The organism is Streptococcus suis (genome assembly GCF_002960445.1).
Classification (GTDB): Bacteria; Bacillota; Bacilli; order Lactobacillales; family Streptococcaceae; genus Streptococcus; species Streptococcus hyiners.
The window spans coordinates 1-102,783 of the sequence record NZ_POJD01000294.1; the positions used below are offsets into that span (position 1 = coordinate 1).

A 102,783-nucleotide genomic window follows, 5' to 3' on the forward strand; every position below is an offset into this window, starting at 1 on the left:
TCTAGTTTCTCAGAGACAGACTTTGGACTTCTTTTGGACATAATAAAACTCCCTTTATAGTTTCTAGTGAAAATTTTTGTTTTTTCACTGTCCACTATAAGGGGAGTATATCAATATGACAGTGGGGATTTGTTCATTACAAACTCTTCAACATATTCTCAATATGCTGGATAGATTTTTCACGGCCGAGTAGGTAAATGGTATTTGGCAACTCTGGTCCATGCATTTCGCCTGAAACGGCGATACGGATTGGCATGAAGAGGTTTTTGCCCTTGATGCCTGTTTCTTTTTGAACAGCCTTAATTTGTGGGAAGATATTATCTGGTTGGAAATCTTCGTCCGTCATGGCTTCCAATTTTTCCTTAAGAGCATTGAGGACAGTCGGAACAGTTTCACCTGCCATGACTTCTTTTTCCTCATCCGTCAATTCTGGGAAATCAGAGAAGAAAAGGTCTGTCAAACCAACGATTTCATCCGCAGATGACATCTGTGGCTTGTAGAGTTCCACCAATTTTTCTGCCTTGTCTGTCAAGCGACCAGCCTCTTCCAAGAATGGTTTAGCAAGATTGAAAATAGTTTCCAAATCAGCATTTTTGATGTACTCATTGCTCATCCAGTCCATTTTCTTCTGGTCAAAGGCAGCGGGTGACTTGCTGAGACGGTTCTCATCGAAGAGTTGGATAAATTGCTCACGGGAGAAGATCTCTTCCTCACCACCCGGGTTCCAACCCAAGAGACCGATAAAGTTGAAAACAGCCTCCGGCATATAGCCTTTACGACGGTAGTCCTCGATAAACTGAAGGGTGTTGGTGTCACGTTTAGACAACTTTTTACCAGTTTCAGAGTTGATAATCAAAGTCATGTGACCAAATTCTGGCGCTTCCCAACCAAGTGCTTCATAGACCATGAGCTGCTTGGGTGTATTGGCAATGTGGTCATCCCCACGGATAACGTGTGAGATTTCCATCAAATGATCGTCAATAACTACGGCAAAGTTGTAGGTTGGGTAACCGTCGCGTTTCTGGATAACCCAGTCGCCACCGATGTTGCCACCTTCAAACTCGATTTCACCCTTAACCATGTCATTCCACTTGTAGATACCAGCTTCATTGACAGCCAAGCGAACAGTTGGGACAATGCCAGCCGCCTCACGCTCTGCGATGTAGGCCGTTTTTTCATCCTCAGACATGCCAAGGTATTCGTTGATGTAGCGAGGTGTTTCGCCTGCAGCTTCCTGACGCTCACGCTCCGCCGCCAACTCTTCTTCGGTCACGTAAGACTTGTAGGCCTTGCCTTCTGCCAAGAGCTCATCCACATACTTCTGGTAAATGTCCAAACGCTCAGACTGGCGGTATTGCTCATGGGTTTCTGGACTTTCATCCCAATCAATACCCAACCAACGCAGGTTTTCCAGCTGAGAACGCTCTCCGTCTTCCACATGGCGCTTGCGGTCTGTGTCCTCGATACGAATAAGGAAAGTACCGCCGTGATGACGAGCAAAAAGATAGTTAAACAATGCAGTACGAGCATTTCCGATATGCAAAAGTCCCGTTGGACTTGGTGCGTAACGCACACGAATTGGTTTGGTCATGTTTCTCTCCTGTAAAATTTCAATCAAGAACATTATAGCATAGAACACCCCCAGATAACAGAAAAATCAGTCTAAACAGACTGATTTTGAGGTGTTTTTTGGTTGCGTGCCAGCCAGTAGAGGACATAGAGGACTAACAAACCAGTTGCAGCTAGGAAAAGACCGCTAATCTGATCTACTGTTAGCACCAAGACCAGACCTGATACCAGTAGTCGAGTAAAAGCTTGACCTAGCATAAAATAGGTTGATACCGCTCCGCCAATGGTCGCCAACTGCTCCTCTGGCATAGAATTGACAAACTTAGCATTAAACTTAGGTCCACTAGCTCCTGAACTAATCCCCATTGTGGTAAGGAAGAAGAAAATAATTGGCAGTTGATGTAGCAACATTCCGACAAACACGCCAAGTAGAGAGAAAGTGGCTGCCACTTCCAGCGTCACCATGCTGGTCTTTTTGAAGAGGCTAAAGACCAAGGTTGAACCCAAGATATTGCCAACAAAGAAGATCAGAATAGTCAGGGCAAGAGTTGTTTGAACATTGAGGAAGACGAGGGCTGGGTCTTCGCTAATCAGCAGGACCAGAATAGGATAGAGAATAGCTCCGCAGGCATTGATAAGGGGGCTGGTAATCAGGACCAGACGGAACTCGGGAATCTTGCGCAGCTCCACGATGGCTTGCTTGAAAGAAGCTAAAATGCCCGGTCCCTTGGTTTTTTGCTCAGTCTGGCTCGGCTGCTCTGCTATTTTCAAAGGCTGCTCCGTCAGGAGTTTGCGAAAGGCTGGCGTCAGCAGCTGCATGATGAGGAGGGAGGCTAAAAAGGTGCCGGCGTTGAGAAAGGCCAGGTTTTGGTAGGAGAGGAGGCCGACCAAGAGGGCAGAGAGGGCCTGAAAGGCGATGTTGAGGAGGCTGGTCACGGTCTGGCGAAAGGCCGAGTACTGCTCCCGCTCTTCCTTGGGCGCTACGCGTAATCCCAGAGGTGTATAGAGGCCGTTTTCATAGAAGCCAGCGAAGTCTGCAAAGACATTGAAAGTTGCAGCCACCACGACAATCCAGAGGGCTGGCTCAAAGCCCATGCAGAAGCCGAGGATGAGGTAGAGTACAACACGAAAGAGAAGGGTCAGCTTGATAGTGCCGATTTTGTTGACCGTCTTGTCTGCCAGATAGCCTGTAAAGAGCCCCATAAAGCTAGGGAAAATTTCCGAAAAGGTCACAATCGCCAGAGCCAGACGACTGTTGGGTACCAACAAAACATAGTTCATTAGGGCCAGATAATAGACCACATCGCCAAAATTGGACAACATATCCGCAGTCAGTACCCATAGGTAAGTAGCATTTTTCAAAATCTTTTTCATGATAATCCCTTTCTTTTGGTTAATTTTCGGAATATTCTGACTTTTTATTCTGCAGGAGAGCCTAGATAGACTGCTCTCTGTTCACTCTAGGTGTAATAGATATTCAAAGTGGAGAAGGCCATATCTCCTGTGATATGCAGCATCTTTTCTCCCATACCAGTTGCATAGTTATTGACAGCAGACATGGAGCTATCTAGCTCCACGACCGCCTGCCAATTTGCCGGCAGATAAAGATTAACTGATGAGAAAGCTGCATCTATATGAAATTCAGCCTTATCTCCCAGAATAATCGCCTGATCAAAATAAACCATACTAGAGCCAAAGGCCACTTCCACACTATCCTGGATAAAATTTTCCTCATGAATGTAGCGAGTAGAGGAGCCGAAAGCTATTTCCCGACCCTTGTCACCAATCACCCCTGTACCAACTCCATGAGCCGGTCTACGCTTCTTCGGTTTAAAAATCAGTTTCAAGCCAAGGCAGAGCAGGACAAGTGACAGAACCATGTTCCATGTCCCAAACTCCACCCAATCATAAACTGAGTTCACCGCTATAAAAGCCAGACCGAAACAAAAGATACTGGCAAGCCAATCCAGCTTCACCAAGCGGTGAAAACCAGTCACAAAGGTTAAAACAAACCAGACTGTTGTCCAAAATGGCAGAGCCAAATGCAAACCCAGTGAATCCCTAACTAGGACCAAGACTGCTAGGACCAGCAGGGCAATCCCTAAACCATATTTTTTCATCTCTCTACCTCACTTCTCGTAACTTTTCTTTTAATAAATGATAATAATGCCGCGACACGTGGACTTCCTTGTGGGTCTGATAGAAGGAAATCCGACTAGTTCCTGAAAAGGATTTGTCTAGTGAATAAACGGCCTTGCTATTGGCAATGGTTGACTTGGAAACCCGACAAAAATAAGCAGGGAGGCAGTCTTCCAGTTCATAGAGTTTCATCTTGACTTCATAGGCATCATCCCTGGTATGCCCCATCATCTTGGTTCCATCCGTTTCAAAAAAGAGCAGGTCTTCTAGTTTCAAGAAATATTCACTGGTTCCTTTGTAAAAGACAAGCGAGGGACGGCTAACCTGTTGCAAAGCCTGCTGGATGCGTTCCAACTCCGGTCCTAGTTGGCTACTTCTGATAATCACTTCGACTTGCTCTAAGCTATCATCTAATTCAATCCGAACTTTCATAAGACCTCCTTTGCTTTTTCTGGTTTTATTATATCAACTTACTCGAATTTTGCAAGGGCATTTCAGCAAGTGGTCAAAAAATGCCAGTAAGTGGTATAATTGGACACTCAAAAAACCAGCCGTAGCTGGTTGAGTATTAGAAAATCGCATCAAGAAGAGATGTACTACCTCCTCCACCATCACCACCTGTTACGATATGGCTACCGATAACTTGAGCAAAGGTTTCAATATTCAAACTCTGCACATAGATTTCCCCATAGCCAGAGAAGGTATTAACAATCCCTTCGCCAGTACCAATGGATTGTAGGAAACCATTTTCCATGTGAATATCGTAGTTGAGGTCACGGCTCCAAGCTACCACATGGGCATTATCAATGGTAATACTCCCGCCATCCAATTCAATCTTCTTAATCGACCCGAAAGCATTTGCCAAGAGGGTACCCTTACCCTCAGTCGTCATAACAAAGAGGCCACCCTGACCACCAAAGAAGGCACGACCAACACTTTGGCGTTCCATCTTATACTGAGCTGAACCATCAAGGGCAAGAAATGCGCCATCATTAAGGCGGTATTGTTCAGCCCCAAGTTCCAAGGCAATGACCTGCCCCGGAGTTGATGGAGCAAGAGCAATCTTCCCATCATCACTATTGGAAATGGCTTGCGTGATAAACATGGACTCACCTGATACCATAGAACGACCAATGGCACCTATGAGCTTACCAAAACCAGAGCCTCCACGGGCATTAAGCTTGGTATTCAAGGTCACGCTCGGCGTATGGTAGACCATGCTTCCCTGTTGAATATAAGCTGATTCCCCAGCTTCTAAGGCGATTTCCACTAAAGGAAATTGCATATTGCTGTCGATTGTGTATTTCATACGGTTGTCTGACATAGTTGCCTCCTATTTTTTACGAAATGTACCTGTTAACCACAGGATTGCTATAATAAACCAAAAACAAGCTAAAACAAACCAAATCATTATTAACTCCTTTTGTATTGTTTCTATAACACAATTCTACAACTTAAACTAAACCCTGTCAAGTATCTTTGTAAAAAAATAAAGGAATCCAAACAATTAGATTCCTCCTGTCATCATATAACCTCTGTCATACGGCCCGTATCCACATCATAAATAGCCCCTGAAATTTCAACGTCGTCAGGTATGAGCGGAGATTGTTTTAAGAGAGCAATATCCTCCCGCACGCTTTCTTCAATGTCTGTAAAAGGAAGAAAGTCCTGACCAACCACATCCACTCCCAAATCTCGCTTGAGTTGGACCGCAAAGTCCTCATTGGTAAAGGTCTGGGCACCGCAGTCTGTATGGTGGAGCACCACGATTTCCCGCGTACCAAGTTGCTGCTGGGAAATGACAAGCGAACGAATCATGTCTTCCGTCACGCGCCCACCTGCATTCCGCAGAATGTGGGCATCACCCAGAGCCAAGCCCAAGGCCTGCGCCACGTGAAGCCGTGAGTCCATACAGGTCACGATAGCCACCTTGGTTTTGGGCTTAAGCGGCAGGTGATAGGTACCATGCAGGTCAACATAGGCCTTGTTGGCCTTCATAAAATTTTGAAAATAAGACATAGGACCTCCTTGTCTGATGAGAATTTCTGAAATTTTCAGAAATAAGTTAGACCTAGCTTATCACATTCCCGACCATTTGTCGCAAAAAGAGGAGCGACTAGCTGTCACTCCCGAATGATTTTATCAGTTGAATACTTTCTGCAAGACTTCGCCAATGGTGGTCACGCCGATAACCGTGATTTCCTTGGGCACCTTGATACCTGTCAGGGAATTTTTGGGGGCATAGACCTTGGTAAAGCCCAATTTGGCGGCTTCGTTAATCCGTTGTTCAATCCGATTGACGCGGCGGATTTCCCCTGTCAGACCAATTTCGCCTATAAAGCACTCTTGTGGGTTGGTTGGCTTGTCCTTGTAACTGGAGGCAAGGGCAACTGCGACTGCCAGGTCAATAGCTGGCTCATCCAGTTTGACACCGCCTGCTGACTTGAGGTAGGCGTCTTGGTTTTGAAGAAGCAGGCCTGCCCGTTTTTCCAAAACCGCCATAATCAAGCTGGCACGGTTGAAGTCCAAGCCTGTCGTGGTCCGCTTGGCATTGCCAAACATGGTCGGCGTCACCAGAGCCTGCACTTCCGCAAGAATGGGGCGGGTACCCTCCATGGTCACGACAATCGCCGAGCCAGTCGCCCCGTCCAGACGCTCTTCCAGAAAGACCTCACTGGGATTGAGAACTTCGACCAAGCCCTGCGATTGCATTTCAAAAATGCCGATTTCGTTGGTAGAGCCAAAGCGGTTTTTGACCGCCCGCAAGATACGGAAGGTGTGCTGCCGCTCGCCCTCAAAATAGAGGACGGTATCCACCATGTGCTCCAAGGTCCGCGGTCCAGCCAGGGTACCTTCCTTGGTCATGTGGCCGACGATAAAGGTTGCGATATTGTTGGTCTTGGCAATCTGCATGAGCTCATTGGTCACTTCACGGACCTGACTGACAGAGCCTTGCACGCTGGAGATGTCCGGACTCATGATGGTCTGGATTGAATCGATAATCAGGAAATCTGGCTTGATTTTCTCAATCTCGGTCCGAATGCTCTGCATATTGGTCTCCGCATAGAGATAGAACTCGCTGTCAATGTCGCCCAAACGCTCGGCACGGAGCTTAATCTGCTGGGCAGACTCTTCCCCCGACACATAGAGGACTGTGCCAATAGTCGAAAGTTGGGTCGATACTTGCAGGAGCAAGGTGGACTTGCCAATCCCTGGATCGCCTCCAATGAGAACTAGACTGCCCGGCACCACTCCACCACCGAGGACGCGGTTGAACTCCTCCATGTTGGTCTTGGTGCGAGCCACTTGAATGGAGGACACTTCATTGAGCTTCATCGGACGGGTCTTCTCACCTGTCAGGCTGACCCGCTCATTTTTGACTTCCGCAACTTCCACTTCCTCGACAAAGGAGGACCAGGAGCCACAGTTGGGGCAACGGCCCAGATACTTGGGCGAGTGGTACTCGCAGGATTGACAGACAAAGGTTGTTTTTTTCTTAGCGATGGTAATTCTCCTTTTCTAGTTTAGCAAGAAAAAGTCTTCTTTTGATTGGCTCTAATTGTAGCAATAGGAACATACACCATGAAAATGAGGGAGACATGAACAAGAACAAAAAAGAATGCGTTATAAAATAGAGAATGCCTGTTATTCCTGTCGCAAGTCCAAAACCAACTACAAAGTATAAAATGGTATTGGCATGAGCAACGCTTGACTTGACGAACGCTTCAAATTGCTCGGGGCTCTCAAAATGATAAACCTCAATCTCTATTTCTAAAGACTTAAATCGACGCAAAAAAGCTACTGCCGCAAGGTAACCAAGAAGATAGTAAAACAGTAAGACTAGGAAATTTGCCTGGTATCCTTTTGTATCCAACTGTCTGATGACTGTAGTTGCCAAGAGTATCAATCCCGCAGGAGCTTTATAATTCGGTTTTACACCGTCTGGGTTTGTCTTAGTGATGTAATAATGTTGGTATGTTTTCCTATCCACCATAATGGAATAGTCGCCTATTGTTCCAACACCGAAATAAGAACTCAGTTTATCCTTCATTTATTTCCCCGTCGAGCCAAATCCGCCCGTCCGAACACCGTCGGCCTGGTCGCCGTCAGCCAAAAGGAAGGGGGCAAAAACAGCCTGTACGATCCGCTCGCCAGCTTCCACCACGACGGTTTCCTCGGTGATGTTTCGCATTTGGGCAAAGATGTGGCCTTCATTGGCTGGACTGCCATAGTAGTCGCCGTCAATAACTCCAACTGAGTTAATCAGGACCAAGCCCTTCTTGCGAGGGTTGGACGAGCGGTCGTAGAGATAGAGGACTTCGTTGGCCTGCATATAGGCCTTAACACCAGTCGGCACCAACTTAATCTCACCTGGCTCCAAGCTGACGGTCTCCGCAGCTTTCAGGTCATAACCTGCTGCATGAGCGGTCTCACGTTTTGGTAATAAGTTTTCATCTGTAAACTGGCTAACCAGTTCGAATCCACGGATTTTCATAATATTTTTTCGATTTTCCTTTCAAATGGTGATTTAATAAGGTTTCTAGCACCTTGTGAAAAGTTGTTTTTGTAATTTGTGGACCATTTTGTACACCTAGAGACTATTTATGGCTTTTTCATAATATGAAACTGCCTCTTTTTCTTTATCTTTGGATAGGTGCCCATAAGTGTCTAAGGTCATTGAAATGTTAGAGTGTCCAAGACGATATTGGAGTTCCTTGTAACTAATACCAGCGTTTAACAGTAAACTAGCGTGAGTATGGCGGAATGCGTGACAAATAAAGCGAGGAGTATCCAAGGCCTTACACCGACGGTTTATAATTTCTTGCAGTGAAATCCGTGGGAGGTATTCCCTAACCGTTGTAGCAAAGACAACAGAGGGAGCGCACGCGCCGAGCTCAAGAAACATCAAGCGTTGGCGGTTTCGATATTGTTTCAATAAGAGAGCTGTTTTTTTGTCTATGCTGATGATACGAGTACCTGCCTTTGTCTTTGTTGTCCCGATTATATGCAGTTCCATGCTATAGGTTTTACTGATTGATATTGTGCCGGCTTCTAGGTCAATATCAGACCACTCCAGGGCAGACAATTCACCAATACGGCAACCAGTGGCCAGTAATAACTTAAAAATAACATATTGGTAATACTTGCTAATTGTTCAGCATGATCAAGAAACTGTTTTAGGTGTTCAGGTTCGATAAACCTGACCGCCTCACGTCCCTTTTTCTGCTTTTTGGGTAAGATAACATCACGAGCTGGATTTGTGGCCAGAACTTGCAACAGTACCCCATGTTGTAAAATTCTATTATTGATTGAATGAATAGCTTTAAAATTTACCAACTTAGGAGCCAGACCATTAACAAACTGCTGAATAGTGGCTGGTACTATCTTATCTAGTTTCATTCCTCCAAATATTGGAATAAGGTGGTTATATAGTTGCCTTTTGGTTACTACAAAAGTCTGAGGCTTTACTGTTAGCTTGTAACTTTCTAGCCAAAGGTCAGCTAATTCTCGATAGATTTTTACTTCTACTTCCTTTTTTACCGTTGAACCATTTTTGGCAAACTCAATCGGCGCGTGCTTTGCTTTCTGTTTTAACTTCTGTTTTTGTCCTACCTGTTACGCTAGTTTTTACTTTCTTGCCAGTAATGGCATCTACCCCAAGATAGACACTTGCACGGTAAACAATGCTACCGTCTTTTTTTGTTACTTCAATAATCTTCATGATTATAAACCTTTCCATCAGCAGGCAAGCTATTATTAAAAAGATTTTAGAATGTTTTAGGTTTATATCATGCGTAGGCTTACGAGAATAGCCCTATTCTCGTTTGTCTTGGGTAAGTCAGTAATTTATATGATTAAGGGTAAAAATGCGATTATCGCTGATTTAAAGCTGTTTTTTAGGGTTCTTTGACAAAGGTAGCTTATTAGTTAGCTAACAAAATACTTTACATTTTCCACGCGCGTGGTATAATATAATTAACAAGATAACTTGCGAAGGATTAACGTTGTGTTCCCGAATGGGAGTAAGTCAATGGACGAGAATTCACATATGCCTGGGGTTATCTTATTTTTTTGTCTTCTTTTTCAAGTTTTCTACGAATGCTTCAGGGCTTCGTTCAATCTCTTCAACGATAAAATCACAGAAAGCGGGAGCGTAGCTATAACGATTGCCAATTTTATAATGGTAGCAGTAGCGTTCGTCTTTCTTAATATCGTAAAATGCATTAAATAGTTGTAGGTCGTTTGTTGTAAATGGCCTTTTTTGCTTTTCACCACCTACTATTTTTGTTAATAAAATTCCTTTGGATTTTAAACGCTTATTAACAATTTTGATAACTTCTTTAGTAGTTAATGGATAGATTGCATTTGGATCTTTAATTTCCCGAAGTATACTGACACTTGTTTCAGCACCATTATCAAACTTAACTACCAAATCAGCATCTTGTTTTCGCTTAGTAATGTAGAATCGTGTTTCTACTGGAATAGCATAATCAGAATTGCTAGCAGATATCTCGCTTTCAATCTTTGCTTGTTCAGATAGTAAACGTTCTGCCATTTTTGGAGAATACTTAGCTCTAATTTCTTCTTGATTAAGTTGGTCAATACGAACAGATAGAGTCAGGAAATTTTGTGCGATTTGTTTAGTAATATCTTCCTGGTGGAACTCTTGCATTTTAGAAATGTAATTAGACACACAAGCTTGAAACAACGGGGCATAGATATGTTCGTAATCTTCTGTTATAAAGTGAGTACTGGTGTTCCTAAGTTCAATAATTTGGACAAGGTTTTTTCTCAACGATCCATGTTTATCTGGAAATACTGTTTCTACTGCATTTTCCAATGAGATAGTTCGGTCTTTGCTGTCCTTAAAGTAGATAGCTTCCTCACTGTCATTATTAATGATATGAGCCTTTAACATCAACTCCCAGGCGTTACAAATAAAGAAACTAAAGCCCTCAATTCGATACTTAATCGTTGGTTTATTATAAATTTCAAGACCCATAATGAAAGCTTCAACACTTTTATCAACCAACCTTTTACTTAAATTCTCCATATATTTCCTTTCTATTTGGTTTATATTACAGTTTATGCCAATTGTTGTTATACCATTCCCGTACGGCATCTCTTGGGAAGGCTAATCTTCTTCCTCGGCCTCTATCAATCTTGGGGAAATCTTTCCGATAAATAAATTCATGCAAGCGACTTGTAGAACAACCGAGCAAAGTTGCCAATTGTTTTTGGTTAAGTTCCAGGGGCAATGTCTGATCAATATCAATGACTTTTGTTTTTTCAATGATTACAGCCTGGACCATGTCACCGAATTTATCAGCCATTTGTTGCATTAATTCATCCATATTTTCACACTTTCTTTATTATGTATTTCTTATTAGCAATGTATCATACATCATTTTCTTCTTTTTATTCATAGTATTCATTCGCACTTTTCGTCACAAATGCAAAAAGTGTTGTTAAGGGAAAGGCATACTCGTCATCAAAGCGGGCTGCACGTAGCCACAAGTCTTGGTCAACCTTGCGAAGATAGACACTACGTGGGAAGGAGAATTCTTCTTCCAACTGAGGCGACAGCAGGCAAATGGCTCCGTCTGGTGATTTCCCTTTGGAGAGTACAGTATCCTGGCTGACTTCCTGTTCCAACAAGGCCAACCGAAGATAAACTCCCAGAGGAGCTGGTGGTAGTTGATAACCCCTCTCCACGGCTCTCTCCTCTATCTGAGGAGCAGTTGCTTCCCTATCAAACCCCATATCAACCAGGCTGACAATCTCAACCAAGCACTCTTGCTGCTCCTCCACTACTTGATATGCAGACTGGGCTAGGTAGGTCTTGAAATAATCATTTACCAAAATCCCCTTGTCATCTAAGTAGGCAAGGATTTCTTCCTTTTTCAGGGGAAATAATTCAACTCGAACGCTCTGTCTTTTCATAGGTCTATTATACACTAATTCGCAAAAGCCTGCGATATTTAGCAAAAAACACCTGACAAACAGGTGTTACTACTATAAACTAGAAGATCTCGCTGGTTTGAATCAGTTTCAAAACATAGTCCAAGTCTACATCTCTTTCCAAATGCTCAGGTGTCCAGGGAATGTAAATATCTGGCTCAACGCCTCTATCTGTCATCCCATTTCCCTTATCAATTTCCAAACTACGTGAGGTCGGATACATCAGGTAATCGTCGCCAAATTCTGCAAAACAGCAGTTGGAATAATCTAAGATACCCAAGGTCGCCCGCCCAACCACTGTGACTTTTGGAAGTGGTTTAAAGGTTTGGACAAAATTATCTCCTGAAGAGGCACAACGAACATCTGACAAGATATAAATCTTATTCGGTCCACCTTCAAGTCCTCTATATTCTGCCAAGTAATCTTCCTCGTCATCTGCACAGACAAAGCCAGCACCCTGATGTACTTCCAAGTCTGCCAACAAACTTTCTGTAAAGGCTCGACTTTCTGCTGAAAGATGAGGATCCCGCAAATCCTGCTCGAACAACTTACGTCGGTGAGCAACATTTGTCGGTGTATAGAGAATCTCCATGCCTGCCTCATCCGTCACCATATCTTTGTAGGATTTCCCTGCTGGCAAGGCATATTTGAACAAGGGCCAATAGAGTGAATCACTGCCACCACTGTTGACACGGACATCAATAATCAAGTTTTTTACCATGGGCAACAGAGGCTCTATCTGGGTATAGAGCTGTCCAATTTTCTCTTCGTCATAAAAGTTCTCCATTTTCATATAGAGAGTATGGTCGTCTAGCCAGTTCCAAGCAAATGCTCCCTGCTCTGCTGAATCTTGACAATCTCCAATCTCTACTTGCAAGAACTGACCATTACGAAAAAGACTGACCTGCTCTGCTTTTTTGACCAAATAAGCCCACTCCATGTACTGTCGCTCAGGCGTCGGACTGACAAAAAAGGCTTGGTGCTCCTGATAAACTTGGTCAAGAGGTTGACCACCTATGGCGATAATGCGGTCGCCCACCTCAAGACCGTTGCCACTATCACTGTCTAGCACATAGAGGGAATCTTCATGCCGACGCAGGAAAGCACCCAATCTTGGTGCGACAGGGGAATGGTACCAGATATGACCCAGCACACCAAAGCTAGCTAAGTAAGTCCGAACCAGATAGATAAAGTCTTCTTTGGGCAAGTCTGTCAGTAACTGGTCACGATAAGGAGTCGGATCCGCCCCCTTTTTGTCCTTTTTAGTAGACGAATCTTCCTGCATGATGCCTACAATCGTATCAAATATCTCTAATTGGGTCATGAGTAGCTCCTTCAAAATATAAGTTTATTTCAGTATAATCTGTCGCCAGGCTGATGTCAAGACTGGAAAAGTCTGAAACAAAAAAAGGCCTGTTGAGACCTTTTTCTATCTTCCCTATTCAAACACAAACTGGTTGTGGTAGAGTTCGGCGTAGAAGCCGCCCTGTTTAAGAAGCTGGCTATGGTTGCCTTGCTCGATTACTTTTCCATCTTTGAGGACGATGATTTCATCTGCATTGAGGATGGTTTTGAGGCGGTGGGCAATGACGAAGCTGGTCCGTCCTGCGATAATGGCCTCCATGGCCTTTTGAATTTTGGCTTCCGTTACGGTATCAACGTTTGAGGTTGCTTCGTCCAAAATCAAGACTTGTGGATCTGTCAAAAGCGTACGGGCAATGGAAATCAGCTGTTTCTGACCTGTTGAGAAGACATTCTCATCATCGGTCACAAAGGTTTCATAGCCCTCTGGCAAGCTCATGATAAAATCGTGGATATGGGTGGCACGAGCTGCGGTTTCCACCATTTCCTGCGATATGCTCTCATCACCGAAGCGGATATTGTCCGCAATAGTACCCGAGAATAGCACCGACTCCTGCAAAACGATACCGACCTTATCCCGCAAGCTATCCAAGTCATATTCCCGAATATCACGACCGTCAAAAGCCACGCTACCACCATTGACATCGTAGAAGCGGTTAATCAAGTTCATAATGGTAGTCTTACCAGATCCCGTCGGACCAACGACTGCCACCATTTTACCCTTAGGAGCAGAGATAGACACCTTGTCCAAGACCTTCTGACCCGGCAGATAGCCAAAGTCGATGTCCTTGATTTCAACACCTTCTTTTAATTCGGTAAATAGCGGAGCGTTTTGAGGACGAACTTCCTCAGGCTCATCAAACATTTCCTGAATACGATGAGCTCCTGTGAAAGCTAGCTGCAATTCTGCCCAGCTGGCAGCAACCTGCATGATTGGCTGGTAATACTGTTGCGAATACTGAACAAAAGTCACTACCAGACCAAGTGCGGCAGCTGTTTCCAGCGAACTATCATTGAGAACAATGCTGGAGCCTGCAAAGATAACAATGGCCGTATTGACCAAGCTCATCCCATTCATAAATGGAAAGAGAATACCACCAAACAAGCGTCCCTTGAAGGTCGTACGGCGAACTTCTTCATTGAGTTCCAAGAAACCATCAATCGTCTCTTCCTGCACCCCCTGTACAATAATCGCTTTTTGTCCGGAAATTTTCTCGTCCATGTAGGCATTGAGCTTAGATACCGCAGCCTGTTGCTTATCCGTATATTTCCGTGATAGGCGGATGATAAGGACCAAGGCAATCAAGGCAACTGGCGTTGAAGCAATGGTCACCAAGGCCAAGCGAGTATCCTGACGGAACATCATGATGACCATACCAATATAAAGGGCGATGTTGGTCACCACTTGGGTCAAGGACTGGTTAAAAGCGTTTTGGATATTGTCCAAATCACTTGTAAAGCGAGAAAGAATATCCCCGTCCTTGTGGCTATCAAAGAAGGCAACTGTCAAACGTTCCAGCTTGCCAAACAAGCCCTTACGCATACGGTTGGTCGAATGAGCCACGATACGCGTGAAGAGGAGGGTGTAAATCAAGGAAGCCACAACCGTCGCCGCATAGGCAAAGAAAAGATTGAGCATAACCCCGTTAAAATCAGCCATGTCTGGCTGAAAGTCAGCCTGACCAGCTTGATTGGCCATAAAGTAAGCCTGCCCAATTTTCCCCATCTCCGCAATAGCATTTCCAAGGAAAACAGGCGTCTTAACCTGCAAGTAGGTCGCTGTCACAATGGCTAGAAAAATCACAGCAAAGGACAGTTTATAGCGTTTGAAATAAAACCAGAAAAAACGTAACGTCTTCATCTATTCCTCCCTCCCTTTCTGTGTTTCGTAGATTTCACGGTAGACATCATTCGTAGCTACCAACTCGGCGTGGGTACCTTGGCCGATCAGACGACCTTCGTCAAGAACCAAAATCTTATCAGCCTTGACAACAGAAGAAATCTTCTGGGCAACAATGACAGTGGTTGTCCCCTTCAAATCATGGTTGAGAGCCTCTTGGACTAGTTTCTCAGACTTGGCATCCAGGGCAGAAGTTGAGTCATCCAAGACCAAAACCTTAGGCTCGCCAATCACCCCACGAGCAATGGACATCCGCTGCTTCTGACCACCAGAGAAGTTATTTCCACGTTCTTCTACTTGGCTCTCATAGGTATCATCCAAGCGGTCGATAAATTCTTTGGCTTGGGCAATACCTGCGGCCCGCTCCAAGCGTTGCAAATCAGCACCAGGTGCCCCTTGACGCAGGTTGTCTGCAATGGTCCCCGAGAAGAGAATAGCCTTTTGCAAGACAATCGATACCGTATCACGCAGGGTGTTCTTGCTGACTTCTTTCAAGTCCCGACCACCGATGGACACCGTTCCTTCTTGCGGGTCAAACAAACGTGGGATTAGCTGAGCAAGAGTGGATTTACCCGCACCTGTTGCACCAACCACACCGACCATTTGCCCAGGCTCAATCTCAAATGAGATATTTTTCAAAGTCGGCTCTGTATCATGTGGATAGGTAAAGCTGACATTGTCAAAGACAATCTTACCAGTCAATTCTTCATCTGCCACATCCTTGAAGGTCATAGCAGGCTCCGTATCCAAGACCTCGCTGATCCGCTTAATAGAAATCGCCGCACGAGAAGCCTGCATACCCATAAAGCTAGTCATGATAATGGCAAACATGATTTGCATGAGGTAGCTCATAAAGGAAGTAAAGCCACCAACTGCCTCCAAGTTGGTTTCCAACATCCCGGACACCAAGTAGAGCGATGCAAAAATCGCCATGTAGGCAATCAACATCATCAGAGGTTGCAAAATAGAAAAACCGTAGCCGATAAAAAGGTTGAGGTCCAAGAGTTCGTTGGATACCTCCTTGAATTTAGCGTATTGATTTTTCTCCTGAACAAAAGACTTGACCACACGGATCCCACGTAAGTTTTCCTTGGCAATGCTGTTCATCTTGTCCATGAGGGACTGGAATTTACCAAAACGTGGTCCCATTTGCCCCATGACAACTGCCATAATGGCCATAATCAAGACCACCATGAGAATAATCATCCACCAGAGTTCTGGCATGGTCCGCACCGCCATGATGAAGGCTCCGACAAACAGCAACGGAACACGCATCAATACTGTGAAGAGCATCATGACAAGGTTCTGGATCTGATTGACATCGTTAGTCATCCGAACAACCAAGTTCCCAGCGTTAAACTCTTCGATATTGGCATAAGAGAAGCTTTGGATCTTCCGAAAGGTCTTCTCACGAATATCCGCAGATACTCCTTGTGAAATCTTAGCCGCTGAAATGGTATTGACAAGCCCTGCCAAAAGACCAATTCCAGCAATAATCAGCAGTAATTTGCCCACACGAACAATTTCATCCTTGTCATTGGCCAAGACTGCTGTCAAGACATCCTGCAGATAACTAGGTTGCATTAAGGTCGTTGCTACGACAATCGACGTCAGCAAGACCGATGCTAAGGCGTACCATTTATAGCGTAAAATGGCTTCTTTAAACATGTTTCTTCTCCTTATAGTGTTGAATATTTTCTTTTAATTGATCGGCTACTTGTCTAACCAAATCAAATTCTTCTTTTTGAATACCCCAAAATAGAGAATGGTGCATTTCTTCATGGAAGGCTTTCAGGTGACAGATTTTCCCTTGTCCCTTCTCTGTCAAAACCAACTGCTTATAACGTTTATCAACCTGAGAAGGCAGGACTTGGATAAAGCCATTTTTCTCCATTCTCTTGACCAGATTGCTGGCAACCGATTTGGAAATCTTCAATTCTACTTCTATATCTTTGACAAAGGTTTCAAGGTCTGACCGCTCCGCGATGAAACGCAAGGCCCAGCCCTGTGGACCAGCTAGGTGCTCCACATCGTATTCTTTGGCAATAGTTTCACTAATTTGTTCAATCTGATTGAGCAAGTTCCGAAAATCTGCAATAGTATGTCCCACGATAACTCCTTTCCTAGAATAATTATCATGAGAACTATTATAGTTCTCTTGGGAACTATTGTCAATGATTTCATCTTCAATTTTCTGAAAATGGCGCCAGTTTTCATACTTCCTGCTAGAAACATTTTTCTTTATCAAAGCAATATTTGACATGACTTGCAAGCTTTTATTTTTTGCTTATGGTATAATAGTAAAGAAATTAACTCAACTAGAAAGGATTTTCTATGACCAAACAAACTATTGCTATCTTGGGACCTGGTTCATGGGGGACTGCCCTGGCTCAGGTTCTCAATGATAACGGTCATACTGTCCGCATTTGGGGAAATATTCCCGAACAGATTGACGAAATCAATGAACAACATACCAATACCCGCTACTTTAAAGATATTGTCTTAGATGAGAATATTAAAGGCTACAAGGATTTGACAGAAACACTAGACGGAGTTGACGCTGTCCTCTTTGTTGTTCCAACCAAGGTGACCCGTCTGGTTGCCAAACAAGTTGCTCAAGCCCTTAAACACAAGGTTGTTGTCATGCATGCTTCCAAAGGGTTGGAACCAGATAGCCACAAACGCTTATCTGAGGTCTTGGAAGAAGAGATTCCTGCAGATCTCCGTTCAGAAATCGTTGTGGTTTCTGGACCAAGCCATGCAGAAGAAACCATCGTCCGTGACTTGACCTTGATTTCTGCAGCTTCAAAAGACTTGGAAACAGCTGGCTATGTGCAAAACCTCTTCAGCAACCATTACTTCCGACTTTACACCAACAACGATGTCATCGGGGTAGAAACAGCTGGTGCTTTGAAAAACATCATCGCTGTTGGTGCTGGAGCCCTTCATGGTCTTGGATTCGGTGACAATGCCAAGGCAGCTATCATTGCCCGTGGCTTAACTGAGATTACCCGCCTTGGGGTTGCCATGGGAGCCAATCCCCTAACCTACAGTGGTCTGTCTGGTGTCGGCGACTTGATTGTTACAGGAACCTCTGTCCACTCACGCAACTGGCGGGCTGGTGATTTGCTTGGTAAGGGTGAAAAACTGGAAGATATCGAAGCCAACATGGGCATGGTTATCGAAGGGATTTCTACTACCAAGGCAGCCTACGAATTAGCACAAGAATTGGGCGTTTATATGCCAATCACTCAAGCCATCTACAGCGTCATTTACCAAGGAGCTAGCATTCAGGACGCTATCAAAGATATCATGTCCGGCGAATTCCGCCATGAGAATGAATGGTCTTAATAAAAAGGAGATACGATGACAAAAAAAGTTAGAAAAGCTGTCATCCCAGCAGCTGGATTAGGGACTCGTTTCCTACCTGCTACTAAGGCGCTTGCCAAAGAGATGTTGCCGATTGTGGATAAACCAACCCTACAATTTATCTTTGAAGAGGCCCTTCGTTCCGGTATCGAAGATATCTTGGTCGTAACAAACAAGTCAAAACGTTCCATCGAGGACCACTTTGATTCAAACTTTGAGTTAGAGTACAACCTCAAAGAAAAAGGAAAAAATGATCTCTTGAAATTGGTTGATGATGCGACAGCCATTCGCCTACACTTCATTCGCCAAAGCTATCCCAAAGGGTTGGGAGACGCAGTCTTGCAGGCCAAGGCCTTTGTTGGAAACGAGCCGTTCGTTGTTATGTTGGGCGATGACCTCATGGATATCACAGACGATACCGTTAAACCAATCACTAAACAACTGATTGAGGACTACGAAGCGACCCATGCGTCAACACTTGCAGTTATGCCAGTCCCTCATGAGGAAGTTTCTTCATACGGTGTCATTGCCCCGCATGGAGAAGGTATCAACGGCCTATACAGTGTGGAAACCTTTGTGGAAAAACCAAAACCAGAAGATGCACCGTCTGATTTGGCCATTATCGGGCGCTACTTGCTAACTCCTGAAATCTTCAAAATATTAGAAAATCAAGAACCAGGTGCAGGCAACGAAATTCAGTTGACAGATGCCATTGACACCCTCAACAAAACCCAGCGTGTATTTGCTCGTGAATTCACGGGAAAACGCTACGATGTCGGAGATAAATTTGGCTTTATGAAAACATCGATTGACTACGCCTTGACCCACCCACAAGTCAAAGATGATGTGAAAGACTACATCATCGACCTTGCTAAACAATTCCAAACTGAAGAAGAAAAGTAAAAAACTAGCAACCGCTAGTTTTTTCTTATATCACATAAAATATACCTAATAGCACGGCAATCAAGCCCCAATAACCAATGAAACTGTAGAAAATCTGTTTTCCTGTAAAGAGATTTTTTTCCATAAGAGGCGGAAGGAACATCACAACCAAACAACCTCCAATAGCTCCTCCAATATGCCCTGCCATGCTGATGGTTGGATTAAAAAGTCCCAATACCAAGTTCAATCCCAAAAGGACCATATAGCGTTGACCAAGAACTTGCAGATAGGGACTACGACTGAATTTCCTCAAGAGTGCCATGGCAGCAAAAAGACCAAAGAGCGAGGTCGATGCACCTGCACCAACTACATCTGGTGTAAAGAAGAGTACGAAGAGATTTCCTATTATCCCAGACAAGATATACAGCAGGAAGAAGCGCCGTGCTCCAAACAGTCCTTCTAATTGATAACCCAAACCAAGCAAGGTGATGCTATTAAAGATAAAATGTTCCCAGCCAATGTGGACAAAGATGGGGGAAATCAAGCGCCACAACTGAGTTGGATCATAACGTACCACTTGGCCATACATGCCACCAAACTCAAAAATTGTATAAGCTGCCGTCGTCTGCCCAAATCGAAATACCTGTATCAAAAGAAAAACAAGAGCCGTAACCGCCAACAAGGCATTGGTCACAGGATAGCGCTTATCAAAAAAGTTCTTCAAAAATCAACAACTCCTTTACTGGAATATCAAATAGATCTGGTTCGAAATCATAGACTTGAAAGTATGCCAAGGTCGATGCCGTTTTCCCCTGATAATCTACTAGGTAGCGATCATAAAAACCACCACCATAGCCCACTCGAAAACCCGCATGGTTCCAAGCTAAACCGGGCACATGGACCAACTTAATCACAGACTTATCCACAGGTTGTGAATAAGTCCCAGGTTCCCAAACTCCAAACCTAGATTTCACCAAATCATCAGGATTATATTCTACAAAATCCATGCGCCCTTGTGAATAGGTCTTAGGGATGAAAATCTGCTTGCCATCCTTTTGAGCCTGCTCAATCAGGTAAGAAGTGTCAAACTCATGGGGCATGGAAAGGTAGGTCCCAAGCGACTGTGCGCTCTGATAGACCGCAGAAGCAAGGAGCCTTTCCGTCAGCTGCTGGCTCCATCTTGCTCTCTGACTACTAGTCATGCCTTTCAAGTTCTGCAAGGCTTCTCGTCGAATACTGGCTTTATCCACAGAAACTCCTTTTCATTCTGAAAAAGACTGGAAACCCAGTCTAGTTTGCTTTCATTTTCAAAAAATCACTCAACTTATCCACAGCAAAAGGAAGCACTTCCTCTTTGGGACTGAGGCGAGGGTTGTGAAGGGGATAAGGTGTATCCACACCCAACCAGAACATAACACCCGGCACCTTATTGAGCAGGTAGCCAAAGTCCTCACCCGTCATAGCAGGCGGACAATCAATCATCTCCACACCAGCAACCTGTTCAAAATAGGTCATCAGTTCATCTGCCAGCTGGGGATTGTTCTCCACAGGCAAGTAACCGCTAGGATTGAGCTCGATGTCCAGGTCCACTCCAAAGGACAGGGCGATTCCTTCTGCCACTTCCCGCACCCGCTTTTGCACCAGAAGACTCATGCTCTGGGTCAAAGCCCGAATGGTGCCATGCAAGAAGGCCGTTTCTGCAATGACATTATTTGTTGTGCCAGCATGCATGGAGCCAAAGGTGACCACAGCCCCCTCTATTGGGTCGACATTGCGGCTGACCACCGACTGAACCTGGGTCACAAAGTAGCTAGCTGCCACCAAGGCGTCATTGGCCGTATGGGGAAATGCTGCGTGCCCACCCTTTCCTGTAAACCGTATCTTGACTTCACAGGTCCCAGCAAAAAGGGTCGCACGGTTGGTGGCCATTTGACCGACTTTGAGGTCTGGTCGGACATGGAGCCCATAAAATTCATCTGGCAACCAATCCCCAAAAGCACCCGCTTCATACATGAGCATACCTCCTGCTAGATTTTCCTCCGCAGGCTGAAAGAGGAAGAGCAGATTGTTTCTCGGTTGCTGCTCTGCCATTTTCTCCAAAAGCCCCAAGGCAATGGTCATGTGGAAATCATGTCCACAGGCGTGCATCCTGTCTGGGTGGAGGGACTTGAAGTCCAGGTCCGTCTCCTCCACGATCGGTAGGCCGTCAATATCCGCCCGCCAGCCAACCGTCTTTTCAGGAGCGGTCCCTGTCAGATAGACCAAAATCCCAGTCTTCCAAGTGCGGACTTGGGCAAAAGTACAATCTTGCAGTAAACCTTCAATCGTTTCCATAAGAAAGGCGTGGGTCTTGAACTCCTCCATGCCCAGCTCTGGAATCTGGTGGAGGGCCCGGCGTGTCGCGATTAAATCTAGCATAGCTACCTCTTAAAGTGTCCGCAAAGCCTCTTCCAAGGCTGTTTTTTGTTGGGTTTGGGCGTCGATTTCCTTGATGATGCGGGCTGGTACACCTGCCACCACGACGTTTTCAGGGACGTCTTGAGTTACAATAGCACCGGCTGCCACAACAGAGCCGCTACCGATTTGCACACCCTCGATGACAACAGCATTGGCACCGACCAAGACATTGTCACCAACGCGAACTGGCTCGGCAGACGCTGGCTCGATGACACCCGCAAGGACCGCACCAGCACCAATGTGGCTGTTCTTACCAACCGTCGCACGTCCGCCCAAAATCGCACCCATGTCGATCATGGTACCTGGACCGATTTCCGCACCGATGTTGATCACCGCTCCCATCATGATAACAGCATTGTCGCCGATGGTCACTTGGTCACGAATAATGGCACCTGGCTCGATACGGGCGTTAATGTTACGTTTGTCAAGCAAAGGCACAGCTGAATTGCGGCCGTCTTGTTCTACAACGTAGTCCACATTTTCAGTCAAGTTTGCCAAGAGTGGCTCAACGTCCTTCCAGTCACCGAAGAGGACATTGCCAAGCTTTGTCACTTCAGCAGGAACAGGACCTGCCAATTCTCCTTCAAAGGTCACTTTAACAGTGGTCTTTTTCACAGCATTACCGATAAAAGCAATGATTTCTTGCGCAGTCATTTTTTGTGCAGTCATAATGTTTCCAATCTAAAAATAATATTTTTACTATTATATCAAAATTTTCTGAAAATTTGATGATGAAAAACAAAAAAATTAGAAGTTTTACCTCCTAATTTTCATCTATTATATTAATCCTCAATTTCTTTTCTCGGATTGACAGCTCCAACGATATAATCTTGAACTAAACCTGTGTCATCTAGTACAATTCCATGGAGAACTCCACCGTAAACAGCACCACCGTCAATCCCCATTTTCCCATCTGAACTGGTCCAGATTTGGCTAATGCGGAGCTTTGTTTGATAGAGGTTATAAACAGGGGTATGCCCAAAGACAATCATTTTCCCTGTGGTATTTTCAGCCTCATGGAAAGGAGTTCTAAGCCAGACTTTATCATGATTGCTGGTTTCGCGCCAGTCTGGTAAAGTCAAGTCCACACCAGCATGGACAAAGATATATCCTTCCGTTTCCACATGATAGGGACAAGATTTGACAAAATCAATCAGGTCCTCATATTGTTCCATCACTGCATTAGCATCTACTAATCCATCTACAGGAGCATCCAAGGGCCGTCCCAGAAGAGAGTTAATCGTTGTATCACCACCGTTCCGACGGTAATGGTCATAGCAGTCAACCGGATCACGTAACCAGGCCAGAAACATCCGTTCATGGTTACCCGTTAAACAAATCGCATCCTTTTCCCGTACCAATTGCCAAACCAACTCCAAACAGGCTTTGGAATTTTCCCCGCGATCAATCAGGTCACCCAGAAAAATCAACTGTTGTCGCTTCTCGTTCCATTTCTTTAAAATATCAAGCAGGAGTTCAAACTTACCATGAACATCTCCTACTACAAAAAATTCCGTTTTCATAGAGAATATTCTACCATATTTCTAAAGGAAAGAAAAACCGACCGTTTCCGGTCAGTTTGGTTTTCCTACAAACGTGCATTCAATTCTGCACCGAGTTCTTCAAATCCTGGTTTGCCAAGAAGAGCGAACATATTTTTCTTGTAGGCTTCTACACCTGGTTGGTCAAATGGGTTGATGGCATTGAGGTAACCAGAGATCGCAATTGCCAACTCGAAGAAGTAGAAGGTGTAACCAAGTGTGAACTCATCTTGTTGTGGAAGAGTGACAAACATGTTTGGTACGCCACCATCTGTGTGGGCAAGAAGTACGCCGTCCGTTGCTTTTTTGTTTACAAAGTCAACGTCCTTACCTTGCAAGTAGCCAAGACCGTCAAGATCTTCTGCCATGTCAGGAATGAGGATATTTTTTCTTGGTTTGTCAACACGAACTACTGTTTCAAAGATATTGCGGTTTCCTTCTTGGATAAATTGTCCAAGTGAGTGCAAGTCTGTTGAGAAGTTAGCAGATGTTGGGTTGATACCTTTTTGGTCCTTACCTTCTGACTCACCAGCCAATTGTTTCCACCATTCGCTGAAGTATTGGAGTGATGGCTCATAGTTTGCCAAGATTTCTGTTACATAGCCTTTTCTGTAAAGGATATTACGAACAGCTGCATATTGGTAAGCCTCATTTTCAGCAATCTTATCTGATGTGTAAGTCTTACGAGCAGCGTTTGCACCTTCCATCAGGGCATCAATGTCTGCACCAGCTGCTGCGATTGGCAAAAGACCAACTGCTGTCAAGACAGAGAAACGGCCGCCGACATCATCTGGAACTACAAAAGTTTCCCAACCATTTGCGTCCGCTTCAACCTTAACTGCACCTTTTGCCTTGTCAGTTGTCGCATAGATACGCTTGTTAGCTTCCTCTTGACCGTATTTCTTGACAAGCAATTCTTTGAAGACGCGGAAGGCAATAGCTGGCTCGGTTGTTGTACCTGATTTTGAAATCACGTTAACTGAGAAGTCCTTGTCAGCAACGTAGTCCACCAAGTCAGCAAGGTAGCTTGATGAGATAGAGTTTCCAGCGTAAAGGATTTGTGGAGCTTTACGCTCTTCACGAGTTTGCAAGTTAACAAAAGCATTGCTCAAGAAATCAATAGCTGCTTTGGCACCGAGATACGAACCACCGATACCGATAACCACCAAAACTTCACTTTCATTTTGGATCTTAGCTGCTGCTTCCTTGATACGCGCAAATTCTTCTTTGTCATAATTTTCTGGTAAATCCAACCAGCCGATAAAGTCGCTACCAGGACCTGTTCCTTGACGGAGCATTTGGTCAGCAAGCGTTACTTGTGGTTGCATATAGTCTACTTCTTGAGCACCAACAAATTGGCCCAAGACTTTTGAATAATCAAATGTAATATGTGTCATGTCATTCCTCCATTTATGTACCATAATATGATAACGCTTTATCATGTTTTTTTCAAGGAATTTATCAATTTTCATTTATTTTCATAAAACCGTGCTTGTGCGAATGTTATTTTCTGAAAATTGTTTGTAATTTACCCTTGCATAATAGTCTTCCAAGTACTCCCCGCTTTGTGTCACAGTTATCAATTCTGGACATAGCTTAGACAGTAAATAAAGCGGCAACAAACTGAGATACCAAATAGTCATCACTTCAAAAATGAATTTACTATTATTTCCTCGTTGAATATAGCGTTGTTTGTACTCCGCTTTTAGACGAGGATGGGGAATATAGATATGAAAAGGAATGCCCTGAGAAACAATGACCGTCAGTACCATCCTGACCAAAAAATTGAGGGCTACCAGGACCGTCTTTCCCTCTTCGTGTAAGGCATGGGCCCTGTTCACATATACATTTTTATAGTTCTTATCTTTAATGGGACGGGGAGTGGATTTCCGTTCTTCCTTGGTCAAATGTCTGACGCTGCTATTATCATACTTAATATCAGACATCTCCAAATCGACTACATGAGCATATTTCTTGGCCAGGGTCGTTTTCCCCATACCTGGAAAAGCAAATATAAACATAGGCCTTCCTCCTTTTCCCCTGTAGAATAGCAGAGCTAACAAAAAGTTTTCTTAAGTGGAAGTCTATTTTACTCCTTTTTCCCTATAAATCAATAGAAAATTCCAAAAATCAGTCCCCAGACGGAGATAAAAGTACTCGCTAGGCCAGTAGCCCTTATTTTGCCCCTATTTCTAAAAATTAGACAATGAAAACCCTCTGAAGAGCTTGATTTCAAAGGGGTTTTAGACTGTACGCAAAAAGAGCACACACCCGACTTCGCTTAGGGCTGCTGGATTCCTCCCCTGACCCGCTTCACGCACGAATGTTGCTCCACTTATTATTATAACACAAATCAATGAAAGTGCAAGTTTGGACTACAAACTAGCTATCCGAAACTGTCCCTTGCTGAGCTTTCAAGGCCTCTTTTTCTACTTTTTGTTTTTCTCTTCTCTGCCTAAAAAAGTCCTGCATGATTTGGGCACAAGAATCTTCCAAGAGCCCTGTTTCCACTTCCACACGGTGATTGAGGCGCTCATCCGTTAAAATGTCGTATAGGCTACCTGCCGCCCCAAACTTTTGATTAGTAGCTCCGTAAACTACATGAGGAATACGGGCCAAGCCGATTGCACCACTACACATGACACAGGGTTCAATGGTCACAAAGAGGGTCGTATCCAGCAAACGCCAATTGCCCTCCACTCGATTGGCCTCTTGAATAGCCATCACCTCCGCATGCATAATAGCCTGATTAAGCTCCTCACGGGCATTATGCCCACGGCCAATAATCTGTCCATCCTTGACAATGACACAGCCAATGGGAATTTCATCCTTCTCCAGCGATTTTTTGGCTTCAGTCAAAGCCTGGTTCATAAAATATTCTTTTTCTTCTTGTGTATAGTTCATAGGATTATTATAACAGAAATAGCGTCTAAACCTGAAACTTTTTCCCAATATCAAAAATACCTTCTCGCTTGGAGAAGGTAGGGGGAGAGCAATGATCAATTGATCGTTCAAAAGGTATTATAATATATTATTATTTTATTGTCAAGGACTAATTAACAATTTACAAGCTATTTGAACCGTCCTATAAATCAGTCTAGATAGGAGTGCTGTATAAAGTAATAGCAAAACCTGGAACACTTTATTCTATATTCCTTTTACTGTCCTTATATGTTATACAAAAATGCACAGATTGTTAAGAGAGAGATTTTGAAACTAGAAAACAGCCCCGAAGGGCTGTCTGTACAGTTTCTATTACAATTCTCCGACCAATTTCACTACGTTTTCTACAGTGAAGCCATAGTTGTCGATAACTGTTTGTGCTGGAGCTGATGCACCGAATGTGTCGATACCAAGGACTTTACCGTCAAGGCCGACATACTTGTACCAGCTTTGAGTTGCACCCATTTCGATAGCCAAACGACGACGGATAGCATTTGGAAGGATTTCTTCCTTATAGGCTGCGTCTTGAGCATCGAAGAGCTCAGTTGATGGCACAGAAACCACACGAACTTTTGTACCAGCTGCTTCTAGTTCTTTGGCAGCTTTGACAGCCAAGTTGACCTCTGAACCAGATGCAAGAAGGATTGTGTCAAAGCCTGCTGCTTCGTAAACCACATAAGCACCTTTGGCAACCTTGTCAAAGTCTGTTCCTTCTTCAACTGTCAAGTTTTGACGAGTGAGAACAAGGGCTGATGGTGTCGACTTGCTAGTCAATGACAAGTACCAAGCTGCCTGCGTTTCACGCGCATCTGCTGGACGGAAGACGTTGAGGTTTGGCATAGCACGAAGTCCTGCCAAGTGCTCGATTGGCTCGTGAGTTGGTCCATCTTCACCAACTGCGATAGAGTCGTGTGTGAAGACGTAAGTCACAGGAAGACCTTGAAGGGCTGACAAACGAACTGCTGCTTTGACATAGTCTGAGAAGACGAAGAAGGTACCACCATAGACACGAAGTCCACCGTGAGCTGCCATACCGTTCAAGATAGTACCCATAGCAAATTCACGCACACCGAACTGGATATTGCGGTTGAGTGGGTTTGCTGCATCCTGCAAACCATCTTCCTTGATGTAGGTCATGTTTGAGTGAGCCAAGTCAGCTGAACCACCGAGGAAGGTTGGCAAGACCTTAGCTGCTGCGTTGAGGGCATCTTGTGATGAGTTACGAGTTGCTTGTGAGAAGCCATTTTCGTAGACTGGGAAGTCTTCTGGTTTCACTTCTACTACATCGCGACCTTCCAAGATAGCTGTTACTTCAGCTGCTAATTCTGGATGAGCTTGCTTGTAGTCTTCTACTAATTTCACCCAAGCATCGTAAGCTGCTGCACCACGATCTGCTACATTTGCCTTGAAGTCCGCATAGACTTCTGCTGGGATTTCAAATGGAGCGTAGTTCCAGTCAAGTGCCTTACGAGTTGCTTCTGCTTCCTCTGGTCCAAGCGGCGCACCATGGACTGCGTTTGTACCTTGTTTGTTTGGTGAACCGTGACCGATGACCGTCTTGATTTCGATAAGAGATGGCTTACCAGCTGCTTTAGCTTTTTCAATAGCAGCAAAGATTGCATCCACATCTGTTCCGTCTGTTACGAGGTCTGTATGCCAGCCATAAGCATTGTAGCGAGCGCGCACATCTTCTGTGAAAGAATCTTTTGTTTCACCATCCAAGTTGATGTCGTTTGAATCATAAAGAACGATGAGTTTTTCTAATTTTTGAAGACCTGCATAAGAAGCCGCTTCTGCAGAAACACCCTCCATCAAGTCGCCATCGCCACAGATTACATATGTATAGTGGTCGAAGATTGGGAAACCATCGCGGTTGTACTTAGCTGCAAGGAAACGCTCAGCTTGAGCAAAACCTGTCGCAGTTGAGATACCTTGACCAAGAGGACCTGTTGTCGCATCAACACCTGCTGTGTGACCGAATTCTGGGTGACCTGGAGTTTTTGAACCCCACTGACGGAAGTTTTTGATTTCGTCCATGCTGACATCTTCAAAACCTGAAAGGTGAAGAAGTCCGTAAAGCAACATAGAGCCGTGACCTGCTGACAAGATAAAGCGGTCGCGGTTGATCCAGTTTGGTTGGGCTGGGTTGATGCGGAGTTCTTTAGTGAACAAGCTATAGGCCATTGGTGCCGCACCCATAACAACACCTGGGTGACCTGATTTTGATTTTTCAATGGCATCGATACCAAGGAAACGAATTGCGTTTACTGAAAGTTGTGACATCTTATTCTCCTTTAATAAAGTCATAGTTCTATTATACCATAAAGCGTTTTCGCTTGTCATTTTCAAAAGGCAGGACTTGCGTCCCGCCCTCGGAGTGATCTATTATAGCAAAGCCTTGAATTGAATGTTTGAATCTTCCAAGAAGCAATCGTCAAAGCCACGTGGGTGATGGTATTCAATACGGTCTTTGTCAAGTGGATAGGTGTACTTGCCACCAACTTCCCAGATAAATGGATGGAAGTCATATTGCAAGCGTTCTTTACGCATTTTCCATAGTTGCAAGATTTCATCTGTTGATGCCATGAAGTTAGACCAAATGTCATAGTGAACAGGGATAATCACCTTAGCACGCAAGTTTTCTGCCATACGAAGAAGGTCAATTGATGTCATCTTGTCTTGGATACCGATTGGGTTGTCACCATAGTTGTTGATAGCAACGTCAATGTTGAAGTCACGACCGTGTTTTGCAAAGTAGTTAGAGAAGTGTGAGTCTGCACCATGGTAAATCGTTCCGCCAGGTGTTTCAAAGACATAGTTGACTGCCTTACGAGCCATGAGCTCATCTGTCACAGGAAGACCTGCTAGCTTGCCACCGTTTTCTTCGTAGCCATCGATTGGAAGAGTTACCAAACAAGTACGGTCGAAGGATTCTACAGCGTGTACCTTGATGTCTTTGAATTCAAAGCTGTCGCCTGGTGCGATACGGATGATACGGTCAGCTGGAACGCCCCATTTTTCCCAGATATCGCCACTTTCAACTGGTCCTACAAATTTGACATGGTCTAATTTTGGATTGTTGATGATAGCAGCTGCAGTGCTGATGTCCATGTGGTCGCTGTGGACATGTGATACCAGGTAGTAGTCCAATTCATTGATGGCAAATGGATCGATAACCATTGGTTGTACACGCAAGTTTGGTTGCAATTTACGGACACCTGCCATGTTAGCCATTTGGTGACCCCAAACCATATCTTTTACTTTTTTAGTTGACTTACCGCGAGATGACCAAAGGTCCATCACCACGTTCGCACCACCTGGTGTCTTAATCCAAACACCACAGTTACCAAGCCACCACATAGCAAAGTTGCCTTCTGGCACTACTTCTTCTTCAATTTCTTCATTAAGCCAAGTTCCCCACTCTGGGAAAGTTGAAAGAATCCATGATTCTCTTGTAATATCTTGAACTTTAGCCATTTTTCATTCCTCCTATAAGGCTGATTGTATTTCTATGTTTCTAGTATATGCGCAAAAGGTCACAAAAAAAAGACCAAATAAAACACAGGCTTGTGTTCACATTTGGACTTTAAGGCTTAGGCAAGCAAAATCAGTACAAATCTGTTTCAATGTCGCGACTAGATACATTTGACAGCAGTTCATTACTGATGAGCTTTTGCAGTCTGCCTTTGAGTTCTTGGACTGTCTTTCCATCTGATAAATAGCCAGCCAAGAGCTTATCTAACTCTACTGCAAATCCCTGTTTCTCATCAGACAGGCTACGGTATTTGGCAAAGTGGGTGAGATTGAGTACGTCATCGAAATCCAAGATTGGATGGACCCGTACCAGTGGGAAATCCGTTTCCAAACCCTCACTAGTTGTAATTAAGAAATCTACTTCCAACAAATCTTCAACACTTTTAAATTGCTCCGTAGTAAAAACTGCTCCAATTTTCTTGTCAGGCAAATGATGCTGGCACTGTCTATAGAGCAGGCGTTGAACAGAAACTCCCTCATCACAGATTAGATAGATGTTTTGGCTCTGTACCTTGCGGGTTCCACTTCGGCGAATAGCCCCTCCTAGATGAATGGTCAGATAGGCAATGTCCTCATCTGTCAGCTCAATCTCCCATTCCTCCTCTAATATCTTGCCGGAAATTTGGGTAACAGCAAACAGGGTGCTATATTTTTCCTGGATTTGCTTGACCATTGGATTTTTTGATAAAATCCCATAGGTCTTTCTGAAGAGTAGGGCCTTACAGTGAGCCAAGAGATGTCTAGCTAGTTCCTCTGGATTTTCCAATTCAAAGGAAGAATGCACTTCAAAATGATGAATAAACCGGTCAACCACTCGTTTTAATTCAGCAAAATCTTGGCTGGTCACATGAATATCGCTATCTTTTCGATAGGATAGAAGCAAGATAGCAATCAAGGAAACCTCGATATCGTCTAGCTCCAATTCAAAACTAGACCACAGTGCCTCCTTAAAATCTTGCGCCACCAGATACTCAATCCGTTCTCGAACCTGTTCAAATTCCTTGAGAATAGCGCGTTCTTCCAACTCATCCAACTCCATATTGCGATAGCTGAGTAAGAGAAAGGGGAGAACCTTAAGCATAAACTCAATCTCATAACGGTTGATTTTCTTCCCTAATTTCTTCTCTAAACCAGGTACCTGTTTCTGCCAAAAACGAGCCATTTCTTCTGAGAAGAGAATTTGATAACCAACTAAATCCGATAATTTCTCTTCAAGGACTTGAAGAAAGCCCTTGTTGGCATCTGAAAAAATGCTATAAAGTAGAGAATGAACATACTGGATTTTGTTCAGGGGATGGCAAACTAAGCTATAGCCTTGGCTCTTGGACACATAGAGGGTCATCTTATATTGCTCCTGTGTCAGTTGCGATCGAATTTCATTGAGGTCATTCAAGACTGTGTTACGAGAAACCTCTGTCAGTTCCATAAGCTTTTCAATGGTTACCCGTTCGGGTGTGATACAAATGTAGACCATCATCAATTGAATACGTTCATCCATATTCATAATGTAGCTATAGGAATCAATGGAATCTAAGAGTTGGCGACAGGCTTGCTTTTGCTCTTCGGACAAGCGAATGCCTATCCGAGGCAGACTTTCCAGAGCTTCAATACCTTTTGGCAAAGAAGCATTGATTTTTTCCAAGTGGTAGTAGATTTTTCTACGCGATTGTTGCAATTCCTTGGAAATAGCCATAATGGTTTCTGGCTCTTGGATACCAATCAAATGACGCAATAAGGCACAACTGCTTTTATCTAGTAACACCGTTTTTCCCTCCTCTCTTTCTCTATCTTAACACATTTATGCACCAATTTCTAATAATTATAAAAACTGAACGTATTCGTGCATCTTCATTCAAAATTGCCGACCCCACCTAAATAGCTTAGTAGATACTCTTGATAATCTCCACCCGTGTAATCAAATCCCCATGCATATTGTCAATCCGTAGAGCTACATTTTTCAGATAGACACAGGCACCGATAGCAATGGTCTTTTCTTCTTCTTTCAACTTACGAGTAACAAAATCTCGCAAGGTTTCAGTTCCCTCGCTAGGGATTTTTACCCGGGCAATGATATTGGCAACCCTGACCTTCTGGCTGGCCCGCATGATGATGTTGTTGGAATCATCAAACTGGGTAAAGAGGTATTTTCTCACTGCAAATAAGATGGCAACCGACACAATACCAATCAGGTAATCCATACTAGACCCATGTTCCACAATCAATTGGCGGGCAATAGCAACCAAGAGCACCTCGATGACAGTGCTGGGCGATTGTTTGCAGAGCATTTTGATGAATTCGACCCCGACTGCCAAGGTCATGGCCTTGCTTAAAAAACTCTGGATAAAGTTATCCGCTTGAATACCACCCGTCAGTGAACCAACTAAATCCGCCAACAACAAACCTGACAGTGCGAGGAGGGCTAATCCTAAAATGGCTGATAAAATCAACTCTAGATAGTAGGCAACCTCTGTCAGACTATCTTGTAAAAACTTTCTCATGTCCTCTCCTTTCAAAAAAAGAAGAATGAGGAGAGCTCTTTTCTCATTCTTCTAATCCTTTTTCTAGAAACCAAGTTTAGTGAGCATCGCCCTTTTGGCCGTAGTAGGCATTTGGACCATGCTTACGGAGATAGTGTTTGTCCATGATGTAGCTTGGTGCTGGTTCCACCCGCGGATTGATTTGTTCTGTGTAGCGGTTCATCCGAGCCACTTCTTCTAGGACAACGCTATGGTAAACTGCCTGAGCAGGATCCTTGCCCCAAGTGAACGGACCGTGATTGCGGACAACAATCCCTGGTACAGCAACTGGGTCGATGCCACGGCGCTCAAATTCCTCAATGATGACTGCGCCTGTTTCCTTTTCATAGGCAGCATTCACCTCTTCAGCCGTTAAGGAACGAGCGCACGGTACTGGACCGTAGAAATAGTCTGCGTGCGTTGTTCCATAAAATGGAATGTCACGACCAGCCTGAGCCCAACCAACTGCCTCTGTCGAATGTGTATGCACAACAGCGTGTACATTTGGCCAAGCCTTGTAGAGGGCAACGTGGGTCGCCAAGTCAGAAGAAGGATTGAGGTCACCTTCTACCACATTTCCATCCAAGTCCGTCACCACCATGTTTTCTGGCGACAATTTTTCATAGTCCACACCAGAAGGCTTGATAACAATGCGACCAAGTTCACGGCAGACTTCTGATACATTTCCCCAGGTAAACTTCACAAGTCCGTGAGCAGGTAGGGCGATGTTGGCTTCATAGACCCGTTGGCGCATTTCCTGTAAATCTTTTGGCATTAGTTCAACCCCGCTTTCTCAATCAATGGATAGAGGAAAGCCTGTGCTTCTTTAATGGCTGCACGTGTTTCCTCAACCGTTTCACAATTCTCTGACCACATTTCAATCAAGAATGGACCTTGGTAGTTGGTCTTTTTCAAGACTGCAAACATATTTTCCCAGTCCACGCAGCCCTGACCGAATGGTACATCGCGGAATTGACCTTTGGAGTTCTCGGTTACCGCATAGGTATCTTTGAGGTGAAGGGCTGCAATAGAGCGATGACCTAGGTAAAATTCGCTATAAATGTCATTGTGCCAAGCAGACACGTTTCCAGTATCTGGGTAGACAAAAAGATAAGGCGAATCGATTTCTTTCTCAACTGCTAGATATTTTTCAATGGAGTTGATAAATGGATCATCCATAATCTCGATGGCCAACATAACCTGAGCCTGTTCTGCCCAGTCGCAAGCCTTGCGGAGATTCTTGATAAAACGTTCTCTAGTTTCAGGCGACTTTTCCTCATAGTAAACATCGTAACCAGCCAACTGGATGACACGGACACCCAAGTCCTGAGCCAGTTCGATACACTGTTTCATGGTTTCTAGTGACTTAGCTTCAAGAACAGGATCATTGGAACCAAGCGGATAACGACGGTGACCAGAGAAGCAAATGGTCGGAATACGGACACCTGTTTCATAGATGGCCTTGACCAAATCCAAACGCTCTTCCTTGGTCCATTCCAAACGAGCCAAGCGAGCATCGCTCTCATCCACCGACATCTCCACAAAGTCGAAACCTAATTCTTTGGCAAACTCCAAACGCTCTTTCCATGTAAAGTGCTTGGGCGTTGCCTTTTCATATATTCCGATTGGTCGTGCCATAGGCCTTACCCCCAGATACGACGGATTTCGTCTTTGAATTCACGCGCCGCAGCTGCTGGATCTGCTGCTTCTGTAATACCGCGACCTGCGATAAAGGTGAAGACATCTACACCCTCGAAGAGTTTGAGGGTATCCACATCAAGACCACCTGTTACAGAAACACGGAAGCCCATTTCAACCAATTTTTTCACTTTATTGAGGTCTTTTTCGCCCCAAGTTTCGCCAGCAAGAAGAGCGTCACGAGATTGGTGGTAAATCGCTTGGGAAATGCCTGCGTCCAACCAAAGTTGAGCCTGTTCATAAGTCCAGTCACCGTAAAGCTCAATTTGGATCTCACCTTTGTCGCCACGCACTTCCTTGATAGCCTTCAAAGCCGCTTCCATGGTTGGAATAGTTGCAGAACAGATACAAGTCATCCAGTCCGCACCACGAACGGCATTGTTTTTGGCAACTGTACCACCAGCATCCGCACACTTGGTATCTGCAACGATGATTTTGTCTGGGAAGAGGTTACGAAGAACTTCCACCAATTCGCTACCAACTTGGAGCAAGCAAACCGTACCTGCTTCAATCACGTCAACTTCATGACCAACAGACACAGCAGCCTTAATCGCTCCTTGCAAGTCTGAGTGATCCAATGCAACCTGTAAATTTGGGATATGTTTTGTCATAATACTATTACCAAGAGTGAATAGACGGCCGATAAAGCTTCCTATTCCCCTTCAATTCCTTTCATTTTTGTCTATATCAATTTCTAACCGCCAAATTAGCTTTCCAAGTCTAAACCTTCTAAGTAAGGGCTGTTTTTAGACTCTTCAACCATTGCCAATACTTCTTCTGGAGTTTTGCAGGCAATCAAACGCTCGATTGAATTTTCCAATTCGAAAAGGGCGATGATTTGCGGAATGGCTACTGAAGTATGGATTTTTGGATCTGTCGCAGCCAAGGTCAATAGGACAGAAACCTCTTTACCATCTGAAAAGGCTACTGGTTTTGTCAGAGTAATCAAAGCAAAGGAATCTTTCAAAACACCGACACCAGCCTGGGCATGAGGCATAGCCATACCTGGCATGAGCACATAGTAAGGGCCGTATTCTTCTGTTGAAGCGATGATGGCATCGTAGTATTCCTCAGTCGCTGCACCGCTTTCAATCAAAGGTTCAACTGCCAAGTGAACAGCTTCCTGCCAAGTTTCAGCTGTCAAGCCCAAACGGATAGAATTGTTTTCAATAAATGCTTTTTGTAAATTCATGATATTCTCCTCTCTATATGAAAGGGGATGGGAAGAAATCCCGCCCCCTTTTTCCATTACAATACTTGACTAAGTTTTGTCTTGATTTCGTTGTCGTCCATGAGGTTGTCAAGACCAACCAAATGACCATTTGTACGACCTTCCAATTCAGCGATCAAGTGATTTGAAGCAACGACGATGTCATAGCCTGCTGCCAAACCTTTTGCTTCACCTACTGAGCAAGAAGCAGATTGGAAATCTGTTACACCAAGTTGACGAAGGGCATTTTCAACCTTCATCTTAATAACCATGGATGAACCCATGCCATTACCACAAGCAGTTAATACTTTAACCATCTTATTTTCTCCTTGTTTTTTATAAAATATATTTTGTTGTTTTTGTTAATGAACCAAGTAATAAACGAAGTTTTGTTCTGTTGATTTTCGAAGAGTTATCGTCTTTCAGTTTGCTTTTAGTACGAGGCAACGAGATGCAGGCTGTACTAGAGTACGGCAAAGCGAGTTAACGAAGTAATAAAAGATAAACTGGATGACGATGTTAGTCCGCTTGCGCCTCACCGCGATAGTAAGCTTCCTTATCTTTTGCTTTTGCAAATTGAAGTTGTGGGATAGCCAACAAGAAGAGGCAGACAAGAACATAACCAGCAACACCGAGGTATTTGAAGGCATAACCGAATGGCAACCATGGGATTTCGAAGTCGATGTTTCCGTGGTAACCACCGCTCAATTCAAGCAAGCCGACGCAGACTGCACCAAGGGCTACTTGAAGGACACCTGAGAGGAAGGAAAGGATTGCTGCTGCTTTCCAACCACCACGTTTGTCAGCGTAAACTGCGATAGCTGCGTTATCAAAGAATACAGGTACGAAACCAGTGATGATAAGGATTGGGCTCTTGAAGATGATCAAGAGAACGATAGTAATCAATTGACCAACCAAACCGAAGGCAAAACCTGAAAGAACTGCGTTAGATGAACCGAAGCCATAAGAAGCTGCAACGTCCACCGCTGGGAATGAACCTGGAAGCAGTTTGCTTGAGATACCTTGGAAGGCATTTGTCAATTCTGCTACGAACATACGTACACCCTGCATCAAGATGAAGAGATATACTGAGAAAGTGAAGGCTGTTTGTACAACGTACATGAAGAATGCTTGTTTAGCTGGGTTGTATGGTGTGCCTGAAGTGATAACTTCTGGGTTTGCCATGATTTCTGGACCCAAGATGAACAAGATGACACCGAAGAAGACCAACATCAAGGTTGCAGATGCAACTACTGTATCGTGGAAGATGTTGAGGAAGCTAGGCAACTTCAAGTTGTCCAAGTTTTCTTCTTTTTTACCAAGTTTTGGAGCAATCTTATCTACAAACCAGATTGCAAATTGTTGTTGGTGACCGATGGCAAATCCACCACCACCTGTCAAGCGTTGCGTTGCTTCAACAGTCATGTTTGAGCTGACTGCCCAGTAGATACCACAGATGATACCGATAGCTGCTGTACCGAATTGGTTACGAAGTCCAGGGATAAGGAAGAGCACCATCAATGAGATTGTTGCTGCTTGTTGTACCATGATGTGTCCAGTGATGAACAGAGTACGTACTTTTGTAACCTTACGAAGTGCAACCAAGAGGATGTTGACACCAAAACCAATCAAGAGAGCTGTTGTTGCTGCTGATACGAAATCAGGAAACTCTTCAGCAATTTTGCCGTTTGCTGCTGCAAGACCGAAGTAAGGGTCAATAACCGCCGCATCGATTTGGAACTTGTGGTTCAAGGCTGCCAAGATTGGACGGAAGGTTGTTACCAAGCCACCAGCTGCTACGTTCAAAATCATGTAGCCGACCGTTGCTTTGATAAACCCTGCAAAGACATCATGAGGCTTTTTCTTTAAGAGGGCATAGCCCACCAATACCAAAAGACCTACGAAGAAGGCTGGATTCTGCAAGATGTTTTGCGAGAACCAGTTTAATGGGGTTTGAAGAAAATCCATTTTTCATTCTCCTTTTGAAATGATTTTTATGGTTTTATTATAAATCTTGAAAGCGCAAACAAAAAGACCAAATAAAACACAGGCTTGTGTTCACTCTTGGACTATTTGTCACTTATGTGTATTTCTAGCTTAGAAATCGAATTAGTTCATAGGAAAATAAGAATTATATAGGAACTTAAAAACACCAGCAAAGCCAGTGTTTTCATTCTATATATCTTCTTTCTGGATGCGAGCCAAGAATTGCTTGGTTCGTTCTTCTTTTGGATGGTCAAAAATATCTTCTGGTCGGCCTTCTTCAATAATCTGCCCCCCATCCATAAAAATGACCCGATCAGCCACTGCACGCGCAAAGCCCATTTCATGCGTCACAACCACCATGGTCATGCCTTCCTTAGCCAGTTGCATCATGACAGTCAGAACCTCACCGATTAACTCGGGATCGAGAGCAGAGGTTGGTTCATCAAAGTAAATAACCTCTGGATTGGTCGCAATGGCTCTAGCAATGCCAACCCGTTGCTGTTGACCTCCTGAAAGCTGGCTTGGGTAAAAATCATATTTGTCCGACAAGCCAACCTTGTCCAAGGCTGCCTTACCAATTGTTTCAGCCTCTTGCTTGGGTATTTTCCGAGCTACAATTAAGCCTTCTGTCACATTTTGCAGGGCAGTCTTGTTGGCAAAGAGATTGTAGTTTTGAAAAACAAAGGCTGTTCGTTTGCGAATGGCAGCAATTTCCTTGTGGCTAATCTTAGCCAAGTCATAGCTGTCCTCACCGAAAACCAAGTGACCCGCGTCAGCTTTTTCCAAAAAGTTCAAGGAACGAAGTAGGGTCGTTTTACCGGATCCAGATGGACCTAAAATGACAACCACCTCTCCAGGATTGACCTGAACATCAATTCCCTTTAAAACCTGCTGACCATGGAAGGCCAGTTCTATTCCACTTGCTTGAATCATCTGAACCTCCTAATACACTGCCAGCTTCTTCTCACCAAAAGCCTGCAGTTTGGTCAAAATGGTTGAAAAGAGTAGGTAGATAAGGGCAACTTCACAGTAAAGAATAAATGGCTCGTAGGTTCTAGCCGCAATCTGTTGGGTTGCCATGAACATCTCCAATACCGTGATATTGGCTGCCAGTGACGTGTCCTTGACCAAACCAATCAAAGTATTAGACAAAGGTGGGAAAGCCACTCGAAAGGCTTGGGGAAGAATGATACGGCGCATGGTCTGGGCAAAACTCATCCCGACAGAATAGCCAGCCTCCAACTGTCCCTTAGGCACGGACTCGATAGAAGCCCGAATAGTTTCCGCAGCATAGGCACCTGTGTTAATAGAAAACACCAAGACTGCCGATGGAAAGGCATCGATGACTAGGCCCAAGCTTGGTAGACCATAAAAAATGACATAGAGCTGGACCAAGAGAGGGGTTCCACGGATAATCCAGATGTAAAAACGAGCCAGTTGTTTGAGTACTGGAAGATTGGCTACCTGTACCAAGGCGGTTCCAATTGCCAACAATAAGCCAAAGGCAAAAGACAGGATTGTCAGTGGAATGGTCACCAACAATCCTGGAACAAGTATCTGCGAAAATGAGTCAATCACTAATTGCCATACTCTATCTGTCATACTTTCTCCTGCTTACTTGGCTTTCGATACGTCTTCGCCAAAGTATTTATTTGAAATTTCAGCTAGTTTACCTTCGCTTGCCAATTCAGCCAAGGCTGCATCAATTTCTTTTACTAGGTCTTCATTTCCTTTAACCACTGGGAAGGCTGTTGTGGAAACATCGTCTGTCAAGGTCACAACCTTAATCGGTGCATCTGCGTGTTGCTTGAGATAATCCAAGTAAACCAAGTTGTCATTGATGGTCACATCCACACGGTTTGTATTCAACAATTCAACCGCTTGTGAAAATCCATCTACACCAACAACTTCTGCACCGTTTTCACGAGCCAAATCTGCCCAGTTACTAGTCAAACTGTTAGCAGATTTTTTACCTGCCAAGTCAGCAAAACCTGTAATCTCTGCATTATCCTTATGAGCTACCAAGGCTCCATAAATGTAGGTATATGGTGTTGAGAAATCGTATTTTTCTTTGCGCTCGTCTGTCACACCAACCTGGTTGGCAATAGTATCAAAACGTGCCGCATCCAAACCTGCAATCATGGAATCCCACTTGGTTTCAACAAACTCGACCTTAACGCCCAATTTCTCAGCGACGGCTTCGGCTACTTCTACATCATAACCGACCAATTTTCCGCTCTCGTCATGGTAAGAGTAAGGAGCGTAGGCACCTTCTGTACCGATTTGAATGACACCTTCTTCCTTGATTTGTGCCAAGAGAGTTTGGTCTGTGCTGCTGGATGAGCTGGTTGATGTTGATGAGCTGCAGGCTGCCAAGGCAAAGGCTGCTAGGGCTGTTGTTGCAAATAAAGCTAGTTTTTTCATGGTAATTACACTCTTTCTTTTTCAGTTTGTACCATCATACCATGAAAAAAACTTATCAGCCAATATATATTTTCTATCAAGGATATAAAAAATTTATAACGGAAGAATGGTGGTGAAAAAAGGCCTATTTCTAGACCTTTGCATTTTTCAGTTTGTCCTGCCAACTTATTCGTCCAAGCATTCCTCGGAGCGAAATAAGGCCTATCCCTAGACACCAGCTGGAGGGTAAATATAGCTTACAGTTCCTTCGCTAGTGGTTGTTGGATCAAAGAAGCCACGTACATTGCTTGGGTAGTAGGCTCCGCCATAGTTTGATTCCATTACTTGAATGGTACCATCAGCCGCTACATCGGTAACATAGGCAACGTGACCATAGCCACCGTCTGTCCAGACAGCGATTGCGCCAACCTTAGGAGTGGTTCCTACTTCATAACCAAGAGCTGCTGCACTGGCTGCCCAGTCGCCACCATTTCCCCAATAGTTGCCAACCCAAGGCGCCATTTCTTTGGCTCCCCATGTACATTGACCAGCAGGATAGGTATTGGCTGTGTATTCTACAGCAACCTCTGATACCATATTCGTAGCAAGGGCTGCTTGAGCTGCGGCTTCCGCAGCTGCTTTTTCTGCCGCAGCCTTTTCAGCTGCAGCTTTAGCCTCTGCTTCTTGTTTCAACTGCTCTTCCTGCTCAACCTGAACCGTTAGGACTGATAGACTAGGACTATCTGTCAATTCTGTATCCGCCTTAACAGCTTCTTGTCCCAAAGCTAGCATTCCTCCCAAGATAGCAGTAGCAAGGGCAACTTTCATTGTTTTGTGAAGTTTGTGTTTATTCATACCTATTCAAATCCTTTCAAATTACTTCTGTATCTATCCTAACCAACTTATCTTGCACAAGACTTAAAGAAATGTAACAAGTATGACAGCTGTTTTGCAGGTAGTTAACATTTGACTTTCAGCATGCTATAATAGAAATAAATGTCAGGAGTTTGTTTATGAAAGATATTGTGTTAATTCACGGAACCTGGTGTGATGGTTCGGTATGGGGAGATTTCGCTAGTAAGCTAGAAAAAATGGGCTTGCGGGTTCATACACCTAGCCTACGCTACCACAACTTGCCCTATGATGAGGTTATGGAAAAGGTCGGTGCGGTTAGTCTGACAGACTATGCCGATGACTTGGTAACCTTGGTTGAAAGTTTGGAAGAGCCACCTTTACTCTTGGGACATTCTCTGGGCTGTTTACTCGCTCAAATGGTCGCAGAACGTACTCAGGTAGCTGGCATGATTCTCATGGGCCCCGCTCCGACAGCAGATATCTTCGCTTTCTACCCTACCATGATTCGTTGCTTCATCCGCCATTTCTTACGCTGGGGCTTTTGGAAAAAGCCCATGCCTCCTTACAAGGACGAGTTCTTCCGCTACTGCTTAAACGTTCAAGACCCTGCCCTCAAAGAAGATATTTTCAAAATCCTAGTACCCGAGTCTGGTAAGGTTTATACCCAGATGGCCTTTCCTTTCTTTGACAAAAGCAGAGCAGGCTATGTCGATTTCAGTAAGATTACGGGACCTGTTCTAGTCATCACAGGAAGTGAAGACAAGATGACCGTTTCTGCCATTGCTAGAAAAACAGCTAAAAACTACAAGGACTCCGTTCTGGTTTCTCTAACAGGGGCAGACCACATGTACGAGTCCGGCAAATTCCAAGACAAAACCCTCTCTGTTATTCACGCTTGGTTGAGCGAGAAAAAGTATCTATAGACAGCCAAAAACGACCTCCAACACGGAAGTCGTTTTCTTGTAATATCCTACTTTTTCCTACTTCTGAGAACACTGATTAATATTAAAACCAGACCAGAAATAATATTGAAATATTTATTTCCATATAATGGACTGATAGCAATCAGAAAGCAGCCTAGTGCTAGCAAAAACGGAGATTTATTTTTAGAAAACATTACTCCTCACCAGCCTTAACCTTGTTGGCTGCAATGACAAACGGGGTCCAAATCAAGAAGGCAACAAAGAGGTTGAAGAGCGAAACTAGGGCCGCCATAATGTTACCACCTGTTGCTAGATAAGCGTAGAGACCTGGTGGGGTAATCCATGGAACAGCTAGAAAGACTGGAGGTATCAAGCCTGCTGCTGTTGCCAAATATGCAATCGCTGCACAAACTGGTGGCACAATGAGCCACGGAATAACAAAGAGTGGATTCAAGACCATCGGAATACCGAAGGTAATCGGCTCGTTGATATTAAAGACTCCCATCGGAGCTGACAATTTGGCAACCATCTTGTATTCTTCCCGTTTGGAGAAGAGGAAAATTGCAATAATCAGAGCGAGGGTTACACCTGAGCCTCCCATCTGAGCATAGGCATCAAAAGAACCACGCGTCCAGAGCCAAGGGAGGTCTGCAACACTTCTAGTTGCCTCGTAAACCGCTGTATTTTCATTTAGAGCAATGCCGTAAATCCCATCCATGATTGGTGCCAAGACATTGTGACCATGTAGACCAAAGAACCAGAAGAGCTGGACGAGGAAGGTTAACAATACTACCGAACCAATCCCTTGAGAAAGCCCAAGCAACGGCATCTGAATATAGGTTGATACCACATCACTCAAGGACTGACCAGTTACTGAGAATACAAGATAGGCTACAATAGAAGATGCATAAATTGCTGCCGTACCCGGGATGATTGCTGCAAAAGCCTTGTTAACTGCGGGTGGAACCGAATCTGGCAATTTGATAATAATGTTCCGTTTCACCAAACTCGCATAAACAAAGGTTGCCAAGAATCCAATAAACATGGCTGTGAAGAGACCTGTTGCTCCACCATATTTCAGCGCAATCGCTCCCCATTCACTGGTTTCCAATATAGAAACACCGTCTGTGCTAACAATGGTCAAGCCTATTTCTTCTAAAGCAGTGATAACCGATTTATCCACACCTTCTAAAGCAGTTGAAATAGTGAGACTTTGAGGAATGGTTGAAATGAAGGATGCAAAGGAAATCAAGCCGCCTGCAAGTGGATTGACCTTGTACATCAAAGACAAGTTGTAACCAAAGGCAAAGGCAAAGACAAGCGCCATGATTCCAATGGTTCCAAAATAAACATAGCCGTTAATGTTAATAATTGGCTGCATAGCTTCTGCAAAACCTGTCCAACCCATATTGTTAGGAATGTCCCTCAGAAAGACATTCAAAAGAACGGCCACCGTACCTGCCATGGTAATCGGCATCATGGAAATAAAGGAATCACGAATGGCAATCAAATGACGTTGCGAGCCGATTTTTCCTGATATTTCCATAAATTTTTCAGAAATATTTGACATAATCTGTCTCCTTTTCTATTTTTTTATTGTTGTATAAACAAAATCACGATGTCGAAGCACCTTCTTTAGAATACCGAATCAGTGCTTCTAATTGAGCATCTGTCTGCCGTTTCAAACTCTTAGAGAAGACTTTCTCCATTAAAAAGTAGTTACCTCTCATAAATAAGTCTGCTGCTTCCATTTCATAAGAGTATTCAATCTCTGTTTGATTGTCCCCCAAAGCGTGCAAATCATAGCAGATATGCTCTTTTCCTCGATTGGAATGAAAGCAAACAGCATAACGATAGGGGGCAAGAAATTCCTCTACACGCACCTTGACACTATGCTCTCCTTTGTCTCCAAATGTTTTTACATAGGTCAAACCTTCCTGGATATCTTGATCAAGAAGAGGACGTCCAGTATTTTGCTGATAATCCTCTTTCAAGGACCGACCAATCGCAGCAAACAATTGTTCAATTGGAACCTGTCCTATTTTTTTGATTTTCATACCTGTCCTCCTATCTCTGCTATCCAACAAGGTAGCCTAGCCACAATTCTTTTGTTCAGCTAAACGCTTATAGAGCTCCACTACTTCCTTGGCCATATCAATAAATGTCAAGGCATTCATCAAGTGGTCCTGTCCATGCACCATTAGCAAGGACACGTCTACAGTTTGCCCACCAGCCTCTTGGGCTAGTAGACCTGTTTGTGACTTATGGGCAATATTTAGGGAGGTGTTTGCTTCTTGAAGCAAGTGCTCTGCCGTCTGGAAATCCTCCTGCTTGGCCGCTTGAATTGCCTGAACAGCATAGCCCTTTGCCTCTCCCCCATACATAATAAGCCCCATAATCGCTTCTAAGTATTCCGGAGAGTTCATACTAGTCCTCCATTAGTGCCAATGCAGCATCAAGCACCTTGGCACCGTTCATCACTCCATAATCCATCATATTGATTGCATCAACCTTGATCGCAGGCTCGAACTTAGCCTTGTAGTCATTTAGCAAAAATTTAACCTGTGGACCTAGCAAAAGGACATCAATCTCCTTTTGACTAACTTCACTATCAGCTTCTGACACAGGGACTGCCCAAATCGTTGCCTCTATCCCCTTTTCTTCTGCGGCTTTCTGCATCTTGGTCACCAACATACTAGTAGACATACCAGCATTGCACACTAACATAATTTGTTTCATAAAAAAACTCCTCCTACCCCTGTTTTTGAATCAAGGGAATAAATATATCGACTAATTCCTGATAGCTAGGATTTTGAACTAGCCTTTCTTGCAAAGACCTGTCTTGGACAAATTCAACCAGACAAGGAGAAATATACTTCAGATGCGGATTCCGCCCTTTTGACGGGGACAGAAGAAAGACAAACTGCACCTTCTTCCCCTCTTCCCATTCAACTGCTTCCTTACAAACTCCGACCACAATCTGCTCAGAGAAAGTCAGGGGAATAGCTGGATGCGGAAAGGCCAATAGTTCTCCAAAAACGACCGAACTATAGGACTCTCTCACATTTACCTGTTCCCTAAATTGTTCCACAAAGCCTGATTCCTTGGCTTCATCCAAGCACGCTATCAGTTGCAACATGGCCCTATCTCGACTTATCTTTTTTTCCAAAGAGACTATTCTCAAAGGTGAAAATACAGCCTCTGCAATCTGTCTCGCCTGCTCTTCCTCCATAGGTAAAGCCTCGTTCTGCTCAACTCGGACAGGTGTCACTTGTTGGAGATAGGAACGAATTGCCTCGATATCCTGCTCCGACAGAAATACACTGACGGTGATAACAGGTGTCAGGAAAATTAGATTGGACAGGCTAATTGAAGAAATAATCAGGTCTACATCTCTTAAACCTTCTTCCGTTACCTCGTAGTAACTCACAACATCTGCTATTTCCAGGCTTGTTGCAAATTCCTTTTCCAAACGATTTCGCAACATTAAAGCGCTTCCAATTCCAGTCGCACAGACGACCAATACCCGCAACTTTTTCCGACCCTCATACCGTTCAATCGCAGCCAATACATGCAGGGTCAGGTAGGCCCATTCGTCATCCGAAATACTATAGGCCAACAAGGTGGGCATAGAAGCAAAAGCTTGCTTGGTCAACTCAAATACTTCTATATAATCCCTCTGGATATCAGCCACCAAGGGATTAGCCAACTGAATCTGGTGCTCCAACCGCGTCCGTAAGGGAAGCAAATGAGCGACAATCCCCTTGAAAAGCTGTCGATCTTTTAACAAATCCAGACCAGTCAACTGAGAGAGAGTCTGTAAACAAGTTTCAAATTCTTCCTCCAAACCGTCCTCCAAGTCTGAAATCTGACTGGGATTTCCTGTCAGCTTTACCTTCAGGTGTACGGCGATATAGTTGGCTTCTTCTACAGGAATCGCCACTTGAAACTCTGTTTCAATTCGTTCGATGATTCGTCCAGCAACCTGATACTCCTTGGAAGATTGAATCTGATCAGATATTGGAAATCGCTCTAAACTAGCTCCTCTCTTCATTCGTTGCAAGAGCAGAGCGATATGAAGAACCAGGTTTTGCATAACAAAATCAGACAGGCGAAGTTTGGCATCACGACACTCATCCAAGACAATCAACATCAGGTCCGTAAACCGAATGTCTGGCAGGAGCTGATTTTCCACCAAACCATAAAGAGACTGACCATTCCCTTGTCCAAAAAAGTAATCCATAATGAAGTGCCGAATAGCAGGCTCCTCCCCGCTTAATTCTACACCTCTCCGTGTGAACAACAACTCTAATTGGTAGGAAATAAATAACTTGCGAATATCCGCGATAATAGAATGTAGGGTTGTTTTTCCGATAAACAGCTCTCGTTGCAAACGATCCATGGACTGAATTGGATTTTCAAATAATAACTTACTTAAAACATACCGTTGTCGGTCCGTCGCTTCCTCCAGTTGCCGTAAGTCCGTCACCTGCTTTTTCAACCGTAGCTGTTCTTGCCAAAACATTTCAAACTCAACCGGTCTCTCCACCAGCAAACAGTAGCCCTTACTTTGTTTGGACAAAATAGAAGCACCGCTAGCCTCTAGCGAAAGAGAGAGTTGCTGGATATACTTTCTTGCTGTTCGATCACTGACACCCAAAGCCTTTGCCAGTTCTGCACTAGATACAAAGTCCCCTTGTTTTGTCAGTAAATAATCTGCCAGACGAACTTCTTTTTTAGATAGCATACTCCCTCCTCTCCGCAAGATTTATACGAAATATAACAAGACTAGTAAGCTGGAGTCTGTTGATAAAAACATACTTTATATTTCTATTGTAGCATATCCTCAGGCTACAAGGGTTCTCTTTTTTTCCGTATTGTTAATGAAAGGAATCGGACGCAACGATTCGCAATCGAAAGGCTTGCCAAGGCTTGATAAAAACGAGCAAGGGCAGATAGTCAGGGCAAATTCGTCCAACCCGATTCACTTTTGAACTAACTGTAAACTCCCTCAAAGCTATTTGTAACTCTCCCTTGTAACGACCATATAGATCATTGTCAATCAAGACATCTCCTCGCTGCACAAGTATTTCCCTATCTGTACGTGCCGGAATATCAGCATCCTTGTAGACAATACGGGGCATAGTAGACCGAAGAAGGTAGGCTGAAATATCCCCACGATAAACATGATCAAACTCAATGATTTCCCGCTCCACAGCTGTCACTTGACCAGTAAGTTCTACAGGTAAACAAACGTCCTCTTCTTCCAAGATAGATTGAATAGACTGTAGCTCCTCCTCCGAGATGAACTGATTGGAAATGAGGATACAATCAATCAAACCTGTCGCCTTGAGCCAGGCAATCTGAAGAGGTAAGGTCTGGTTGCGATGCTCCTCCAAGGTAGGCAGGCCTTCTGATAAAGGCCACGGCCCTTCTGTTGCAGACTGGGCAGTCACAAAAGCTGCCGTCTGTATGCCTTCTTGGTGATAGAAAGAAGACATTTCTAAAAAATGCTCCTCTGATAGTCCTGTATAGGCGTGAGGATAGAAATTATGACAGGCAACAATATTATCCCTATTTGCCTCACTAGCTAGCAGTTTCGTCAGTAAGACCTTATCGGTACTCAGATTTAGTTCAATCTTGAGCCCGTAAGGATTCTGTGTCAAGCTGACAATCTCCTCCAAAGGCAGGGCCTCGTCCAGACGAATCCCTGTCAGCCCTAAACCATGGGCTTCTTCAATGAGTGATTTCTGCCAGCCCTGTGCCTCTATAAAACTCGGGCTAAGATCCGCAATCACGACTATCCCCAACTGACGAGCATAGGCAATCAAGTCCCGATAGAGTTGCAAGGCTTCTTGGGTATCTCCTCCAAGTTGCAAGAGACTCATAAACATTCGCCGTGCTCCATAACGCCCCAGCAAGTCTATATAGGCCTTAGACTCTTCCAATGAATAGTTTTCTGGATAGATTGAAAAACCAAATTGAACCATTACTCCTCCTAACGACTAAATCCATTGGCATCACTCAGCGCCTTAAACCAACGACCCGATTTTTTAATCCTACGCTCCTGAGTCTCCAAATCCAACTCGACCAGCCCATAACGATTTTTGTAGGCATTGAGCCAAGACCAACAATCAATAAAGGTCCACAACATATAACCCTTGCAGTTAGCCCCTTCCTCAATAGCTCGATGTAACTCTATCAAGTGATCTTCGATAAATTCAATCCGATAATCATCCTGAATGACCTCATCTTGCCGGAATGCCACTTCACCCTCTACTCCCATACCATTTTCAGTGACTAACCACTCAATATTGTTGTATTGGTCCCGAATATTGATTGCGATATCGTAGATTCCTTTTTCATAGATTTCCCAGCCTCGATGCGGATTGATTTTTTTCCCTGGCATATCGTAAGGTGCGAAGAAGTGCTCCGGAGTCAAAACCTCTCCCTCTTTCCAGACCTTTGTCGGTGCCTGTACACGAAGGGGTTGGTAATAGTTGACACCTAAAAAATCTACCCGATTTTCCCTAATAATCGCCAGCTCTTCCTCGCTGGTTTCAGGACTCAATCTGTATTCCTCAATCAAGTCAACCAAGTCCCTCGGATATTCTCCCAATACAGAAGGATCTAAGAAGCTCTTGGTTTGGAAGAGCTCAGCTATTTTAGCTGCCTTGACATCATCAGGATGCTCACTTCGAGGATAGGCCGGTGTCAGATTCAGGACAATTGCAATTTTCTTCTCCGGATTCACTTCATGACAGGCTTTTACTGCCAAGGAACTCGCCAACTGAGTATGGTAGGCAACAGCAACCGCCGCCTTGGCATCTACCTTACAAGGATAATGATAATCCCCTAGATAACCACACTCAACTGGAACAATCGGCTCATTAAAGGTAATCCAACGATCTACTAGGTCGTCAAACAATTCAAAACAAGTACGAGCATAGGCTTCATATGCCCAAACAATATCCTTGTTCTCCCAGCCTCCTTGCCCCTGTAAAGCATAGGGAAGATCAAAATGATAGAGATTAACAAACAGCTGAATCCCTTTTTCTTTTACCAAAGAAAATACAGAACGATAAAAAGTCACTGCCTCCTGATTGACCTCACCAATGCCTTTTGGAAATAACCGTGACCACTGAATCGATGTTCTAAATACTGTGTGTCCAGTTTCAACCAATAACTCGATATCCTTTTTGAAATTCTTATAGAAAGTGGATGTCCTCTCTGGACCTACTTTCCCATGGAAACGCTCTGGTTCAATGCTATACCAGTAGTCCCAATTATTCTGTCCTTTTCCATCGCCCAGCTCAGTCCCCTCACTCTGCGGACCCGATGTAGAAGTCCCCCACAAAAAACCTTCTGGAAAATGATAAACCACCTTATCCTCTGTCATAGCCAATTCCTTTCTTCTTTATCTGATCGATGACACTCTTAAATTGTGGCAAGTACGCCTCATGTGCCACTAGTAATTCTTGTAAGATACGCTCTGCCAATTCTCCATTCGGAATCAAAGGATTGAGAGCAAAAGCCTGTAAAGCCAAAGCATAGTCTCCTGTCATTGCAGCTCCAACAGTCGCCAACTCCATTTGCTTCATTTGCTGCAAGTATCCCCTGACCACCATCGGTGTTTTGGGACATACCAAAGGAAGCGCACCCTGGGCAGTAATGACAGACGAGACTTCGACTACGCAGTCCTCTGGTAAATACGGAATCACTCCCCTATTCACCGTCGAAACCGTCATAATTTCCTTGCTGTCGTTGTATATAGCACAAATGAGTTGACAGGCAACATCGCTGTAATAAGCACCACCACGTTGCTCCAGTTGCTTAGGCTTATGGTCCAAATTTGAATCCCTGTAGAGCTCAAACAACTCTTCTTCGACCTCTTGAACAACCTGAGCCCGCACCTTCCCTTGACGATACTGGTCTAAGGCATCTGCCAACATCTCTTTTTCTAAAAAGTAGTAACGGTGGTAATCACAGGGCAACAAACCAATCGACTGCAAGAAGGGCAATGAAAAATCTAAATTAGTAATATTTTTTACAACCTCCCGATTCTCTCCTGATTCACCATACAAGGCTTCCATGACTTCACCAGTACGATTCTGGCCAGTCTGATCCCAAACTTCATGAAAATGGAAATGGTTTAATCCAACATGATTGGTTTGAATGGACGCCTCAGGAAGATTCAAAAGCTGAGCTGCCGTTTTTTTCTGACCAATCGGAATATTACATAAGCCAATCACCCTGTTCCACTGCAGTTCATTGATAATTGCTTCTGTCACCATACCCGCAGGATTGGTAAAATTGATTAACCAAGCATCTGGACATAGCTCTTTCATATCTGCAACAATACCCTTGTAGGCCTCTATAGTCCTAAAAGCTTTAAAGATTCCTCCAGCCCCATTGGTCTCTTGCCCCAGCATCCCATAACTCAAGGGAATGGTCTCATCTAAGTATCTTGCAGGTAGTTGGCCAACTCGGAACTGAGATGTCACAAAGTCTGCTCTCTTCAAAGCAGCCCTTCGATCCAGTGTCTCCTCTATTTTCCAGTCTAATCCAGCCTTTCTGACCATTCGACGTGCCAAATCAACAACTATCTTCTGCTTCTCAGCCCCGGCTTCAACATCTACAAACCACCATTCCCGAATGGGTAGTTGCTGATGCCGCAAAATCATCCCTTCAACTAGCTCAGGAGTATAGCTCGAGCCGCCACCGAGTGTGACTAATTTGATTGATTTCACGACCTGTTCTCCCTTCTTCATTCATATATTCTTATTATATTCCTGTTTCTACCTTTTGTAAACGCGTACACTTCCTATCTTTTTCCGTAATATAAAGGAAATTCCCTTCAAGACAAGCAAAAACGACCTCCAACACGGAAGTCGTTTTCTTGTAATTTTCATTTATTTCACAACAATATTAACTAGTTTAGTTGGCTCCAACAGTTCAGTGAACTGTTGGAGGTTGGAAATAGACAAACAAACGAGGCAATCGTTATTTGGTAACGATATTGACAAGTTTGATTGGCTGCAACAGTCTGAGAATAGACTGTTGAAGGTAGGAAATGAGCAAATAAATTGGTTACTTCACAACAATATTAACTAGTTTGTTCGGAACACTAATCACCTTCACCACTGTTTGCCCAGCGATTTCAGCTTGGACTTTTTCGTCTGCAAGGGCAACTTTTTCAAGTTCAGCTGGTGCTAAGTCTTTGGCTACGGTCAAGCGAGCTTTTACCTTGCCTTTGATTTGGACAACGATTTCCACTTCGCTTTCTACTAGCTTGCTTTCGTCATAGACTGGCCATGCGACATAGCTGATTGACTGGCCTGTTGCTTCCAGACCTTGCCAGAGTTCTTCTGCCAAGTGTGGTGCAAATGGGGCAATCAATTGGACAAAGCCTTTGGCGTATTCGACGTAGAGTTTGTCTTCCTTGTTGGCTGCGTTGACAAAAATCATGAGCTGGGCGATAGCCGTGTTGAATTTCAGGTCTTCGATATGCTCTGTCACCGTCTTCACAGTTTCATTGTAAACCTTATCAAGCGCTCCGCTATTGTCCACCACAAGCTCCTTGGTAGTCAAGAGGCGATAAACACGGTCCAGGAACTTACGGCTGCCTTCAAGGCCTTCTTCTGACCAAGCAATAGAGGCATCAAGTGGGCCCATGAACATCTCGTAAACACGGAGGGTATCCGCACCAAACTGCTCGACTACATCGTCTGGGTTGACCACGTTTTTAAGGGACTTAGACATCTTAGCAGGTGCCTGCTCCAACTCTTCACCAGTTTCGATGTTGAAGAAAGAACCATCACGTTTTTCAACTTTATCTGTCGCTACAAGGGCACCACGGCTGTCGCGGTAGCTAGTTCCCAAAATCATCCCTTGGTTAAAGAGTTTTTGGAATGGCTCTTTAGTCGGCACAACACCGAGGTCGTAGAGGAACTTGTGCCAGAAGCGTGCGTAGAGCAGGTGAAGGACTGCGTGCTCGGCACCACCGATGTAGATGTCCACCGGCAACCAAGCTTTGAGAAGCTCCTCATCTGCCAATTTCTCGTCATTGTGCGGGTCGATATAGCGGAGGTAGTACCAGCTAGAGCCCGCCCATTGTGGCATAGTGTTGGTCTCACGGCGACCTTTAACACCGTCTTCACGTACCACTTCCAACCAGTCTGTCAAGTTAGCAAGCGGTGATTCACCTGTACCTGAAGGCTTGATGTCTGAGGTTTTTGGCAATACCAGAGGTAACTCATTTTCTGGTACTGCTGTGGAAGTTCCATCTTCCCAGTGGATGATTGGAATTGGCTCACCCCAGTAACGCTGGCGGCTGAAGAGCCAGTCGCGGAGGCGGTAAGAAATTTTCTCCTGACCGACACCATTTTCTTCCAACCAAGCCACCATTTTGGCAATGGCTTCTTCCTTGTTAAGACCATCTAGGAAGTCTGAATTGATGTGGGCACCGTCCTCTGTATAAGGAGCTTCTTCTACATTGCCACCTTCCAGAACTGGAATGATGTCCAAGCCAAACTGTTTGGCAAATTCCCAGTCACGCTCATCGTGGGCAGGAACGGCCATGATAGCACCTGTTCCGTAGCTTGCCAGCACATAGTCCGCAATCCAGATTGGAATTTCTTTGCCATTGACAGGGTTGATAGCATAGGCACCTGTCCAGACACCTGTCTTGTCTTTAGCTAGGTCTGTACGGGCCAAATCTGATTTGAGAGAGGCTTGGCGTTTGTACTCTGTCACGGCCTCTGCCTGCTCTGGTGAGGTAATGCTATCCACCAAGTCATGCTCAGGGGCAAGAACTGCATAGGTGGCACCGAAAAGGGTGTCAGGACGGGTAGTAAAGACTGTGAAGTCCTTGTCTGTGTCCTTGATTTTGAAGGTCACATTGGCACCCGTTGACTTGCCGATCCAGTTGCGTTGCATGTCCTTGATAGACTCTGGCCAATCAACTTCCTCTAGGTCATTAAGCAAACGCTCCGCATAGGCTGTGATTTTCAACATCCATTGGCGCATTGGCTTGCGGACAACTGGGTAGCCACCACGTTCAGACGTTCCGTCAGGAAGGACCTCTTCGTTGGCGATAGCTGTTCCCAATTCTTCTACCCAGTTTACAGGCACTTCTGCCTCATAGGCTAGGCCTTTTTCATACAACTTAGTGAAAATCCACTGAGTCCACTTGTAGTAGTTAGGGTCTGTCGTATTGACCTCACGATCCCAGTCGTAAGAAAAGCCAAGGGCATTAATCTGCCGTTTGAAGTTGGCAATGTTTTCTGCTGTAAAGTCAGCTGGGTCATTGCCCGTATCCATAGCGTATTGTTCCGCTGGCAAACCGAAGGCATCCCAACCCATTGGGTGAAGAACGTTGTAGCCTTGGGCACGCTTGTAACGGCTGAGAATGTCCGTCGCAGTATAACCCTCTGGGTGACCAACGTGCAAGCCCGCACCAGACGGATAAGGGAACATGTCTAGGGCATAAAAGTTTGGCTTAGCCGCATCTGTTCCCGTCTTAAAAGTATGATTTTTTGCCCAAAATTCCTGCCATTTGGGCTCGATTTCCTTGTGATTGTAGAAGCTCATGTCATTTCTCCAATAAAATTGATTATTTTCTTATTATATCACGAAATCAGGAAAGAAAAAAGCAGGATTGTAAACCCTGCTAAAAATAGCTTTTTCATGTTTATTGAGTATTATTCCCCCAGAACCGAATCAACAATGATTTCAAAATCTGTCCGTTCATCACGCGCCTTGATGCCAGCCTTGACATTCAAAACGTAATCGGTGATAATACCGTCAACTTCCGAATTGACAAAGCGCTGGATGGATTCTTCCGTATTGACTGTCCAAACAATGACTTTCTTGCCTTGGGCTTTCAGGTCGGCAACCTTTTCTGGACTAGCCTCTGCCTCTTCCATAATCAGATAATCGCCCTGCAGGTCTTCTGTCTGACCAATAGAGAAGTAATAGAGATAACCAGACACCATCTCAGGATAGGTTGCTTCGATGTAGGTAATCAGCTTGTAGTCCAAAGACAGCAGAGCTACTTCCTCCTCAACACCATAGGCCTTGACCATGGCAACAATGTCATCCACCATTTGCTTGTCGGCTGTTTTGCCCTTCAGCTCGATAAAGAGGCCAATCTTGCCCTTGCTGGCTTCAATCACCTCCTCAATCGTAGGAACTGGCTGGGCTGGACGGCTACTGTCAAAAGCATCCGCAACCTGCAAGTCCTGAATTTCAGCCAGAGTCATCTCACTGGAACTGCGGCTGTCCCCAGCAACACGCTTGAAATCACCGTCATGGTTGAGGACATAGTGACCGTCTTTGGTCCGTTGAATATCAATCTCAGACCAGGCCACCCCTTCCTCCGCAGCTGCTAAAATACCTGCAATCGTATTTTCAGCACCCAGGTCACCTCCACCACGGTGGGCGACTAAGGCAATCTCACGATTTACACGGAAAATCGTGTCAAAATGCTGCACCAACAAGTAAGCAAAGACAAAATTTCCTGCCAAGATGAGCAGAATCAAGCTGGTCACCAAAAACTTGGTACGCAGGCGAATGGTCGGCAAGATGTCCTCCCGCCACTTACTGGCCTTGGTCGAAAGTGTGACCGCTGCAGTACGACCCTCAGCCTCTTCGTAGTCATAAAAGGCTTCTGTCACTCGATAAATCATCATCGGCGGAAAGAGGAAGGTTAGAAAGCTGACAATATCCACGACTACAAGGAGGATAAACAAGAGATACAAACGACTTTGATTTGTCTGCTCTGCCTGACTGACCAAAACAAAGACAAGCAGGGCTATCAAGGCAACAAGGAGAGGGACAAAGTAGACAAGGCCATTTTTCACAAAAATCCCGACAAGTCGCTTGATGAGCGCTCGACCGTATTTCTTTGTCAGGTCAAGGGAGGAGCGAATAGCTGAAGCAATCGTTTTCCCGCCAATGAGAACATAGTGGAAGGTGAATATCAACCGATAGCTCAGATAAGTCAAAACCAAGAGTACACCTGCATAAAGTGACAGATAAAGAGGATTGGCATAAATCACCGAAGTGATAAAGTTGGGAATCTGGAACTGCCGCATAGGGCCAATGGTAACACCCAAGCCCAAAAGCGGGAAGATCAAGGATACATAGACCATGAGCAAAAGTCCAGCTGGACTAAAGAGGGACTTGAGGGAGGTCAAGCTCAGCCAGAGCATGTGCCGGGCGGTCATTTCAATCTTTTCTTCCTTTATAAGAGCACTGGTCAAGATAAAGGTGTTGACATCTAAACCAATCAAAATCACCATCATGACCAAGGTCGCCAAAAGAAAACCAATCCCTTGGAAACTCAAGAGAAAGGACACATAGTCCCCACTGGAAATCCCTGTCCGCCCAGATAAAGCTAAAAAAGTATCAATGGCAAAGGAATACAAGGGATAAATAAACAGAGCCAACAGCCCCTTACTAAGCAATTGGTATTTGGTGAAAAGCCAGACGATCCGACCACGAAAAGCCCAGCTGGTTGAAACTTTCTTTCCTGTTTTCATATCTCCTCCGAAAAGTTTTTTTGTTATTGTACCATAATTTATATTCTGTAACAATGCCGACTAGAGAGTGCTATTTCCCACAAGAAAAAAGGCTGGGAAAGCCCAACCTTTGTCTGTTTTACCAAATAATCACACGGTCTTCTTTGGCACGCCACATGCCGTCGCCTTCTTGAACGCCAAATGTTTCATGGAATTCATCGAAGTTTGGCAACTGGATGTTGGTGCGTAGGTGACCTGGTGCATGGACATCGACACTTGCCAACATCTGCATGAACTCAGGACGGGCCTTCATTCGCCAGATACGAGCAAAGTTGGTGAAGAACTCTTCTGCGGAGAAGTCGTCCTCCGACTTAGCTGCCTCAAGAGCTGCTGCAATCCCACCAAGGTCGGCAATGTTTTCTGACACAGTCAACTTACCATTGATTTTGGCACCGTAAGAATCCTGACCCTCAAACTGGTCAATGACCTGCTGAGTACGGGCTTCAAAGGCAGCATAGTCTTCCTCTGTCCACCAGTTCTTAAGACTACCGTGCTCATCAAAGGAAGCACCGTTGGAGTCAAAGGCATGGGAAATCTCGTGGGCAATAACCGCACCGATACCGCCGTAGTTAGCTGATGAAGACTGCTCCAGCGAGTAGAAAGGCGCCTGCAAAATGGCTGCTGGAAAGACAATCAAGTTCTTCTGTGGGTTGTAGTAGGCATTGACCATGTGAGCTGGCATGCCCCATTCCTTCATGTCCACAGGCTTGTTCCACTTGCTCCAACCATGAGCAATGTCAATCTTGTTTAGTTCGATGGCATTTTCCACCAAGGACTTGCTTGGGTCAACAATCTTCTTATAATAACGCTCTGGCAAGGCTTCTGGGTAGCCGATGTAAGGCTTGATAACATTGAGTTTGACAATGGCCTTGTCACGCGTTTCCTGAGCCAACCAGTCTGCCGTTTCCAAACGAGACTTGTAGACCTCAATCATCTTAGCGACTTTTGCTTCCACATCGGCCTTGGCTTCTGGTGAGAATTTTTCTCCAGCATACCAAAGACCGAGGGCTTGGTTAAAGTAACCTTGTGCCAGATTGTAGGCTGCTTTTTCTTGGTTTTGAGCCTGTGGTGTACCAGAAAGGGCACGGCTGTAGGCTCCTGCTAGAATACGGATTTCATCCGACAGGAAGGCTGTATAAGCTCCTGCCGCTTTCAAAATCAAGGTCGCCTTCAAAAGCTCCCAATTATCCGCACTGTAAATTTCCTTAGCAGCCTGCCAGAAACGTTCCTCAGGCACGATAATCTTGTCTGGCGTTTGACCTAAAATCGCTGTGAAGAAATCATCCAAAGGCAACTCTGGTACCAAAGCAGTAAAATCTGCCCACTCATACGGATGATAGAGTTTGGCATATTCAGACCCCTCTTCATTTGACAAGACATACTTGGCAATCGTGGCATCTAGTTCCAAACGCTTGTCCAATAGGTCCTTGATTTCCTCATCGCTAAAACCAAACTTTGGCAGGAGGGCTTCCTGGCTCTCTCTCCACGTTTTGAGCAACTCTGCTCCTTTTTCATGACCTTCCTCATAGTAGGTCGTATCTGGCAGGATAATACCTAGAGAATCTGCCCAGAGAACATTGGTGGTCGCATCCATAAAGTCAGGTGCCACGCCGAAAGGCATGAGGTTTGGCTTGCCAGCTAACTCGAATTCTGCCAACTTGCTGGTGAATTCTTCGAATGAGTTGAGTGCCTTGTACTCTGCAATCAAGTCCTGGGCAGGCTCTGCTCCCAAACGGTCACGGGTTTCATAGTCAGCCACTTGCTTGTGGAAGGCTACAAAGTTTTGCAAAACGCTATCTTCTGGGACATTTTCCCCAGCCAACCATGCGTTTGTCGTGTCAATCATAAGTTTTTCAATCTCATCCGCCAGGTCTGAAAAACCTCCAGTTCTTGGCTTATCATCTGGAATGACAGCTGTTTTTGCCCATTCCCCATTGACGTATTCGTAAAAATCATCTTGTAAACGTGTCATTGATTTTCTCCTATCCTCTTTTTTATTTACTATAGTAACAAAAAAGTCTGACAATTTCATTTGCCAAACTAGGTTTTTAGGGCATTTTTTAGGAAAAAGCTGACGCAGACTGTCAGAAGACCCATGACCGAACAGGTGCCAGACATGGTCAGGTCAAGCCAGCTGGCAAGACTAAAGCCTAGAACAATCATCAGAATGGCGCAGCATTGCCCCAAAACTAAAAACTGACAGAAATGCTTCGACCAAGGTAAAGCAGCCATACTGGGCGCTAGTAAGAAAACAATGACCGCCATAGAGCCGACCGCTTCAAAGGACGAGACCGTTGTCAAGGAAACCAGAAAAATCAATCCCAACTCCAGTCTTTTGGTGGCAATCCCTTGGAGTTTAGCCTGCTCCTTGTCCAAGAGATAGAGGGTCAGAGCTTGAAAATTCAAGAAAAAGAAGACCAGCAAGACCAGTAAGAGCCCGACGGACTTGACCAAGGCCAAGGGTAGCGATAACCCTAAAAAATCAAGCCTGTTAAGAGGGGCAAAGAGCACCTCGCCCATCAGGACCATATCCAAGTCCAGATGGACATTACGGGCAAAGAGGGAGATGAGAATAACAGCTAGGGCAAAGAAAAAGGTAAAGAGCAAACCCGTCGCCGCATCCTGAGCCAACTTGCGAGTGTGTAGCCCCTCAATCGCTAGGACTGTCAGTAGACCAAAAACCGCCGCCCCAAACAAGAGCAGGGGGGAATCTAGGCTGTGACTGACAAAGAAGCCCAGTACTATCCCCAAGAGGACCGAGTGGGACAGGGCATCTGCCAGCATGGCCTGATTGCGCACCACCAAGACAGACCCAATCAAGCCACAAGAAGAACCAACAGCCAGTAAAATCAATAAGACCTCAAGCACCTGCATTCTCCTTTCTGATATAGGTCACATAAGCAAAAGCCACTAAAGAGGACAAACTCAAGCAAACAATAATAGCCGGACCAGTCGATAACCCTGTCACAACCGAACTCACATAACTTCCAAGAAGGGCTGAAAATCCAGCAATTCCAGCCGCCAAAGCTAAGGTTTGGCCATAGGACTTTCCTAGAAGCAAGCCAAAGACAGCTGGAGCTATCAAGAAACTACTCATCAGGATAGCCCCAACCACCTTCAAACCAACCGCAATCAAACTCATCATCAGAAACAGGCTCATACGGTCAATCTTTTCCACAGGAATCCCCACTAGCTTGGCAAACTGTTTATCAAACAGATAAAGCTTAAGTGACTGGTAGTGCCAGCCAAATAGGAACAAGGCTACCAAAGCTACTAGGCAAATCAATACAACATCATCCAGCTGCATAAAGGCAGCCTGACCAAAAACATAGTTTCCCAAGCCTGCCTGGGCGGCTCCTTGAAAGGACTCATTGCCCTGAACATACTGCTTGAGAACCAAGCCAAGTCCAAAGAAGGCCGCTGAAACCAGAGCCAAAGCATTGACCCGACTGGTCCGCCCCCTTCGACAGAGCCAGCTAACCAAGCCGTAGGACAGGTAGCCCGAACCCACCGCTCCAAGCAACAGAAGCAAGGGCTGACGCGATTGAAAGACCATATAGGACAGGATGATACCTGGATAGGCCGCATGCCCCAAGCTATCCCCGATTAAACTTTGCCTGGTCAAAACACTGATGGTTCCGATCTGACTAGCCGCCAGAGCCAAGACCAGAGTTCCCAGTGCCACAGTCCAAAAAGAATAGTCCTGCAAGAGATCAAGCATGACCGAGACCCTCCTTTAGAAACAAGGCAGGTTCCTGACCATAGGCAGCCTGATAGGCTTGCAGCAAATCCACCTGATCCATAGCCCCCTCTGCCACCAAGCGACCATTGAGCCAGAGGACATAATCAAAATACTTTTCCAAGGTCAAAAGGTCATGGTGGATAACCAGGGAGGTCTTGCCTTCTTGCTGGAACTTCTTCAAACAGTCCATGATGACTTGCTCTGTCACCTGATCAATCCCAGCCAAAGGCTCGTCCATCATGTAGATTTCAGCTTCCTGGGCCAAGGCCCTAGCTAGAAAGACCCGTTGCCGCTGACCTCCAGATAGCTGGTCAATCTGCCGATTGCGTAAATCACTAATTTTCATCTCTTCCAGAGCCTGCTCTGCCTTTTCCTTATCCAAGGAACTTGGTCGGCGGAAGAAACCACTGGTATGGGCAAACCGCCCCATCAGGACAATATCCAGAACCCTTGCAGGAAACTGCCAGTTCACCTGGCTGGCTTGGGGAATATAGGCAACATTTTTTTGAATAACTTGGTCCAGTTTCTCTGACTGACCCAGTAGCGAAACCTTGCCACTTACCCCCTTCTCCAATCCCAAAATCGCCTTAAACAAGCTCGATTTCCCTGCACCATTTGGTCCGACCAAAGCCGCACGACAACCCTTGGGCAGCTGAAAACTGACCCGATCTAGAGCCTTGACCTGGCCTGCACCATAGTGCAAGGACAAGTCCTCAACTCTCAGTATTTCTTCCATTCTTCCAACCTTTCTTACTGCAAATGCTCCACAATTAACTGGACATTGTGCTTATACATATCTATAAATGTTGCTCCCTCTTCCCCTTCTGGTGCTAAGGAATCTGAGAATAACTCCTTGCCTTCACCGCTTACAATCGCTACTTGACCACCCTTGGCCTTGACAGCTTCTTGCAATTTTTCCATGCGTTCTGGACTGGTTGTTGACTCGGTAAAGATAGCCTTGATACCATGTTCTAAAATCATATTGGCCGTTTCAATCATATCGCTGTTGGCAACTTCAGACAAGGTACTAATGCCCTGCGGTGCATAGAGAGTAAAGTCATAGCTGGCTGCGAAGTAGTTAAAGGCATCATGAGGGGTGACTAGGTAACGGCTCTCAGCAGGCAGGACACTCAACTCTTTTTCAATCCAAGTATGCAAGTCATCCAACTGAGCTAAGTAGTTTTCCGTATTTTTCTGAATCAGCTCTGCTTTTTCCGGAAGAAGTTTTTGCAACTCCTCTGAAGCTACAGCTACCGCTGATTTATAGAGGGGAATAGAAAACCAGAAGTGAGGGTCCACAATCTGCTGGCCATCCTCATCCATTGTAGTCAAATCCGACTGGGCAAAGTTCTTAGAAACCGCCACTCCCGTCTTTTCCAAGGCTTCCACCATCTTGCCCTCAAAGTGCAATCCATGGTAGAGAACAAGGTCAGCCTTTTGTAATTTTGATAAATCACTAGATTTGGCTACATACAAATGAGGGTCTTCCCCCGCTGGAATCAATAGGTCCCGCTCCACCTCATCTCCTGCCAGCTGATAGACCATATCGCTGAGGAAAGAGGTCGTGACCGCCACTCGCGGCTTGCTGGAAGCCTCTGGGCTTTGCGTTGAACGACAGGCTCCTAGTCCGATAAGGGACAATAGCAGAGCCAAACTAAGAATTAGTTTTTTCATAGTAGGTTCTCCTTTGTATTTTGTTAGGCATGCTTAACTTTAGTTTTAATATATATTAAAAAATTCTTTCTGTCAATGATTTTTATAAAATTTTGGTATACTATTCTTACTAGAAAGTGAGAGAATATGACACCAAACAAAGAAGATTACCTGAAAGTCATCTATGAACTAGGGCAGACAGAACAGAAAATCACCAATAAGCAGATTGCTGAAAAGATGAATTTTTCCGCCCCAGCCGTTTCCGAAATGCTGAAAAAAATGGTCACGGAAGAGCTGATTGAAAAGGATAAATCAGCAGGTTACATCCTCAGCCAAGTCGCCTTGGAAATGGTGGCCAACCTCTACCGTAAGCACCGCCTGATAGAAGTCTTTTTGGTCGAGCAGCTGGGCTATTCCCCTGAACAAGTCCATGAAGAAGCTGAAATTTTAGAACACACCGTTTCAGACCATTTTATCAACCGACTGGATAAACTCCTAGGTTATCCCCAAACCTGTCCACACGGAGGCAGTATTCCTAAAGAAAACCAGTTGCTTGTAGAACGCTACCAGACCCGACTGTCTCAGCTGACAGAAACTGGCTCCTACCAACTGGTTCGTATCCATGACTTCTACCAGCTTCTCCAATACCTGGAACAACATGAGTTAACTGTCGGCGATCAACTACTTGTGACAGACTTCGACCAGTTTGCCCAAACCATCACCATACAATATAAGGACAAAGAACTGGCTATCCCTACAGCCATCGCCCAAGAATTATTCGTAGAAAAGACTAATCGCCCAGCCTAAACAAGCTGAGCGATTTTGCTTTTTATTTTTCAGCGGTTTCCACTAATTTACTTTTCTTTATTGCTCCCCACGTTAACCCAGCTAAGACAAGATTCCAAAGCAATAATATTTTTATAGAATCAGTATTCATTGAAAAATGTTCCTTGGTAAAGAAGTCTGTATAGGCTCCCATAAAAGAATAGCCTACAACAGTTTCTACACCTTCTTTCAAGTCAGCAAACATTGGCAATAAGGCTACAATAAAGGTAACAGGCAAGCCATTGATTTGAGCCTTAGACTGTGTATCAGAAAGCAAACCAATGCACATATTGATTAGCATGACCGCCACGGTTGTCAGGAACATTACAAGAGCATATTCTCCATACATTCCTTCTAAATCTGTTTCAGTCAAAATTGGAAATGAAATCAAGGTAATCACCATCATTATCAGGGGGTGAATAAGGACTGATAGGATGTATTCATGGTATCTGACACCGCTCAACAACAAGGTCTTGAGCATATTTTTTTCTTTCTCTTCCGCAATCATGGTTGAAATCATCATTCCAATAGACATTGCAATTGCCATAGACAAACAGATAAACATGAGTTTCATTCCTGCTGCATCCATAAAATTCTTATAGAGTAAGACCAGCATATAAGGCAACAATATCTGGATAGCTAGGTTCTTATTACTTACTAATAGTTGATTTCTCAGCCAAATCAAGGCATTCATTCTTCTAAACATTTAACTTCTCTCCTGTCAATTGAATAAAAATATCTTCGAGCGTTGGCTCGCATGAGTGGACAGCAATCGCGTTTGATAGGTCATCATTGTCAAAGTTTACAAACGGAATTTCTTTTTGACTAAAATCAGAATAGGTCACTCTTACCACCTTATCCTGATTGTATCTCTGAATAATATCTCTCGGGATACCTTTTTCCACTAACCTACCTTTGTTTAGTAAAACTAATTCATCACAAAGCAGGGTAGCTTCACGCATATCGTGAGTCGTCAAGAAAATCGTCGTTCCTTGTTCTTTCAAATCCATAAGTAGGGCATGTATGGATTGAGAGGTAGTTGGATCTAACCCACTTGTTGGTTCGTCAAGAAAGAGAATTTTTGGAGCATTTAGTAATGCCCTGACAAGTAGCATGCGTTGTTTCATGCCAGTTGATAACTTATCAGCAGGTGTCTTCTTGCTATCAAACAAGCCAACCTGTTTCAATAATTCATCTATTTTCCCTGCTTTCGCACCAAATAATTTTCCATACAACTGTAAATTCTTTTCCAATGATAATTTCTCATAAAAACCACTTTTGTCACTGACAATCCCTATTTCTTCTAGATCTGATGAAGTCAAATCAGAAGAATCTTTGCCTAGCAACTTACCTTTTCCTTGGTTTGCCTTCATCTGACCTGTTAAAATGTTAATCATCGTTGTTTTACCAGAACCTGACGGCCCTAAGAATCCAAAGATGTTCCCCTCACGAATTTCAAAACTAATACTATTTAAGGCAACTTTATTCCCAAATGACTTTGTAATCTTATCTGCTACAATCATTGTTTCTTTCATAACTCTTCTCCTTAATTCATCGTGTGATTCTTTATAATCCTAGTATAAGAGAAAAATAAAAAAAGCAACATGACATGTACGTCAGGTTGCATATTCTCTATTTAGAAACGTGCTAAATCATTTTCCTTTTCCATCTTAAGATTCTTCACTAGAATATCATCATTAAGCATCTTTGCGAAGGCAATTGCCTTGTCATATAATTCTTCTACTTTTTCCTTATCATTTTCCACTTCTAGATAGTATTTCGCTTCAAAAGCATAGACTACTGGTTTGTGTTGATAGTTGGTTGATTCCTCAATGATTTCCCTTAGAACATTGATATAAATAAGATAATCTTTTGGATTTGCTTGAACCAAGATATTGATTAGTATCCTCTCCAGAAGATACAAACGTTCGGTATCGCCATAGTCAATATGAAGCAAGACTTTTTGAGATAATTCCTCAACATAAGAATTGTCTTCCAATCCCACAATACAACACATGAAATAAATGTTGATAATCAACAAGTCATTGTAGCTATATCGTTTCTTTTTCAAAATTTGATGAAAATATTCTTCTAACAGTCCCTCACCAAATCCTGCATCTTGGCTACTAAATATATTTGCCTGAGCTTGCAGCACTTCAACTAGGAGCTGTTCCTCTTCAGGAAGATTATCATAAAAGTCATTATAAATCTCATCAAACATCGCTTCTTGCTGAGCAATGCGCTCCTCATCGCCATAGGTGTGAAACTTTATCAGTTTATTTTTTAATACCAGATAACGATTTGGAATCTCAACTTTAGAAACATCTACCAAATCCTGTAGTTGTATCCCTAATTTTTGAGATAAAAAGAGGAGTTTGGGAATTGTAGCCATTGCCTGTCCATTTTCAATTCGTGCCAACTGTCGGATCGTTAATTCTGCCTCATCATCACAAATATCTGCTTGAGTTAAGTTTCTACTGATTCGAGCATGTCGAATTTTCTTTCCAATTTCAACCTTTATATCCATAAAATCTCCCAAGATGTGTATCGTAATCTCAACTGCTAATATAAAACATTATACCATTTTCAGTAGAAAAAGCGATTTCTGTTCTTGTATCTCTAAATCTAACCTTATCTACAAACAAGATAAAAAGGCTGTACTACCCTAATTTTAATTTGTAAAAATATTTGTCATAAAAATAATATGTGATATAATACCATTAACAGCAAAGTTAAGACGGAACCCTTCCACAACAGAAGGGAGAAAATGCCTATGAAAGTTAAATGCATAAGCTAAAAACAACTACGGCTAGTATCTCCCTTGTCATCAAAACATGAAGGGGAGAAGACTAGCACCATGTCTACTTATGAGATTCTCATGGTAGTCCTTGCTATCTTGGCTCTTCTTTACAAAAAGAAGTAGTCTGACACCGTCCGTAACTAACTACTGCGGACTTTAGCATTGCTAGGGGTTACGTTTTTAACAATGCTGTGAGGGCTAACTACCCTCTTTTTTTGTACTGCCATTATTTCAAAAAACAAAAAAACGCCTGAACTTTTCAACTACTGCAGACGTTTTTTATATCGCTAGGGGTTCGTTTTTAAACGATTTACAAGGGTTAACTACTCCCTCGTTTTATGTATTAATTATATTATGTTTAGCACGTGCTGTCAACAAGAAAGTATAATTAAGTATAATTTTACTCTCTGTTACTTGGGGAAAAATAGATTTTTATAGTATAAAATCTCCTCTATTCTCTTTCAAAACCAATCGCCCAGCCTAATAAGCTGAGCGATTAGTTTTTCTTCCAATTGCGGAAAATGGATCTGGTTGCAAAAAACACTTGCCCTAGGATATATACCAAACCCAAAAAAGAACCTAGATAAAAACAAGCCAAGAGAAAGAAAGGATTGTAGGTCAAGGGTTGGATGACAAACATGAACACGAGTACCAAGCCCCACCGCATACCCCAGGTCATCTTTCTCTGAATCAACCATTCCAGCCAATCTTCTCCAACTGTACTTCTGGTTTCCAGATACTCTTGATTAAGGCCTTGAAAAAATTTTCTCATATTTCTGCCCACCTCTGCACTTGATCGTTAGCAATTATAAAATTGCTGGTTTCCTCTTAGTATACAGGCATTTCCCCAAAATGTCTACTGTCAATTTTTATCCACCAACCTGCACCAAACCAAATAAAATTTGGAGGAATAAAATAGAGGCATTATAGAAGCTATGTGCAAGGATAGTATCCGTCATTCGTCTATTGCACATATACAGACAGCCCAGATAAGCCCCTGTGATAAAGTGTCCTAAAAATGCCACTGAAAAGCTCCAAGTATGACAATAGGCAAATAGAAGGGCAGAAAATACGATGACCATTTGAGGATACTTAGGAAAATACTGGGCTGTCTTTTCTAACAAAATCCCTCTGTAAAGAAATTCTTCTAAAACGGGTGCAAACAAGACAACTGAGAGAGCCATCACCCAAAAATTTTCCGAATTTAACTGATTGACTATATCTAAGGCGTTAGAATCACTAGTGCTAAGCCCTAAATATTGCCAAAGGAGGTTCAGGCAAGTTTGTCCAGTAAATACCAACGCTGTCATACCGACTATTTTAAAAATATTCAGCTTCTCTCTTGAAAAGACTTGATGCTTCATCATTCCTCGTCTGATGACAGAAAGTAGTGCCAATATTGCAAGACCAAGCCCTATCATGACTGCAAGTTTTAGTAGCACATTCTCTTGAAAGGCTGTTATCCCCACATATGCTGGAAGTTGAATGAGCAAAGTGAGTAGCAAGGTACCCACTGCTAAACCGATGGATTTTATTATTTTCATATTCTCTCTCCTTTCCATTGTCATTTATAACCTACTCAATTGTTTTTCACAATGTTCACACCTTTAAACACTTATAACATTTAAAATGGTCACAATACTGTTCGACAAGATATGTGCCACTATCGGATATTTGAGATGGTTCGTTTTATAGTAAATCCAAGAAAACAAAAATCCTGGAAAAAGTGCCGACCAGAAACTAAAAGAAATTTCATAACTATGTACAAAAGCAAATAAAATGGCTGTAATTAACACGCTAATGATTGGATAGTGCTTACTCCTTATTCTCTCCTGAAAGATTCCCCTATAGAGATACTCTTCTCGGATAGGAGAGAGAATATTTGTACTAAGCAAGACCATCCAGCCATATTTGGACTGAAATAGCTCCAGCATACTACTATTATCAACCGTCGAGCCAGATAACCGTAAGGAAACATTTAATAGTATAATTTTAATAATGATTCCCAAAATAACCAATCCAAACAATTTACCATAGCTATAGCCTTTTGCCTCTAAACTATTGTCACGACAGTTTTTCCGAAGAGTTTCCAATAACCCAAAAACGAAAAGAGTGAGAAGAATCCAACAAAACACATGTAGGATATAACCAAGTAGGTGTTCATCTATATTCCCCCAACTCATCTCAGCAATGAAGGGGACTTGTATGACTAAGGTTAACAATAAAACCTGCACTATCAATTCATTAAGTTGTGATATAGTTTTTTGCAAAATTTCTCTAATTTTTCTTCAACGAGAACAAATAGATACAGTCCATAGGGAGTTATGAAGCGTGGTACAAAATTCTTGGTGATAAGTAAGTACAGCACATACAAGGTATAGACTATCATAGCGACATGTAGCAATTGTTCTTCTGTCATAGCAATTTTCTTTTTCACTGTCATCTCATTTCTCCTTGTTCCTATTTTTTACACATTCAGTATATGCCAACTCAGACCTATTTTTTCATCCATGTCATGAACTGTCGATATTTTGTAATGAATGACCATTTTTTCGAGAAGATGCAAAAAATCCAGCCTTTCGACTGGACTTACATCTATAAATTTTATTCCAAAAACACCAACTCCTGAACAAATCGATGATTGCTACTGTTCGTTGATATAGAAAATTTAGGATAGTTATCTAAAATAGCTTTTACATTGGCCAAGCCAATTCCTCGATTATCTCCTTTTGTAGAGTGACCATACTCAAAGATATGATTTGTTGCTACCTTATCTTCAACCGTAGTATTTTCTACAACGATAATTTTTCTGTCATCTTCCTGGAAGTAGGCAAATACAATAGCATATTTCAGCAAAAGATAAATGTCCAACTTGACTTGATAGACCTACCGATGTATAATAAACATAGAAAAAGGTAGTTGCTGGAAACAACTACCCAATGCAGAACCGTTTAAGACGGTGGCAGATTATTCGTATTAAATAACCGTTAACCTACCAAAGTTATAGACGGTTATTTTTTTGTCGTTTTCACCAATTCAAGCACTAACATCACGAGAGCGATAACAAAGTTACCAGCTACAAACATGAGTGTTAATACCTCAAAGGTTGACAAAGATAGCTTCTCCCTTCTGTTAGATTTTGATGATTTGCCCATAGGCACCACCTACCTTTCAGAAATTAGAGCCACCGTCTTTACTTTTCTGCAAAAACTATTATAGCATATTTAATAAAGAATTGTAGTCCAATTTATACTCAAAAAACCAGCCTACTTGGGCTGGTCTTCTTGTAGCCGCTCTTTGAGGCGACGACGGTATAAAATCTGCGAGGGAATGAAATAGAGAAAACTCGCTAAGATAATCCAACGTTTATCCAAATCACTGAAATAAATCGCTAAGATTAGTACAAAAGCAAGGATTAAATAAAAGAAATGATTGGTTAATAACTTTTTCATCCGACACCTCCACATTTTCTTGATATTAGTATATCAAGTTTCCTTAAAAATGTATAGTAGTCTAGCGATTTTTGGTATCTAACACAATGGTCACCGGACCATCATTGACTAGACTGACCGCCATGTCCGCCCCAAAAACGCCCACTTCAACCGGTACAAAGGCTGACAGGGCTTGGTTAAAGGCATCATAGAGTTGGCTGGCTAGGGCAGGAGCTGCCGCTCCTGTAAAGGCAGGGCGGTTGCCTTTTTTGGTATCCGCAAAGAGGGTAAATTGGGAAATGGATAAAATCTTGCCCGCCACATCTTGAACAGACTTGTTCATTTTGCCTGCCTCATCTGAAAAAATCCGCATATTGACAATTTTACGAACAGCATAATCTAGATCGTCCTGACTGTCATCTGGCCCCACACCGACTAGGAGCAAAAGTCCCTGATCAATTTGCCCATGGATGCTTCCTTCGATGGTCACACTGGCCTGTGATACACGTTGTAATACAATTTTCATCTTATCCGTTGGTCCTTTTCACTGAGTAAACTTCTGGCACCGACTTGATCTTATCCACCAGACTGGTCAAGGTTGCCAGGTTGGAAATACCAAAGGAAACATGGATGGTCGCAAACTTCATATCCTTGGTTGGCTGGGCATTGACTGACGAAATATTCTTGCTGGCATTGGTCAAAACTTTGAGGACATCGTTGAGGAGACCTGAACGGTTGAGCCCGTAGATGTCAATGTTTGCCATGTATTCCTTGGTCGAATTTTCATCCTCCCAACCGACATCAATCAGACGGACATCATAGTTTTCCTGGCTCTTGAGGTTCATACAGTCCACACGGTGAACAGCAACCCCACGCCCCTTGGTGATGTAGCCGACAATCTCATCGCCAGGTACTGGATTACAGCATTTGGCAATCCGGATCAGCAAGCCTGACGCCCCTTCAATGACCACGCCACCTTCGTGACGGATTTTCAAACTATCTTTGTTGTCATGTTTGACTTCGCCACCGTTGACCAATTCATCCGCGACAGCCTTGGCCTTAGCCCGCTCGGCTTCTCGACGTTCTTTCTCTGTCAGACGGTTAAAAATTGACACGGCAGAAACTTCACCAAAACCAACCGCTGCATAGAGAGCCTCATCGGTTTTATAGCTGGTCTTTTGCAGGACCTCGTCCATGTGGCGGCGGTCCAAGTATTGGTTGGGAACGTAGCCGTTTTCTTGGAGGAGATTCTGGAGCATCTCACGCCCCTTAGAAACAGACAATTCCTTGTCCTGATTCTTGAAGAACTGCTTGATTTTGTTGCGGGCCTTGTGGGTCTTTACAAGATTGACCCAGTCACGACTTGGACCGAAAGAGTTGGCAGAAGTGATAATTTCCACCTGGTCACCTGTCTTGAGCTTGGTCGTCAGAGGCACCATGCGACCGTTGACCTTGGCACCTGTCGCCCGCTCACCGACCTTGGTATGAATTTCATAGGCGAAGTCAATCGGTACAGAATCCTTTGGCAACTCACGCACCGCACCATCTGGCGTAAAGACGTAAATCCGCTCGGTGAAGATGTCCTCTTTGACCGAATCAACGAAGGATTGGGCATCTCCTGCCCCTTCTTGAAGTTCAATCAGGTTGTTGATCCAACGCAGCTCTTTTTCAGAAGCAGTTGCCTTGCCACCACGCTTGTAGGCCCAGTGAGCCGCCACCCCGTACTCTGCTACCTGATGCATTTCCACCGTCCGAATCTGGAACTCGATTGGACCTTTTGGCCCATAGACCGTCGTATGGATGGACTGGTACCCATTTGCCTTTGGACTGGCAATATAGTCCTTAAAACGACCTGGCATTGGCTTCCAGAGTTCATGGATGTAGCCTAGCATGGCATAGACATCGCTTGGAGTATCCATCAAGCAACGGATTGCTGTCAGATCATAGAGCTGGTCGAAGCGTTTTTTCTTATCGTGCATCTTCCGATAGATAGAGTAGATATGCTTGGGACGACCATAGATTTGACCGTGAAGATGACGCTCCTCTGTGTATTCCCTCAACTTGTCAACGACTTCATTGACCAAATCTTCCCGTTCACGTCGTTTCTCCCTCATCATTCGAGTAATCTTGTAGAACTCAACTTCATTGAGGTAACGGAAAGACATGTCTTCCAATTCCCACTTGATAGAAGAAATACCCAGGCGGTGGGCAAGCGGCGCATAGATTTCCATCGTTTCACGCGAAATCCGTTCTTGTTTGTCCTTGCGCAAATGCTTGAGGGTCCGCATGTTGTGAAGACGGTCTGCCAGTTTAACCAGAATAACCCGCATGTCTTGGGACATGGCAATCAGCATATTACGGTGGTTTTCAGCTAGTTGCTCCTCATGTGACTTGTACTCGACCTTACCCAGTTTGGTCACACCACCGACAATATGGCGAACCTCTGGACCAAATTCCGCTTCCATTTCATCCAGAGTTACCTCAGTGTCTTCTACCACATCATGCAAGAAACCGCAAGCTACGGTTACCGCATCTAGCTTGAGCCCTGCCAAAATCCCTGCTACTTGGATAGGGTGGACAATATAGGGTTCACCTGATTTACGAAATTGAGGCTTATGGGCCTCTGTCGCAAAATCCAAGGCCTTCTGAACAAAAGCAACATCTTCGGCCGGAAGGTAGGTGGCTGTTAGCCCAACAACCTCTTCTCCTGTAAAATTAATTTCCTTCATTTACTTCTCTCCCTAACTATTTCCTATTATTTTACCATTTTCACTGAAAAAGAAAAAGGGAAGCGGTAAGAGTTTGCTAAAGTCTGGCTTTTCCAGTATACTACATCCATGAACATCAGCCCTAAACTATTCGACACTATTCCATTTATTGAACATTCAGCGTTTCGATTACGTGCTATCTATGAGTCAGACCTCGATGACCTTTGGGAAATCTACTCCAATCCCATTCACTTTCAGATGACCCCCAATACTTCCACGCAAAACAAAGAAACTCTCCGCAAACGCATTGGGCATTTCCAGAGGGATTTTGATAAGAAAAAACGTTTGTTCTTGGGGTTGGAGCACCAAGGGAAATTGATTGGCGTTTTGGAAGTCTTTGACTACAAGAAACGATCTGCGTCGGTGACCATTGGCTATCGGCTTCACCATGCCTTCTGGAATCGTGGTCTGGCCAGCCAAGCGGTCAGCCTGCTCTGCCATTTCCTACTAAAAGAATGTTCAATAAAAATAATCGCCGCCTTTGTCCTGCCAGAAAATCAAGCTTCTCAGCAAGTGCTCTTGAAAAATGACTTTCAACAGGTCGGGCAAGTCGAGGAGGTTTGGAAGGGCTTGGGGCAAGTCATCCTCTTGCAGTTTGAACGAAGACAGTAAAGGCTCAGCAACGCTTCTCAGAGTTCGTGTCAACATCTCAGCGCAGTGGTTGATTGGGTTTAACAGTCCAGTGGACTGTTAAAGGTTGGAGATAAGATTTGCGAAGCAAATCTCAGCAACTCGTGTATTACACTCCAAATCTGACCTTTACGACTGTTGCGAACAGAGTTCGCCTTATTTCCAACCTCCGACAGTCACTACTCTGACTGTCGGAGCTATGCGGGGGTGGGAGTAAAATAGTCCAGTGGACTATTTTAGCCCGAGCCTACATGTTGGAAGTGAGGTGAACTCTTTTTTCAGTTAGATGAGTTCTTTCTCACTCCCTCTTATGCAAAATAGCTCCAAATCACCGCAATGAGAATAGCTGGCAACATGTTGGCCACGCGAATTTTTCGCTCCCAAACAATATTAACCCCGACACAGAAGATGAGGGCGGAGCCGATAAAGGAGAGATTGGCCAGGGCCTGATCCGTCATCAGAGGCTCAATCAAGCGTGCCAAGAGGGTAATAAACCCTTGAAAGAGAAAGACTGGCACTGCTGAAAAGCCTGCTCCCTTGCCCAAACTCGAGGTCATAATCAAAATGATAATAAAGTCCAAAATACTCTTAACGGCCAACAAGCGATAATCACCCGTCAATCCATCTTGGATGGCTCCTAGTATGGCCATAGCACCGATACAAACGGTCAAAGAAGCTGTCAGGAAAGCATCTAAGAATCGCCCATCTTGACTGTTTCCTGATTTTTCACGGAGCCAAACACCCAGCCTTTCAAACCAGCCTTCGATATGGAGTACTTCCCCAATCAAGGTCCCCAAGGACAGACTAAGGACCAAAAGCATGCTATTTTGACTTTTGAGTTGACCATCAACTACTGTCAGCAGTCCTTCTAAACTACCTGAGATTCCTAGAAATAAGACAGCTAGCCCGCTCGCCACCGTTAAACCTGATTGATGGCGTTCTTCCAGCAAGTGACCAAACCAAGACCCTAGCACACCTGCTAGGGCAATGGCCACTGTATTGATAATGGTTCCTAATGCGAACATAGACTACCTCAACAATTCCGTTGCGTAGCTAATAGCAGAAAGTGCATAGAGGGGAGCCGTTTCGGCTCGGAGGATGCGAGGTCCTAGACCAGTCTTGACCGCTCCTGCTCCTTCAAATGCGGCTACTTCCTCAGGCGACACGCCACCTTCTGGACCGACGATGACAAGGACTGATTGGCCGATTTCTAAGCCAGACAAGATTTTCACTAAATTGGCTTGTTCGCCTTCTTTTGCGGCCTCTTCGTAGGCTAGGATAATCTGGTCAAAGCCTGCCAGTTGAGCTAGGAAATCCGATTTTTTCTCAAACAAGCGAACAGCGGGAATGCGATTGCGTTTGCTCTGCTCGGCTGCGCCTTGGGCAATTTTTTCTAACTTTTCTGCTTTTTTGGCCAGTTTTTTACCGTCCCATTTGACCACAGACCAGTCAGCTGGAAAGGCCCAGAGGGCTGTCATGCCTAATTCCGTTGCCTTTTGGGCGACAAATTCGAGCTTATCTCCCTTGGGAAAGCCCATGGCAATGGTAACGGAAACGGGTAATTCAACATTATCTACCAGTTCTTCGATGATTTCAACAGATTGGTTCTGGCTGTCCACTACACGCGCCAAGCGTTTAATCCCATCGTCAAAGACCAGGACAATCTGATCATCTGCCTGCAAGCGCATGACAGAAAACATATGCTTGGCAGTGTCCTTATCGCTTATCTGGAAAATGCCCTGCGGTGCTCTGCCATTGACAAAATACTGCTGCATCCTAGCCTCCAATCACACCTGAGCGGTCAGCCGTCTTCTTAAAGACACAGCAATTCCACTCGCCCTGCATCATGTGAGTCTCAAGGAAGAAACCAGCCGCCTCCGCAGATGCTCGCACCATATCCCACTTGTCCGCGATGATACCGCTCATAATCAGGTAGCCCTCGTCCTTGACCAGACGGTAGGCATCCTCGGTCAGATGGATGAGAATATCCGCCAAGATGTTGGCAACGATGACTTCTGCTTTAATATCAACGCCACGAAGCAAATCGCCCGCTGCGACATGAATATTGCTAGTATTGGCGTTAAGGTCAATATTTTCCTGAGCTACACGCACCGCCACCTCATCCAAGTCATAGGCGTAAATCTCCTTGGCACCTAGGAGGGAGCTAGCAATGGAAAGGACACCTGAGCCTGTTCCGACGTCGATGACCGTTTCTCCACCACGCAGGACCTGAGAAAGAGCAAAGAGGCTCATCTTAGTGGTCGGGTGAGTTCCTGTACCGAAAGCCATACCTGGATCTAAGCGGATAATCTTCTCACCAGCAATCGCCTCGTAGTCGGTCCAAGACGGTACAATGGTCAAATCGTGGGTAATACGGGCTGGCTCATAGTACTTCTTCCAGTTGTCCGCCCAGTCTTCCTCTGCCAATTCCTGACTTTCTAAACTAATCTGACCTGTTTCTAAGCCAAAGCCTGTCAAATCCGCCAAGCGAGTCGCCAAATCTGCCTTGATTTCCTCAATATCCAAAGTGTCAGGATAGTAGGCCGTAATGGCAATCATATCTGACTGCTCCACCTCGGGATAGAGTTCGCCGAAACGGTCCTCCTGTCCCACATAGTCAGCCGAGTCGCTAATGGCCACTCCCTGACTGCCCGTTTCAATCATGAGATTCGAAACTGCTTCTTCTGCATCACGATGCACGTGAATCGTTAATTCTTGCCATGAGTTCATATTTGTTTTAACCTTTCTTACTACGAATCAATCTATTATTTTTTTGAATTTCATCCTACTAAACTCCACTTATATCCATCTGGGTCAAACGCTACGACACAACCATTCCAACTATAAGGATAGCTGGCCTTTTCAAAAGGCCCTATGGCATATTGATAACCACGTCCAACATTTAAAACAAATTCAGCCCCTTGACCAAGTGGTGCAGCCATTTTCTCCAGTTCTTCCTTTGTTCCCTGACGAATCCGTAAAATAATGGTATTATTGGAGCCAAAAGCATAACAGACAAGACCTTGCTCGAACGATTCGTAAACAACTGTCAATTGTAGTAGATTTTCGTAAAAAACTCGTGATCGATTCAGTTCTGAGACAAGTAGCAGCGGAGCAATATTTCCAATTTCATATACCATCTCAATACCTCGGATATGGGTAAAATTCCCCTTCCACCAAGTCTGCTCTGCCTTTTTCAAAAGCCCCGCTATCCCAAGCAATCGCAAATTCTTGGGCCTCTGGATCCGCCAAAAAGTCCATGAGGTCATCTAAACCTTGGTCGGCAGTGTCCTTGAGAAAACCTGCGAAGTAGGTCAGAAACTCTGCTGAAAAGCCCTTCTTGGCGTCAAATGGCAGAGCGACCAGGTAGTCTTCCTCGTCAAAGCGGGACTTGTCCTGGTTGTAGAAAAGAACATACTCCTCCAAGAAAATATCCTCCGCAGAGGCATTGCCTTCGTCGTCCACCGTTTCTATCCCAGCCGTATTTTGTGCTTCCAAGATAAAAGCCAACTCAACAGCATGGTTTTTCTTGTCCCAGTTGAGCTCGTAATCATAGGTAAAATGTTTGTCCAGTGCTGCTTCCAGCACATCTAAAAAGCCATGTTTTGCCATGTTTCTCTCCTTTATTGTCTATAAACGTTGATTTAATAAGGTTTCTAGCACCTTGCAATGAGTTGATTTAGTAATTTGTTCACCCTTATGTTCACCCTAGAGATTATTGATGGCTTTTTCGTAATATAAAACAGCCTCTTTTTCTTTGTCTTTGGATAGGTGACTGTATTTGTCCATAGTCATGGCTAGAGTTGCATGACCCAAGCGATATTGTAATTCTTTATAACTGATACCCGCATTCAGCAGTAAACTAGCGTGAGTATGACGGAAAGCATGAAAGGTAAAGCGAGGGCAACCACATTCTTTCAATCGCCTAGTCAGAGCACCCTGCCTTATTGTCATGTCTTGGTATTCCCTTGTAGGCGTTGCAAATACCACAAGCGGAGCACTCTCTCCGATTTCAAGATATAACAATCTTTGCCTATTCTTGTATAGCCGTAACATATTGCAAGTCTTTTTATCAATGCTGATTACTCTGATACCTGCTTTACTCTTTGGAGTGCCTACCAGGTCAACGAATTTACTGTAATTCTTATTTATGCTAACGGTACCATTTTCCAGATCAATGTCAGACCATTCTAAAGCTACCGCTTCACCAAAACGACAACCAGTTGCCAGTAATAAGCTATATAAAACAAAGTCAAAATAATAAACATAGCCATCAACAGACCTTTTTTCCATATGACTCATGAACTTCTTTATGTGTTCGGGTGCTATAAATTTAATAGCCTTGTCTTCACGCTTTTGAGCCTTTGGCATGATGACTTCTCTAGCTGGATTGAAAGGCAAGAGCTGGAGTGATACACCATACTGCAAAATCCTACGATTTAAAGAATGGACGTTGCCAAAATGAACAAAAGTTGCTGAGAGTTTATTGAGATGTCTTTGTATTTGGGGCAGAGTTATCTTATCAAGCTTCATAGACCCAAATTCTGATATCAGATGATTATGGACAATTCTTTTTGTCAGTAGAAAACTTTGGGGCTTTACTGTTAATCTATAATTGTCTAACCATAACTCAGCCAATTCTTGATAGGTTTTTACCTCTACTTTCTTTTTGACGGTTGACCCATTTTTGACAAACTCAATAGGTGCATATTTTGCTTTCTGCTTCACCTCTTTCTTTGTCCTACCCGTCACGCTGGTTTTTACCTTTTTGCCAGTAATGACATCTACCCCCAGATAGACATTGGCACGGTAAACAATGCTACCGTCTTTTTTTATTGCTTCAGTAATTTTCATGATCATAAACCTTTCTATCATCAGCAGGCAAGCGATTAAAAGGGATTTAGGTTTATATCATGCAACAAGATTGTTAATAGTCTAGGTAAATTACTTTTCCAAGGTCTGTAAAACAAAAATAGAGCCAACTAGTAATCTAGCTGACCCTGTTTTTTAAAGAATTCCCTTAATTATGCACGCATAATTCATAGGGCACCGAACTCAATCGGTCTTACACTTTAAAATATAATATCAGCATTTCTATAAAATGTCAAAAATATATAAGTGAATGCTAGGGGTGCTTATTTTTTATACTGGTACTTGTTACTTAAAACTACTCAAAACTACTTAAAACTACTTAAAACTACTTAAAACTACTCAAAACTACTCAAAACTACTTAAAACTACTTAAAACTACTTAAAACTACTTAAAACTACTTAAAACTACTCAAAACTACTCAAAACTATGATTGAAGCTGTAATATTGGGTAGGGTCTTTAGGGCTTGCACCATGCCAGGTAAGTAATCCTTCATTAGTTAATTTTTTCAACAATGATGTAGCATATGGTCTACTTTTCCCAATAAAACTAGCTACTTCTACTGAAGTAATTTTGCCAGAGTTATGTGCTAAATGTAAGATATGTTTCTCATGTTCTGTCAAGTCAGCAAATTTTTCTGAAGATATTTGATTTCTTATTTTGTCAGTGATTCGAACCTGTCTATTAAGGATATTATTTTCTAGTAAAAGTAAAACGCTAGATTTATTAGGTTCTGAATACTGTGGTTTATTTAGGAAGAACGAAGCCATTTCTGTATAGATACGCTTAACGCCCTCGTTCATTTCTTTCACCCAACCAAACTCTGCAAGTATCCTAGCTATTTTAGGATTTCTAGAAAATCGTTCATTAAGTATGTTTTCAATTGTCACAATATTTGGAAGCACGCCTGGACTTTTAATTTCTAAGTGGTCGTCGAAAATTGTTACAGTGATATGCTGACCACGTATAGAATAGTTTCTATGAGTAAGGGCATTAACAATTCCCTCAAACCAAGCAAATTCAGGATATTCTGGCATTGTTTCAAAAGTACCATTATGAGATAAGTATTGGAAATCACGTAACTGGTCTTTAATGTAGTCTCGACTTTCCGTAATTATTTTAGGGATAGCTTGGTCAAATGTTTTTTCTTTTATAAGGTTAAAAGAACGTCCAACCATCGCCTCATTATTATCATATTTCAGGACACGTAAGCGAGCTTGTGGGAGAAATGCTGAAGGATTCTCACCAAAAAGAAGAATTGCAGCATTTGTTAATTTACCCCCCTGAAGAAGCCCTCGACTTCTTAGAACTTGCTCGGTAGAAATATTTGGCAATCCGATTTTATCTTTATAACTTTGGATTAAGTCAAGGTCTATATCATCAATCGTTGCCCCTTCTGCTATCTCATCTTCAAAGTATCGTTGCCCTTTATCATACGTGAGTTGAAGGCGTTGCTCATGACTTAAAGGAACAGATTTATCTGCTTGTCTGAGGAAAACCTCATCATTGGTAGATACAATAACACGGTCAACTGAAGGATTTACTGAAATCAGTAAAACATAATCTTCCTCACCTTTAGAGTTTATAACCTGAATAACTCTATCTGAAAATGATATAGGAGTTTGTCTGAGTTGATATGGGACGCTTTGAAACTCTTCTATAGGTTTGGCTCCTGAACGAGAGAAACCTGTAACCTCTCCATCGTCTTCTATACCGACAACAAGGTGACCGCCTTCAGCATTAGCAAATGCAATGAGATGCCTTAAAATATCTTTGGGTTGAATACGAGCACTTTTACGGTCAAAGTATTGTCCTTCAGACGCAGATTTTAAATAATTAATATCTAATATTTTTTCCATACTTTCCCTTTCTATTGTTTATTTCAAGAAAACTCATTTTAACAAAAGACCACTTTTGTCAATAATTCCTCCTGTTTCTTTTTTAATTATTGACAAAATAGCGTTTTTGACAATAATTGTTCCTAATCATAATTCTGTTTCTTATCAAAATGGCTGAAATGCTCACAATGTTTCTTGTCTGATAGTCCTGTTGCATCGCTACCTATACTTGTCTAGACAACTTTCAAAGTGATATTCTCAAGATAGCTCTATCTTAGAGTAATCTATACAATCAGAAATTTTAGGCATGTCCTTTATCCGCTCTGTTCATGTATTTTCATAGAAATGAGTAATTAATCAACTAATACTTTAATTTTTTGACGAATTTCCGGAACAATATCAACGGTTGTATAAAGTAAAGACTGCACCTTTCCTAACTTCATAAAATCTTCTGCGGTTATAGCTCCAATATCTATTAACTTAAATGCCAAATCATTAAGATATTCGGCATACTCAAAAAAATTATCTCGTTCTTCCACCAGCATATCGAGAGGGCCAGTTGCAATTTTTAATTTCATTTTTAAGAGTTGACTTTCACTAATACCTTTAAGCTTAGCTACTTCATCTAGCCCGTCATAGATTAGGTTTTTTTCCTCGCTATAGCCCAACAAATATCCAACAGGGACACCAAAATACTCTGCTAATTTTTGAGCTTTATCTGGTTTGATAGCGTGTTTATTGTTTTCCCAATTAGAAATTGTCATCTTTGAAACAAGCTTCTCGCCTTTTTTCAAATTCTTATTTAATTCAAAAGCTAATTCATCCTGAGTTAGCTTTTTTTCTTGTCTTAAGTCTCTAAGCCTATTTTCTATAGTATCTCTCATTGTTATTACCTCAACATGATTATAACTGGATATTTTTCTTTTGTAAAGTTTTTTTATATTTCCCATTGACAAGTAAAGTTATTTTTTATAAAATATCATCAAGTAAAGAAAAACTTTACAAACATAACAAAAGGAAGGAGGAAAGAAAAATGCTTATTACCTCAAACCAAGCAAAAGCAATCCGTAGAAAACAGGCTGATTTAATGCTGACTAACCAGATTGCTTCAAAGCAAATTGGTATCAATCCGATTACTTATCGTAAGGTTATCAATGGTGGTGAAGTAAAAAAGAGTATCTACCAAAAAGTTATGGAATGGCTAGTAGAAGACTACTAATCTAGATGTTACCTAATTTGGTAATCCCTAAATAAGTCATTATTTATAGCCAAAAGCTTTTACTTGCTACCTATGGCAGTATCAAGAGGCTTGTTGCTTTTTCCCCTTATTTGTTCAAACCCTCTTTGGTACTGCTCTAGGTGGCAAGTACAGAAAAATACACAGAAAGGAAAACTATGGAACTAGTTTATATGGACGGACGGAAAGAGCCGTACACCACTAGCGAGATTATCGCAGAGTGTGCAGAGGTGCAACATCACACTATTACACGCTTAATCAGAGAACACAAGGTAGATTTTGAAAATTTAGGAAAGGTTGGATTTCAAATCCAAGCTATGACTAGTGGCCAACATTCAAAAAACTATAAAGTTAAATATAAATAAAATTATATCCGTAGCAAAGGATATTCTACAACAGGTATGAACTTACTTGGAAATCAGGTTATTCTTGAAAAACCTATGAATTTACTAACCTTATACTTTTAGAAAAAGGATAAGTGCAAAATCCCCAGTTGACACAAGTTGTCACGGTAATACGATGACATCACATAGTTATCGTATTTTTATTTTATCTCTCAGCAATCAAAAAAGCGTAGCTGATCACTACGCTAGTCCTGCCTGCTGAACTCGTAAAATTTTTAGGTTGTCAAACATTGATTTGATAACCTTTTTTCGTTGTGAAATTTGTTCACTTTTTTGTTCACCCTTGGAAGAGTTCTAAGGAAATCTAGCACAATACTATTTTTCAAAAAACCAGTAAAATCAATAGTTAGGGAGCCTTAGAGACATATAAAGAAAACTGTTACTTATAAAGCCATGTTTCGCCATTCTATTTCCTCTTTTCTATATAGTCTTTTAGTTTACTTTTAGTACTAGGCAACGAGCTGTAGGCTGTACTGAAGTACGGCAAAGCGAGTTAACGACGTAATAAAAGAAAAACTAAATGACGATAAATTCCAATAAATTTATTTCTCGACCATATTTGACGGAAGCCCGCTTGTCTTTCTCCAAAATGGACTTGGTTAAGTCTAATTGATTTACTGCTGCTAAGGCTACAGCATAGTGAATAACGTCAGCTAATTCTTCTGCCAAACGAGCAGAGCTGTCGCCTTCGCTATCCATCATCTTGCGGCCTGCACGTTGATTCAGTAGCTCTGCCACTTCACCAATTTCTTCCACCAATTTCATAAAGAGACTTTGCTCGGGAACTGTCGTCCCATAGTGGTCACGCAAGTATTCTTCCAAAACACTCACCGGCAACTCCGTCATCTTCGTTTCTCTCCAAATCCCAAAATTGTAGTATAATGATTATACCATAAATGTACTGAAAGGAAGCCTATGCCAGCCAATCTCGCCCTTCGTATGCGGCCCAAATCCATTGATGACGTCATCGGTCAGGAACACCTGGTCGGTCCTGGAAAGATTATCCGTCGCATGATCGATGCCAATATGCTGTCGTCCATGATTCTCTACGGTCCGCCAGGGATTGGCAAGACCTCGATTGCCTCTGCAATTGCTGGCACAACCAAGCATGCCTTTCGGACCTTTAATGCTACGACCGACAACCAAAAACGCCTGCAGGAGATTGCCGAAGAAGCCAAGTTTTCTGGTGGTCTGGTTCTCATGCTCGATGAAATCCACCGCCTCAACAAGACCAAGCAGGACTTCCTGCTCCCTCTTTTGGAAAACGGAAATATCATCATGATTGGGGCAACGACGGAAAATCCATTTTTCTCTATTTTACCCGCCATTCGCAGTCGGGTGCAGATTTTTGAATTACAACCCTTGAAAACCAGCCACATCCGACAGGCCTTGGAACTAGCTCTGACAGACAGCGAACGCGGATTTGACTTCCCTGTCACCATTGAGCCTGAGGCTCTGGACTTCCTAGCAAACGCAACCAATGGTGACCTACGAGCTGCTTACAATTCGCTAGAACTGGCTGTACTTTCTACCAAGGAAAGCGAGGGCAGTCGCCACATTGACCTAGACGCTGTGGAAAATAGCCTGCAGAAATCCTACATCAGCATGGACAAGAACGGCGATGCCCACTACGATATCCTCTCCGCCCTACAAAAATCCATTCGGGGTAGCGATGTCAATGCTAGCCTCCACTACGCCGCTCGTTTGATTGAAGCTGAAGACCTGCCTAGTCTGGCCCGTCGCTTGACGGTCATTGCCTACGAAGACATCGGCTTGGCCAATCCAGAGGCTCAGATTCATACGGTGACCGCCCTTGAAGCTGCCCAGAAAATCGGCTTTCCAGAGGCACGGATTTTGATTGCCAATGTAGTAGTCGATTTGGCCCTTTCTCCCAAGTCCAATTCTGCCTATCTGGCTATGGATGCAGCTCTGGCTGATTTACGGAAAAACGGCCATCTGCCCATTCCAAATCATCTGCGGGACGGTCATTATGCTGGCAGCAAGGAGCTGGGAAATGCCATTGGTTACCAGTATCCCCATGCCTATCCTGAAAAATGGGTGTACCAGCAATACCTGCCCGATAAGTTACTGGCTGCGGACTACTTCACCGCCAACGACACCGGAAAATACGAGCGTGCCTTGGGCATGACCCAAGAAAAAATCAAGCAACTAAAACAAAACAAGAAAAAAAGTTGATAACGTTTTCATTTTTTGCCGATTTTCTCTTGATTTTTTTTTAAAATGTGGTAATATTAAATCATAAATAAGAACTGCTGTGGTATACGAATTCATACCTATGTGTTGACCGACTATTTTTGTATTACTAGGGAGACAAAGATCTTTTGGCAGTATGCAGGCTGGTACACCCAGAAGCAACTAAGTCAGAAACACGTCACCCACCTGCTTCTAGCGTGCGGGATCAATACAATTCATGAATAACCGGTACCAATACAGCATTTTTATTTTGCCCTTCCTTAGCTCAGCTGGCAGAGCAGCGGACTCTTAATCCGTGGGTCGTAGGTTCGATCCCTACAGGGAGGATTGGTTGATATGAGGAAAGTCTTGATTTATCAAGGCTTTTTCTTGTTTTGTTTATCAATATACTCTAACACAAAGAAAAAGAGGCTGGGCAAAAACTAGCCACTCATATATAAAAAAAGCGAGCAATTCCAATTAGGAGTTGCTCGTTTTCCATTTCATGCTTTATAATTATAATAACGACAAAACAACTAGAAAGGCATGAAAATGTATAAACAATAGAGCCCGCATTTATGCCAAACGCAAGGTGGATGTCGAACCTGTATTTGATAGGATGAAGGGTGTTTTTGGCGTGCGCAGAGTGCATGTCAGAGGTCAAAAGGTGGTTGAAACTGAGATAGAATTCCTCCTAATGTGCATGAATTTAACAAAATTGGCTAAGAAATTAGCCCAAGATAATAGGGATAAAAATAAAAAACACAAATAGTTCGGCTAGATTTCATCAAAATTAGCTTGAATCTATCTGTGTTTTTTATTTACTGGCTAGTTTTTGCCCAACCTCTTCAATTTATTAGCTTCCATACCAGGCAATGCCTTCATAACGCCAGCCGCGTGTTGAAAGGATATCTATTTCTACTTCATTTGTGGTGTAGAGGTGTTTCTTAACCCCTTCGTGATAAAGACGATAAATTTCTTTATCCCCTTTGGAACGATAAGCTATACCTTCTTGGTTCCAGCCTCGACTGACTAAAACAGCAAATTCATTCACATCACGTGTGTATAGATGAACTTTTAATCCAGGATGATAGAGACGAAAAACAGGTTCTCCCTCCGTATTGTGTGATAACCATGCAACTCCCTCCTGCTCCCAACCTCGTGTAGCTAATACATTGTATTCATTGCTATCCTGAGTATAAAGATGGACTTTAAGATTTGGATTGTATAGGCGGTAAACCTCTGTACTTAGGGGATTCTCTGTTACTATAATATGAGTCTTAACATAATCAGGTACGACAGTGGGATAAATTCCAGCATTAACACGCACAATTCCATGCTTATCAAGTTCCGCTTCAAATTCTGGGCTTTCATTGTACTCAGATCGACCATGAACCCATAAGGTGACTTGACCAGGTCCGATAGTCTCCCAATTCCCTTTCTCATCTATGCTTATTACACCAAAATCGCTCAACTTATACTTAAAAGCATACTCAAAATCTTTAAATATACTATTTTGATTCGGACGAATCTGTCCTGAATCTCCAACAACTAAATTTCCCTTTGGAATTGTATTCCTATCAAAATATATTTCAGAAGGAAGATAGTCATAGGTCTGTTCATTGGCAAAAATAGATGTTGCATTCATCGGCGATAATCCTACTAAGGAAAAAATTCCTACTAGCAATAAAATAATTGTTCTTAATTTCATATTTATTTCTCCTGCCTTATTCAACATTCCATGCAACGCCTTCTTGCTTCCAACCATGTGTGCTTAAGACATTGTACTCATTTTTATCTGATGTATAGAGGTGAACTTTTAGTCCTGAATTATACAAACGATAAACTGGGCGCTTACCAGAAGAATGGAAGATAACACCCTCATATATCCAATCACGGCCACTTAAAATATCTACTTCGTTCTTATCTTTTGTATATAGATGGTATTTCAAACCATCATTATATAGGCGGTATGTTGGTACAGAGGCTGATATACCATCACCAGTCTTTCTATTATGAAGTGCAACATCAATCAAGCGCATCGCATCCTGATCAATTTTTCTACCCGTATTAGCACCATACTTTTGTAAATATTCTTCTGTGTATCCACCTTCTATTTTAGGCTCAGCGACATTGATTGCGACAATTCGATTTTGTCTATCCAGTACTGGACCCCCACTATTTCCAGAGAGCGTATCATTTTGATAACCTATTATCTTTCCATCAATACTTTTAACTTTTCCTCCTGATTTGTGCATAACCACTCCTCTATCCTGAGGATAACCAATAACTGTGATATCATCGTTAATAGCTAAGATAGAGGTTACTGGGAGAAAACCTACAGAAGCAATCGAACTATCCAAAGTCACTACTGCAATATCTTCATTAGCTTTTGTACGTGTATAACCTAATGTAGCATCATCTAAATAACTAGTAAAAAAATGATAGGTAGAACCAGTAAACTTATTGTACGGATATTTATTACCATTTTATGCAGGAGCAACCATTATTTGGTCATACGTCTCATTTGTTCTAAAGTCTCGAACTACATGAGCTGCTGTCAATACCTTGTTTGGAGCAATCATAACACCACTTCCATTCCAAGTGGCCAAACCATTTACTACTTTATATACAGCTACAACTTTTCTATATGGATTTACTGTGGTATTTTCAATAGGAATCATATTATCTGAACCGAAAATCATAGTTGGAGCATTTGAACCGTCAACTTCATTAGTATCAGATACTCTCACAGAAGATTCCATTGAAGAAGGCGTTGTCTCCGAAAGAGATTCTACAGCATCGTTCTCAATCAATGACCTCCTTGAACTTGATTCTAGCCCCTGCTCACTTTCTTCTACTGTAACTTCCCAAACAACTGAAATCTCATTAACATATAGTTCAACTGGATTTATGACTAACTCTTCTTCAAATTCCTTCAAATGTTCACTAGATTCATTAGGAAAACTTGGATAAACCTTCGTTATTCCAGCTTTATGAGCTGTCCAATTACCTTGGCTATCAAACGAAAGAATAGAGGAATCCTCCACTTTCATATCAAAAGAATAGTTGAAATCTTTTAAGGGGGAATCTTGAGGACGACGAATTTGCCCACTTTCGCCAACCTTTAATGTTAGACGAAAAGTACCTTCTTCATACTCTGATCCTCCTTGACTTTCAAACTTAGATATACTCTATGTAGCATAAACTGGCTGACTGCTTGTTAAAGGTGATAAATTTTCCGATTCTACTATGATTGTGCCAATTAACAATATTAAAAACGCAATACTTCTCATTATCTTATAATGCATAGGTACCTCCATGTATCATCCCTTTGTTTATTCAAATGTTTGGTCTGCCAACGTATTTATTTATACTCTATCAATCCACCTCTCGAATCCTTTATAATAACATTATAACATATAAAAAATAAAAAGAAAGCGTTCTCTAATCTCGGTGTGCTTACAAAAGGAGGCTGAACAAATGCCTCCAATCGCCGAAGTAATGAAAGAGAAACTAAATGACAATCAAAACCACTAGTCAAACTGGCGGTTTGTTCTGCGGCTATAAGCCGCTTGATCCGGCCAGGGCCAAAGGCCCACTGAAATAGCTTCCTCGCGCACCACTTTCCCGATCAGGTGCTAAAGCACCATCAGTTTTTTTCCTGTTGGTTTCCCCTGTAAATGGGGCAACCGTTTCAAACAAAGTGAGCTGGTCCGCTACCCTATCTTCTTGTAATTGGTTCTGTATGTATTTTGCTATCACTTTTTGATTGTGTCCTACCATATCCACATAGTAGCCTCTACACCAAAACTTTCTATTCCCATAACTAACATGTGGATGTGATCAGGGCAAGCATTAGCTTCATGGATAGTGACGCCTTTTCGTTCACACAAATCTCGGATAATCTTTCCGATACTAGCCTCTTACTTGCCGTAAATGATTTGACGACGATATTTAGGCGCAAAAACTAGATGATATTTACAATTCCAGCGAGTATGTGATAAACTTTCATTATCCTCTCTCATGAGGTACCTCCTATTTGATGTGATGTAGTGGCGGGGAAACCACTTCTATCTTATCACTTTGGAAGGATTTTTTAATACCTCGCTAGAAGCTCTACTGAACCACTAGCATAGCTAGTGGTTTTCAGGGGACAATAGGCCCGTACATGAAAACTGTGCGGGTCATTTTTGTAATTTATCCCATAAAATCACTCGATTTTCCTGCAATGACTGCTGGACATCAATAATGCGTTGGTTGGAAGAGCCCCTAAATTGCAACATGAGGTTGCGTTTGCTTTTGTCATAGCGACCATCTACGAGAATGTCCAACTGGCTGAGCAGTTCTAATTTGTCTGGCGTTTCCAGCATCAATTCTTCCCATGTGTAGCCTGTCCAGGACCAAATGTCCTTGTCTGGCAATTCCGTCCGAACCCGCTTGACGAGAGGGAGGACGGTCCCTGTATTGAGAAAGGGCTCTCCGCCCAAGAGGGTCAGCCCCTGCACATAGGGTTGGGCCAAGTCTGCTAAGATGCGGTCTTCCAGTTCCTTGGTGTAGGGAATGCCGGCCTTGAAGGACCAGGTGGCAACGTTGTAGCAGCCTGGACAGTGAAAGAGGCAGCCGCTGACATAGAGGGAGCAGCGAACGCCTTCACCGTCCACAAAGTTAAAGGCCTTGTAGTCCATAATCCGTCCCTGGCTGAGTTCTTCACTCTTCCACTCACCTGGCTTGGGATTGTTCCAAGTCTGCTCTTGCATTACTGCCTCCTTTCTCATCCAATCCAGTAACGCTCTACTCCTTCTCTGATATCTTCTAATACACCACCACAAGCCACAATCGTTTTGCGACTAGCCTCATTATCTGTCGAGCAGGTCACTAGGACTTTGGAAATATTTTTACTAGCCGCCTCCTGCAAACCAAGTCGAAGTTGGTCCTTGGCATAGCCCTTGCCACGCTCCGTCGGGCGAATGGAATATCCGATGTGACCGCCTTTATTGAGCAGGAAATCGTTGAGCCGTAGGCGTAGACTGAGAAAGCCAAGTGCTCGACCAGTCTGGTCAAATGATACATACTGAATAGAGGGAACAAAACCTTCTGGCAGGTTGATGCCTGCCTCATAGTCTTGATTTCTCAAAATCCAGTCTTCAAAGTCCACATCTTTGGAGATAAAGCCACCGTCCATAGCAGAGCCTGCTGCTTCAAACTCCGCTAGCATACCCAAAACCGTTTCCTTATCTGCTAGTGTTGGTCGTCGCAATTCCATACTATCCTCCATATTGTCTTTTAAAAAAATCGCTGATGATGTCAATATCCAGTCCTAAATCCTGTATAATTTCTGCCTTGTGGAAATCGTCGTAATTGTCCTTGCCACTCCAAACAAAAGAATTGGTCACAATCTGATAGACCCTATCTGACTCAACAGCTCTGCCATTGACCAAAAGATCCTCACCGTCTGGGACAATGCCCCACATCTGAGGATGGAGGCCTGTCTTGAGGCTAGCCACCAAATCGCTGCCCTTGATAGCAACCAGTAAGACGCGCTTAGAAAAGGGCAGGACCTTGACCAAGTCCGAATAAAAGATTGGTCCCGCCGACAAGGAAGCCCGAATGCCGAAACCGTTGATGACCGCACCGTCCGCCTGCAAGCCCAGCTGGCCAGCTCGCTCAAAAAGAGCCTGACAGATGACAGGAGCTAGACTGGACACGCCTTGACGAATGCTCTCTCGCTCCCCGTCTAGTGCCTGCGGCAGAGTCGCTATCGGTTGGGAAAAAGCTGCGTCCCGTTCCGACCTCATCTGATCGATAATGGCCTTGACTCCCCTGTCTTCCTCGGTCAGTTGCTCCACCTCAATCAAGTCATAGGCCAGCACCTCATGTCGCCCGTCTGCAAAACACCGCAGGGACAGATGTCCGACAAAGCGACCGTATTGACCTGCCTGGCAAATGCTGACGCCGCCTACTTGAGTTGGTTCTTTCAAGATTGTGTGAGTATGCCCACCCAAAATCACATTGACTTCTGGAAAGTCCTGGGCCAAGGCAAGGTCTTCATCGTAGCCCATGTGACTGAGTAAAACCAGATGAGCCTGAGAATTGGCCTTCATAATCTGGTCCACCAGTCGTCGAAGAGCCTTCCGAGGATCCTCAAAAAGCACCTTATCCGTCGGTGATGCAACCTCCTGGGTTTCCAAGGTGGTCAAACCGAGAACATAGAGAGGCTTTCCATTCATATCAAACTCGAGAACATCCTCCAGCGGCACCAATTCATCCGCCACCTCACCATCACGGTAACGAAGATTGGAGGACACAATCGGAAAGGCCGCAAAGTCATCCAAGCGACTGAGCAGTTCATCTCCGTGGTCAAATTCATGATTGCCCAAGGTCATAGCCTGACAACCAACTTGATTCATTAGCTCGATTTCCTTGACCCCTCGGTACATATTGAAAAAGATATTGCCCGAAAACAGATCCCCGCTATCAAAGACAAAGGTCGGAATACCTTTTTGCTCATTTCGAGCTCGAATATCCGCAATCAGTTGTGCTTTCTTTGGAAAATTCTCCATGTAAGAATGCATATCATTAGTATGGAGAATGCTGATATCTGTAAAGTCCATACTATTTCTTCTTATTTTTCGCTTGCTTGAGCAATTCCTGCACACGCGACTTCTTGTCCTGCTTCACATTGGAATGCTTCTCGTGATAGCGTGCCACCAAGGCCTTGCCCTTATCGTCTAATTGGTATTTTCCCATTATTTTCTCCTTTTTTGAACATAGCAGAGCTATTACATTTTTCTCCCTATTATAACAAACTTCCGTAGTTCCTCAAAACCACGGAAGCCCTCATGTCCTTCTTTATAAACTAGACCCATTCATGTTTTTGACACGGGAAATAATTTCCTTGTGGCGTCCGTTGACCATGGGTCTGGCCTGCGGATTGCCTAGGTAACCACAGGTCCGCTTGACCACATCAACTGTTTTAGGGTCGCTATTGCCACAGTTTGGACACTTGAAACCACGCTCCGTTGGCTCAAAATCCCCTTCAAAATCACAGGCATAGCAATGGTCAATCGGGGTATTGGTCCCCAGATAGCCTACACGGTCATAGGCATAGTCCCAAACAGCCTCCAAGGCCTTGGGATTTTGTTGCAAAACAGGATATTCGCAGTAGTGGATAAAGCCACCGCTGGCACCTGCCTCCACATAGACCTTTTCAAAATCTAGTTTTTCAAAGGGAGTCGGATTTTTCCGCACATCATAGTGGAAGGAATTGGTGTAATACTGCTTGTCGGTGATATTTTCCACCAGACCAAACTTCTCCGTATCCATTCGGCAGAAGCGGTCTGTCAGACTTTCAGACGGGGTTGAATAAACAGAGAAATGATAGCCGTATTGGTCAGACCAAGCATCTGTCAATTCCTTCATTCGTTTGATAATGGCAATCGTGAAATCCTTGGCTTCTGGATTGTCCTCCCAGTGACCACCGTAGAAAACTGTTGCGACTTCATAGAGTCCGATATAGCCCAACGAAATGGTCGCTCTGCGATTTTTGAAAACCTCATCCACCGCATCGGTCTTGGCCAGTCGCTTGCCAAAAGCCCCATACTGATACAAAATCGGTGCATTGGCAGGTGTCGCCTCCTTGACCCGCTCCACACGATAAACCAAGGCATCCTTAGCAATGGCCATGCGTTCTGCAAAGATTTCCCAGAATTTGTCCATGTCGCCCGCTGATTCCATAGCAATCCGTGGCAGATTGACGGTCACAACACCCAAGTTCATCCGCCCAGATGTCACATCCTGACCGTTTTCATCCTGCCAACCTTGGAGGAAAGAACGGCAACCCATTGGCACCTTGAAGGAGCCGGTCAACTCAACAATCTTGTCATAAGACAGCATATCTGGGTACATCCGCTTGGTTGCACATTCCACCGCCAGCTGCTTGATGTCATAGTTGGGCGAATCAGGCTCCAAGTTCAAGCCTCGTTTAACTGTAAAAATCAGCTTGGGAAAAATGGCCGTCCGACCTTCCCGTCCCAGACCCTTGATACGAATGTTGAGAATGGCCTTTTGAATCTCCCGTTCAAACCAGGAAATTCCCAAACCAAAACCAAGCGAAGTAAAAGGCGTTTGTCCATTGGAAGTAAAAAGGGTATTGATTTCATACTCCAAGGATTGCATGGCATCGTAGATATCCTTTTGGGTCTTGGCACGGGCGTAGTCTTCCTGTTTGTCTGGCAAGACCCAGTCTTTCGCTTCCTTCAAATGCTTCTGATAATTGAGTTCCGCATAGGGAGCCAAAACCTCATCGATACGGTCAGCCGAGCAACCCCCATACTGGCTAGATGCCACATTGGCAATAATCTGCGAAATCTGTGCCGTAGCCGTCTGAATCGACTTGGGACTTTCCACATCCGCATTACCAATCTTAAAGCCCTGAGCTAACATGCCCTTGAAATCAATCAAGCAGCAGTTGGTCATGGGAGTATAAGGACTATAATCCAAGTCGTGGTAATGAATGTCACCTTTTTGGTGGGCATTAGCTACATGGGCAGGCAAGAGCTTGAGACCGATAGACTTACCAACGATACCTGCCGTCAAATCCCGCTGAGTATTGAAAACATCCGCATCCTTATTGGCATTCTCATTGACCAAGGCCTGATCCTTGCTCAGCAACTTGTGGATTTCAAAGTTAATATCGGTCGCCTGATGACGTCGAAAATCCCGCTGGGTCCGATATTGGATATAGCGCTCTGCTAGCTCATACAAATGAGCCTTGAGCAACTCCTGCTCCACAATGGTCTGAATTTCATAAATCTGAATGTCGTCTGTAAAACGACGACCAATCTCTTGCAGGCTTGCCCCTAAAACCAGCTGCAGACCAGCCTCTGACACAGGGTGTTCCAATTCCTGATTGGCCCGCGAAAGAGCAGAAAAAATCTTTTGCTCATCAAAGGACACCGTCCGACCGTCCCGTTTCAAGACGACTAAATTCAGTTTTTCTACATCATTTTCTCGCTTCTTCATCTGACTGGCCTCCATTTTTCACTGCTACTAGTGTAACATTTCACAAATTAAAAATCAATATCTTGTGTTAAAAAATATAAAAGTGATAAATTTACACAAAATATAGATTCTATTTCTGAAAAACAAATGAAAACAAGAGCCTATTCTGACTCTTGTTTTCTGGTCCATAAGAAGTACAAATTGATGGCACAGGCCACTAAAATCACAGCAGGCCAAAGCAAGTTGATGACAGGAATTCTGCCAACATTCACCGCAAGAAAGAGGATATTCCACACCACTCCCAAGCTATAGACAATCGTCAAAATAATTTTCATAAAACACTCCAACAAAATGATAGTGCTATTATACTACAAACGACCGTTAATGTCCTTGATTTGCCGCTCCATTTTCCGATGGTTTAGGAAAAATAGCAGAGCGTATACCAAGACAAAGATGAGCCAGAAAAAGAGAAGGGCCCCAAGTTTCACGGGAAACCAGCCAGCCAAAATACCCAGCGGTGTAAAGCCTAAAACCGTGATGCCAAAATGCGTTGCCGTCATTCGCAAAAGGCTCCAGTCCTGTTCAAAAATTTTGTCTGCCAACTGAAACAAAATCCCGATTGCCGCCCAAATGACTACACAAATCAGCATGACAGTTACTTGACTAAAGTTGCTCAGGTAGTAAGCACCCATGGTTGAAAAGGGATTGAGAGGAAGGTAGGTTCCCTGTCCGAAGACAGCTGATGTGATAATGGAGATAATGGTTCCGATAGCGATGCCTAAACTGGCTGATAAGATATATTTTTTCATAGTCCTAACCTTTCTTTGATAACTTTTAGATAGCGACGGGATGAGTAGGTGACTGAGCCATTTTTCATGACCAGTTTGACCAGACCGTTGGCGGTCAGCTTGAGGTGGTCCAGTTGCTTGATGTGAATGATTTCCGACTGGGAGATTTGTAAGAAGTTTGCCGGCAAGTCCTCCTTAACCTGATATAAGCGTAGGTTGGAAGTATAGACATTTTCTACGGTTTCCACTTGCAAGAGCCTATCTTCTAGATATAGCCTGACAATCTCATCATGTTCCACAAGATAAACTTGTTCCCCTTTTTTGACGGTTAGACTGGACCTCTGCTTATCCAAGTTTTGAATATAGGTCATCAAGTGACTAACCTGCTCAGACATAGCCTGTGCTTCAATAGTCACCAAATCTTCCAAAATTTCTGGTGAAATAGCTAATTTTACTTTCATCTTCTCTCCCTTCTCTTTCTGACCCTATTAAACACCATTTCTGTACTGGTTTCAAGGGGTTTTGGCTATGTGGTCGTTTTCCAGCGCTAAACGGCAAAAAAGGGAGTGGGACAAAAATCGGTAACCCGCAGGGTTCGATTTTGTCGTCCCACCCCCGCACAGTTGAGTAGGGCTGTAAAAGCTGATAAAATCAGCTAATTAGAGCCCACTCAACCACTGCGTCAAGTTTAACTATTGAAAAAACAAGGAGGCCAGGACTTTTGTCCAAGCCTCTTCAATCATCTTATAATTTCTTCTTCAACTCCGCCACCGCCATCATGACTTCCATAGGGGTCATATTGTAGACGTCCAGTTTTGCCAGTTCATCGAGGACTGGGTGAGAAGGTGTGTCTGCGAAGAGGTCGAGTTGACCTGACGGCTCTTCCACAACTGTCGGAGCTGGTTTTGCTGGTGCAGTAGGGGCTTGGTTTTCAAGCGTCTGCAAAATCCTGTCCGCCCGCTGCAATAACTCCTCTGGCATTCCCGCAATCTTAGCCACATGAATCCCGTAGGACTTATCGGCTGGGCCTGGAGCAATCTTGTGGAGGAAGGTCACTTGTCCGTCCTCCTCCCAGGTCGATACATGGACATTTTCAAGGCCTGACAGGGTCTGGCTTAGCTCGGTCAACTCGTGGTAGTGGGTAGCAAAGAGGGTCTTGGCCCCAATCTTGTCATGGATGTACTCAATAATAGACTGGGCTAGAGCCATACCATCGTAGGTGGCTGTCCCCCGCCCCAGCTCATCAAAGAGAATGAGCGACTGGTCTGTTGCCAGACGGACTGCCTTGTTGGCCTCCATCATCTCCACCATAAAGGTCGATTGACCGCTGACCAGGTCATCTGCCGCCCCAATACGGGTGAAAATAGCATCAAAGACTGGCAGGGTTGCCTGGTCTGCTGGTACATAGGAACCCATCTGCGCCAAAATGACGATAACCGCCAGCTGACGCATATAGGTCGATTTACCACTCATGTTAGGCCCTGTAATCAGCTGCATGGTCGTCGCCTGATCCAGCTGGATAGAGTTGGGAATATAGGTCTGCTTGCCCATGACCTTCTCGACCACCGCGTGCCGTCCGCACTCAATGTCCAACAGCTTATCCGCATTGAACTGTGGGCAGACCCAGTGTTGCTGCTCCGCGACAACTGCAAAGGCCTGCAAGACATCGATGGTTGCAATGGTCCGAGCCAACTTCTGCAGGCGGCTGATGTATTTTTCAACCTCTTGGCGAATCCGCATGAAAATCTCGTACTCCAAGTTAGACGACTTATCACGCGCCTCCAACATCTGCCCTTCGATCTTAGCCAACTCTTCCGTTCCATAGCGCTCCGAGTTTTTCAAGGTCGCCTTACGGAAAAAATGGTCCGGAACATTGCCCAGATTAGAATTGGTCACATGGAAGTAGTACCCGTCTTTTTTATTGTAATCAATCTTGAGATTGTTGATACCAGACGCTTCACGCTCCTTGGCCTCAATCTCCGCAATCCAGCCCGCCCCCTCACGCATGACCAGACGGTACTGATCCAGCGTTTCGTCAAAGCCCGTACGGATGATATTTCCATCTGTAATAGCCCCTTGGGCTTCTGGGTCAATAGCAGAGCTGATAAGGGCGTGTAGTTCTGGGATTGGATCCAGACCTGCCACCAAGCTAGTCAGAGCAGACTGGTCCATTTGTAGCAAGATATTCTTGATAGCAGGGACATTTCCAAGGGTCTGAGAAAGTTGCAAGAGATCCTTGGGCAAGGTCTTACCAAAGGATACCCGACTGGCCAAGCGTTCGATGTCATAGACACCCTTCAAGGCCTCCACCAAGTCACTCCGCTCAAAGAAGTAATCCAGAAAAACCTGTACCACAGCCTGCCGACTTTCAATCCGCTTGAGGTCAATCAGTGGTCTGTCAATCCAAGCTCGCAAAAGCCGCATACCCATAGCTGTCTTAGTTTCATCCAACAGCCAGTACAAGCTACCATGTTTCTTGCCTGTCCGTCCATTTTCAAGCAAGTCCAGACTGGACTTGGTAGCGTAGTCCATTTGCAGATAGTCCTTGATTTCATAGTGGACCACCTTCTGCAAGTGGCTCAGATCTCGCATTTGAGTTCGATGTAGGTAGCTGAGGAGTTTACCTGCCGCAGCTTTTTCCAAGTCTGTCAGGGAGTTGTCAATCAGCTGGACATCTGCCGTCACCTCATCCTCAAAAGAGAGCAGGAGGTTCATCTGGTTCGAAAAGACCTGCTCTTCTTCCTCCGACAGAGCATAGCCGATAACCAATTCACGCGCCCGCAAGTTACGGATTTCACCGCAAAGACTGGTAAAATCATCTAGGCTAGTCACGAAAAACTGACCGGTTGACACGTCCATGTAAGAAAGAGCAAATTGCACGCCATGACGGTCAATGGTGACCAGGTAGTTGCTGTCGGCTCCCATTTTTGAGGAATCCGTAACTGTACCAGGTGTGATGACTTGCACCACTTCCCGCTTGACCACACCAACTGCCTGCTTAGGATCTTCCATCTGCTCGGCAATGGCTACCTTGTGCCCCAGTTCAACAAGGGTATCAATATACTGCTGGGCTGCATGATAGGGAACACCTGCCATAGGAATGGGATTTTCCGCATTTTTATTCCGACTGGTCAAGGATAGTTCCAAAATCTGTGCAGCCTCTACTGCATCCTCGTAAAACAATTCATAAAAGTCGCCCATGCGAAAGAGCAAAAAAGCATCTGGATAGTTTGCTTTGATATCCAGATACTGCTGCATGCCTGGAGAAATTTTCTCTACTGCCATTCTTCCTCTCAATTCTACTCCAAATAATGATTGATCTCAGCTTCGACCTGCTGGGCTGCCTCTTCATCACGACAGATAACCAACAGCGTATCTGCACCAGCCAAGGTTCCCAAAATAGACGACGGCTTCTCTGCATCAATAATATTAGCCATCAAGGCCGCTTCACCCAAGTCAGAATGAAGAACCAAAATAAAACTCGCTCGCTCAACCTTATAAGCATATTGGGCCAATAATTCAACGAAATTCACTCCCTCTTCTTCAATCACTAAAGAATAGAAGGAACGACCATTCTCATGAATTTTGATGACACCCAATTCACGCAAATCACGGGACAAGGTTGTCTGAGTTACAATAATCCCCTGACTCTCAAGCCTTTTCTGAATATCCGTTTGGCGTCCAATCTTCTCCTGATGAATCATGTTTTTTATCAATTCATGTCGCCCTGCTTTATTCATCATCTTACCTCAGAATGTATATTTATAAAAATATTATAACACTTTTCACCGCTATTGGCCTAGAAATATGATAAAATAGAATCAATAACGTTGGAGGAAATCCTATATGAATCAAAAACAAGTGATTGCAGAAAGACTAGCTGCCATCCTTCCGAGTTTGGAAGTAGAAGCTATCTACAATCTGCTAGAAAAACCGAAATCATCAGAAATGGGTGACATCGCCTTCCCTGCCTTCTCACTTGCCAAAGTAGAACGAAAGGCTCCACAGGCTATCGCCGCAGACATCGTTGAAAAACTAGACACTACTGGCTTTGAGAAGGTTGTAGCTACCGGTCCTTACGTCAACTTCTTCTTGGACAAGGCTGCTATCTCCCACCAAGTCTTGACAGATGTTATTACTGAAAAAGACCAATACGGTAAACTCAACATCGGTCAAGGACGCAATGTAACCATCGACATGTCTAGCCCAAACATTGCCAAACCATTCTCAGTTGGACATTTGCGTTCAACCGTTATCGGCGATGCCCTTGCCAACATCCACGAAAAACTAGGCTACAAGCCAATCCGTATCAACCACTTGGGTGACTGGGGCAAACAATTTGGTATGTTGATTGTTGCCTACAAACTCTGGGGTGACAAGGCTGCGGTCGAAGCCGACCCAATCTCAGAACTTCTTAAACTCTATGTCCGTATCAATGCTGAGGCAGAAGAAAAACCTGAGTTGGACGACGAAGCACGCCAATGGTTCAAAAAATTGGAAGATGGCGACCCAGAAGCGCATGAATTGTGGCAATGGTTCCGTGATGAGAGCTTGGTCGAATTTAACCGCATCTACGACAAACTTGATGTAACATTCGACAGCTATAACGGCGAAGCCTTCTACAACGATAAGATGGACGAAGGTATCCAAATCTTAGAAGAAAAAGGACTTCTTCAAGAGTCTAAAGGTGCCAAAATCGTTGACCTTGAAAGCTACAATCTTCCACCAGCCCTTATCATGAAGACAGATGGCGCTACCCTCTACATCACGCGCGATATGGCAACAGCTATGTACCGCAAGCGCACCTATGACTTCGTGAAAAGCATCTATGTCGTTGGTCAGGAGCAAATCAACCACTTCAAACAGCTCAAGGCCGTTTTGAAAGAAATGGATTTCGACTGGAGCGACGATATGACCCATATCACCTTCGGTCTGGTTACCAAGGACAAGAAAAAGCTCTCTACTCGTAAAGGAAACATCATCCTGCTCGAGCCAACACTTGACGAAGCTATTTCACGCGCCCTTACTCAAATCGAAGCTAAAAACCCTGACCTTGAAAACAAGGAAGAAGTGGCGCACGCAGTTGGTGTCGGCGCTGTGAAGTTCTACGACCTCAAAACCGACCGTGACAACGGCTACGACTTCGACTTGGAAGCTATGGTTTCCTTCGAGGGTGAAACAGGTCCTTATGTACAATACGCATACGCCCGCATCCAGTCTATCCTACGCAAGGCAAACTTTGTACCAAACGCAGAAAATGACTACAAGCTAGCTGACGCAGAAAGCTGGGACATCATCAAGCACATCCAAAACTTCTCAAACCTTGTTGAACGTGCCGGTGATAAATTTGACCCATCACTTATCGCCAAATACGCTATTAACCTAGCTCAAGCCTTCAACAAATACTACGCTCACACGCGTATCTTGGATGAAAGCCCAGAGCGTGACAGCCGTTTGGCTCTTGCCTACACAACTGGTGTCGTCCTTAAAGAAGCCCTACGTCTGCTCGGCGTAAAAGCACCAGAAAAAATGTAATAACATTCTATCCTCAATCTTACTGGTTGAGGATTTTTCCTTGTTGACGACTAATATGCTCCAGGAAATAAATAAAAATTCTCAAAATTATCAGACAAGTGCGAATAGATGTAGCGAGGGGGAGTAAGAACCTGTATGCACAGTTCAGCACGTTCACCTAAGGCTAGTTTTCCAGCTACTCATCGTTCGTTTTTTTCAAAATACAGTCAGTATTCCCTCAAAAAACTGCCTTGATTAGCGAGAAACTATCTCTTATCTAAAAGCACTTTACTTGTGAATACAGGTTCTAAGACCTCTACAAAATATTTTTTTTCAAAGGAGTCTGAATGACACAACAAGCAATTTCAACAAACCAACCACGCTTTTCTATCCGCACTTATTCTCTCGGTGCCGCTTCTGTCCTACTAGCCTATGCCTGTCTAGCAGCTGGACCAGTAACCCATGCCAACACAGGCACAAACACCAATACAAGTACAAACTTAAGGGCCGTCCAGACATCGACAAGTAGTTCTACAGGACAGGAAATACCTACGCAAATCACTCAGCCAACTACCCCACAAACAGGAACTGAGCAAACAACCACAAGCACTACAACTAGCCCAAGCAACTCTGGGCAAACCGACCAAACTTCTCAGGAAAAGATTGAAACAGGAACAAGCATATCAGCCGGTCAACAAACACAGCTGACTATTCCCGAAACTAATCAAGCTAGGACAACAAGTTCCCCACAAACAACATCTACAACTAGGGACAACCAGACATCGACTGTCCCTGCAAGCAGTAGCCATCCCCAGACAAGTACGCCATCAACAAGTAGCTCTGCCATTTCCCAAAAAACAAACACCCAAACACAAACCAACACCACCAGAACTCGACCGACTACCCAAACTCGTACTGCCAGCACACGTTCCAGCTCCACCAGTGCCTTGGGGGATGATTATCCTTATACAGCGGTGGACGCTATTGACCCCTGGAGGCTCTACACCCGTCAATGTACTTCTTTTGTAGCCTTTCGCCTCAGTAAAGTCAACGGTTTTGAAATCCCACCAGCTTACGGTAATGCGGATGTCTGGGGATACCGAGCGCAGCGTGAGGGTTACCGCGTGGATATGAATCCTGCCGTGGGAGCAGTAGCTTGGTGGACCTCACCTATGCACGTTGCCTGGGTATCTAGCATCCAAGGGGACATGGTAGAAATCGAAGAATACAACTACAGTCCTCGCTTCACTTACAGTAGACGACTGATTCATAAAAACTCTGTCAGTGGCTACATTCACTTCAAGGATCTAGCTAGCTCCCCTGTCAGTCAAACTAGCACTGCACCTACTCAGATAGCTGGCTTAGCAAACAGCGGTACCTATACCTTCACCCAACAAGCGCCAATTAAAAATGAAGCCAAACAATCTAGCACAACCTTGGATTACTATTATGCCGGTGAAAGCGTACGCTACGACCGGGTTCTAACAGCTGAGGGCTACCAGTGGATTAGCTACCTCAGCTATAGTGGTCAAAGACGCTACATTCCTATCAAGCAGGTAGAAGCAAGTCCTGCACCACAGCAGCCTATTGGATCAACTCCTACCAAACCTCAGGGAACTATCCAGGTTACAAATATCAATCAAGCAGAAGGTAGTTTTGAGGTTCTTATAACAGGAGCTAAATCACCCAAAGAAATTACAGCTGTATCTGTACCTGTTTGGTCAGATCAAGGAGGACAAGATGATCTCATCTGGTATCCTGCTCAACGACAAAGTGATGGCAGCTACAAGGTGAAGGTCCTAGCTAGCAAGCATAAAAATGACAGCGGAAAATACCACATCCACGTCTATTTCACAGATGCTGCAAATCAGATTGATTTTATAGGAAGCACAACAACCCAGCTTTCTACTACGGCTGCAAATACAAATTCCCTACCATCGTCTGGAACCTATACCTTTAAATCCCGACTAGCCATTCGAAACAGTCCGAGTCTCTCTTCCCCTGTCTTATTCCACTATGGTCTTGGACAAAGTGTCCGCTATGACCGGGTTGTCACAGCCGAAGGCCGTCAATGGATTAGCTATGTCAGCTATTCCGGAGCTCGTCGCTACATTGCTATCCCATAAAACAAAAGAAACTGCAGGGTCCATGTGAACCATGCAGTTTTTTGGATGATTAAATATCGGTAGAATTGATAGCTGTACTTGGTTTCTCTTTTGGCTTACGCAGATGGAAGAAAATGGTCACACCAAAGTAAATGGCAAATAGGACAATGTTGAGGATGTAAGCCCCTAGCATACCTGCTGCTGTCACATCACGCATTGTTGCATCTGAGTAGAGTTGCGCAATCCCCTTACCTGCTAGGTAGTTATAGGTATTCAGCAACAAGGTCGAAAAGAGATAGCCGATGTAAAGATAAGAAGCCAACTCATTTTTCTTCATGAATAGGAAAACAATGACCGCAATCAATAGACCAAACAGGACTAGGGCTGCAATCTTTTGAATGATACTATTCTGAAGATTGGCTGTTTCGCGCGAAACAAGAATTAACTCTTCCACATCAATCCCAACAGCTCCCTGCGTGTATGTGCGAAGTTGCTCCTCGTTAAAAGTCGAAACAAAGGCATTGAACAGCCTTAAAATACTGGCAATACTGGACAGTATCACAAAAATATATAAATGAATTGGTCTTTTCATATAAGCACCTCCTGATTTTAGTCTTATTCTACTCCAAAAAACATGCTTTGTCAATGTGATTTTGTGAACAAATTGAAAAATATATATTAAAATGCTACAATAAAGTAAAGTAGTAAGGAGGAGAAGCGATGAAACATTTTAGAAAAAACTACTGGCTTTACTGATATCTCTACCTAATCTTCTATCTATTTGCAAAAATGATTTTCCCTGACCTCACTAATATTTTGGCTGCTATCGGTTTTTGGAGCCTTGTTGTCGCCCTGCTCTATACCATCTACTACTGGATTAGCTACTGGCTCTATGTCCGTAAACAGAAGAAATAAGAACAATCTCCTCTAAGTTCAACCTAGAGGAGATGATTTTTATTTAGAGGCAAGATTTTGGAAAAGTTGAAAAGACAAATCAATAATGGCGACTATCTAATCATCAATCTCTATACCCATCACCAACCTTTACAAAAAACCACCAGCCTAGACTGATGGTTCTGTCATTTCTTCTTTTTTAGCCTTGACAATGGCGTTCTCACGGCGGTAGGTCACTGTCAAATCAAGCAAGTCCTCCTCAATTGCAGGAGTGAGCTGGTCGGCAGTCATCCTCCAAGTCCAGTTGCCACCAAGGGTATTTGGCAAATTCATACGAGCTGACCCATCCAAGCCGAGCAAATCCTGCATGGTAGCCACAGCCATAAAGGCAGGTGAGCCGAACAGCAAACGGAACATGGCATGGCTAACCCTTTCATCCTCACGGCGATTGCTGTACTTGTCTAAGAATTCCTTGCCCTCGTCAGACAATTCGCTCTCATACCAACCCAGAATGGTATCATTATCATGGGTGCCAGTATAGGCTACGACATTGTTGCGGTGGTTGTGTGGCATTTCAATGCTGTCACCCTCAGGGTCAAAGGCAAACTGCAAGACTTTCATGCCTGGGAAACCAGTCCTTTCACGCAATTGAATGACCTTATCTGTCACAGTTCCCAAATCTTCCGCGATGATATTCAAGTCACCCAAGTGGTACTTGATGGTTTCAAAGAGTTCGAAACCTGGTGCTTCCACACGGTAGCCATTGACCGCTGTTTCTTCCCCTGCTGGAATTTCCCAGAAAGAAGCAAAGCCGATAAAGTGGTCAATCCGCACCATATCGTAAATCTTAAAGGATTCACGCAAACGAGCCACCCACCAAGTAAAGCCATCATTCTTCATTGCTTCCCAGTCATAAATTGGATTGCCCCAGAGCTGACCAATTTCTGAAAAGGCATCTGGTGGACAACCGGCAACCACACTTGGCTTGCCTTCTTCGTCTGTCTTGAAGAAGTGTGGATTGGCCCACATATCCGCAGAATCAGCCGCGATATAAATCGGCATATCCCCAACAAACTCAACACCTTTGGCATTGGCGTAAGCCTTCAAAGCATGCCACTGACTGAAGAACAAATACTGGGTGATGCGGTGGTAATCCATCTGCTCCGCTAAAAGCTGACGGTAATACTCTAATGTATCATGATAGCGCAGGCGAGCTCCTTGATCCTCCCAATCAATCCAGGGCTTATTATCAAAATGCTCTTTGATAGCCATGTACTCTGCAAAAGTGTGCAACCAAAAACCATTTTCCTCTGCAAAAGACCAGTAATCCTCTGGCAAGCCCTCTGCCTTTATCGCCCTCACAGCCTTTTCCAAGACAGGACGTCTACCGTAAAAGACCTTGGCATAATCCACTTCTGTATCCTTGTCGCCGAAATCAATCCCAGTTAAATCTTCCTCGGTCAACCAGCCCTTTTCAATCAGAAAATCAAAGTCGATAAAGTGAGTATTGCCCGCGAAGGCAGAGAAAGACTGGTAAGGCGAGTCACCATAACTGGTCGTTCCCAAAGGCAAAATCTGCCAGTAGCGTTGCTTGGTTCTTTCTAAAAAATCAACAAAGTCATAGGCAGCCTGTCCCATAGAACCAATGCCGTATTTTCCAGGTAAAGATGAAATGTGCATAAGCACTCCACTTTGGCGTTCTTTCATAAAATCTTCCCCATATCTTTCTAAATAATCATAAATAAGATGCAAACGATTGCTTTTTATCATTATATAATGAAAACGGTAACAAATCAAGCTTTTTCACAATTATATCAGTCAATTTCAGCAATTTTTTCATGTTTCTACATTATATAACAAAAGTTTATCCGACATTTTATATTGACCTAAAAAATTTTTTAAATTTTTTTATAAAAACGCTTGCAAACGTATTCATAATGGTGTATAATGAATTCAACTTAGGAAAACGTTTGCGTTAGCAAGCATTTCACAATAAACCATTTATTCTTGGAGGGAAGAATATGAAACACAAACTTCTTAAGAGCGTTGCTCTTCTAGCTGCATCTACTGCTGTATTGGCTGCTTGCTCAAACTCATCATCAACTTCAAGCTCTTCTGCTGAAGCTGGTCAAGAGTTGACTATTTACGTTGATGGTCAGTACGAAGCATACATCAACGAAGCAAAAGCTGCCTTTGAAAAAGAAAATGAAGGCGTGACTGTTACCGTTAAAACTGGTGACGCTCTTACAGGTTTGGACAACTTGTCACTTGATAACCAATCAGGTTCAGCTCCAGACGTGATGATGGCACCATACGACCGCGTAGGTAGCCTTGGTTCTGAAGGTCAACTTTCAGAAGTGAAACTCGCTGAAACAAGCAAGACAGATGAAACGACTGAAACCTTGGTTACTTCTGGTGGTAAAGTCTACGGTTCACCTGCTGTTATCGAAACATTGGTTGCTTACTACAACAAAGACCTTGTTTCTGCAGCACCAAAAACTTTTGCTGAATTGGAAGAGTTGGCTAAAGATAGCAAGTACGCATTTGCTGGTGAAGAAGGTAAAACTTCAGCCTTCCTAGCTGACTGGACAAACTTCTACTATGCATACGGACTTCTTTCTGGTTACGGTGGTTATGTATTCGGTGAAAATGGTACAAATCCAAAAGACATCGGTCTTGCTAACGACGGTGCTATCAAGGCTATCGAATACGCTAAAACTTGGTATGAAAAATGGCCTCAAGGTCTTCAAGATGCATCTGCTGCTGGTAACTTGATCCAAACTCAATTTACTGAAGGCAAAACAGCTGTTATCATCGATGGTCCATGGAAAGCTTCTGCTTTGAAAGATGCAGGTGTCAACTACGGCGTAGCTACTATCCCTACACTTGCTGACGGTAAAGCATACTCAGCATTCGGTGGTGGTAAGGCTTGGGTTATCCCTGCAGGTTCTAAGAACCCAGACTTGGCACAAAAATTTGTTGACCACTTGACTTCAACTGAACAACAAAAAGCATTCTACGATGCTACAAATGAAGTTCCAGCTAACACTGAAGCACGTGAATATGCAGTCAGCAAGAACGATGAATTGACAACTGCCGTTATCAACCAGTTTGCTTCTGCTCAACCAATGCCAAACATCTCAGAAATGAGCACAGTTTGGGAACCAGCTGCTAACATGCTCTTCGAAGCTGTAAGTGGTAAAAAAGATCCTAAGACTGCTGCTACTGACGCTGTGAAATTGATTGAAATTGTAC

Annotated in this window: 99 protein-coding genes, 1 tRNA gene, 2 other RNA genes and 5 pseudogenes; 15 read left to right on the forward strand and 92 right to left on the reverse strand. The window is 43.8% G+C overall.

Translation table 11 applies throughout. From position 1 onward, the window contains the following. Window positions 1-136 precede the first annotated feature (136 nt). The 17 genes and pseudogenes from gltX to C1G53_RS10445 form a co-directional block, all read right to left on the reverse strand. Window positions 137-1,591 carry a glutamate--tRNA ligase gene (gltX, locus tag C1G53_RS10365; protein ID WP_105118598.1) on the reverse strand — a complete coding sequence of 485 codons (1,455 nt, stop codon included), beginning with the start codon at window positions 1,589-1,591 and terminating at the stop codon, window positions 137-139. Window positions 1,592-1,662: 71 nt separating this feature from the next. Then, window positions 1,663-2,943: an MFS transporter gene (locus C1G53_RS10370; RefSeq protein ID WP_105118599.1), complete on the reverse strand. Its 1,281-nt coding sequence runs from the start codon at window positions 2,941-2,943 to the stop codon at window positions 1,663-1,665. Between the two features lie 86 nt (window positions 2,944-3,029). Further along, window positions 3,030-3,689: a LiaF transmembrane domain-containing protein gene (locus C1G53_RS10375; RefSeq protein ID WP_105118600.1), complete on the reverse strand. Its 660-nt coding sequence runs from the start codon at window positions 3,687-3,689 to the stop codon at window positions 3,030-3,032. Window positions 3,690-3,693: 4 nt separating this feature from the next. Beyond that, window positions 3,694-4,140, reverse strand: coding sequence for a LytTR family DNA-binding domain-containing protein (locus C1G53_RS10380; RefSeq protein ID WP_105118601.1), 447 nt, complete (start codon window positions 4,138-4,140; stop codon window positions 3,694-3,696). Window positions 4,141-4,276: 136 nt separating this feature from the next. Continuing rightward, window positions 4,277-5,032, reverse strand: a complete 756-nt coding sequence (locus C1G53_RS10385) for a TIGR00266 family protein (protein WP_105118602.1) — start codon at window positions 5,030-5,032, stop codon at window positions 4,277-4,279. 200 nt (window positions 5,033-5,232) lie between these two features. Beyond that, window positions 5,233-5,727 (reverse strand): beta-class carbonic anhydrase, encoded by a 495-nt coding sequence (locus C1G53_RS10390; protein WP_105118603.1) that lies wholly within the window; start codon window positions 5,725-5,727, stop codon window positions 5,233-5,235. A 123-nt stretch (window positions 5,728-5,850) separates the two neighbouring features. Beyond that, on the reverse strand, window positions 5,851-7,218 hold the full coding sequence (gene radA / locus C1G53_RS10395) for a DNA repair protein RadA (RefSeq protein ID WP_024393368.1): 1,368 nt from the start codon (window positions 7,216-7,218) through the stop codon (window positions 5,851-5,853). Then, entirely contained in the window at window positions 7,205-7,759 is a 555-nt protein-coding gene (locus C1G53_RS10400; RefSeq protein WP_105113412.1) for a hypothetical protein, read from the reverse strand. Before C1G53_RS10400 ends, radA begins: the two co-directional genes overlap by 14 nt. Then, window positions 7,760-8,203 (reverse strand): dUTP diphosphatase, encoded by a 444-nt coding sequence (locus C1G53_RS10405; RefSeq protein ID WP_105118604.1) that lies wholly within the window; start codon window positions 8,201-8,203, stop codon window positions 7,760-7,762. It abuts the gene before it with no gap. Between the two features lie 96 nt (window positions 8,204-8,299). Then, window positions 8,300-9,430: pseudogene (locus tag C1G53_RS10410) on the reverse strand (tyrosine-type recombinase/integrase). A 342-nt stretch (window positions 9,431-9,772) separates the two neighbouring features. Then, window positions 9,773-10,762 carry a DUF3644 domain-containing protein gene (locus C1G53_RS10415; protein WP_105118605.1) on the reverse strand — a complete coding sequence of 330 codons (990 nt, stop codon included), beginning with the start codon at window positions 10,760-10,762 and terminating at the stop codon, window positions 9,773-9,775. 25 nt (window positions 10,763-10,787) lie between these two features. Continuing rightward, window positions 10,788-11,063: a helix-turn-helix transcriptional regulator gene (locus tag C1G53_RS10420; protein WP_024386188.1), complete on the reverse strand. Its 276-nt coding sequence runs from the start codon at window positions 11,061-11,063 to the stop codon at window positions 10,788-10,790. Between the two features lie 64 nt (window positions 11,064-11,127). Continuing rightward, complete coding sequence (locus C1G53_RS13195; protein ID WP_105118606.1) at window positions 11,128-11,652, reverse strand: hypothetical protein; 525 nt, start codon at window positions 11,650-11,652, stop codon at window positions 11,128-11,130. Window positions 11,653-11,731: 79 nt separating this feature from the next. Continuing rightward, a complete protein-coding gene (locus tag C1G53_RS10430; protein ID WP_105118607.1) occupies window positions 11,732-12,994 on the reverse strand; it encodes a S41 family peptidase in 1,263 nt (420 codons plus the stop codon). Between the two features lie 114 nt (window positions 12,995-13,108). Next, on the reverse strand, window positions 13,109-14,893 hold the full coding sequence (locus tag C1G53_RS10435; protein WP_105118608.1) for an ABC transporter ATP-binding protein: 1,785 nt from the start codon (window positions 14,891-14,893) through the stop codon (window positions 13,109-13,111). Beyond that, window positions 14,894-16,600 carry an ABC transporter ATP-binding protein gene (locus C1G53_RS10440; RefSeq protein ID WP_105118609.1) on the reverse strand — a complete coding sequence of 569 codons (1,707 nt, stop codon included), beginning with the start codon at window positions 16,598-16,600 and terminating at the stop codon, window positions 14,894-14,896. Continuing rightward, the gene (locus C1G53_RS10445) at window positions 16,593-17,042 is read right to left on the reverse strand and encodes a MarR family winged helix-turn-helix transcriptional regulator (protein WP_105118673.1); all 450 of its coding nucleotides are present in this window, start codon (window positions 17,040-17,042) and stop codon (window positions 16,593-16,595) included. Before C1G53_RS10445 ends, C1G53_RS10440 begins: the two co-directional genes overlap by 8 nt. A 224-nt stretch (window positions 17,043-17,266) precedes the next feature. Here C1G53_RS10445 and C1G53_RS10450 point away from each other — a divergent pair, with 224 nt between their 5' ends. Together C1G53_RS10450 and galU are read left to right on the forward strand one after the other, a co-directional pair. Further along, complete coding sequence (locus C1G53_RS10450) at window positions 17,267-18,283, forward strand: NAD(P)H-dependent glycerol-3-phosphate dehydrogenase (RefSeq protein ID WP_105113399.1); 1,017 nt, start codon at window positions 17,267-17,269, stop codon at window positions 18,281-18,283. A 15-nt stretch (window positions 18,284-18,298) separates the two neighbouring features. After that, window positions 18,299-19,204, forward strand: a complete 906-nt coding sequence (gene galU / locus C1G53_RS10455; protein ID WP_105118610.1) for a UTP--glucose-1-phosphate uridylyltransferase GalU — start codon at window positions 18,299-18,301, stop codon at window positions 19,202-19,204. A 25-nt stretch (window positions 19,205-19,229) separates the two neighbouring features. On the opposite strand, the gene C1G53_RS10460 is transcribed toward galU, so the two are convergent. The 23 genes from C1G53_RS10460 to C1G53_RS10570 all read right to left on the reverse strand — a co-directional run bounded on the left by C1G53_RS10460 (window position 19,230) and on the right by C1G53_RS10570 (window position 40,326). Next, window positions 19,230-19,907: a rhomboid family intramembrane serine protease gene (locus C1G53_RS10460; RefSeq protein ID WP_105118611.1), complete on the reverse strand. Its 678-nt coding sequence runs from the start codon at window positions 19,905-19,907 to the stop codon at window positions 19,230-19,232. Next, the gene (locus C1G53_RS10465; RefSeq protein ID WP_105118612.1) at window positions 19,891-20,433 is read right to left on the reverse strand and encodes a 5-formyltetrahydrofolate cyclo-ligase; all 543 of its coding nucleotides are present in this window, start codon (window positions 20,431-20,433) and stop codon (window positions 19,891-19,893) included. Before C1G53_RS10465 ends, C1G53_RS10460 begins: the two co-directional genes overlap by 17 nt. 40 nt (window positions 20,434-20,473) lie before the next feature. After that, on the reverse strand, window positions 20,474-21,601 hold the full coding sequence (locus C1G53_RS10470; protein ID WP_105118613.1) for an N-acetyldiaminopimelate deacetylase: 1,128 nt from the start codon (window positions 21,599-21,601) through the stop codon (window positions 20,474-20,476). A gap of 9 nt (window positions 21,602-21,610) precedes the next feature. Next, the gene (gene dapD / locus C1G53_RS10475; protein WP_024376132.1) at window positions 21,611-22,309 is read right to left on the reverse strand and encodes a 2,3,4,5-tetrahydropyridine-2,6-dicarboxylate N-acetyltransferase; all 699 of its coding nucleotides are present in this window, start codon (window positions 22,307-22,309) and stop codon (window positions 21,611-21,613) included. Between the two features lie 113 nt (window positions 22,310-22,422). Continuing rightward, window positions 22,423-23,163: a metallophosphoesterase gene (locus C1G53_RS10480; RefSeq protein WP_105118614.1), complete on the reverse strand. Its 741-nt coding sequence runs from the start codon at window positions 23,161-23,163 to the stop codon at window positions 22,423-22,425. Between the two features lie 65 nt (window positions 23,164-23,228). Continuing rightward, window positions 23,229-24,578: a glucose-6-phosphate isomerase gene (locus C1G53_RS10485; protein ID WP_105118615.1), complete on the reverse strand. Its 1,350-nt coding sequence runs from the start codon at window positions 24,576-24,578 to the stop codon at window positions 23,229-23,231. Window positions 24,579-24,659: 81 nt separating this feature from the next. Beyond that, on the reverse strand, window positions 24,660-25,202 hold the full coding sequence (locus C1G53_RS10490; protein WP_105118616.1) for a hypothetical protein: 543 nt from the start codon (window positions 25,200-25,202) through the stop codon (window positions 24,660-24,662). Window positions 25,203-25,426: 224 nt separating this feature from the next. Next, window positions 25,427-25,522: signal recognition particle sRNA small type (gene ffs, locus C1G53_RS10495), an RNA gene on the reverse strand. Between the two features lie 41 nt (window positions 25,523-25,563). Then, a complete protein-coding gene (gene tadA / locus C1G53_RS10500; RefSeq protein WP_105118617.1) occupies window positions 25,564-26,085 on the reverse strand; it encodes a tRNA adenosine(34) deaminase TadA in 522 nt (173 codons plus the stop codon). A 351-nt stretch (window positions 26,086-26,436) separates the two neighbouring features. After that, entirely contained in the window at window positions 26,437-28,407 is a 1,971-nt protein-coding gene (tkt, locus tag C1G53_RS10505) for a transketolase (RefSeq protein ID WP_105118618.1), read from the reverse strand. Window positions 28,408-28,509: 102 nt separating this feature from the next. Then, the gene (gene ulaG, locus C1G53_RS10510) at window positions 28,510-29,601 is read right to left on the reverse strand and encodes an L-ascorbate 6-phosphate lactonase (RefSeq protein ID WP_029943848.1); all 1,092 of its coding nucleotides are present in this window, start codon (window positions 29,599-29,601) and stop codon (window positions 28,510-28,512) included. A 130-nt stretch (window positions 29,602-29,731) separates the two neighbouring features. Beyond that, window positions 29,732-31,420 carry a BglG family transcription antiterminator gene (locus C1G53_RS10515; RefSeq protein ID WP_105118619.1) on the reverse strand — a complete coding sequence of 563 codons (1,689 nt, stop codon included), beginning with the start codon at window positions 31,418-31,420 and terminating at the stop codon, window positions 29,732-29,734. Window positions 31,421-31,538: 118 nt separating this feature from the next. Continuing rightward, window positions 31,539-32,156 carry a hypothetical protein gene (locus C1G53_RS10520; RefSeq protein ID WP_099871512.1) on the reverse strand — a complete coding sequence of 206 codons (618 nt, stop codon included), beginning with the start codon at window positions 32,154-32,156 and terminating at the stop codon, window positions 31,539-31,541. A gap of 76 nt (window positions 32,157-32,232) precedes the next feature. Beyond that, complete coding sequence (locus tag C1G53_RS10525; RefSeq protein WP_105118620.1) at window positions 32,233-32,949, reverse strand: L-ribulose-5-phosphate 4-epimerase; 717 nt, start codon at window positions 32,947-32,949, stop codon at window positions 32,233-32,235. Beyond that, complete coding sequence (locus tag C1G53_RS10530) at window positions 32,949-33,812, reverse strand: L-ribulose-5-phosphate 3-epimerase (RefSeq protein WP_105118621.1); 864 nt, start codon at window positions 33,810-33,812, stop codon at window positions 32,949-32,951. Before C1G53_RS10530 ends, C1G53_RS10525 begins: the two co-directional genes overlap by 1 nt. Before the next feature lie 5 nt (window positions 33,813-33,817). After that, window positions 33,818-34,483 (reverse strand): 3-keto-L-gulonate-6-phosphate decarboxylase UlaD, encoded by a 666-nt coding sequence (locus C1G53_RS10535; RefSeq protein ID WP_029179493.1) that lies wholly within the window; start codon window positions 34,481-34,483, stop codon window positions 33,818-33,820. A 95-nt stretch (window positions 34,484-34,578) separates the two neighbouring features. Then, window positions 34,579-35,064, reverse strand: coding sequence for a PTS sugar transporter subunit IIA (locus C1G53_RS10540; protein ID WP_044773537.1), 486 nt, complete (start codon window positions 35,062-35,064; stop codon window positions 34,579-34,581). A gap of 56 nt (window positions 35,065-35,120) precedes the next feature. Further along, window positions 35,121-35,399, reverse strand: a complete 279-nt coding sequence (locus tag C1G53_RS10545; protein ID WP_029179495.1) for a PTS sugar transporter subunit IIB — start codon at window positions 35,397-35,399, stop codon at window positions 35,121-35,123. A 202-nt stretch (window positions 35,400-35,601) separates the two neighbouring features. After that, window positions 35,602-37,050 (reverse strand): PTS sugar transporter subunit IIC, encoded by a 1,449-nt coding sequence (locus tag C1G53_RS10550; RefSeq protein WP_105118622.1) that lies wholly within the window; start codon window positions 37,048-37,050, stop codon window positions 35,602-35,604. A 207-nt stretch (window positions 37,051-37,257) separates the two neighbouring features. After that, on the reverse strand, window positions 37,258-38,001 hold the full coding sequence (locus C1G53_RS10555; protein WP_105118623.1) for an amino acid ABC transporter ATP-binding protein: 744 nt from the start codon (window positions 37,999-38,001) through the stop codon (window positions 37,258-37,260). A gap of 9 nt (window positions 38,002-38,010) precedes the next feature. Beyond that, the gene (locus C1G53_RS10560) at window positions 38,011-38,670 is read right to left on the reverse strand and encodes an amino acid ABC transporter permease (protein WP_105118624.1); all 660 of its coding nucleotides are present in this window, start codon (window positions 38,668-38,670) and stop codon (window positions 38,011-38,013) included. Window positions 38,671-38,682: 12 nt separating this feature from the next. Continuing rightward, window positions 38,683-39,492, reverse strand: coding sequence for an amino acid ABC transporter substrate-binding protein (locus C1G53_RS10565; protein WP_105118625.1), 810 nt, complete (start codon window positions 39,490-39,492; stop codon window positions 38,683-38,685). A gap of 207 nt (window positions 39,493-39,699) precedes the next feature. Further along, window positions 39,700-40,326 (reverse strand): CHAP domain-containing protein, encoded by a 627-nt coding sequence (locus C1G53_RS10570; protein WP_105118626.1) that lies wholly within the window; start codon window positions 40,324-40,326, stop codon window positions 39,700-39,702. A 158-nt stretch (window positions 40,327-40,484) separates the two neighbouring features. Here C1G53_RS10570 and C1G53_RS10575 point away from each other — a divergent pair, with 158 nt between their 5' ends. Then, complete coding sequence (locus tag C1G53_RS10575; RefSeq protein WP_105118627.1) at window positions 40,485-41,249, forward strand: alpha/beta fold hydrolase; 765 nt, start codon at window positions 40,485-40,487, stop codon at window positions 41,247-41,249. A gap of 193 nt (window positions 41,250-41,442) precedes the next feature. On the opposite strand, the gene C1G53_RS10580 is transcribed toward C1G53_RS10575, so the two are convergent. From C1G53_RS10580 to C1G53_RS10650, 15 genes are all read right to left on the reverse strand, one after another. Next, window positions 41,443-42,819 carry a PTS sugar transporter subunit IIC gene (locus C1G53_RS10580; RefSeq protein WP_105118628.1) on the reverse strand — a complete coding sequence of 459 codons (1,377 nt, stop codon included), beginning with the start codon at window positions 42,817-42,819 and terminating at the stop codon, window positions 41,443-41,445. Window positions 42,820-42,862: 43 nt separating this feature from the next. Next, window positions 42,863-43,306, reverse strand: a complete 444-nt coding sequence (locus C1G53_RS10585; RefSeq protein WP_044689396.1) for a DUF3284 domain-containing protein — start codon at window positions 43,304-43,306, stop codon at window positions 42,863-42,865. Window positions 43,307-43,342: 36 nt separating this feature from the next. Then, window positions 43,343-43,675, reverse strand: a complete 333-nt coding sequence (locus C1G53_RS10590; RefSeq protein WP_099778135.1) for a PTS lactose/cellobiose transporter subunit IIA — start codon at window positions 43,673-43,675, stop codon at window positions 43,343-43,345. A gap of 1 nt (window position 43,676) precedes the next feature. Next, a complete protein-coding gene (locus C1G53_RS10595) occupies window positions 43,677-43,988 on the reverse strand; it encodes a PTS sugar transporter subunit IIB (protein WP_002939849.1) in 312 nt (103 codons plus the stop codon). Window positions 43,989-44,001: 13 nt separating this feature from the next. Continuing rightward, complete coding sequence (locus tag C1G53_RS10600) at window positions 44,002-45,996, reverse strand: BglG family transcription antiterminator (protein WP_105118629.1); 1,995 nt, start codon at window positions 45,994-45,996, stop codon at window positions 44,002-44,004. A 133-nt stretch (window positions 45,997-46,129) separates the two neighbouring features. After that, window positions 46,130-47,239: a DUF871 domain-containing protein gene (locus tag C1G53_RS10605; RefSeq protein WP_105118630.1), complete on the reverse strand. Its 1,110-nt coding sequence runs from the start codon at window positions 47,237-47,239 to the stop codon at window positions 46,130-46,132. An 8-nt stretch (window positions 47,240-47,247) separates the two neighbouring features. Continuing rightward, on the reverse strand, window positions 47,248-48,648 hold the full coding sequence (locus tag C1G53_RS10610; RefSeq protein WP_105118631.1) for a glycoside hydrolase family 1 protein: 1,401 nt from the start codon (window positions 48,646-48,648) through the stop codon (window positions 47,248-47,250). Then, on the reverse strand, window positions 48,635-50,020 hold the full coding sequence (locus tag C1G53_RS10615; protein ID WP_105118632.1) for a 6-phospho-beta-glucosidase: 1,386 nt from the start codon (window positions 50,018-50,020) through the stop codon (window positions 48,635-48,637). Before C1G53_RS10615 ends, C1G53_RS10610 begins: the two co-directional genes overlap by 14 nt. 319 nt (window positions 50,021-50,339) lie before the next feature. Beyond that, window positions 50,340-52,841 carry a leucine--tRNA ligase gene (gene leuS / locus C1G53_RS10620; protein ID WP_105118633.1) on the reverse strand — a complete coding sequence of 834 codons (2,502 nt, stop codon included), beginning with the start codon at window positions 52,839-52,841 and terminating at the stop codon, window positions 50,340-50,342. Window positions 52,842-52,951: 110 nt separating this feature from the next. Further along, window positions 52,952-54,793, reverse strand: a complete 1,842-nt coding sequence (locus C1G53_RS10625) for a glycerophosphodiester phosphodiesterase family protein (RefSeq protein ID WP_105118634.1) — start codon at window positions 54,791-54,793, stop codon at window positions 52,952-52,954. Between the two features lie 118 nt (window positions 54,794-54,911). Then, window positions 54,912-56,804 (reverse strand): M13 family metallopeptidase, encoded by a 1,893-nt coding sequence (locus C1G53_RS10630; RefSeq protein WP_105118635.1) that lies wholly within the window; start codon window positions 56,802-56,804, stop codon window positions 54,912-54,914. 68 nt (window positions 56,805-56,872) lie between these two features. Further along, on the reverse strand, window positions 56,873-57,700 hold the full coding sequence (locus tag C1G53_RS10635) for a metal ABC transporter permease (protein WP_105118674.1): 828 nt from the start codon (window positions 57,698-57,700) through the stop codon (window positions 56,873-56,875). Then, on the reverse strand, window positions 57,693-58,553 hold the full coding sequence (locus C1G53_RS10640; RefSeq protein WP_105118636.1) for a metal ABC transporter permease: 861 nt from the start codon (window positions 58,551-58,553) through the stop codon (window positions 57,693-57,695). Before C1G53_RS10640 ends, C1G53_RS10635 begins: the two co-directional genes overlap by 8 nt. After that, window positions 58,546-59,310, reverse strand: a complete 765-nt coding sequence (locus tag C1G53_RS10645) for a metal ABC transporter ATP-binding protein (RefSeq protein WP_105118637.1) — start codon at window positions 59,308-59,310, stop codon at window positions 58,546-58,548. The genes C1G53_RS10640 and C1G53_RS10645 overlap by 8 nt, the downstream gene beginning before the upstream one ends. A gap of 14 nt (window positions 59,311-59,324) precedes the next feature. Further along, on the reverse strand, window positions 59,325-60,248 hold the full coding sequence (locus C1G53_RS10650; protein WP_105118638.1) for a metal ABC transporter solute-binding protein, Zn/Mn family: 924 nt from the start codon (window positions 60,246-60,248) through the stop codon (window positions 59,325-59,327). A gap of 126 nt (window positions 60,249-60,374) precedes the next feature. Between C1G53_RS10650 and C1G53_RS10655 the strand changes: the two genes are divergently transcribed. Next, window positions 60,375-61,034, forward strand: a complete 660-nt coding sequence (locus tag C1G53_RS10655) for a metal-dependent transcriptional regulator (protein ID WP_105118639.1) — start codon at window positions 60,375-60,377, stop codon at window positions 61,032-61,034. 22 nt (window positions 61,035-61,056) lie between these two features. Here the strand turns inward: C1G53_RS10655 and C1G53_RS10660 are convergent, their stop codons facing one another. The 11 genes from C1G53_RS10660 to C1G53_RS10715 all read right to left on the reverse strand — a co-directional run bounded on the left by C1G53_RS10660 (window position 61,057) and on the right by C1G53_RS10715 (window position 70,012). Further along, window positions 61,057-61,758: an ABC transporter permease gene (locus tag C1G53_RS10660; RefSeq protein ID WP_105118640.1), complete on the reverse strand. Its 702-nt coding sequence runs from the start codon at window positions 61,756-61,758 to the stop codon at window positions 61,057-61,059. Next, window positions 61,751-62,587, reverse strand: a complete 837-nt coding sequence (locus tag C1G53_RS10665; protein WP_161941414.1) for an ABC transporter ATP-binding protein — start codon at window positions 62,585-62,587, stop codon at window positions 61,751-61,753. The genes C1G53_RS10660 and C1G53_RS10665 overlap by 8 nt, the downstream gene beginning before the upstream one ends. A 101-nt stretch (window positions 62,588-62,688) precedes the next feature. Continuing rightward, window positions 62,689-63,579, reverse strand: a complete 891-nt coding sequence (locus C1G53_RS10670) for a helix-turn-helix domain-containing protein (protein ID WP_105118641.1) — start codon at window positions 63,577-63,579, stop codon at window positions 62,689-62,691. A 769-nt stretch (window positions 63,580-64,348) separates the two neighbouring features. Further along, window positions 64,349-64,624, reverse strand: a complete 276-nt coding sequence (locus C1G53_RS10675) for a hypothetical protein (protein WP_161941415.1) — start codon at window positions 64,622-64,624, stop codon at window positions 64,349-64,351. 97 nt (window positions 64,625-64,721) lie between these two features. Next, window positions 64,722-65,396, reverse strand: a complete 675-nt coding sequence (locus tag C1G53_RS10680; protein ID WP_105118643.1) for a CPBP family intramembrane glutamic endopeptidase — start codon at window positions 65,394-65,396, stop codon at window positions 64,722-64,724. 63 nt (window positions 65,397-65,459) lie between these two features. Further along, a complete protein-coding gene (locus tag C1G53_RS13690) occupies window positions 65,460-66,035 on the reverse strand; it encodes a CPBP family intramembrane glutamic endopeptidase (RefSeq protein WP_419579792.1) in 576 nt (191 codons plus the stop codon). Window positions 66,036-66,456: 421 nt separating this feature from the next. Next, the gene (locus C1G53_RS10695; RefSeq protein ID WP_238139141.1) at window positions 66,457-66,708 is read right to left on the reverse strand and encodes a GHKL domain-containing protein; all 252 of its coding nucleotides are present in this window, start codon (window positions 66,706-66,708) and stop codon (window positions 66,457-66,459) included. A 155-nt stretch (window positions 66,709-66,863) separates the two neighbouring features. Further along, window positions 66,864-67,007: a putative holin-like toxin gene (locus tag C1G53_RS10700; protein WP_024416971.1), complete on the reverse strand. Its 144-nt coding sequence runs from the start codon at window positions 67,005-67,007 to the stop codon at window positions 66,864-66,866. 111 nt (window positions 67,008-67,118) lie between these two features. Then, entirely contained in the window at window positions 67,119-67,304 is a 186-nt protein-coding gene (locus tag C1G53_RS10705; protein ID WP_024379357.1) for a hypothetical protein, read from the reverse strand. A gap of 61 nt (window positions 67,305-67,365) precedes the next feature. Further along, window positions 67,366-67,809, reverse strand: coding sequence for a D-aminoacyl-tRNA deacylase (dtd, locus tag C1G53_RS10710; RefSeq protein ID WP_105118646.1), 444 nt, complete (start codon window positions 67,807-67,809; stop codon window positions 67,366-67,368). A gap of 1 nt (window position 67,810) precedes the next feature. Further along, complete coding sequence (locus tag C1G53_RS10715; RefSeq protein ID WP_105118647.1) at window positions 67,811-70,012, reverse strand: RelA/SpoT family protein; 2,202 nt, start codon at window positions 70,010-70,012, stop codon at window positions 67,811-67,813. A 108-nt stretch (window positions 70,013-70,120) separates the two neighbouring features. Here C1G53_RS10715 and C1G53_RS10720 point away from each other — a divergent pair, with 108 nt between their 5' ends. Then, a complete protein-coding gene (locus C1G53_RS10720) occupies window positions 70,121-70,663 on the forward strand; it encodes a GNAT family N-acetyltransferase (RefSeq protein WP_105118648.1) in 543 nt (180 codons plus the stop codon). Window positions 70,664-70,989: 326 nt separating this feature from the next. Here C1G53_RS10720 and C1G53_RS10730 read toward each other — a convergent pair whose 3' ends face one another. The 8 genes from C1G53_RS10730 to C1G53_RS10765 form a co-directional block, all read right to left on the reverse strand. Next, entirely contained in the window at window positions 70,990-71,706 is a 717-nt protein-coding gene (locus C1G53_RS10730) for a DUF554 domain-containing protein (RefSeq protein WP_105118649.1), read from the reverse strand. A gap of 3 nt (window positions 71,707-71,709) precedes the next feature. Next, on the reverse strand, window positions 71,710-72,456 hold the full coding sequence (locus C1G53_RS10735; RefSeq protein ID WP_105118650.1) for a 16S rRNA (uracil(1498)-N(3))-methyltransferase: 747 nt from the start codon (window positions 72,454-72,456) through the stop codon (window positions 71,710-71,712). A 1-nt stretch (window position 72,457) separates the two neighbouring features. Continuing rightward, on the reverse strand, window positions 72,458-73,411 hold the full coding sequence (gene prmA, locus C1G53_RS10740; protein WP_105118651.1) for a 50S ribosomal protein L11 methyltransferase: 954 nt from the start codon (window positions 73,409-73,411) through the stop codon (window positions 72,458-72,460). 50 nt (window positions 73,412-73,461) lie between these two features. After that, the gene (locus tag C1G53_RS10745; protein ID WP_105118652.1) at window positions 73,462-73,821 is read right to left on the reverse strand and encodes a VOC family protein; all 360 of its coding nucleotides are present in this window, start codon (window positions 73,819-73,821) and stop codon (window positions 73,462-73,464) included. Window position 73,822: 1 nt separating this feature from the next. Beyond that, a complete protein-coding gene (locus tag C1G53_RS10750) occupies window positions 73,823-74,293 on the reverse strand; it encodes a DUF3013 family protein (protein ID WP_105118653.1) in 471 nt (156 codons plus the stop codon). A gap of 96 nt (window positions 74,294-74,389) precedes the next feature. Then, a complete protein-coding gene (locus tag C1G53_RS10755) occupies window positions 74,390-75,535 on the reverse strand; it encodes a tyrosine-type recombinase/integrase (protein ID WP_105118676.1) in 1,146 nt (381 codons plus the stop codon). Between the two features lie 433 nt (window positions 75,536-75,968). Next, entirely contained in the window at window positions 75,969-77,411 is a 1,443-nt protein-coding gene (locus C1G53_RS10760) for an ATP-binding protein (protein ID WP_044763412.1), read from the reverse strand. Window positions 77,412-77,743: 332 nt separating this feature from the next. Continuing rightward, window positions 77,744-78,274 carry a helix-turn-helix transcriptional regulator gene (locus C1G53_RS10765; RefSeq protein ID WP_105118654.1) on the reverse strand — a complete coding sequence of 177 codons (531 nt, stop codon included), beginning with the start codon at window positions 78,272-78,274 and terminating at the stop codon, window positions 77,744-77,746. 149 nt (window positions 78,275-78,423) lie between these two features. Here C1G53_RS10765 and C1G53_RS10770 point away from each other — a divergent pair, with 149 nt between their 5' ends. Next, window positions 78,424-78,609: a hypothetical protein gene (locus C1G53_RS10770; RefSeq protein WP_024403041.1), complete on the forward strand. Its 186-nt coding sequence runs from the start codon at window positions 78,424-78,426 to the stop codon at window positions 78,607-78,609. A 176-nt stretch (window positions 78,610-78,785) separates the two neighbouring features. Continuing rightward, window positions 78,786-78,974: pseudogene (locus C1G53_RS10775) on the forward strand (hypothetical protein); the annotation flags it as partial. A gap of 573 nt (window positions 78,975-79,547) precedes the next feature. Here C1G53_RS10775 and C1G53_RS10780 read toward each other — a convergent pair. Continuing rightward, a complete protein-coding gene (locus C1G53_RS10780) occupies window positions 79,548-79,877 on the reverse strand; it encodes a MazG nucleotide pyrophosphohydrolase domain-containing protein (RefSeq protein WP_105118656.1) in 330 nt (109 codons plus the stop codon). 69 nt (window positions 79,878-79,946) lie between these two features. Between C1G53_RS10780 and C1G53_RS10785 the strand changes: the two genes are divergently transcribed. From C1G53_RS10785 to C1G53_RS13695, 4 genes and pseudogenes are all read left to right on the forward strand, one after another. Next, the gene (locus C1G53_RS10785; protein WP_105118657.1) at window positions 79,947-81,227 is read left to right on the forward strand and encodes a replication-associated recombination protein A; all 1,281 of its coding nucleotides are present in this window, start codon (window positions 79,947-79,949) and stop codon (window positions 81,225-81,227) included. 71 nt (window positions 81,228-81,298) lie between these two features. Next, window positions 81,299-81,492, forward strand: a non-coding RNA gene (gene ssrS / locus C1G53_RS10790) — 6S RNA. A 7-nt stretch (window positions 81,493-81,499) separates the two neighbouring features. Further along, a tRNA-Lys gene (locus C1G53_RS10795) sits at window positions 81,500-81,572 on the forward strand. A gap of 220 nt (window positions 81,573-81,792) precedes the next feature. Continuing rightward, window positions 81,793-81,961, forward strand: a pseudogene (locus C1G53_RS13695) (transposase); the annotation flags it as partial. Between the two features lie 119 nt (window positions 81,962-82,080). Here the strand turns inward: C1G53_RS13695 and C1G53_RS10805 are convergent. The 15 genes and pseudogenes from C1G53_RS10805 to argR all read right to left on the reverse strand — a co-directional run bounded on the left by C1G53_RS10805 (window position 82,081) and on the right by argR (window position 94,755). Further along, a complete protein-coding gene (locus tag C1G53_RS10805) occupies window positions 82,081-82,935 on the reverse strand; it encodes a hypothetical protein (RefSeq protein ID WP_153046711.1) in 855 nt (284 codons plus the stop codon). A gap of 16 nt (window positions 82,936-82,951) precedes the next feature. Next, window positions 82,952-83,266: a hypothetical protein gene (locus C1G53_RS13550; protein ID WP_269088009.1), complete on the reverse strand. Its 315-nt coding sequence runs from the start codon at window positions 83,264-83,266 to the stop codon at window positions 82,952-82,954. A gap of 105 nt (window positions 83,267-83,371) precedes the next feature. Beyond that, window positions 83,372-83,605 (reverse strand): annotated as a pseudogene (locus C1G53_RS13555) (trypsin-like serine peptidase); the annotation flags it as partial. Window positions 83,606-83,713: 108 nt separating this feature from the next. Next, window positions 83,714-84,280 (reverse strand): hypothetical protein, encoded by a 567-nt coding sequence (locus tag C1G53_RS10815; protein WP_105118660.1) that lies wholly within the window; start codon window positions 84,278-84,280, stop codon window positions 83,714-83,716. Window positions 84,281-84,788: 508 nt separating this feature from the next. Then, window positions 84,789-85,252 (reverse strand): annotated as a pseudogene (gene tnpA / locus C1G53_RS10820) (IS200/IS605 family transposase). Between the two features lie 159 nt (window positions 85,253-85,411). Further along, on the reverse strand, window positions 85,412-85,984 hold the full coding sequence (gene nrdG, locus C1G53_RS10825) for an anaerobic ribonucleoside-triphosphate reductase activating protein (protein ID WP_105118661.1): 573 nt from the start codon (window positions 85,982-85,984) through the stop codon (window positions 85,412-85,414). Between the two features lie 14 nt (window positions 85,985-85,998). Then, complete coding sequence (locus tag C1G53_RS10830; protein WP_105118662.1) at window positions 85,999-86,490, reverse strand: GNAT family N-acetyltransferase; 492 nt, start codon at window positions 86,488-86,490, stop codon at window positions 85,999-86,001. Window position 86,491: 1 nt separating this feature from the next. Then, window positions 86,492-87,838: a bifunctional metallophosphatase/5'-nucleotidase gene (locus C1G53_RS10835; RefSeq protein ID WP_105118663.1), complete on the reverse strand. Its 1,347-nt coding sequence runs from the start codon at window positions 87,836-87,838 to the stop codon at window positions 86,492-86,494. A gap of 1 nt (window position 87,839) precedes the next feature. Further along, window positions 87,840-87,974 carry a hypothetical protein gene (locus C1G53_RS13560; RefSeq protein WP_105118664.1) on the reverse strand — a complete coding sequence of 45 codons (135 nt, stop codon included), beginning with the start codon at window positions 87,972-87,974 and terminating at the stop codon, window positions 87,840-87,842. Window positions 87,975-88,076: 102 nt separating this feature from the next. Next, complete coding sequence (gene nrdD / locus C1G53_RS10845) at window positions 88,077-90,248, reverse strand: anaerobic ribonucleoside-triphosphate reductase (RefSeq protein ID WP_105118665.1); 2,172 nt, start codon at window positions 90,246-90,248, stop codon at window positions 88,077-88,079. 140 nt (window positions 90,249-90,388) lie between these two features. Beyond that, window positions 90,389-90,562: a hypothetical protein gene (locus C1G53_RS13200; protein WP_009910995.1), complete on the reverse strand. Its 174-nt coding sequence runs from the start codon at window positions 90,560-90,562 to the stop codon at window positions 90,389-90,391. 33 nt (window positions 90,563-90,595) lie between these two features. Continuing rightward, the gene (locus C1G53_RS10855; protein ID WP_105118666.1) at window positions 90,596-91,036 is read right to left on the reverse strand and encodes a DUF3021 domain-containing protein; all 441 of its coding nucleotides are present in this window, start codon (window positions 91,034-91,036) and stop codon (window positions 90,596-90,598) included. Then, complete coding sequence (locus tag C1G53_RS10860) at window positions 91,033-91,476, reverse strand: LytTR family DNA-binding domain-containing protein (protein ID WP_044773079.1); 444 nt, start codon at window positions 91,474-91,476, stop codon at window positions 91,033-91,035. The genes C1G53_RS10855 and C1G53_RS10860 overlap by 4 nt, the downstream gene beginning before the upstream one ends. Window positions 91,477-91,759: 283 nt before the next feature. Continuing rightward, complete coding sequence (mutS, locus tag C1G53_RS10865; RefSeq protein ID WP_105118667.1) at window positions 91,760-94,300, reverse strand: DNA mismatch repair protein MutS; 2,541 nt, start codon at window positions 94,298-94,300, stop codon at window positions 91,760-91,762. 14 nt (window positions 94,301-94,314) lie between these two features. Next, the gene (argR, locus tag C1G53_RS10870) at window positions 94,315-94,755 is read right to left on the reverse strand and encodes an arginine repressor (protein ID WP_105118668.1); all 441 of its coding nucleotides are present in this window, start codon (window positions 94,753-94,755) and stop codon (window positions 94,315-94,317) included. A gap of 106 nt (window positions 94,756-94,861) precedes the next feature. On the opposite strand from argR, the gene argS reads away from it, so the two are divergent. Continuing rightward, on the forward strand, window positions 94,862-96,550 hold the full coding sequence (gene argS / locus C1G53_RS10875) for an arginine--tRNA ligase (RefSeq protein ID WP_105118669.1): 1,689 nt from the start codon (window positions 94,862-94,864) through the stop codon (window positions 96,548-96,550). 326 nt (window positions 96,551-96,876) lie between these two features. Beyond that, window positions 96,877-98,655, forward strand: coding sequence for an SH3 domain-containing protein (locus C1G53_RS13420; protein ID WP_238139142.1), 1,779 nt, complete (start codon window positions 96,877-96,879; stop codon window positions 98,653-98,655). A 49-nt stretch (window positions 98,656-98,704) separates the two neighbouring features. Here C1G53_RS13420 and C1G53_RS10890 read toward each other — a convergent pair whose 3' ends face one another. Further along, the gene (locus tag C1G53_RS10890) at window positions 98,705-99,226 is read right to left on the reverse strand and encodes an MFS transporter (RefSeq protein WP_105118670.1); all 522 of its coding nucleotides are present in this window, start codon (window positions 99,224-99,226) and stop codon (window positions 98,705-98,707) included. Window positions 99,227-99,423: 197 nt separating this feature from the next. On the opposite strand from C1G53_RS10890, the gene C1G53_RS13565 reads away from it, so the two are divergent. Next, window positions 99,424-99,549, forward strand: coding sequence for a hypothetical protein (locus C1G53_RS13565; protein WP_269088008.1), 126 nt, complete (start codon window positions 99,424-99,426; stop codon window positions 99,547-99,549). Window positions 99,550-99,696: 147 nt separating this feature from the next. On the opposite strand, the gene malQ is transcribed toward C1G53_RS13565, so the two are convergent. Continuing rightward, window positions 99,697-101,235, reverse strand: a complete 1,539-nt coding sequence (gene malQ, locus C1G53_RS10895) for a 4-alpha-glucanotransferase (RefSeq protein WP_105118671.1) — start codon at window positions 101,233-101,235, stop codon at window positions 99,697-99,699. A gap of 314 nt (window positions 101,236-101,549) precedes the next feature. Here malQ and C1G53_RS10900 point away from each other — a divergent pair. Then, a partial coding sequence (locus C1G53_RS10900) for an extracellular solute-binding protein (RefSeq protein WP_105118672.1) occupies window positions 101,550-102,783 on the forward strand: 1,234 nt, incomplete at its 3' end.

Coding starts and splice junctions, on each gene's coding strand:
- gltX (WP_105118598.1), bottom strand. CDS start 1,591: ATGACCAAACCAATTCGTGTGCGTTACGCACCAAGTCCAACGGGACTT.
- C1G53_RS10370 (WP_105118599.1), bottom strand. CDS start 2,943: ATGAAAAAGATTTTGAAAAATGCTACTTACCTATGGGTACTGACTGCG.
- C1G53_RS10375 (WP_105118600.1), bottom strand. CDS start 3,689: ATGAAAAAATATGGTTTAGGGATTGCCCTGCTGGTCCTAGCAGTCTTG.
- C1G53_RS10380 (WP_105118601.1), bottom strand. CDS start 4,140: ATGAAAGTTCGGATTGAATTAGATGATAGCTTAGAGCAAGTCGAAGTG.
- C1G53_RS10385 (WP_105118602.1), bottom strand. CDS start 5,032: ATGTCAGACAACCGTATGAAATACACAATCGACAGCAATATGCAATTT.
- C1G53_RS10390 (WP_105118603.1), bottom strand. CDS start 5,727: ATGTCTTATTTTCAAAATTTTATGAAGGCCAACAAGGCCTATGTTGAC.
- C1G53_RS10400 (WP_105113412.1), bottom strand. CDS start 7,759: ATGAAGGATAAACTGAGTTCTTATTTCGGTGTTGGAACAATAGGCGAC.
- C1G53_RS10405 (WP_105118604.1), bottom strand. CDS start 8,203: ATGAAAATCCGTGGATTCGAACTGGTTAGCCAGTTTACAGATGAAAAC.
- C1G53_RS10415 (WP_105118605.1), bottom strand. CDS start 10,762: ATGGAGAATTTAAGTAAAAGGTTGGTTGATAAAAGTGTTGAAGCTTTC.
- C1G53_RS10420 (WP_024386188.1), bottom strand. CDS start 11,063: ATGGATGAATTAATGCAACAAATGGCTGATAAATTCGGTGACATGGTC.
- C1G53_RS13195 (WP_105118606.1), bottom strand. CDS start 11,652: ATGAAAAGACAGAGCGTTCGAGTTGAATTATTTCCCCTGAAAAAGGAA.
- C1G53_RS10430 (WP_105118607.1), bottom strand. CDS start 12,994: ATGACCCAATTAGAGATATTTGATACGATTGTAGGCATCATGCAGGAA.
- C1G53_RS10435 (WP_105118608.1), bottom strand. CDS start 14,893: ATGAAGACGTTACGTTTTTTCTGGTTTTATTTCAAACGCTATAAACTG.
- C1G53_RS10440 (WP_105118609.1), bottom strand. CDS start 16,600: ATGTTTAAAGAAGCCATTTTACGCTATAAATGGTACGCCTTAGCATCG.
- C1G53_RS10450 (WP_105113399.1), top strand. CDS start 17,267: ATGACCAAACAAACTATTGCTATCTTGGGACCTGGTTCATGGGGGACT.
- galU (WP_105118610.1), top strand. CDS start 18,299: ATGACAAAAAAAGTTAGAAAAGCTGTCATCCCAGCAGCTGGATTAGGG.
- C1G53_RS10470 (WP_105118613.1), bottom strand. CDS start 21,601: ATGCTAGATTTAATCGCGACACGCCGGGCCCTCCACCAGATTCCAGAG.
- dapD (WP_024376132.1), bottom strand. CDS start 22,309: ATGACTGCACAAAAAATGACTGCGCAAGAAATCATTGCTTTTATCGGT.
- C1G53_RS10480 (WP_105118614.1), bottom strand. CDS start 23,163: ATGAAAACGGAATTTTTTGTAGTAGGAGATGTTCATGGTAAGTTTGAA.
- C1G53_RS10485 (WP_105118615.1), bottom strand. CDS start 24,578: ATGACACATATTACATTTGATTATTCAAAAGTCTTGGGCCAATTTGTT.
- C1G53_RS10490 (WP_105118616.1), bottom strand. CDS start 25,202: ATGTTTATATTTGCTTTTCCAGGTATGGGGAAAACGACCCTGGCCAAG.
- tadA (WP_105118617.1), bottom strand. CDS start 26,085: ATGAACTATACACAAGAAGAAAAAGAATATTTTATGAACCAGGCTTTG.
- tkt (WP_105118618.1), bottom strand. CDS start 28,407: ATGTCACAACTTTCAGTAAACGCAATTCGTTTCCTTGGTATCGATGCC.
- ulaG (WP_029943848.1), bottom strand. CDS start 29,601: ATGGCTAAAGTTCAAGATATTACAAGAGAATCATGGATTCTTTCAACT.
- C1G53_RS10520 (WP_099871512.1), bottom strand. CDS start 32,156: ATGAGAAAGTTTTTACAAGATAGTCTGACAGAGGTTGCCTACTATCTA.
- C1G53_RS10525 (WP_105118620.1), bottom strand. CDS start 32,949: ATGCCAAAAGATTTACAGGAAATGCGCCAACGGGTCTATGAAGCCAAC.
- C1G53_RS10530 (WP_105118621.1), bottom strand. CDS start 33,812: ATGGCACGACCAATCGGAATATATGAAAAGGCAACGCCCAAGCACTTT.
- C1G53_RS10535 (WP_029179493.1), bottom strand. CDS start 34,483: ATGACAAAACATATCCCAAATTTACAGGTTGCATTGGATCACTCAGAC.
- C1G53_RS10540 (WP_044773537.1), bottom strand. CDS start 35,064: ATGAATTTACAAAAAGCATTTATTGAAAACAATTCTATCCGTTTGGGC.
- C1G53_RS10545 (WP_029179495.1), bottom strand. CDS start 35,399: ATGGTTAAAGTATTAACTGCTTGTGGTAATGGCATGGGTTCATCCATG.
- C1G53_RS10550 (WP_105118622.1), bottom strand. CDS start 37,050: ATGGATTTTCTTCAAACCCCATTAAACTGGTTCTCGCAAAACATCTTG.
- C1G53_RS10555 (WP_105118623.1), bottom strand. CDS start 38,001: ATGATTCAAGCAAGTGGAATAGAACTGGCCTTCCATGGTCAGCAGGTT.
- C1G53_RS10560 (WP_105118624.1), bottom strand. CDS start 38,670: ATGACAGATAGAGTATGGCAATTAGTGATTGACTCATTTTCGCAGATA.
- C1G53_RS10565 (WP_105118625.1), bottom strand. CDS start 39,492: ATGAAAAAACTAGCTTTATTTGCAACAACAGCCCTAGCAGCCTTTGCC.
- C1G53_RS10570 (WP_105118626.1), bottom strand. CDS start 40,326: ATGAATAAACACAAACTTCACAAAACAATGAAAGTTGCCCTTGCTACT.
- C1G53_RS10575 (WP_105118627.1), top strand. CDS start 40,485: ATGAAAGATATTGTGTTAATTCACGGAACCTGGTGTGATGGTTCGGTA.
- C1G53_RS10580 (WP_105118628.1), bottom strand. CDS start 42,819: ATGTCAAATATTTCTGAAAAATTTATGGAAATATCAGGAAAAATCGGC.
- C1G53_RS10585 (WP_044689396.1), bottom strand. CDS start 43,306: ATGAAAATCAAAAAAATAGGACAGGTTCCAATTGAACAATTGTTTGCT.
- C1G53_RS10590 (WP_099778135.1), bottom strand. CDS start 43,675: ATGAACTCTCCGGAATACTTAGAAGCGATTATGGGGCTTATTATGTAT.
- C1G53_RS10595 (WP_002939849.1), bottom strand. CDS start 43,988: ATGAAACAAATTATGTTAGTGTGCAATGCTGGTATGTCTACTAGTATG.
- C1G53_RS10600 (WP_105118629.1), bottom strand. CDS start 45,996: ATGCTATCTAAAAAAGAAGTTCGTCTGGCAGATTATTTACTGACAAAA.
- C1G53_RS10605 (WP_105118630.1), bottom strand. CDS start 47,239: ATGGTTCAATTTGGTTTTTCAATCTATCCAGAAAACTATTCATTGGAA.
- C1G53_RS10610 (WP_105118631.1), bottom strand. CDS start 48,648: ATGACAGAGGATAAGGTGGTTTATCATTTTCCAGAAGGTTTTTTGTGG.
- C1G53_RS10615 (WP_105118632.1), bottom strand. CDS start 50,020: ATGAAGAAGGGAGAACAGGTCGTGAAATCAATCAAATTAGTCACACTC.
- leuS (WP_105118633.1), bottom strand. CDS start 52,841: ATGAGCTTCTACAATCACAAGGAAATCGAGCCCAAATGGCAGGAATTT.
- C1G53_RS10625 (WP_105118634.1), bottom strand. CDS start 54,793: ATGAAAACAGGAAAGAAAGTTTCAACCAGCTGGGCTTTTCGTGGTCGG.
- C1G53_RS10630 (WP_105118635.1), bottom strand. CDS start 56,804: ATGACACGTTTACAAGATGATTTTTACGAATACGTCAATGGGGAATGG.
- C1G53_RS10640 (WP_105118636.1), bottom strand. CDS start 58,553: ATGCTTGATCTCTTGCAGGACTATTCTTTTTGGACTGTGGCACTGGGA.
- C1G53_RS10645 (WP_105118637.1), bottom strand. CDS start 59,310: ATGGAAGAAATACTGAGAGTTGAGGACTTGTCCTTGCACTATGGTGCA.
- C1G53_RS10650 (WP_105118638.1), bottom strand. CDS start 60,248: ATGAAAAAACTAATTCTTAGTTTGGCTCTGCTATTGTCCCTTATCGGA.
- C1G53_RS10655 (WP_105118639.1), top strand. CDS start 60,375: ATGACACCAAACAAAGAAGATTACCTGAAAGTCATCTATGAACTAGGG.
- C1G53_RS10660 (WP_105118640.1), bottom strand. CDS start 61,758: ATGTTTAGAAGAATGAATGCCTTGATTTGGCTGAGAAATCAACTATTA.
- C1G53_RS10665 (WP_161941414.1), bottom strand. CDS start 62,587: ATGAAAGAAACAATGATTGTAGCAGATAAGATTACAAAGTCATTTGGG.
- C1G53_RS10670 (WP_105118641.1), bottom strand. CDS start 63,579: ATGGATATAAAGGTTGAAATTGGAAAGAAAATTCGACATGCTCGAATC.
- C1G53_RS10675 (WP_161941415.1), bottom strand. CDS start 64,624: ATGAGAAAATTTTTTCAAGGCCTTAATCAAGAGTATCTGGAAACCAGA.
- C1G53_RS10680 (WP_105118643.1), bottom strand. CDS start 65,396: ATGAAAATAATAAAATCCATCGGTTTAGCAGTGGGTACCTTGCTACTC.
- C1G53_RS13690 (WP_419579792.1), bottom strand. CDS start 66,035: ATGAGTTGGGGGAATATAGATGAACACCTACTTGGTTATATCCTACAT.
- C1G53_RS10700 (WP_024416971.1), bottom strand. CDS start 67,007: ATGGGCAAATCATCAAAATCTAACAGAAGGGAGAAGCTATCTTTGTCA.
- C1G53_RS10705 (WP_024379357.1), bottom strand. CDS start 67,304: ATGAAAAAGTTATTAACCAATCATTTCTTTTATTTAATCCTTGCTTTT.
- dtd (WP_105118646.1), bottom strand. CDS start 67,809: ATGAAAATTGTATTACAACGTGTATCACAGGCCAGTGTGACCATCGAA.
- C1G53_RS10715 (WP_105118647.1), bottom strand. CDS start 70,012: ATGAAGGAAATTAATTTTACAGGAGAAGAGGTTGTTGGGCTAACAGCC.
- C1G53_RS10720 (WP_105118648.1), top strand. CDS start 70,121: ATGAACATCAGCCCTAAACTATTCGACACTATTCCATTTATTGAACAT.
- C1G53_RS10730 (WP_105118649.1), bottom strand. CDS start 71,706: ATGTTCGCATTAGGAACCATTATCAATACAGTGGCCATTGCCCTAGCA.
- C1G53_RS10735 (WP_105118650.1), bottom strand. CDS start 72,456: ATGCAGCAGTATTTTGTCAATGGCAGAGCACCGCAGGGCATTTTCCAG.
- prmA (WP_105118651.1), bottom strand. CDS start 73,411: ATGAACTCATGGCAAGAATTAACGATTCACGTGCATCGTGATGCAGAA.
- C1G53_RS10745 (WP_105118652.1), bottom strand. CDS start 73,821: ATGGTATATGAAATTGGAAATATTGCTCCGCTGCTACTTGTCTCAGAA.
- C1G53_RS10750 (WP_105118653.1), bottom strand. CDS start 74,293: ATGGCAAAACATGGCTTTTTAGATGTGCTGGAAGCAGCACTGGACAAA.
- C1G53_RS10755 (WP_105118676.1), bottom strand. CDS start 75,535: ATGAAAATTACTGAAGCAATAAAAAAAGACGGTAGCATTGTTTACCGT.
- C1G53_RS10760 (WP_044763412.1), bottom strand. CDS start 77,411: ATGGAAAAAATATTAGATATTAATTATTTAAAATCTGCGTCTGAAGGA.
- C1G53_RS10765 (WP_105118654.1), bottom strand. CDS start 78,274: ATGAGAGATACTATAGAAAATAGGCTTAGAGACTTAAGACAAGAAAAA.
- C1G53_RS10770 (WP_024403041.1), top strand. CDS start 78,424: ATGCTTATTACCTCAAACCAAGCAAAAGCAATCCGTAGAAAACAGGCT.
- C1G53_RS10780 (WP_105118656.1), bottom strand. CDS start 79,877: ATGACGGAGTTGCCGGTGAGTGTTTTGGAAGAATACTTGCGTGACCAC.
- C1G53_RS10785 (WP_105118657.1), top strand. CDS start 79,947: ATGCCAGCCAATCTCGCCCTTCGTATGCGGCCCAAATCCATTGATGAC.
- C1G53_RS10805 (WP_153046711.1), bottom strand. CDS start 82,935: ATGAAATTAAGAACAATTATTTTATTGCTAGTAGGAATTTTTTCCTTA.
- C1G53_RS13550 (WP_269088009.1), bottom strand. CDS start 83,266: ATGCGCTTGATTGATGTTGCACTTCATAATAGAAAGACTGGTGATGGT.
- C1G53_RS10815 (WP_105118660.1), bottom strand. CDS start 84,280: ATGAAAGTGGAGGATTCCTCTATTCTTTCGTTTGATAGCCAAGGTAAT.
- nrdG (WP_105118661.1), bottom strand. CDS start 85,984: ATGCAAGAGCAGACTTGGAACAATCCCAAGCCAGGTGAGTGGAAGAGT.
- C1G53_RS10830 (WP_105118662.1), bottom strand. CDS start 86,490: ATGGAATTGCGACGACCAACACTAGCAGATAAGGAAACGGTTTTGGGT.
- C1G53_RS10835 (WP_105118663.1), bottom strand. CDS start 87,838: ATGGACTTTACAGATATCAGCATTCTCCATACTAATGATATGCATTCT.
- C1G53_RS13560 (WP_105118664.1), bottom strand. CDS start 87,974: ATGGGAAAATACCAATTAGACGATAAGGGCAAGGCCTTGGTGGCACGC.
- nrdD (WP_105118665.1), bottom strand. CDS start 90,248: ATGAAGAAGCGAGAAAATGATGTAGAAAAACTGAATTTAGTCGTCTTG.
- C1G53_RS13200 (WP_009910995.1), bottom strand. CDS start 90,562: ATGAAAATTATTTTGACGATTGTCTATAGCTTGGGAGTGGTGTGGAAT.
- C1G53_RS10855 (WP_105118666.1), bottom strand. CDS start 91,036: ATGAAAAAATATATCTTATCAGCCAGTTTAGGCATCGCTATCGGAACC.
- C1G53_RS10860 (WP_044773079.1), bottom strand. CDS start 91,476: ATGAAAGTAAAATTAGCTATTTCACCAGAAATTTTGGAAGATTTGGTG.
- mutS (WP_105118667.1), bottom strand. CDS start 94,300: ATGGCAGTAGAGAAAATTTCTCCAGGCATGCAGCAGTATCTGGATATC.
- argR (WP_105118668.1), bottom strand. CDS start 94,755: ATGAATAAAGCAGGGCGACATGAATTGATAAAAAACATGATTCATCAG.
- argS (WP_105118669.1), top strand. CDS start 94,862: ATGAATCAAAAACAAGTGATTGCAGAAAGACTAGCTGCCATCCTTCCG.
- C1G53_RS13420 (WP_238139142.1), top strand. CDS start 96,877: ATGACACAACAAGCAATTTCAACAAACCAACCACGCTTTTCTATCCGC.
- C1G53_RS10890 (WP_105118670.1), bottom strand. CDS start 99,226: ATGAAAAGACCAATTCATTTATATATTTTTGTGATACTGTCCAGTATT.
- C1G53_RS13565 (WP_269088008.1), top strand. CDS start 99,424: ATGATTTTCCCTGACCTCACTAATATTTTGGCTGCTATCGGTTTTTGG.
- malQ (WP_105118671.1), bottom strand. CDS start 101,235: ATGAAAGAACGCCAAAGTGGAGTGCTTATGCACATTTCATCTTTACCT.